Here is a 115343-nt window from a genome sequence, read left to right as displayed (position 1 = left end):
CACGGTTGATGAGAAGCAAAAGCAAGTTCATTTGACAGAAACTGGCCAAGAGTTCATCGAAGAACTATTGGTTAAAAATGACCTAATGAATGACGGTGATACTTTGTATTCGCCTGCCAATATAAGCCTACTTCACCATGTAAACGCTGGCTTACGCGCACATGTCTTATTTGAGAAAAACGTAGATTATATCGTTGATGACAATAACGAGATTGTTATTGTCGATGAGCATACTGGCCGTACTATGCCAGGACGTCGTTGGTCAGAAGGGTTGCACCAAGCAGTAGAAGCAAAAGAAGGCGTGCAAATTCAGAATGAGAACCAAACGTTAGCGTCGATTACTTTCCAGAACTATTTCCGTTTGTACGAGAAATTATCTGGTATGACGGGTACAGCGGATACCGAAGCGTTCGAATTCCAGTCGATCTACGGACTCGATACGGTGGTTATCCCGACCAACCGTCCTATGGTGCGTAACGATATGCCAGATGTGGTTTACCGTACCGAAAGCGATAAATTCAATGCCATCATTGAAGACATTAAAGACAAAGTGAAACGAGGCCAGCCTTCATTGGTGGGTACGATTTCGATTGAGAAATCGGAACTCTTGTCTAACGCACTGACCAAAGCAAACATCAAACACAACGTGCTGAACGCTAAATTCCACGAGAAAGAAGCGGAAATTGTCGCAGAAGCAGGCACGCCGGGCGCGGTTACGATTGCAACTAACATGGCTGGTCGAGGCACGGATATTGTGTTGGGTGGTAGCTGGCAAACTCGCGTGGAGCAGCTGGATAACCCAACAGAAGAGCAAATCCAGAAAATTAAAGATGAGTGGAAAGTAGTGCACGAGAAAGTGTTGGCCTCAGGAGGTTTACATATTCTAGGTACTGAGCGCCACGAATCTCGCCGTATCGATAACCAGTTGCGTGGACGTGCAGGTCGTCAAGGTGATGCAGGTTCATCGCGCTTCTATTTATCAATGGAAGATAGCTTGCTACGAATTTTCACCTCAGATCGTATTGCTGGCATGATCCAAAGCGGTATGGATGAAGGAGAAGCCATCGAAAGTAAAATGCTGTCGCGTTCAATTGAAAAAGCGCAGCGTAAGGTGGAAGGGCGTAACTTCGATATCCGTAAACAGCTTCTAGACTATGATGATGTGGCAAGCGATCAACGTCGAGCAGTATATGAGTTACGTGATGAGCTGATGATCTCAGAAGACGTCAGTGGCATGATTGACCAAAACCGTGAAGATGTATTAATCGCGACATTTGAAGAGTACATTCCGCCACATTCACTAGAAGAAATGTGGGATGTCTCAGGCTTAGAAGATCGTTTGAAGAACGATTTCGATTTGAAGTTGCCTATTAAAACTTGGCTAGATGAAGACGATAAGCTGTACGAAGAAGCGCTGCGTGAGAAAATTATCGCCGCTGCGGTCCAAGCCTACCAATCGAAAGAAGAAGCGGTCGGCGGAGCAATTCTGCGTAACTTTGAAAAATCAGTAATGCTGCAAACACTTGATACCTTGTGGAAAGAGCACCTTTCTGCGATGGATCATTTACGCCAAGGTATTCACTTACGTGGCTACGCACAGAAAGACCCGAAACAGGAATATAAACGTGAGTCGTTTGAACTGTTTGAAGGCTTACTAGATGCTTTGAAATTCGATGTGATTGCCATCCTTTCGAAGGTACAAGTTCAGCAGGAAGAAGAAGTCGAGCGTATGGAAGCCCAGCGTCAAGCTGCGGCGGAAGCGGCTGCGCGCCTAGCGACAGCGCAACACGGTGACTCGATTATCGAAGGTAACGATCACGCTTCCCATCACCAACCAGTGGTGAGGGATGAACGCAAAGTTGGCCGAAATGAGCCTTGTCCTTGTGGTAGTGGTAAAAAGTACAAACAGTGTCATGGCAAAATAGCCTAACGACAACTAAACAGAAGAGTCGCCTAGGCGGCTCTTTTTTTTGATTAAAATATAGCTAAGCAAGCTCACAGGATGCTGTTTGAGTGAAATGCTCCGTTAATTTTCAGCATAAGCAGTAAAAGAGTTGTCCATTGTGAGAGTTAAATTTTTTGTAAGTCTTTAAAAGGTCTAGCGTATGAAAAGAGTGCACATCGTTGCGGCGATTATTTTTAACTGTGATAAGTCAGAAATATTTATTACCAAACGAGCGGACGATAAGCATCAAGGTGGGCTGTGGGAGTTCCCTGGCGGTAAAGTGGAAGCGGGGGAGTCTGAGCAGCAAGCACTTTCTCGTGAGTTGCATGAAGAAATAGGAATTACCGTGACTCAATGCCAAGCGTTCGAGGCATTTGCACATGACTATCCTGATAAATCTTTGCAATTCGCTTTTTACACGGTAAGTGACTTTCAAGGTCAGCCTTATGGCAAAGAAGGTCAACAAGGTCAGTGGGTTGCCGTGACACAGTTGAAGGCATTTGCTTTTCCAGCGGCCAATATTCCGGTGTTGGAAAAAGTAGTGAGTCAATATCAGCGATAGCGTTTGTTAATTTTGAGTGTTTTTAGGTTGGGCTAGATCTAGTTGGCAAGTCCGTCGAAGGTTGCTAATTTAACTCGACAGAAATAATGGTAATCCAGTAAATGTCTTGGGTTGCGAAATCGAATAAATGGAGGAAGTCATGGTAAATATTGCGATTGCTGGGGCCACAGGGCGTATGGGCCGTCAGCTTGTTAACGCTACGTGTCTTAATCAGAAAGCGAGTCTAGGGGCTGGGTCAGTGCGTCCAGATTCGACTTTGCTTGGGGCTGATATTGGCGAGCTAGCCAGTCAAGGTAAGCTAAATGTCACTTTGGTCGACGATCTTGCTAAGGCAATCGATAGTTTTGACGTGATCATTGATTTTACCTCACCGCAACACACCTTAAATAATATTGAGTTATGTCGCCAGCATGGAAAAAAAATCATCATCGGAACGACTGGGTTTTCTGAAGCAGAGAGAGCGGCGATAGATTTAGCATCGAAAGACGTCGCTATGGTGATGGCACCAAACTTCAGTGTTGGGGTTAATTTGGTGTTCAAATTGCTAGAAAAGGCTGCCAAGGTGATGGGAGAAGATAGCGATATTGAAATTATTGAAGCTCACCATAGGCATAAGGTCGATGCCCCTTCAGGCACGGCGATTGGTATGGGAGAGGCTATCGCTTCTGCTATGGGAAATGATCTGAGCGATGTCGCTGTGTATGCGAGAGAAGGGATCACAGGAGAGCGCAGTCGTGATGAGATTGGATTTGCTACGGTGCGAGCGGGCGATATCGTCGGTGAGCACACTGCAATGTTCGCGGATATCGGAGAGCGAGTCGAAATTACCCATAAAGCGACAGATCGTATGACCTTTGCGAATGGTGCGGTTAAGGCAGCAATCTGGTTGTCGGGTAAAGAAAGTGGTTTCTATACTATGACAGATGTTCTTAGCTTAAATGACATTTAATATCGGTTGGTATTGGCTTGTTCTTAGTGAGTTGGTGTCCATATTTTATTTTTTAACTGATTGTTTTTAAGTATTTTAAATTTATTTATTGTAAATGAGTTTGTTTTGTTTTGATATCTAGATTAGAAGCATTATAAATCATGTTTTGTTAGTGATGTTATCGTTTGCTTATTGTTTTCATTGAGTCAGCATGGCAAGTGCTCATGTTTTAATTGTTTTTGTTGGGTTTTTAGCCAATGTTGAGTTAAAAACCCGATAAAACGTATTATTTTGGCTGCTTGGCTGAGTTAAGGCGGTTAGTTTGATAAATTTACAAATTAAATGTGCTTTTTTATTGACACTTTTCCAGCATAAATTTAGAATGCCGCCAATTTGTCTGAGATCCTCTATAGTTGCACATAGAGATGTTCACGAGACAGGTTTGCATCTTAAATTATTACCTTTGTACTTATATTCTGGAGGTTATCTTGAGTAAACCAGCACTGTTAGTCCTCGAAGATGGGACGATGTTCCACGGTATATCCATTGGAGCAGATGGTTGTTCCGTTGGCGAAGTTGTTTTCAATACCTCCATGACGGGGTATCAAGAAATACTCACTGACCCCTCCTATTCTCAACAAATCGTTACTTTAACTTACCCTCATATAGGCAATACCGGAACCAATTCCGAAGACGAAGAATCCTCTTCTGTTCACGCTCAAGGCCTAGTGATTCGCGATCTCCCCCTCATCGCTTCTAATTTCCGTAACGAACAATCTCTTTCTGATTACCTCAAGTCTCAAAACATCGTTGCCATTGCTGATATCGATACTCGTAAACTCACTCGTTTGCTGCGCGAAAAAGGTGCTCAAAATGGTTGTATCGTTGCGGGTAATCAAATCGATGAAGCGGCTGCGCTAGCTAAAGCGAAAGAGTTTCCAGGCTTGAAAGGCATGGACTTAGCAAAAGTCGTGACCACCAAAGAAGCGTACCAATGGAACCAAGGTTCTTGGACGCTGGAAGATGGCTTACCAGCGGCGAAAGATGATAGCGAATGTCCATACCACGTGGTGGCGTATGACTTCGGCGCTAAGCGCAATATTTTACGTATGTTGGTTGACCGAGGTTGTCGCCTAACTGTGGTTCCTGCTGAAACATCGGCAGAGGAAGTGCTCGCACTGAATCCAGACGGCGTTTTCTTGTCTAATGGACCAGGCGACCCAGAGCCATGTACCTATGCGATTGAAGCGACGAAGGTCTTTTTGGAGAAAAGCGTTCCAGTATTTGGTATCTGCTTAGGTCACCAAATCTTAGCGTTAGCATCTGGCGCGCAAACCGTGAAAATGAAATTTGGCCACCATGGTGCAAACCACCCGGTGAAAGATCTTGACCGCGGTGTCGTGATGATTACTTCGCAAAACCACGGTTTTGCTGCAGACGAAACTACTTTGCCAGAAAACTTGCGCGCGACACACAAGTCATTATTTGATGGTTCATTACAAGGTATCCATCGTACTGACAAACCAGCATTTAGCTTCCAAGGTCACCCTGAAGCGAGCCCAGGCCCTCACGATGCTGCGCCACTTTTTGACCATTTCATTGAACTAATTAAACAGCACCGCGCTTAATTTTCGGAGTAGTAGACAATGCCAAAACGTACTGACATTAAAAGTATTCTTATTCTAGGCGCTGGTCCGATTGTGATCGGTCAGGCTTGTGAGTTCGACTACTCTGGCGCTCAAGCGTGTAAAGCGCTGCGCGAAGAAGGTTACCGAGTTATTTTGGTTAACTCGAACCCAGCGACTATCATGACAGACCCAGAAATGGCCGATGCGACTTACATCGAACCAATTCATTGGGAAGTTGTACGTAAGATTATTGAGAAAGAGCGCCCGGATGCAGTATTGCCAACCATGGGTGGTCAAACCGCTCTGAACTGTGCACTTGATCTTGAAAAGCACGGCGTACTAGCAGAATTCGACGTAGAAATGATCGGTGCAACGGCTGACGCGATTGATAAAGCGGAAGACCGCTCTCGCTTCGATAAAGCAATGAAATCGATTGGCCTTGAGTGTCCAAACGCTGACACTGCCAAAACCATGGAAGAAGCGTACAAAGTTTTAGACATGGTTGGCTTCCCTTGTATTATTCGTCCGTCGTTCACGATGGGCGGTACGGGCGGTGGTATCGCGTACAACAAAGAAGAATTTGAAGAAATTTGTCGTCGTGGCCTAGATCTCTCTCCAACGAATGAATTGCTTATCGATGAATCTTTGATTGGTTGGAAAGAATACGAGATGGAAGTGGTTCGCGATAAAGCGGACAACTGCATCATCGTTTGTGCTATCGAAAACTTTGACCCTATGGGCATCCATACGGGGGATTCGATCACGGTCGCCCCTGCGCAAACGCTAACCGATAAAGAATACCAGTTAATGCGTAATGCTTCTTTGGCAGTGTTGCGTGAAATTGGTGTGGAAACTGGCGGCTCTAACGTTCAGTTTGGTATCAACCCGAAAGATGGTCGCATGGTCATCATTGAGATGAACCCACGTGTGTCTCGCTCTTCGGCATTGGCATCAAAAGCCACAGGCTTCCCAATAGCGAAAATTGCCGCAAAATTGGCCGTAGGTTTCACGCTTGACGAGTTGATGAATGACATCACTGGCGGCGCGACGCCAGCGTCATTTGAACCAACCATCGACTACGTAGTTACAAAAATTCCTCGTTTTAACTTTGAAAAATTCGCTGGTGCGAATGACCGTTTGACCACTCAAATGAAGTCAGTCGGCGAAGTGATGGCGATTGGTCGTAACCAACAAGAATCTTTGCAAAAAGCCCTTCGTGGCTTAGAAGTGGGTGCAAACGGTTTAGATGAAATGGTGGACATTGATGCACCAGACGCGCTAACCAAAATCCGTCATGAGCTAAAAGAAGCAGGCGCCGAGCGTATATGGTACATCGCCGATGCATTCCGTGCTGGTCTCTCTGTTGATGGCGTCTTTAACCTAACGCAAATTGACCGTTGGTTCTTGGTACAAATTGAAGAATTGGTGCAGTTAGAGCAGCAAGTGAAAGCTGGCGGTTTTGCAGGTTTATCTCAAGACGTTCTGCGCAAGATGAAGCGTAAAGGTTTCTCGGATGCGCGCTTGTCTTCATTGCTCGGTGTGTCAGAAAATGAAATCCGCCGTTTGCGCGATCAGTACGACATTCACCCAGTATACAAACGCGTTGATACCTGTGCGGCAGAGTTCTCTTCAGACACGGCTTACATGTACTCATCTTACGATGAAGAGTGTGAAGCTCAGCCAACTGACAAAGACAAGATCATGGTATTGGGCGGTGGTCCAAACCGTATCGGCCAAGGTATTGAGTTCGATTACTGCTGTGTTCATGCGTCATTAGCTTTGCGTGAAGACGGTTACGAAACCATTATGGTTAACTGCAACCCAGAGACGGTATCTACCGACTACGACACGTCTGACCGCTTATACTTCGAACCCGTCACTCTTGAAGATGTACTCGCGATTGTTCGCGTTGAAAAACCAAAAGGTGTGATTGTTCAATACGGTGGTCAAACGCCTCTAAAACTAGCGCGTGCGTTAGAAGCGGCAGGCGTCCCGATTATTGGTACTAGTCCCGATGCGATTGACCGTGCAGAAGACCGTGAGCGTTTCCAAGCCGCCGTTGACCGATTAGGCCTGTTGCAACCTGAAAATGCGACAGTGACGGCAATGGAACAAGCGGTCGAGAAATCGAAAGAAATCGGCTTCCCACTGGTGGTTCGCCCATCTTATGTTCTTGGTGGTCGTGCGATGGAAATCGTATACGATGAGCAAGATTTACGTCGCTACTTTAACGAAGCGGTGAGCGTATCGAACGAATCTCCAGTCCTTCTCGACCGATTCCTTGATGATGCTGTAGAAGTCGACGTTGATGCAATTTGTGACGGTGAGCGAGTTGTTATTGGCGGTATCATGGAGCACATTGAACAAGCGGGTGTCCACTCTGGAGATTCAGCCTGTTCACTGCCAGCTTACACTTTAAGCCAAGAAATCCAAGATGTGATGCGTGAGCAAGTTGAAAAGCTCGCATTTGAGTTGGGTGTTCGTGGTCTGATGAATACTCAGTTTGCTGTGAAGAACAACGAAGTTTACTTGATTGAAGTTAACCCTCGTGCAGCACGTACCGTACCGTTTGTGTCAAAAGCAACGGGTGCACCATTGGCGAAAATTGCAGCTCGAGTCATGGCTGGACAATCTCTTGAGTCTCAAGGCTTCACTAAAGAGATCATCCCACCTTACTACTCGGTCAAAGAAGTGGTGTTGCCGTTCAATAAATTCCCAGGTGTGGATCCACTGTTAGGCCCAGAAATGCGCTCGACGGGTGAGGTTATGGGAATTGGCGCGACATTCGCCGAGGCATTTGCAAAAGCCGAACTTGGCTGTGGTAAGGAATACCCAGAAGGTGGACGTGCATTGCTCTCTGTTCGTGAAGGCGATAAAGAGCGTGTTGTAGACCTTGCGTCTAAACTGACTAAACTTGGTTACCAACTCGACGCGACTCACGGTACCGCTGTGATACTTGGCGAAGCGGGCATCAACCCTCGTTTGGTGAACAAAGTCCACGAAGGCCGTCCTCATATTCTCGACCGTATCAAGAACAATGAGTACACCTACATTGTCAACACGGCAGAAGGTCGCCAAGCAATTGAAGACTCTAAAGTGTTACGTCGTGGTGCATTGGCTGAAAAGGTGAACTACACCACTACCTTGAATGCGGCATTTGCAACATGTATGGCGCATACGGCAGATGACCGTAATACAGTGATTACTGTTCAAGAGCTACATGCCAAATTGAAAAAAGGCTTGTAACGACCGACATCACTATCGCTAAAAAAGCCCGCATTATGATGCGGGCTTTTTTATTTGTTTTGAACCTCGCGTTGTTACGGACATCAGAAATGATGAAAATTAGGAATGTATCGTAATCTTGGCTTTCCTTTTTCTGTTGTCAGAAGAAGTGGTAACGTGTGGCCAATTTTATTCACTTGGATATGTGTATCAATTTATGGAAATCACCCTTCAGCTCCTGACTATTTTATTTTTTGTTGCCGCCGCGGCTGGCTTTATTGACGCAATGGCTGGTGGCGGCGGCATGCTGACTGTGCCCGCATTATTGGCCGCAGGGGTACCTCCCACCCAAGCTTTGGCGACCAATAAATTACAGAGTTCGTTTGGCAGTTTTTCTGCTAGTTTGTACTTTGTTCGCAATCGAATCGTCGATGTGAAAGAAATCCGTTGGCATATTCTGTTTACCTTTATTGGTGCGGCTTTAGGTGCTGAGCTAGTTCAATATGTGGGGGCAAGTTTACTCACCAGTTTGATTCCGGTATTTCTGATAGCAATTTCGATGTATTTTCTATTGGCGCCTAAGACCAAGGAAGTGTCGGGTGATCCACGTATCTCTGAGTTAACGTTTGCGCTTTGTGTGGGAGGCGGGGTCGGATTTTATGATGGATTTTTTGGGCCGGGCACTGGCTCAATTTTCACCGTATGCTTTGTCGCTCTGGGTCACAAGTCTATTGTGGATGCGACGGCAAGAACCAAGGTGCTTAACTTCACCTCGAATTTCGCCGCTTTACTCTTTTTCATTTTTGCTGGTTTACCGATATGGGAACTAGGACTGACCATGGCGGTGGGTAACTTTATTGGTGCTCGACTAGGGGCAAAAATGGTGGTCACCAAAGGTAGCGCATGGATTCGCCCTATGGTGATAACGATGTCGATGCTGATGGCCTTGAAATTACTGTGGGAACAGCATCAACAATGGTTTTTATCAATCCTTTAATTCGCGCTGACTGGTAAGTTGTGTGCCTGACACACACATAAATTGGCCGGGTGAGCGCGGTGATTTGTGTGAATTCCCAGCATTTATCTGAGGGAATATTAAGGGCATTCACTATGGATAGTGGGACTAGGGCAGGGGCGACGCCACCTAACGCCAATTGCGCCGCTGCCGTGTATGAGTCCATTTCCATAACTGGGTGGATCTGTAGGCTGGCCAATATACCCCTTTGGTAGGCATTGGCTGGGTTGGTGAGATCGTTGGTGATAAGTTGGGTCGGCAATGTATCAAGAGGTGATTGACTCACCACGAAATAGGGTTCATCCCCTAAATGGAAAGTGATAAGGCCATGGTTTGAAGGGAAGTTGCCTGCACAAAACCCTAGTGTTGCCAATCCAGATTGCACATTCTCGATGATTCTAGGTGTGTGATTGGTGGTGATCGAAAGGTGCTTCTCTGCGGCGCAATACTCTCCCATTACCTGATATAAATATCCAGCGACTAACGTTTCAGAACAATCTAAACGGATAGCACTGCAATCTTCCATTGTTTGTTGATCGTAGATCTGCCCTCTTAGTTCATTGAACGCAGGACCAATACTCTTAATGAGAGCTAGAGCATCTGGCGTCAACTTGATACGCCGCCCGCTCGGCTCCACTAATTTTTTACCCAAGGTTTTTTCCAAGTTAGCTATACGCTTACTCACTGCGGATTGGCTAATGTATAGCTGACTGCCGGTGCGGCTCATGGTTTTTTCTTTGCTCAACACTAGCAGTGTTTCAATGCCTTCTAGTAACATAGAACTTGTGAAAATTAGGAATCATTGCCCTAACTGTAGCGAGGTTCTTGCGTATACCCTAGTGGTTTGTGCATAGCGGGATTAACGCTGCGATCCGTTGGCCAAAATAAAAACCTGTTTTTAGGTCATTGTCGTGCACTATGCCATTGCTAGGATCGACACTTGCGACTAACCCAATGCTGGAACCGGTTCGATTGAGTTTCAGGTCATCAATATGTTTTGTTGAATTCAGTCCAACCCACAGCATGCCGTGCTGCATTGCTAGAGTGAAAAATGACAATAAGGTTTGCTGTTGCTCTCCGTTAAGGCTACCGCCAGTCGTGAACCCCGCAGCTATTTTATTATTCCAGGCCTGTTTAACGTACTCGTCGCTGCTAGCATCCATAAATGACTTAAATTGCCCAGCAGCGGCCCCCATATAAGTTGGGCTGCCGAAAATAATGCCATCACATTGGCCGAGTTTTTCAAGTAGAGCTTGGTTTGTGTAACGTCCTTCGGTGATATCTGCCCCAGACACTTCGAATAGCTTATACTGATGGCCTTCGCTAATGATGCCTTCGCCAATTTGCTCAGCAAGCAGGCGAGTGGCACCTCCGGCGGAAAAAAACACTATCCCGATCGCTTTCATCTTAGATCCTTTGTTTACTTATTATTGATTAGGTTGTTCTCTTACGGTATGGATTCACTCTCGTTTAATTAAGGGCTTAATTAGTAAAGAGAGGAATTTGCAAAGTAAGGTTATCAGATTGATAAGTAAACTGAAAATCTCGCATGCTACTGTAAGCAATCAGATTAAATGAGATCTGATTCTCAGATTGAATGTCATGATGATAGTGGCAAGTGTTGTCCATCTCTGACTTGTGATTTCTCTACAACTTCCAACTTGTTGCTAGATAGCAGGAAAAACTTGATATGAGTGTTGCACCATATGTGCTCTCTGCATCTTTTTGATTCAAAAAGTAATTGATCCTAATCGTTGTGATTTATTCAGTCGTATTGAATGAATGGTGTTTGCAGTAAAAGTTATCTAGTTCATAACTTGTTGATTTTTAATTTATTTTCGTGCTTTCTTGATTGGGTAATCTAAGCTGATATGAAAAATACTTTGTGACTCAAGGCCTTGAAGAGTGTGCCTGAACAGTTGGCATCTTTTTTTCATAGTCCTAATTGAATGAGGTGGACTTCTAAGTCCACCAAGACGAATTCATTATTAGGAGTCAGAATATGTCGTATATCGAACTTTCCATGCATTTTAACTACAGTGCAAATCGCGTTCGTTTCCCAGTGCCAAATAGGCATATCAGTGGTCAAGGACATCACAGAATCCCGCAGAAAAATAGTTAGGTGAAATGAAAATGGCCCTGTAAACTCGCCCAAAATGATCAATTGGCATGAGTGAAACGGGCCACCTATGACAAAGAATTTGACTTGGCACGATGTGATTGGCCAAGAAAAACAGCACGATTACTTCCTGCAAACACAGCGTTTTGTCGCGGAAGAAAGAGGTGCTGGCAAGGTTATTTTCCCTAAACAAGAAGACGTGTTTAACGCTTTTCAAACCACCCAGTTTGATGACGTTAAAGTGGTTATCTTAGGTCAAGATCCCTACCATGGGCCGAATCAAGCACATGGGTTGTGCTTTTCTGTGTTGCCTGGAGTGAAAACGCCGCCGTCTTTAGTCAATATATACAAAGAGCTCAGCCAGGATATTGAGGGCTTTAAGATACCAGCGCACGGATATTTACAACACTGGGCACAGCAAGGTGTTTTGTTACTCAATACGGTATTAACCGTCGAACAAGGCCGAGCGCATTCTCATGCTAAGACAACAGGATGGGAAACGTTTACTGACTCTATTATCGAAGCGCTCAATCAGCACCTAACCGGTGTTGTGTTTTTGCTTTGGGGTGCTCATGCACAGAAAAAGGGTCGGCACATAGATAGAGACAAGCATCATGTGCTGCAATGTCCTCATCCATCGCCTTTATCTGCACGTCGAGGGTTCTTTGGTTGCCAGCATTTTTCGAAAACTAATCAGTTGCTGGAAAAGCAAGGTAAACCAACCGTCGATTGGCATTTGCCCCTTGAAGTTGCACACACTGAAAACCAGGCGACATTTTTATCAGTGTGAGGCGAACTAGGCTATCAGCGTGAATCGAATTAGTGGGTGGTCGACTCGTTTGAATTGAAAAGGCCTAGTGTGAGACTAGGCCTTGATAGTAATTAATGAACAAAGGCTATCGGCATTACAAATCGATATCATCAACATCTAAGCCGATGTCCATATCCATTAACTCGCGCTGAAGTTTTTGCTTATCCTTAATTGCTTCAATTTCGCGCCACTTGCGTTTTACCGGTTTAGAGCGAGTTGATCGCGCTCTAGGTAAATCCATATCGAACATATCGTCAAATTGTAAGCCATCCATAAGCTACCTCTCTTTTCGATTTTGCTCCTCAGTGGAGTCTTTTTAATATCACACTTGCTCACATCGTAACCTTGATGGCTGTCGCATTTCCTGAGTGATAATCTTAGTTTTGTGATGCTAATTGCATGCCATACGTAATGATTTGTATGCTTTCCACTCTTATTTGGCTAAGCAAACGATTAAATTAGCAGGGGACTTGTTAAAAATTAATCGAACTAATACTTATTATCACTTATCTGATGTGGTGTTCGCAATGAATGTGGCAGGCTGGTGTGGATGTCATGAGTGTTTAATTTCAATGATTTTTGTTAGTAATATCAAAGTGAAAAGCGTTGATTGTCTCTATGTTTTAGGTCTCTTTTATTGTGTAATGACATGTGTTGAAAATGATTTTCGGCTTGGAATGTAAATGGAATGTTGCTGACTTTGGTGTAAATCGCAATAACTACTTATGCTTGATATGCAATGTGACGTTTATTGATTTTTATTGGACCAAGCTGCATGATCGCGGCCCATTATAGAACACGCTGTACTGCGATTACGCAGAATTCATTGAGTGGCTACGCTAGCAAGGATGTTAGGGCTTTGATGAAATTGGCCGCCAGTATTTCTGGTATTGTCCGAGCAGCACCATAACCTTGAGAGGCTTTTGTGACTGAATTAATTAACCTGATGAATAATCTCCTTTGGGGATCAATATTGATCTACTTACTAGGAGGCATCGGTGTCTACTTTACTTTGCGCTTAGGCTTTATCCAGTTCCGTCACTTCGGTCATATGTTCAGTGTATTAAAAAATAGCCGTAACTCAGATAAAGCTGGCATTTCATCTTTCCAAGCCTTGTGCACGAGCTTAGCGGCAAGGGTAGGGACTGGTAATATGGCTGGTGTTGCCATTGCGATTACTGCAGGCGGCCCTGGTGCTATTTTCTGGATGTGGTTGATTGCTATGCTAGGCATGGCAACAGCATTTGCTGAAAGTACTCTAGCGCAGCTTTACAAAACGAAAGATGCCGATGGCAACTATCGTGGTGGCCCAGCTTACTACATGGAAAAAGGCTTGGGCATGCGTTGGATGGGGGTGTTGTTCTCTCTATTTCTGATGCTGGCATTTGGCCTAGTATTTAACGCAGTACAAGCGAACTCTATTGCTGGTGCGGCTCAGCGTGCATTTGGTTTCGAACCGCTACACGTTGGTATCGCCGTCGTCATACTTTCTGCTGTTATTATTTTTGGTGGCGTGCGCAAAATCGCCCGTACTGCCGAATTAATTGTTCCCTTGATGGCGCTAGCGTACTTGGCTTTGGCACTGTTTATTGTTGTGAGCAATGCATCGAAATTGCCTGACGTATTTTCTCTTATCATAAAAAGCGCATTCGGCCTAAAAGAAGCAGCGGCTGGCGGCGTAGGTTATGCAGTAGCACAAGCTATTATGAATGGTGTCAAACGTGGCCTATTCTCTAACGAAGCCGGTATGGGGTCAGCGCCGAATGCTGCCGCGGCAGCGACGCCATATCCGCCGCACCCAGCATCTCAAGGTTACGTACAAATGCTAGGTGTGTTTGTCGATACTTTGGTTATCTGTACTTGTACTGCGGCCATCATTTTGATGTCAGGTGAATATACACATCAAGGCAATATTTCAGGTATCGAGCTGACGCAAAACGCGTTGAGCGCACAAGTTGGTAGCTGGGGTAGTATTTTCATCGCGGTAGCTATTTTCTTCTTTGCTTTTACTTCTATTATTGCTAACTATTCTTACGCTGAAACTAACTTAATCTTCCTACGAATCAAGAACAAAAAAGGCATCTTTGTCTTCCGTTTGGTCGTGATGGGAATGGTGATGTTTGGCTCTCTTGCGACCGTACCAATGGTATGGAATTTGGCCGATGTATCAATGGGCTTGATGGCGATTGTCAATCTAGTAGCGATTCTACTGCTGTCTGGTGTTGTGGTAAAATTGGCGAAAGACTACAACAAGCAATTAAAAGCTGGCGATTTGCCGACTTTCGACTCGAACGATTATCCAGAACTCAAGTCTCAACTTGAAGATGGGATTTGGGATAATAACGCGAAAAAGTAAGTGGTATTCTGCCGATAGAATCATGTCGGTGAACTGATGCCTCTTAACTAAAGCGTAAATTACGCCGAGTAAACTTAAGCCATGCAGACATTGCATGGCTTTTTTTATATTCTAGGGGTCGTTGAACTTTTCTACAGGAAGCTAACTATGCTTATTGTTGTTTCTCCAGCGAAAACGTTGGATTATGAGTCTCCTCTTGCGACAGAACGCTTCACTCAGCCTGAGCTTACACAAGAAACTAAATTGCTGATTGACGAGTGCCGAAAGTTGACTCCAGCGGATATCGCTAAGTTGATGAAAGTCAGCGATAAGATTGCCAGTTTAAATGTTGCGCGATTCGCTCAGTGGTCGGAGACCTATACTCCAGAGAATGCGCGCCAAGCGATCTTGGCTTTTAAAGGCGATGTATACACGGGCTTAGACGCTGAGAGCTTGTCTGAATCTCAATTTGACTACGCTCAGCAGCACCTACGTATGTTATCGGGCTTATACGGTTTATTGAAGCCACTTGATTTGATGCAACCTTATCGCTTGGAAATGGGCACTCGCTTGGCTAATGAACGTGGCAGTAACCTGTATCAATTTTGGGGTAATTTGTTGACTGACAAGCTGAACCAAGCTCTAGCAGAGCAAGGTGATGAGATTTTAGTTAACCTTGCGTCGAATGAATACTTTAAAGCAGTCAAGCCAAAGCTTATTCAAGGGACAGTGATAACCCCCGTGTTCAAAGACTGCAAAAATGGCCAGTATAAAGTCATTAGCTTCTACGCTAAAAAAGCGCGCGGCATGATGGCTAGGTACATTATTGAAAACCAAGTTGAAACTATTGATGAGTTGACGAAGTTTTCGACAGCGGGTTATTACTTCGATTCAGCGAGCTCAACAGACAAGGAGCTTGTCTTTAAACGAGACGAGCAGTAGCACCGAACCATCTACTTAGTTAGGGGCCTTTTGGCTCCTAACGTTTGATGTCCCTACCAGCGGTACGTGACGGCCACGCCTTAATGCTAGGTGGACATGTCAAATGTTAGGGAAAGTATAAGGGAGCCAATAGATGCCATCCTTGCCGACTGTTATGCCATATCTATTTGATACCCATTGCCATCTAGATTTCCCTCAATTTTCTGATGATATCGACTCCCATCTGACTCAAGCCAGCGAGGTGGGTGTTGAGCGTATATTGGTGCCTGCCACCGGGCCCGATAATTGGTCGCGTGTGTCTGAATTGTCACAGCGTTATTCTCAGGTTTACTACTCTCTAGGCTTTCACCCTTATTTTCTTTCTCGTTATGACTTTGGCTCGTTCGTCGAACTCGAAGCTAAACTCGCATCGGCCAATACGTGCTGTGTTGCGGTTGGAGAGTGTGGGTTAGATGGTAAAGTTGATGTCGACGCCGGCATACAAGAACAATTCTTGCTCGCGCAATTTACCTTAGCTCAACAAGGTAAATGGCCCCTCATTCTGCATGCCTCCAATGCACACAATCGATTAATTCAGTTGCTGAAAAGGCATAAAGTATCAGTAGGTGGTGTGTTGCATGGTTTCTCTGGCAGCTATCAACAAGCCATGGCTTACGTGGATCTCGGTTTCAAAATTGGCGTTGGTGGCACCATTACTTACCCAAGAGCGAATAAAACTCGGCGTACTATCACTCAACTGGCGACGGAACACCTAGTGCTAGAAACCGACTCGCCCGATATGCCGCTGTTTGGCTATCAGGGGCGCAATAACCACCCGAAAATGTTACCAAATATCCTACGTGAACTATCCTTGTTGAAAAATGAAAGTGAAAGCTCACTTGTTGCTACTCTGTGTAAAACAAGTAATCAAGCATTTGGATTAGATATCTAATGGCTCATTATTTCTTGATTCTATAATTAATAGTCGCAAAATTTGTGATGCATGTCTGGTTTTATTGTGATCTCACCCTAAAACTTGTTAACAAGTGTGATCTTGGTATTACTGGACCTTATATGTTGTATGTATAATCGCCAGCTGTTTTTATAACCATTCACTTTTGTCATCAACTTAATTGATTATAAGGAAAGCATAAACTATGGGTCTGTTTATGAGTCTAGTCGGTATGGCCGTTTTACTGGGAATAGCCGTGCTATTTTCCGACAATCGTAAAGCAATTAAATTTAGAACGGTTGGGTTTGCATTTGCGATTCAATTTGTGATCGGTGGTTTTGTGCTCTACGTTCCTTGGGGACGTGATCTGCTAGCCGGTTTTTCCGCTGGTGTGCAAAACGTTATCGATTATGGCAAGCACGGAATCGATTTCTTATTTGGTAGCTTGGTTAATTTTTCCGTGGATGGTCTCGGTTTTATTTTTGCGTTCCAGGTTTTGCCAACTGTCGTGTTCTTTTCTTCGCTAATCTCAGTGCTCTATTACCTAGGTGTGATGCAATGGGTCATCAAGGTATTAGGGGGAGGGCTGCAAAAAGCGTTAGGCACTTCTCGAGCTGAGTCAATGTCAGCAGCGGCGAATATTTTTGTCGGTCAAACTGAGGCACCGCTTGTTGTTCGCCCATTTGTGCCACGTATGACTCAGTCTGAGCTGTTTGCTGTTATGTGTGGTGGTCTAGCGTCTGTCGCAGGTGGGGTGTTAGCCGGTTACGCAGCAATGGGGGTCCCGCTTGAATATTTGGTGGCGGCATCGTTTATGGCGGCTCCTGGTGGTTTGTTATTTGCCAAAATATTGAAGCCTGAGACTGAAACTCCAGATGATAATATCGAGGAAGACATTGATGGTGGTGCGGACAAGCCGGTTAACGTTATTGATGCGGCAGCTGGTGGCGCGTCGATGGGGATGCAATTGGCACTTAATATCGGTGCCATGCTGTTGGCGTTTATTGGTCTTATCGCTCTTATGAATGGCCTTATTGGTGCCGTTGGTGGATGGTTTGGTCACCCAGGTATTACGCTTGAAATCATTTTGGGTTGGTTTTTCTCACCACTTGCATATGTGATTGGCGTACCATGGAATGAAGCCACTGTTGCAGGTTCGTTCATCGGCCAAAAATTGGTCGTGAATGAGTTTGTGGCGTATTTGAATTTCGTGCCTTACGTTGGTGAGCATGGACAGATACTTGCTGAAACAGGGCAAGTGATGACACAAAAAACCCAAGCGATCATTTCGTTTGCTTTGTGTGGTTTCGCTAACCTTTCCTCCATTGCTATCTTGCTGGGTGGTTTAGGGGGCATTGCGCCAAATCGTCGTCATGATATTGCGCGTTACGGTATGAAGGCCGTTGTTGCTGGCACATTATCGAACTTGATGGCAGCAACGATCGCAGGTTTCTTCTTGTCCTTATAGCGGTGTGTTTAGCCGATTTCGGGGGGAGTGTTTTCTCAGGAAATCTGGCCTCATTTTGTTCACGCCTCTCGCTATGCGAGGGGCGTTTTACTTTTCTGATTGGCCTTGTGTTCAACTTTCCTCACTGCCATTGCACGCGTTTCTATTCCAGAAAACTCAACCTAAAAGGTGCACTAGCACCAGAAATATTCTGCATCTTTTTTGAGATGCAAATCGTTTGCTTTTTATCGATCTCTATCACTCTTTAATGAAATGATGATATTGTCAGGTAAAAATATTGGTGATTAAAATCAACTATTGCAATAAAATTGCTTGGCAATGATAAAATTATCAATGTTGCGCGATCCAAGTTGGATCGCACGGCTTGAGGTGCCGACAGGCATATCGGCCGTATTGTGCGCATAAAATGGCCAAGTAAGAATGGCCATTTGCGGTTACAGGGAATGTGATGACTACTTATCGTAGTGATTCTTCAAGGAACCAAGTCCGTTCATAATTGATGACAAATTTAATGCGCTCTGAAGCCTGAGTTTGTCGTAATAAACATTATTGAATTGATCGGAGAAAGAAATGAGCGATTTAAAAGCAGCAGCGTTACGTGCCTTACAACTGATGGATCTAACGACTCTAAACGAAGACGACACTGATGAGAAAGTGATCGCGCTTTGTCGCAATGCAAAAACCGCAGTCGGTACTACAGCAGCAGTATGCATCTACCCACGTTTTGTTCCGATTGCGAAGAAAACCTTACGTGAGCAAGGCACACCTGAAGTGCGCATTGCGACGGTGACCAATTTCCCACATGGTAACGATGATATCGACATTGCCGTTGCCGAAACTAAAGCGGCGGTTGCCTACGGTGCTGATGAAGTTGATGTAGTTTTCCCTTACCGCGCATTAATGGCAGGTAATGAACAAGTTGGCTTCGAGTTGGTTAAGCAATGTAAACAATCTTGTGGTGACGTACTGCTAAAAGTCATCATTGAAACAGGTGAATTGAAAGAAGAAGCGTTGATTAAAAAAGCTTCTCAAATCTGTATTGAAGCAGGCGCTGACTTTATTAAAACCTCTACAGGTAAAGTGCCAGTCAATGCAACACCAGAATTCGCACGCATGATGCTGGAAGTCATTCGTGATATGGGCGTAGCTAAGACCGTTGGTTTTAAACCCGCAGGCGGCGTTCGTACTGCTGAAGATGCTGCTCAATATCTTGCGATGGCTGACGACCTTTTGGGAGCAGAGTGGGCTGACAACATGCACTATCGCTTTGGTGCATCGAGCCTACTAACTAACCTTTTAAATACGTTAGAAGTAACAGACAAGATTGCTGATCCAGCAGCTTACTAATCTTTCTTGACCTGTCTGGCGGAGCAGTACCGACTGCTCCGTATACCTCTTACCCTATATACCAAGGCGACTTAGCCTGGGAGGACTAATGTATTTACCTCAAGAAATTATCCGGAAAAAACGCGATAACGAGGTGTTGACCTCGGAAGAAATTCAATTCTTTATTCAAGGCGTGGCGAATAACTCGGTATCCGAGGGACAAATCGCGGCGTTTGCTATGGCTACCTACTTCAACGAAATGACGATGCCCGAGCGGATCGCATTGACATGTGCAATGCGTGATTCCGGCATGGTGATTGATTGGTCTCATATGGAGTTCTCCGGACCAGTGGTGGATAAGCATTCCACTGGTGGTGTGGGTGACGTGACGTCACTGATGTTAGGCCCGATAGTGGCTGCGTGTGGTGGCTTTGTACCTATGATCTCCGGCCGAGGCCTTGGGCATACTGGTGGTACTCTCGACAAACTGGAATCAATCCCAGGCTATAATATTACCCCGAGCAATGAGATCTTTGGCGATGTTACGAAGCAAGCAGGTGTGGCGATTATTGGTCAAACTGGCGATTTGGCTCCAGCCGACAAGAGAGTTTATGCCACGCGTGATATCACCGCGACCGTTGACAATATTTCTCTGATCACGGCATCAATTTTGTCCAAGAAGCTTGCTGCAGGGCTTGATTCTTTAGTAATGGATGTGAAGGTAGGCACGGGCGCATTTATGCCGACCTACGTAGCATCGGAGCAGCTGGCGAAATCGATTGTCGCAGTGGCGAATGGAGCGGGAACGAAAACCACCGCCATCCTAACGGATATGAATCAGGTCTTAGCTTCGTCAGCGGGTAACGCGCTTGAAGTGCGTGAAGCGGTGCAATTTCTCACGGGAGAATATCGTAACCCTCGTTTGCTAGAAGTGACTCTTGCTCTGTGCGCAGAAATGTTGGTGTTGGGTAAACTGGCCGATAGCACTGAGCAGGCGAGAGATCAGTTGATGTCTGCACTCGACAGCGGCAAAGCAGCTCAATGTTTTAGTAAAATGGTCGCAGGCTTGGGCGGTCCAGCAGACTTCGTAGAAAACTACGATAATTATCTAGAGAAGGCTGAGTTTATCAAGCCAGTTTATGCCCAAGAATTGGGTGTGGTATCGGCCATGGATACTCGCGCGATTGGTATGGCTGTCGTGACAATGGGCGGGGGTCGCCGAGTTGCGACAGACAATATTGATTACGCTGTTGGCTTTGATAACTTTATACGCTTAGGTGAGGTTGCCGATGAGAGCAAGCCTTTGGCTGTTATCCATGCACGCAGTGAAGCGCAATGGGCCGAAGCGGCGCAAGCATTACAAGATGCCATCACAATTGGTGGTGACTATAAACAAACCCCAGATGTATACCGTCAAATCCGAGCGGAAGACGTATAACGAGAACCGGTGGAAAGAGCAATGAAAAGAGCGTTTATTTTAGTGTTAGATTCCTTTGGAATTGGCGAAACTGCAGATGCGGATAAATTTGGCGATGTCGGTGCCGATACTTTTGGGCACATTGCCGAGCGTTGTGAGCAAGGCTTAGCCGATAATGCGGATCGACAGGGGCCACTGCGTTTACCTAACCTTTCTAAGTTAGGTTTAGCGATGGCGCATAAAGAGTCGACAGGCCGTTTAGCCGCTGGAATGGATGGTGACAGTGAAGTGATTGGTGCCTATGGTCATGCGGCTGAATTGTCGTCTGGTAAAGATACGCCTTCAGGCCACTGGGAAATCGCAGGTGTACCTGTGCTGTTTGACTGGGGCTACTTCACGGATAGAGAAAACAGTTTTCCGAAAGAGTTAACGGATCGGATTCTTGAACGTGCAGGTTTATCTGGTTTTTTAGGTAACTGCCATGCTTCAGGAACTCAAGTGTTAGATGACTTAGGTGAAGAGCATATGAAGACGGGTCTACCTATCTTCTATACGTCGGCGGATTCGGTATTCCAAATTGCTTGCCACGAAGAAACATTTGGCTTGGATAAGCTGTTGGAATTATGTCAGATCACACGTGAAGAGTTGGCAGATTACAACATAGGCCGCGTGATTGCTCGACCATTCATTGGTGCGGGCAAAGGTGAATTTGCACGTACGGGTAACCGTCGCGATCTTTCTGTTGAGCCGCCAGCCACGACCGTCTTACAAAAGTTGGTTGAGGAAAAACAAGGTAACGTCGTCTCTATCGGAAAAATCGCCGATATTTACGCCAACTGTGGTATCACTAAGAAAGTCAAAGCAACTGGCATTCCAGCTTTGTTTGAGGCGACTTTAGAGCAAATTCAGCAAGCGGGCGACAACACCATTGTTTTCACTAACTTTGTTGATTTTGATTCAGCGTACGGTCACCGTCGTGATGTTGCAGGTTATGCGGCTGCACTGGAATACTTTGATGGACGCATCAACGAAGTGCTTGAAATTATGGAAGAAGACGATGTTCTTATTTTGACCGCTGATCACGGCTGCGATCCAACTTGGCCGGGCTCTGATCATACACGGGAACATATCCCAGTGATTGTATACGGCAAAAAAGTCCCAGCGGGTTCATTAGGTAAACGCGATAGCTTTGCGGACATCGGTCAAAGCTTAGCAAGCTACTTCTCTACATCTAAGATGGATTACGGAATTAACTTCCTATAAGTATTTATCTGAGAAAAGAAGGCCGCTCGATTGAGCGGCCTTCTTTTTATGTAGAATTGTTTTATTCCAACTTTTAATTCAAGTGCTTAATGTCCGATCTTCATTCCGTGTTTAGACTAAGCTGCGGCGTTATTAATTCTCACGATGTGAATCGACATTTCTTAGCAGAAGGTTCTCTCCCTTATAACGTCGATTGCGTAGCAGCAAGAGCATGAGTAGCGCGCCTGCGGTAAAACTCATCAGTACCATTGAATACATATATCGATCGCTTTTTCGATAAAAATGATCTGAGATAGCGGTTAACTTTCCAGTTTCAAATGTGATCCGAACAAAGCCAATAATGCTGTTATCTTGATAAATCGGGGCAACCAATTGCTGGCGGCCAATTCTTGCGGTTGCAAGCGGAGTATCCAAACCTAATATGTCTCGAACCGAGAGAGCGTGGTCGCTGGCTGCCAGTTTAACGCCTTCTGAATCATAAATGGTCGCGTCAAAAACCAGCTTATTTTCAGTGAGGTGATTTGCCAGTTGTTTTAGCCCTTCTTGATCTTGCTGCACAACCATGTCACTTGCCGATAGCGCTGCTTGTGAAATCAATACCTTAGTTAGCGTCTCTATTTGGTTTGCTTGAATCTGTTCATTGCTTTTGGTGATTTTGACACTATTGACCGCAATGATCGACACCATGATCAACAAAGAAATCATCGCGATAGCTTTAACGGTGACGCGAAAAGAAAAGAGAGACGATTTCATACTATGCCTGAGTTGCCTTTTTCATTGGTGATCCATATTGAATCTTGCGTTTTTAATTTGCAATAGGTTTACTGTAGTTAACCTTTAGTATGGATTATACCTTATGGAAAAGTTAAAAAGTTTTGAAATTCACAGGCCTAGCTCGTTGGTGTCTCGGTTTTTATTACCGAGTGTTGCTGATGTAATCTCTTCCGATATCGCAAATTGGGTGGTGTATGCAGACGCTCTGCCGACGGACCTCGTGGCGCAATTGTCGTCTCAATCCGACTCAGGGTACGCTGGTGAAGTTTGTCGAATCCTTGAGGTGTGGAAAGTAGGGCGATATGAAGTGGCGCTGTTGGCAGGAGGTATGTCAACAAAGCAACTGACGTTGCTTGAACAAACGGGCATTGACTACGCCAACCTTACAGAGGTCGCTGACCTTTCTAGTCCCGGAGTGATTGTCTTCGATATGGATTCAACTTTAATTAAGGTCGAGTGTATCGATGAAATTGCCAAATTGGCAGGTGTTGGGGAGCAAGTCGCTGAGGTTACGGAGCGAGCGATGCAAGGAGAGTTGGATTTTAGTCAAAGCCTTATTTCTAGAGTTGCCGCGTTGCAAGGAGCAGATGTTTCTATATTGGATGAAGTAAGAGAATCCCTACCTTTGATGGAAGAAGCCCAGATGTTGGTTTATGCATTGCAACATTATGGCTGGAAAGTGGCTCTGGCCTCTGGTGGTTTTAGTTATTTCTCTGAGCATCTAAAATCGCAATTGGGCTTAGATCATGCGAGTGCCAATCAATTGGACATTGAGCACGGGAAACTAACAGGCAAAGTACTTGGAGAGATTGTCTCGGCGCAAACCAAAGCGGACATTTTAAAATCTTTGGCCACTGAATTTGGCATTGAGGCCGACAATACGGTTGCGGTTGGAGATGGTGCTAACGATCTGATTATGATGGAAGCTGCTGGCTTTGGCGTCGCCTATCATGCAAAAGAAAAAGTGCAGCGCCAAGCACAATCTGCCGTTCGCCACGCGAATCTAGGTGGCGTGCTCTGCATTTTGTCGGCTGGACTGGTAAAGAGAAATAAATCGAGCTGGCAGATATTAAATTCGCCGGTAAGCTCTTAGATTAGTGGGGCAGAGGCTAACCTAGCCGCGCTGATATATCGCTTGTTCTGACATCAGCGCGAAGAGTCAATGGTGGGTGGGAGTGCGGTTCGCCTTTTGGCATGGCGAACTCTATATGATGAACGTTGCACAGCTAACTATTTTCGACGTCCACGCCTAGCCGAGCTATAACCTCTGCGGTGACATCGACAAGCTCACCATAACCAAGAATACCGGAGATTTCTTTCTCAAGGTTGCGAGCTTGGTGTTGGCTCACTTGCGATAGTTCCAGTAAATCCTCTTTCATGAGCTTGGCGTAGGGTTCAAAGATGGGAACGCCTGAAATCCGCATCGCATAGAACTCTCCCGTGACGAGAGCTTTCTGAATAAAGTGGATACGATCATGGTTGCTGTAAAATTCACTACTCAGTTCAGATTCATAAGATTGAATACGGTCGTTAAACTTAACAATCGAGATGTAAATATCATGATATTGAGGCTCTGCCCCTTCGTTATGTTTCATCGGGGTTGCTAACAAGGTGTTAGTACGCCCTTTAAAGATGGGCTCTAATGAGAAACGTTGCTCGTGGCCTAATTTGGCAAACAGTCCGAGGTAGCGATCAAGAGGATAATTCACCCCAATGGCGACTGGGCGTAAGCTGCCATTTTTTTTATCGATAAAGATAGGTGCGCTCACTAATTTATCCATGAGCACGTCATGCATACCTTCCAGTAACTCATTCGTTGGCACAATCTCTTTGAGGACCACCAATTTCTTTTGGTTGTATTCAATCAAGCGGCTTAGAAAGGATACGGTCTTCGTGGTGTGACTATTGTCTTCAATTGCCAGATGCACGCAGGTGCCTTTCTCTGAGATACGAATGACCTTATAAGGGATATTACTAAGCGCGAGCTTTTTATCGTGCTCTTGTAAGTCGATGAAAGTTACATCGCATGAGTCTTCAGCTTTTAATTCCATCGGTGCCGCAAGTTTGACGTTTAGTCCGTGCTTGGAAAAATCGGCGGTGAAGCCTCGGCCGTGATCTTGTCCATGCATCAAAGATATTTTTGTACGATATTGATAGCGGGTATCTTTACGGCGAGCTTGAGAATCAAAATACAAGCACGTGGGATTGATGGTGGTATTACGGGTCTGCCGGAAGGCATTCAAGTCTTTGCTGGTAAGACGAGGTTTGTCTATTTCTAAATATTCAGAACCTTCATTACCATTCGCGATTTCTTGCAAGATCCCATAGTGAGTCAGGTTTTCTGTGGTTAACGCCAGTTCATCGGAGTGTTGATGTAGAGCGGTACGTTCGTGTTCTGCTAACTCAAACAGAGAAAAGCGAAAGGCACGCCACGTGTCTTTTTTAGCCCCAACATGCCAAAACAGTTTGATGTGCTCAGGCGAGGCCTCTGAATCAATCATGGAAAAATAGAGCTTCTTCCCTTGGTGGGCATGTTGGAACGTGTATATGGTATGGGTTGTGGAGCGAGATTGAGAGTCCAACAGACGCCGCATGCGCTGTGGGCTGAATAACCCCGTTAGATTTTGTTGGTTGAGCTCGTCGTGCCAATATTGCCAAATGGGGTGGTTGTTGTCAGAGATCAATACCAGTTTCAGCGTGTCTTCATTGAACAGGATTGGGAGGTTACAGGTATTTTTTAAAAATGCGTGTTCATAGCATCGAGTTTTGGCTCGAATGACTTTATCTTGATTGTCCTGACGGCTTTTTTGTGAACGATCCTGCAGTGACTCTTCAATTACCTGTTGAATGGCATCGTTCTCAGAAATTTTGAGTACACGCAGGTATTTGACCGCGTCATTTTCGTAGCTATCGTCTACACCAACAATTCGATATTGGATTGGGTCTTCTAGTCCAATAATTTTGCTCTTTTTACTTAGCTCAGAAAACAGGATGTTTAGAACTTCACCTTGCTTATATTTGAAGGCTGCGGGCACTTTAAACCGCCCCCCGGAAGGAGATAAATCGACACTGACGCCATGAACCGTTTGACGAGTGGGTAGTAACATCTCCACTTGAGAGGTAAATAGCAGTCGGTTTTCACGCCGTTTTAAATCGAAACCTAAGGTGATTGGTTCAGTTTCAAAAGGACTATCAGCACTAGTGAGAGAATCTCCTCTACCTATGCCTCGTTGCTGCATTACCCGAAAATTGTTACGTGTATTACACAGTGCAGTCCAGACTCCCTCTGTGTAGCCGCCATATTTTTGCGTGCCTTTGTGATACTCATTGAATGCCACATCATCTAACCAATGCTTACGGCCATCTAATTCGTATTCTCGACATTCACCCTGTACGCGACCACGCAAATCTAGGCTCTTAGCACAGGGAGCCATGAGCTTGTTCAGTTCCATTTTTACCAGAAGCTTGACTGAAGGGTGTTCCCCCTCTGTTACCTTGGTTAAAAGGTAATCAAGATCTTCAGAGCGAAAGGCTGGTATCAGCTTTTCTGCCAACGAGAGAATTTCAGATTCCTGCATATTATTCTGCTACAGTAATGAGTTAATATTGAATCGACCTATACACCTACTTCTTTAATTATAAGTTTGGCTGAAAGTTTCTGGTTAGCAACTCAATCTTTGGTAGAAACCAGCAAAAATGATTATAGGTCACAGAGTTAGAGTTTAAGGATTCATGGCTAAAGCAAAACGTGCATACGTCTGCAACGACTGTGGCGCAGATTTTCCTCGCTGGCAAGGGCAGTGCAATGCTTGCGGCGCGTGGAATACGATCACTGAAGTTCGGCTGGCGGCTTCTCCTTCTGTCGCAAGGAACGAACGCTTAGCTGGTTATGCGGGTGCGGCGACGGAAGCAAAAGTTCAGGTATTATCTGATATTGACCTGCAAGAGGTTCCTCGCTTCAGCAGTGGTTTTAAAGAATTAGATAGAGTTCTGGGAGGCGGTATTGTTCCTGGGGCTGCGGTACTGATAGGCGGTAATCCCGGAGCGGGTAAATCCACGTTGCTCTTACAAGCGATGTGCTTGTTGTCGGGGCAAATGCCGACTTTGTATGTAACAGGCGAAGAATCATTACAGCAAGTGGCGATGCGGGCATCGAGGTTAGGCTTGCCGAAAGAGCACCTCAAGATGCTGTCAGAAACCAACGTCGATACCATCTGCCAAATTGCTGAGCAAGAACAACCCAAGATTATGGTGATTGATTCGATTCAGGTCATGCATGTTGCCGATGTACAATCTTCCCCAGGCAGCGTTTCTCAGGTAAGAGAATCAGCGACAGCTTTAACGCGCTATGCCAAACAAAATAACGTCGCGGTATTTATTGTTGGCCACGTAACTAAAGACGGCACACTGGCAGGCCCTAAAGTGTTGGAGCATATTATTGACTGCTCTGTGCTACTGGATGGTGGCAGCGATAGCCGTTTTAGAACCCTGAGAAGCCATAAAAACCGTTTTGGTGCCGTAAATGAACTGGGCGTCTTTGCCATGACAGGGCAAGGACTGCGTGAAGTGAGCAACCCTTCTGCTATTTTCTTATCTCGTGGTGAAGAAGAAACCTCGGGTAGCTCGGTAGTCGTGATTTGGGAAGGGACTCGTCCTCTGCTCGTTGAAATTCAAGCGTTAGTCGATTACTCCCAACTGGCGAACCCGAGACGAGTTGCAGTGGGCTTAGATCAAAACCGTCTTTCTTTGTTATTGGCTGTGCTGCACAAGCATGGCGGGTTACAAATGGCCGATCAAGATGTGTTTGTGAATGTGGTTGGCGGCGTTAAAGTTACGGAAACCGGTGTCGACCTTGCGTTAGTCATGGCATTGCTTTCTAGCTTCAAAGATAGGCCGCTAGCGAAAGATGTGGTTGTGTTTGGTGAAGTGGGGTTAGCGGGTGAAATACGTCCGGTGCCGAGTGGACAAGAAAGGTTGATGGAAGCCTTTAAGCATGGATTTAAAAAGGCGATTGTTCCCGCTGCGAACATGCCAAAAAATGGGATTGATGGCATGCAGATCCACGCGGTAAAAAAACTCTCAGAGGCAATACAAGCCTTTGATGAACTGTAATATTAATCAATCTCGAAACCATGAATAGTTATGGGTAGTTACCATCGCTATGCTCAAAGATAGCACGTAAGATCAGAAATAATATGGGAATGTTGAGTCAAAATGGACCATTCTGTTAGGTGTGTTATTTCTAAAGCAAGTTTTTTCTTTTTCGGCGTAGAAACAAGCTATCAGTCTTTACGGATTGTGGTATACTCTGCGCGCAATTTATATCCTATTAACAGAGTAAGACAATGGCAGATTTATCGAAATACAGAAACATTGGTATTTTCGCGCACGTTGATGCGGGTAAAACAACTACCACTGAACGTATCCTGAAGCTAACTGGTCAGATCCACAAAACTGGTGAAGTTCATGATGGCGAATCAACTACCGACTTTATGGAACAGGAAGCTGAGCGCGGTATTACTATTCAGTCAGCAGCAGTAAGTTGCTTCTGGGATAAGCACCGTTTCAACGTTATCGATACTCCTGGACACGTTGACTTCACAGTTGAAGTATACCGTTCACTAAAAGTACTTGATGGCGGTATCGGTGTATTCTGTGGTTCTGGCGGTGTTGAGCCTCAGTCAGAAACTAACTGGCGTTACGCGAACGAATCAGAAGTTGCACGTATCATCTTCGTTAACAAACTAGACCGTATGGGTGCTGACTTCTACCGTGTAGTTAAGCAAACTCAAGACGTACTAGGTGCTAACCCACTAGTTATGGTTCTACCTATCGGTATCGAAGAAGATTTCGTTGGTGTTGTAGACCTTCTAAGCCGTAAAGCATACGTTTGGGATGACTCAGGTCTTCCAGAGCGCTACACAGTTCAAGATGTTCCTGCGGACATGGTTGATCAAGTAGAAGAATACCGTGAAATGCTAGTTGAGACTGCCGTTGAGCAGGACGACGACCTAATGGAAGCTTACATGGAAGGCGAAGAGCCAACTATTGAGCAACTTAAAGAATGTATCCGTAAGGGTACTCGTACAATGGACTTCTTCCCAACGTACTGTGGTTCAGCATTTAAAAACAAGGGCATTCAGTTAATTCTTGATGCTGTTGTTGATTACCTACCTTCACCAACAGAAGTTGATCCTCAACCTCTAATGAATGAAGAAGGCGAAGAAACTGGCAGACACGCACTTGTTTCTACTGAAGAAACTTTCAAAGCGTTAGCATTCAAAATCATGGATGACCGTTTTGGCGCGTTGACGTTCGTACGTATCTACTCTGGTACTTTGAACAAGGGTGACACCATCCTTAACTCGTTCACAGGTAAAACAGAGCGTGTTGGCCGTATGGTTGAGATGCAAGCGGATGAGCGTAAAGAACTGACTTCTGCACAAGCTGGTGACATCATCGCTATCGTAGGTATGAAGAACGTTCAAACTGGTCACACTCTATGTGATCCTAAAGACGAAATCACGCTTGAGCCTATGGTATTCCCAGAACCAGTAATCTCAATTGCTGTATCGCCAAAAGATAAAGGCGGTTCTGAGAAAATGGGTATCGCGATCGGTAAAATGGTTGCTGAAGATCCAACGTTCAAAGTTAATACTGATGAAGAGACTGGTGAAACAATCCTTCGCGGTATGGGTGAGCTGCACTTAGATATCAAAGTAGATATCCTTAAGCGTACTTACGGCGTAGATCTTACTGTTGGTGCTCCTCAAGTTGCTTACCGTGAAACTATCACGAAAGAAGTTGAAGATAGCTACACGCATAAGAAACAGTCTGGTGGTTCTGGTCAGTTCGGTAAGATTGATTACCGTATCAAGCCTGGCGAGCCTAACTCTGGCTTTACGTTTAGCTCATCAGTTGTTGGTGGTAACGTACCGAAAGAATTCTGGCCTGCAGTAGAGAAAGGTTTCTCATCTATGATGGATGAGGGTGTTCTTGCTGGATTCCCTGTTCTTGATGTTGAAGTTGAACTATTTGATGGTGGCTTCCACGCAGTGGATTCATCTGCAATCGCATTTGAAATCGCAGCGAAAGGTGCATTCCGTCAATCTATCCCTAAAGCGGGTGCTCAACTACTTGAACCTATCATGGCAGTTGACGTATTTACTCCAGACGATCACGTTGGTGATGTTATCGGTGACCTTAACCGTCGTCGTGGCATGATCAAAGATCAACTTGCTGGCGTAACTGGTGTTCGTGTTCAAGCAGACATCCCTCTTTCTGAGATGTTTGGTTACATTGGTCACCTACGTACAATTACTTCTGGTCGTGGTCAGTTCTCTATGGAGTTCGCACACTACGCACCATGTCCAACTAACGTTGCTGAAGAAGTTATTGCTAAAGTTAAAGAAGAGAAAGCGAAGAAGTAATTACTTCTAAGTGCTAACTTTTAGCTTTTGATAAAACCCTCGTAGTAATTATTTACTCGAGGGTTTTTTAATGCTTCTATCTAGCTGTCTATTTAATTAATGCCTATAGTTGTTGGCTTCTATTCTTCCCAAGCAACCAATTGGTTCTTAGGCCAATTTTGGCCAATTTCATGATACTTCTGTTCTAGTATGTGGCGCTTAATTTTGAGTGTCGGAGTTAGAACACCGTTGTCGATACTCCACGGTTCTTTAATCATCAGTACCCCTTGAATACGCTCATGGGATTCAAGTTGTGAGTTCATCTTCTCTACCACGCGCGTAGTGGATCGTTCATACCTTTCACGATCGAAATCTGGGAACTCATGTGGCACAACCAATAAGATTGGGCCGGGTAAACCAAGACCAATCAAACACATCATCTCGACTCGGCTGTATTCAAATAACTTGCTTTCAATTGGTACAGGGGCAACAAATTTGCCTTTCGCGGTCTTAAACGTATCCTTTTTACGGCCTTGGATTGTAAGGTAACCATCATCATCTACTGTACCAATGTCACCGGTATGCAACCAACCTTTGCTATCGAATGAATCTTGGGTCGCAATATCATTTTTATAATAGCCAGAGAACATCCCTTTACTGTGAACCATTATTTCACCATCTTGGGCTATTTTGATGTCAATACCCGGACCTGCTTGACCAACGCTACCAATTTTGTCACCGCGGAAAGGATAGTTGATCGTGCTGTAAGCGAATGACTCTGTCATCCCCCAAGCTTCGGTAATATTTAGCCCTACCGAGTGATACCACTGCAGCAATGCGGGAGACACTGGAGCAGAGCCACAGCCAAGTACTCGTGCTTGATCTAAACCTAGGCCATCGGCGAGCTTTTTCTTAATTAACGTATTGATGAAGGGGATCTTCAGTAATATGTTGAGTTTCTTCTGTGGAAGTTTGTCTTGGATTCTTTGTTGGAAAAGCGTCCAAAGCCTCGGCACTGAGATAAACAGCGTCGGGCGCTGCATCTTAACGTCTTCAATAAAAGTATCAAGTGACTCAGGAAACGCAGTCGGAATTCCTCCCATGATAGAAGAGCCAAAGATATACACACGTTCAGTAATGTGGGCGAGAGGAAGGTAAGAAAACAGTCGGTCTTTTGGCGCAATCCCTATGTGATCAATCAGGCGTTGAACCGACCACTGAAATGCCCCATAGGTGAGCATTGCGCCTTTAGGTAGCCCTGATGTGCCAGAGGTGTACACCAAAGACATTACAGTATCTTCTGTATGCTGAGGTCTTTCTTGGCTTGGTTCCGATTCTTCAATAAGATCGGAAAAAGTATGATCACAGGTAGGAGCCGAGTCATATGGAAGAGAGATACTAATAAGATCAGGTAGGGCCGCTAACACGGATTCAATATGCTTTGAATTATCTAATTTACCGGCAATCAATATCTTACATTCACTATGTTGGACACAGTATTCGATGCTATCGCTGCTAGCGGTAGGGAAAATAGGGACGCTAACGTAGTCACCTAGCATCATGGCCAAGTCGCAAATAAACCACTCCGCGCAGTTCTTTGATACCAATGCGATTTTGTCTCTTGGCTGTGCGCCCAACTTTTTCAAAGCCGTTGCCAATTTCAGTGCTTTCTCGGCAACCTCATAGTAGGTGTACTCAACAAATTGGCGGTTCGTTATTTGCTTTAGGTATACCTCGTTTGGCCTTTCATCAGCCCACTTTAAGATCATCTCATTCGGTGTAGGTACTGTGGTGGTCGCCGTTGATTGGCTGATTTCACTAGGCTGAATCATTCTCAAACTCCACGTCATTGATAAATATTCATAATTTTTATATTGTTAATAGAGTGTTAACTCTAACAGGTCGATTTGGTACAGGAAAGAGTAAACCATTAGATTCGATCAATTGAGTGATCTTGTTAGTGTATTTGCCGGAAAACTCCTGGACTAACTCCCGTTTTTTTCTTGAAAATTCTAGAAAAGTAAGACACATCTTTATAACCGCACTGGTAGGCGATCACAGCGATTTTTGATTTTTTGTCATCTATAAGCATTTGTTTGGCAAGTGAGATACGCTTTGTTGTTAAGTAGTCTCGAAAACTCATCCCTACTGAACTATGGAATACTTTGGAAAAATAGGTAACCGAATAGTGGCAATAATCTGCAATATCTTCTTCTTTTATTGTTTTAGATAGGTTTAATTCGATATACCTCAAAATTTCTAACAGGTTCTTACTGATTTTTTGTCGACTAAGTTGAGGTTCATTGCGGTGAATTTCGATGACTTCTTGATGTTTGGTGAACTTGTAATGAATGTGCTGACTAAGAGCTTGTGCCCAAGCCAGTGCCGAGCGGCTATTTAGGTCAAAATGCTCAATGACAATATCTAATTGTACTATGTCGTCAGAAATGACGCCATTGTGAATTAAAATCAAATGCTTATTTAAATTTTGGCACATTTTCACCGCAGTTAGAAACAGGGCGTTGTTTTGCTCTGAATCTAAAAAGAAAAAGCAGAACTCAATATCCGGCTCACTCAAAACGGAGACATCATGACCACTTTCAACAATATGAAAGTATTGTTCGATATCATATAAAGCGTCTTTCGGAATGAAAGAGATGGATTTACCTATCCAGTGGCCAGTGTGTAAAACATCCATTTAATTTTGCTTGTTCTCCATAACAAGTCATCTTTTTCAGGTTAGGCGAAGCGAAAGAAAGTTCAAGATGTATGGGTTGAGAGGGAAACCAGCATCACAAATCCGAGGTCAATAGTTTTGTTATGGTATTGTAAAATAAAAGTGTGATATTTGTCACACTTTGTATCTTGCGTGAACTTGTCAAGTATCAAAAATGAGAATGAAAATAAATGTAAATTTATTTATAGCGATATCGGAGAGAAGTGTTATTAAAATGTATTAAAAAGCAGATGGATATAAAGAAGCTAGAAAAACGAGTGAGACTCGAATATTTCTCTTTCTGTTAAATTTCTGCGGTTATATCACGCTTAAAAATAAAATATTCGTGATGAGCAACGCAAAAAAGTGCAAAAACTCAGTAGAAAAATCCTAACCTATGCCGGTAGAAATCTCTAAATTAAAGGGTAAGCAATTCACTGAAATTGCAGTCCATAGGAAGGAGACCTAAACATGAATACATTTATAGCAAACGTTCAAGCATTTTTTCAAGACGAAGAAGGACTAACGGTAGTTGAGTATGTTGTAGGCGCAGGCTTACTGGTAACCGGACTTGCGGGTCTATTTACCGCATTTGGTACTACACTACAAACAGAATTGACCTCAATATTTGCTTAGTAAAAATAGAGCAAAATCTTACTAACCGTCTACTATTTATGTTACTGGTTCGTTTTATAAGAATTATACGTTAATTCAAGTATAAAACGAAACGGTAACATAGTTTTTGGGGGGACGGATAATGAAAAACTACATAAAAAATACAATTCAATTTATAAAAGATGAAGAAGGCTTAACGACGGTGGAATATGTCGTTGGAGCTGGTTTGCTAGTTGGTGGACTGGCGGTGTTCTTTGCTGGTTATAGCGGCATATTAAGCACCGAGTTCGATTCTCTATTTTAGCAATTTATATTGGATAGCTAGATTGGATGGCCGATGATTCATCTACATGTCACTTACTACCTTATCTGGTTGGGGCTTTTTGTGATTTCCGTGTCAGATGCACGGGAGCACAGGATCCCCAACTACATGCTTCTGTTAGTTTTATGTCTATCTCTAATTGACAAATCCTTGTCCAGTACACCAATGCCTCTTCTTTTCGCTGCTTTGGCTGGAGCTGTAGTGATGTTTATTTGTTCTTTTGTTCTCTACTGTATCCGTGCAATGGCACCAGGTGACGTTAAGTTGCTGGGTGTAGTCGGTTTTATTATCGGTTGGGGGCAATTATTGGATGCTGCGTATTGGATAGGAATTGCCACCGTTGTAGTCGGCGTATTTTATGCGTTAATTAGACTGGCAGAACGGCCAGAATCGGCCAAACTTACTCTAACCAAATATTCTCTTATTGCTTCAGGAGCGGGAGCAATAAACAAGGGAAGTTCAGACAAACAGTTAGCAGATAAGCTTAGAATGCCTTTTGCTCCAATCGTTACCATAGGGCTTGCACTGCAGCAGTATTTTTAGACGAATACGTTTTAGACAGGGAGTCTCTATGACGGCGGCGTATCAACAAGGACTACATAGAGAAGAGTTGACACCTCAAGCTGATGCGCCAAAGGTGCCGACCTCTTTTGAAGCTCTGGGTGTGCCTAAGGTGGTGATGGAAAACTTGCTGATTAAGCATGTAGCTGCAGCGCCCAAGTCCGATATCCTTGAACTCACTCGCGCGATGGGCATTAATAGTCACCTGATTGAAGAAATGCTGGGTGACCTGAGAAAAAAATCTAAAATTGAGGTTTTTCAGGCATCAACTAGCTCATTTGGCAATCAGGGGCAGGGGACGCCGGCGAGTATTCGATACGCGTTATCTGCATCTGGTATGCAAGATGCGGATATGGCGTTTGTCAAAGATGCTTATTTAGGGCCGGCTCCTGTGTCTTTATCCGACTACGATGCGATGGTGAAAGAGCAAGACGTTCGTACTCGCGTGGTGACCAAAAAAGACGTGACCCATGCCTTGAAAGAGGTTTATGGCGCAAGCCGATTAATTGGCGTGATTGGACCTGCGATCAACTCTGGCCGTGCCCTGCTTCTATATGGAGATGCAGGTACCGGTAAAACTTTCGTCGCTACTCGGATTTTAAACTCCCTCAATACCTCGGTATATATCCCTTATTCTGTTTATGCTGCGGGTAATATCATCAAGGTTTTCTCTCCTCAGCATCATAAAAAACTGACTCGCCCAGACGATGAAAATAGCTTTATTTTTAAAGATCAGTTTGATAGGCGTTGGTCGCTATGTGAGCGACCGAGTATTCAGGTGGGTGGTGAGCTCACGATGGATATGTTGGAGGTCAACCATACTGAACATAACCGAGTCTGGATAGCCCCTCTGCAAATGATGGCCAACAATGGCATTTTTATCATTGATGATTTGGGGCGACAGCCCATGCCTGTGGATACCTTGTTGAACCGTTGGATCGTCCCGATGGAGTATTTCTATGACCACCTTGCATTGCCAAATGGTCAGCAGGTCACGATTCCATTTATTTTGACTTTAGCCTTTTCCAGTAACTTAGATCCTGAGTCTATTGCCGACCCGGCTTTTTTACGCCGACTTGGCTACAAAATCCAGTTCTACCCTTTAGAAGATCATGAATATAAAGCGCTTTGGGAAAAGGTGGCGAGCGGTCGTAAGCTTTCTCTTGCTCAACCCGTTTTTGATATGTTGTTCCAGTTACACCGTCAGCATAGTGTTGGTTTCTATCCATGCCTACCAAAGGACATGATAGGTATTAGTCGTGACATCATTGCATTTGAAGAGACGGATCCAATCATTACTCCCGAAATAGTTTCTAGAGCATGGGAGGTTTACTTTACCGCGGACGGTAAAGGAGGAGGTGCAAGGTGAGTAGGAATCAAGCGATTTTACTATTCTTGTTGTCCATTATCTTTGGTTTAGGTGCAGTATTTTTCGCTAAGCAATGGATGGATAGTCAAGTTCAGCCCCAAGTTGAAGTCGAAGTCGTTGAGCGAGAGCCCGTAGTGGTTGCTGCCCAAGATATTCCAGCGGGGACGGTCATCGATGATCAATATTTAACAACTAAGCTGTTAGAGAAAGATTGGCGCAACGACGATCAGTTTGGGTTGCCTGATGAAGTGCTAGGCAAGGTTTCCCAAACCTACATATATAAAGGTGAGATCGTGCACCCACTGCGCGTTGCCGTACCAGGAGAAGGCTCGACGTTGGCTTCTTTAATTTCGGAAAACAAACGCGCCGTCACTATTCGGGTCAATGATGTTATTGGCGTAGCGGGTTTCCTATTACCGGGTAATAAAGTCGACATTTTAAGCACGGTGAAATACAGCGAACGCTCCGCTAGAACCTCTACTGTCCTAAAAGATATTAAGGTACTGGCTGTAGACCAAACGGCTAAAACTCAAGAAAACAAACCAATTATTGTTCGAGCAGTAACGTTGGAAGTTACCCCGAAAGACGCTGAAAAATTGCTAACGGCGAAAAGCAAAGGTGAAATTCAATTGGCTCTTAGAAATCCTCATGAGCCGGAAGAAAAACCTAGAAAACGTTACGTGGCACCAAGTGTTACGGTGATCAAAGGGACTAAAGCATCAAATATTCGAGTCAAGAACTGAGGTATAAGATGAAAAAAATAATAATCTTAATCAGCCTCCTAGTGACGAGTAGCTTTTGGGCAGTGGCATCAACCCAAACCGGGGAAGTAGTAAAAGTACCCCATCATAAATCTACTCACGTCAATCTTTCAGGAAAGGCAAAACGTGTGTCACTCGGTGATCCAGAAGTGTTGGATATAGTGATGCTTAAATCTGATGAGCTGTTTTTAATTGGTAAGAAGCTGGGCTCAACTAATCTCATGGCGTGGGACTACCGTGGTCGGTTAATTGAATCGATAAACATTGAGGTCACTCATGATCTTAATAGCTTAAAAGCAAAGTTATTTGAGTTTTTGCCGGATGAAAAAATCGAAGTACATAGCTCTCAAAACCGACTTATTTTGAGTGGAATGGTCAGCAACCCCGCCAAGATGAACGTTGCACTACGTGTGGCAGAAACTTACGCAGCGGGCAAGGCTGCCAACGAAGAAGACAAACCTGGTAATTCCGGCACTCAATCTTTAAGTGAAAATGTCGAGAAATCAGGCGTGATTAACTTGATGACCGTGGGTGGTTCACAGCAAGTTATGCTTGAGGTAACGGTTGCTGAAGTACAGCGCTCGCTATTGAGAAAATTTGATGCGAACTTGAATTTCTTTAATACAGGTACTCACGCAGGTGGCGGCTTTACTTCAACCACTACCGCTATTTCGGGTTTATCTCCGACCTTTACCTCTCCAGTTAGTTCGGATTACGGCATTATTGGCGGTTTCGTCGATAGCAAGAATGTTTTCTCGTTTGCTCTTGATATGGCGAAACAAACAGGCGCTGCAAAAATATTAGCTGAACCAAATTTAACAGCATTGAGCGGTACCAAAGCCGAGTTGCTCGCAGGGGGAGAGTTTCCAATTCCTGTACCAGATGATGACGGTATCACCATCGAATATAAAGAATACGGTGTCGGGCTAACATTTATCCCAACTATTTTAAGTGACAAAACAATTAACTTAGAAATGGCGGTCGACGTTAGTGAAATCGCGAGTACTACCTCGCTTACCTATACCACGGATTTGAACTATACCATTTATCCATTGACTCGCAGAAGTGCCTCTTCAACGTTAGAGCTTGCCGATGGACAGACGATTGGGATTGCGGGCTTGTTAAATGAGAGCGTAAAAGATGCAGTAAGTAAGATGCCCGGATTAGGTGACTTGCCAATACTTGGTCAGCTTTTTGGTAGTCAAGAATATATTAAAGGGGAAACTGAGCTAGTGATCTTGGTAACGGCGAAATTGGCTAAGCCTGTCGACCGTGACTCTATCACTCTCCCAACTGATTTGTTTATTGAGCCAACCGATATGCAGTATTACTTGTTGGGTGTTAGCCCATATATGGCCTCGCAGTCAGCGCAAAAAGATGTGGTAGAAGAAGAGTCTACAGTGATTGATTTCATTGAATACCCTGATGGCGGAACTGAGGGTAGCTTTGGTCATAGCTTATAAGGTGATGGTATGAAAAGGTTATTAATAACGGTGCTTTGTTCATTTTTCTTGTTTGGCTGTGCAGGTAATCTGCCGCCATTAGGGAGCAGTGTATCTAGTGTTGCTCAGGCGCAAACCTACAACCCAGAAGCGGCAAAGGAAAACTCAGCGATTATTCCTGAAGGAAACGGTGAAAGATTGGAGAATGTGTACCAGACTTATACTAGTGACAAAAAAGTTGTACTGAAAGGTACCGAAAGTCGCGTAGTGGAAGGGGTGTCGTCTAACTAGAAATAGAATAAAAGCAAGCTTTCATTCTATTTCTTGCGGTGTAGTGCCGCGTTTGATGTTTGAGTTATAGAAGTAAATGAATATGCAGAGCTGCAAAGTCATCAGTGAAGTTCTTTGCAGCGTTGTTGTGTATGGGAGGATGTACTATGAAACTGTATCGCAAGGGCCAACAAGGTGTGGCTGCTGTGGAGTTTTTGATAACTTTGCCCGTACTGTTCATCTTGCTTGCAGGCATCACTGAAATTGGTAATGCGTTTCTTACCTACAACACCATAAATAAAATGGTGCAGCATGCGGCTCGTTACTCCGTAGTGGATGTATACGGTACAACAGGAGCATCGGACGTTGCCGATCATAGTGTGGTGAAAAATATGGTTGTGTACGGTAACGCTGCGGGCACTGGCGATGCTGCGGTTCCGAATTTGACCACGACGGATGTGAGTGTGTCGGAGGCAGCAAACTTTGTCACGATCAGCGTTAATTACACTTACCAGCCTATTATGGGCTCGTTTAATGATGTGATGGACTTTGAAGTGCCACTCAATGCGTCGGCGATGATGTATACCGGGGCGGGCTCACCATGAAAATGAATGGAAAGAAGAAACAATCGGGGTTGAGCATTATTGAGTTTACCTTGGTCTCCAGTGCGTTGTTGGTTGTGATTCTAAGTGTGCTTGAGTTTGGTCACTATATGTATTCAATGCAGGTTGTTAGTGACATGACTCGAGTCGCCGCGCGTTTAGGGGTGGTGTGTTCTGTTACGGACAAAGGAGATATACCAGGGTTGGCGATAGTGGACAATGCTCCAGCAGACTTTACGGCTGCGAATTTAGAGGTTGATTATTTAGATAGTAACGGCGGGGTAGTGACAGGAACGTTGACGGATGACGATGTGTTTACCACCATTCGTTATGTTAGAGCCAGAGTGTCAAATTATGATTATCAGTTCACTGGCATGCTCAGTTTTATGGGCGATGAGGGGGCGTTAACGATTCAAGATTACGAGACGATTCTGCCTATTGAAAACTTAGGTGTACATGCGGATGCGGGAAACACTGATTGTTAGGAGTAGGGTATGGGAGAGGCTGTGAAGCTTACGGGAAATGAAGAAAAGGCAGTCAGACTAAAAACCCAATTAAGCATTTGGGTATTTTATGCAAGTGATCAGTTCCGCACACATATCTCCAACCAGTTGGTTATGTCTAATAGCATCTCTTTTGAGACGATATCTCTGCATAGCCTAGTCGTGGCGAACTTGGCGCAATTTACTTTACCTGATCTTATTTTTGTCGAAACAGGTCCCAACTGGGCGCAGAAAATAGTTGAACTACAGCAGTTTGAGGGGCCAATGAATGAGGGGCATGAAGCGTCTCTTATCGTGTTTGGGAATGAAGCTGATAATGGTGCATTGAAAATTGCTTTGCGCATTGGCGCGGCAGATTTCGTATCGGATAAGGCAAGCTTTTCTGATCTCGTTCCTTTGTTTAAAAATGTTGCAGAGCATAAGGTGGCCAGTCGAGATCTTGGTGAACTGTACGTGTTTACCAATTCTAAAGGAGGTGCCGGAGCCTCAACGTTGGCATTGAATACTGCTCTCACTCTGGCACATAAATTCCCAGATAAAGTGTTGCTGTTAGACTTAGACTTACAGTTTGGTGTCGTGGATGATTATTTAAACCTTACTTCCAAATATACCTTATCAGATGCTATCGCTAATGCCGCAGATATGGATGAAGTCTCGCTGGGTTCAATTGTGACCAAACATTCTTCTGGCTTGCATGTCTTGGGGTTCCGGCATGAAAACAGTCAAGAGAATTACGAAAAAGCGCATAACTTCAATAAATTACTACCAGTACTTCGCGAGCTTTATGATTTCATCATCTTAGATATGTCGCGAGGGGTTGATCGGCTTTTTTCTTCAGTGATTACACCAGCGAAGAAAGTATTCTTAGTTACTCAACAAAACCTAGTCGCAGTGAGAAATACCACCCGCATTGCTAAATTACTCGCCTTTGAATTTGGTATAGGCAAAGAGAGCTTAGAGTTGGTGGTGAATCGTTATGAAAAGCGTCAGTCGATTAAGGTTTCTGATATTGCAGGTACGGTTGCTGGGGTTAAGGTTCATATAATACCAAATGACTTTAAGGTGGCTTCTGAGAGTGCCAATCTTGGACAGCCATTTGTCGAAAGTAAGAAAAAAAGTGTAATCGCTAAGGCAGTGCAGGAATTTACAACTAAACTGTTACCAGAAGAAGAAACAGAACAAAAGCAGAGTTTGTTAGGGCGACTGTTTTCCTGATCTGTAGGTAGGGAGCACCTATGTTTTTCAAAAGAAAGAATCTCAACCCTGAACTTCAGGGAGCAGGAGCGGCGAGTGACGATCCCGTTCAATCATCGGAGAGTTCACCTGCATCACTAATGAATGACTCCGTAGATGTTGATTTAGATAGACCGGAACTAGGCAGCACCGTGGAGATAGCTGGAGAAAGTATCGCTGAGCGTAAAGTACGTGAAGTGGCTGAACGTGACCGAGCTGTTGACGAAGTCAAGAAGCAAATAGAGCAAGAGCAAGACACTAAACACTATTACCACCAAATGCTATTAGAAACATTGGATTTAGGTCTGCTATCAAGTCTTGATAAAGATAAAGCCAGAAAAGATTTACACGACGCTATCGTGCAGTTGATGGCGGATGATCAAACTCGTGCCTTGAGCGCCGAAGGGCGTAAACGAGTGATCAAGCAAATCGAAGATGAAGTGTTTGGCCTTGGCCCTTTAGAGCCTTTGCTAAATGACCCCACGGTATCCGATATTTTAGTCAATGGCCCGAAAAGTATTTTTGTTGAGAGACGCGGAAAACTAGAAATTACGCCTTATACCTTCCTCGATGACCGCCATTTACGCAATATTATCGATCGCATTGTAAGCCAAGTCGGTAGGCGTATCGATGAATCTTCACCTATGGTAGATGCTCGATTACTTGATGGTTCTCGTGTTAATGCCATCATCCCTCCATTAGCGCTTGATGGCGCTTCTGTGTCTATTCGTCGTTTTGCCGTTGAAAAGCTGAATATGGATAACCTGCTTGGTTTCAATTCGATTTCTGAGCAGATGGCTAAGTTTGTGGAAGCGGCTGTTAGAGGCGAAATGAACATTTTGATAGCGGGTGGTACGGGTTCTGGGAAAACGACAACGCTCAACATCTTTTCTGGCTACATTCCTTCCGATTGTCGCATTATTACTATTGAAGATTCCGCGGAGCTTCAGCTCCAACAACCCCACATTGTGCGTCTAGAAACTCGTCCACCTAATCTAGAAGGTAAAGGTGAGATCAATCAGCGTGATCTGGTAAAAAACTGTTTGCGGATGCGCCCAGACCGAATCGTATTAGGGGAGGTTCGTGGTGCTGAAGCGGTGGATATGTTAGCGGCGATGAACACTGGGCATGATGGGTCATTGGCCACCATTCACGCCAATACCCCTCGTGATGCACTTAGCCGGGTAGAAAATATGTTCTCGATGGCGGGTTGGAATATCACTACGAAAAACCTGAGATCTCAAATCGCCTCAGCGATTCACTTAGTTGTGCAGATGGAACGTCAGGAAGACGGGCGACGTAGAATGGTCAGCATTACTGAAATTAACGGCATGGAAGGTGAAATCATCACGATGTCGGAGATTTTTAAATTTCAACGTCAAGGAATGGATGAAGAAGGGAATGTAGTCGGTTATTTCACGGCAACTGGGGTGGTCCCCGCTTGTCATGATGAACTGTCGAAAAAAGGTATGCACTTACCCTTTGAAATCTTTAACGAGACTTATCAATAGGGAGTTACCATGGCCATACAGGATGATGCGACGCTCTTTTTTGTCTTATTATTTTTTGCCGTCGTCTTTATTTCCCAAGCTCTGATTCTTCCAGCGGCAGGGAGCAAAGCGAAACATAAAGAGCTGTCTCAACGTTTAAAAGCAACTCAGTCTACTCTTGATGAGGAAAGCCGATCATTGCTCCACGAGCATTACTTAAAAAGTTTAACCCCCTTTGATCGCAAATTGGTTGAGATCAAGTTCTTTGAAGATCTGAAAAAAAATATTGAGTTGTCGGGCTTCGATTGGACCTTGTCTCAAACATTGAGTGTCACGCTGGTGATTTCTGTGACCTCTAGCTTGCTATTATTAGTCTTTGGTCAAGCTTGGTTTGTGGGTGTTGCGGCTTTTGTTGGCACTTGGGTGATCTTGCACTTTTTATTGCAGAAAAAAATATCAGACCGATTGGGGGCATTCGAAGAACAGCTACCTGATGCGCTCGATATTATGCGCCGCATGCTTCAAGCTGGTCAGCCAATTACTAAAGCATTTAATGAAGTGGGTAATGAAATGCCCGAGCCGATTGGCAGCGAGTTCAAAAACACCTTCAATTTGCTCAACTATGGTTACGATATGCGCTTAGCGATTATGCAAATGGCAGAGCGGACGCCAACGGTCGCTATGCTTGCTTTCTCTAGTGCTGTGTTACTGCAAAAAGAAACCGGCGGTAACTTATCAGAGAATCTAGAAAAAGTGTCTCACGTATTGCGAGCTAGGTTTAAATTAGCTCGAAAAATCAAAACTATTTCAGCGGAAAGCCGGATGTCAGCTTGGATATTGGTGTTATCGCCTTTTATCTTATTTCTGGGGCTATCCGTTATTAATCCCGGGTATGTTGAACCCTTATATACGGACCCGCGCGGTATGACGCTCGTCAGCGGTGGCATTGTGAGCCTGTTTTTTGGCGCGATGTGGATTCGACATATAATTAACTTTCAGGTGTAAATTCACTTTCAGGTGTAGCATGGATGCGATATTAGCTTGGTTTGGCCAAATACAACTTGATGAAGAACTGGTCTTTTTAATTCTGGTTTTAGTTTCAACTATATTTATTTTTGTTGCGCTTACATTTATTTTTGTTGGTGCTAAGTCTTTGACACAAAAAAAGCTAGAAGAAATAAAACAGGAGGCTGGCGGAAAGAGGTTACACAAGACAAATAAAATAGATAATACCCTTGAATCGTTGGCTCCAATTATTGCACCAAAGAGCGTTAAAGAGAGAGAGACGGTTCGTCACAAATTAATGCATGCTGGATTTCATGAAGCCAACGCGTTGACCATCTTTTATGCCGTCAAACTATGTTCATTTATTATCGGTGCCATGGTCGCTGCGGGGCTATATTTCTTTCAGCCTGAAATGAGTAACCTAGTTTTTGCGATGGCGGCCTGTGTCGCGGTCGGGATGTTTGTACCTAACATTATTTTGTCTCGCTTTGTTAATCAGCGTCAGTCCAAAATCAAAGGCGGTATTCCAGATGCTCTTGATTTGCTGGTGGTATGTACCGAGTCTGGGCTTGGCTTTAATGCTGCGCTGCGTCGTGTAGCTGACGAGCTGGTTATCTCACACCCAGACTTTGCTGATGAGTTAGACACAGTCTGCGCCAAGATTAAAGCGGGTGTCGAGATGCAAGATGCTTTCTCCGAGTTAGTGAAGCGAACAGGTGTGACGGAGATTACTGGGCTGGTGAATATGCTGGCGCACGCATCGAGAGTCGGGGGCAGTATCTCGCAAACTTTACGTGAATATACGGAAGATTTTCGTGATAAACGTAATCAAGAAGTAGAAGAAATTGCCGCGAAAATCCCCACCAAAATGATATTTCCACTATTACTGTTTATCTGGCCGTGTTTTTTTATTGTCGCAATAGGGCCTTCTATGCTGTCGATTACGGCAACGCTAGGGAAGTGAGGAAACACCATGAAAGGACTTAAAGTTAGTTCGGTTATTTTAGTGCTGTTATTCGTTGTGGGCTGTGCCAACAAGCCGCCTGAGCGAGAGTTTGATTACTCGCTGTATGATGGCCGCAGTGTTGATACCTTGTCAACGGACAAACCTGCTGTGGATGAAAGCGATGCGATCAGTCGTGGTGATTTGGCGCTTTCCAAGGCTGATTACGATCTGGCCTTGTACGAATATATTGATTCGCTCTCGTTCCCTGACGCTAAATTTCAAGGTAAGACACTCAGTAATATTGGTCGCATTCATCAGATGAGAGGCAATCTGGCATTGGCTGAAAAAGCGTACCTGATGTCGCTCAAGTATGCGCCTAAGAATGTTTTTGTGCTGGAACAGCTTGGCGTGTTATACAGCCGATCCGGTGACGTCGAGCAAGGCTATACCTACTTTTACCGTGCGCTCGATTCTGATCAAGAACGCCTGAAAAGTGAGAAGAGGTTGAAGATGGGTGATTTAGTGACGATAAAAGATGTCGCGGCACTAAAAGTCAATAAGCGTTCTCCTGCGTTGGCTTATATGGGGCTTGGTGTGTTAACTGATCTAAAAGGTGATCACCCACTTGCTCAAGAATTCTATACCAAGTCGCTTGAAATTAACCCTAAAGCGGTAAAGACCTTAGTTAACGTTGGTTACTCCTACTATATGTCTGGCGATTATGTGAAGGCGCAACGATTTGTGGTTTCTGCTTTGGAAAAAGACCCTCGCAACGAGAAAGCCCAAAATAACTTGGCGCTGATTTACTTAGCCAAAGGTGAGGTGAAACGCGCGATTAACGTCTTTATGCGCCAAATGGATGCCGCAGAAGCGCTGAACAACGTGGGCTACTTCCTGATTTTACAAGGTAAACCTGAGGCGGCGATTCCATATTTACAGCAGGCTATCGATAAAAAACCAACTTATTATAAAGTGGCTAATCAAAACCTTGAGCGTGCGTTAGCTGAAGTGCGGGCGAAGACAGTGAAGCAGGCAGGTAAAACCAACTAGCTTTATCGTGAAAACAACCTATCGCTGGAGGGGAAATTTGGCTCCGAGAACGACAGTTCGCAGCTATACTTAATAGTACGGTTTTCGACAGAGATAGGGGATCCCGTTATGCATAGTCAGGGACGTAGATACTCAGTTTCCAAGCAACAAGGTTTGGTATTAGTTCTAGTGACAGCAGCGATGCTTTCTCTGGTTGGAATGGCCGCGTTCTCGGTTGATATCAATCACGCTCTGATGAACCGAACTCGATTGCAAAACTCTGTCGATGCTGCGGCATTGGCCGCGGCGGTGGTCACCTCTAATGGAGGCTCTACCGGCGATGCAACCACTGTGGTCAATACGACGTTAACGGGCATGGCAGGCGCGACTGGCAACACGGAAATGGACTTTTCCGCTGCTAATATCTCAGTTCAATTTTCTAACGATCCTGATACTTTTCCTGATGGCTCTTTTAATGCTGATAACGATACCTTCGTGCGAGTTTCTGTCACTAATTATGAGCTGACGGATTACTTTATCCAGTTATTTGGCGTAGATAAGATAATAGTGTCGAGTGCGGTGGCGGGGCCAAGCGCGAACTTGTTGGTCGTGTGCAACCTCGTGCCCATGGCTGTATGTGCTGGACCTGACGGCGGCACCAGTGGATATGATGCAGGTTCGCTTTATGCTTTGAAATCGTCCAAGCCTGGTGATTCGTCAATGGGGCCGGGTAATTTTCAACTATTAGACTTTGGTTCTGGGGCATCGACGATTCGGAAATCGCTTGCTGGAGATTTTACGGGCTGTGTCACTATTGGTGATACAGTTACAACCAAGCCAGGTAATAACGTTGGCCCTGTTGGACAAGGGCTCAATACTCGTTTTGATGAATACAGTGGTGGTGGCCTGTCTGCCGATGACTACCCATCAGATATTTATGTCAAAGAGCCTGATTCGCCAGCCGTGCTGGAAAACGACGGCACTATTACTTATACCGACACTTGGGGCTATGAGGACTATTTAGACGAAGCGCCGGGGTGCGATGGTGATGCTGATTGCCGTATTGCCACCGGCGGGCAGGAAAATCGTCGTATTATGCAAGTGCCGATTGTAAATTGTGACAGTGCGAGTGGCGGGACAACGACTTTAGATGTCGAAGCCATAGGCTGCTTTTTCTTATTGCAGCAAGCGCCCACATCAAATGGTAGCAAGCAACCCGTGTTTGGCGAGTATGTAGAAGAGTGCTTTGTACCAAATGGATCATTTGGTAGCGGAGGTGGTACGGGAGAAGGACCATTCCGAGTTGTATTGTACGACGATCCTTTGAGTGATAATTCGTAGAATTCTCTTGCTTCTTAGTTATCTAAACCCAGCAATTGTAGTCGTTTACAATTTGCTGGGTTTAACGTTTTATGCCTTTGGTGCCATGCTTATGCCACCCGTCCTACTTTTTCCATTTCTCTAATTCTAAATGCCTACTTTTGGATAAGATAAAATTTCAAATGTAAACGTTTACACTGCGTGATGTGCATCACGGATTTTGTCTGTGTATAATTGCTAAGATACGAACTGACAAAAATTAAGGAGTGGAATCGTGAAAGTTCTTGTAACAGGTGGAACAGGCTATATCGGTAGTCATACTTGTGTGCAAATGATTGAAGCTGGAATGGAGCCAATCATTGTCGACAACTTATGTAATTCAAACCGTGAAGTGCTAACGCGCATCCAAACCCTAACGGGCGTTATGCCAACATTCTACCAAGGCGATATTCGCGATGAAGCTTTCCTTGATCAGGTTTTTTCTGAGCACGATATTCAGTCTGTAATCCATTTTGCTGGGTTGAAGGCAGTCGGTGAGTCAGTTAGTAAACCGTTAGACTACTACGATAACAACGTCAACGGTTCACTAGTGCTGGCACGCTCGATGAAAAAGGCCGGTGTGAAGAGCCTGGTCTTTAGTTCTTCTGCCACCGTTTATGGCGATCCTGCGCAAGTGCCGATTACTGAGAGTTCACCCACAGGTGCAACGACCAATCCCTATGGCCGCAGTAAGTATATGGTTGAGCAGTGTTTGTCGGATCTGTTTGTCGCGGAAGATGATTGGAGCATTACTTTGCTGCGTTACTTTAACCCAGTTGGCGCTCATCAATCTGGCACCATGGGCGAAGATCCTCAAGGTATCCCGAACAACTTAATGCCATTTATTGCTCAGGTTGCGATTGGTCGTCGTGAGCAACTGTCTGTATTTGGTGATGATTATCCAACGCCTGATGGCACTGGCGTTCGTGATTATATTCATGTATTGGATTTGGCGGATGGTCACATCGCAGCGCTGCGTAAGGTTGGGGAAAAATCAGGGCTGCATATCTTTAACTTGGGTACGGGTAATGGTTCAAGCGTGCTGGAAATGGTTGATGCATTTCGCCAAGCCAGTGGAAAAAACATTGCACATACAATTTGCCCGCGTCGCCCTGGAGACATCGCTGAATGTTGGGCGAGTACTGCAAAAGCTGAGGAAGAGCTTGGCTGGAAAGCGACACGTACTGTGCTCGATATGACGCAAGATACTTGGCGCTGGCAGTCTAATAACCCTATGGGCTATGACCAACAATAATCAATAATCAATAATCAATAATCAATAAAAAATATTTTTTGAGTAGTTTGCTATGAAATTTAACCCAGTCGATCACCCGCATCGTCGTTATAACCCGCTGACTGGACAATGGGTGTTGGTGTCTCCGCATCGAGCTAAGCGTCCTTGGAGTGGCCAAGATGAACCCCCGAGCCCGCAAGAATTGCCAAGTTACGATCACCAGTGTTTTTTGTGTCCAACCAATGAACGTATTTCTGGTGATGTGAATCCTGATTACGCCGGCACTTATGTTTTCAGCAATGACTTTGCTGCATTGATGGCAGACTCGCCCGATGCCCCTGAATCAGGCAATCCTTTGTTTAAAGCACAAGGGGTTCGAGGCCTTAGCCGTGTGATTTGTTTCTCACCTGATCACAGCAAAACCTTGCCTGAATTGCCCGTTGCACAAATTCGCCACGTGGTGGATACATGGGACGAGCAAATCACAGAGTTAGGTAAAGAATACCTTTGGGTTCAAGCCTTTGAAAATAAGGGTGAGACTATGGGTTGCTCGCAGCCTCACCCGCATGGACAAGTGTGGGCGAATAGCTTTCTGCCGAATGAAATTGAGCGCAAAGAAGCGCACCTGAAAACTTATTTTGATGAGCGCAATTCCAATCTGTTAGTCGATTATGTTCAAGCAGAATTGATAGATGGCAGTCGTATCGTGGTCGAAACGGATCATTGGGTTGCGCTGGTGCCTTATTGGGCTGCGTGGCCGTTTGAAACCATGCTGCTGCCAAAAACGCACATTCGTCGTATGAGCGAATTGAGTGACGAGCAGAAAGATGATTTGGCACTGGCCATCAAGCAACTGACTAGCCGTTACGATAACTTGTTTGAGTGTTCTTTCCCGTATTCAATGGGGTGGCACTATGCGCCATTTTTTGAGCAGGGTACGAATATTGACCATTGGCAGCTGCATGCCTTGTTTTATCCACCGTTACTGCGTTCAGCGAGCGTACGTAAATTTATGGTGGGCTACGAAATGCTGGCGGAAACTCAGCGCGATCTAACCGCCGAGCAAGCAGCGCAGCGTCTAAGAGATGTGCCTGCCGTACACTACAAGCAAAGATAGCCTTCGAATTTATTCTTCGTAGTCACTTTTCGCTGCCATTTTTCGCGTCAATTTTTTGCAGTGATTCCAAGCCTTATTTTTTGATTGGTCGCCGTGTTTACGGCGACCTTGATCCCAGAACAACAAGAGAACTTAGCATGTCGACACTCCTTGAAAGCGTGAAGCAGTCGTTTCAATCCACGTTTAATTATTCGCCTACGCATTGCGTGCAAGCGCCGGGGCGAGTCAACTTAATTGGCGAGCACACTGATTACAACGATGGCTTTGTTTTGCCTTGTGCGATTAATTATCAAACGGTCGTGGCCGCGGCAAAAAGAGACGATAATATTGTACGCGTAGTGTCGGTTGATTATGGGCAAGTGATCGATGAGTTTGATTGTGGGCAAGACATTGTGTCGTGCGATGACAAAATGTGGGCGAACTACATTCGCGGCGTGGTGAAGTGTTTACGCGAACGTGGCTTACAGTTTGCTGGTCTTGATATGGCGGTAAGCGGTAATGTGCCACAAGGCGCTGGGTTAAGTTCATCTGCGGCGCTTGAGGTTGTGATTGGCCAAACATTTAAAGTGCTTTACGGATTAGAGATCAGCCAAGCGGAAGTTGCGCTGAACGGGCAAAAAGCGGAAAACGAATTTGTGGGTTGTAATTGCGGCATCATGGATCAGATGATTTCGGCTGAAGGTCGCGAGAATCATGCAATGCTTCTTGATTGCCGTTCACTTGAAACACAAGCCGTAGCGATGCCGGAAGGGGCGTCAGTCGTTATTATTAACTCGAATAAAAAACGTGGTTTGGTGGATAGCGAATATAACGCTCGCCGTGAGCAATGTGAGCAAGCAGCTCAAGTGCTAGGCGTCACTGCGCTGCGTGATGCCACCATGGCGATGTTGCAAGATAAACAAAGCGAGCTTGACCCAACGGTATTTAAACGCGCTCGTCACGTGATTACCGAAAATGCACGTACTCAAGAAGCGGCCACAGCGTTAGCGTCAAATGATATGCAGCGTATGGGCGAATTGATGGCGCAATCCCATATTTCGATGCGCGATGACTTCGACATTACCGTTCGCGAAATTGACCTTTTGGTCGAGATGGTTAAGCAAGTGATTGGCGAGCAGGGCGGTGTGCGTATGACAGGCGGTGGCTTTGGTGGTTGCATCGTAGCTTTGGTGCCGTCGCATCTGGTTGATGATGTTCGTTTGCAAGTGAACACGCACTACCAAGCGCAAACGGGCTTAGAAGCTTCTATCTACGTTTGTCAGGCATCAAATGGTGCCGGGGTAATTGTTTAGCTTCAATTTTTTAGTCTAACTGCTTGGTTTTATTGTTTAGTTAGACTGTTTAGTTAGACTGCGTGGTCTAATAGTACGAGCAGATAGCTCAAGGGATATGTTCAATAAGGAAAGGGTTGGTAATGACAACTGAGTTTGGTTCGATGACTTCCAAAGTGGCGTTTGATGGTAAAGCCGCTCAATTGGTGAAACTGCGTAACGCTTCTGGCTTATCCATTGTGGTGATGGATATTGGTGCCACTTGGCTGAGTTGTCAGCTGCCACTAAGTTATCAGCAACCACTAAATGGTCAGCAACCACTAGGCTGTGATGCCGATAGCACTTCTAGCGAGCTTGAATACAGAGAGGTGCTATTGGGCGTCAATAGTATGACAGACTTTGCTACCCAACAGGTGTTTCTTGGGGCAACTGTCGGACGTTATGCCAATCGTATTGCTGGTGGCCGTTTTTTTATTAAGGGTGACGCCTATCAAGTTGATACGAACCAAGCAGGCAATTGTTTGCATGGCGGCGCAGATGGGTTTGATAAGCGCCGCTGGACGATTGCTGAGCTCAGCGATGATAAAGTGGTGATGAGCCTACATTCGCCAGATGGCGATCAAGGCTTTCCCGGTGCATTGGAGGTGAGTGTTTGCTATCAAGTGACGGCGGATAATTCAGTTTCGATTAACTATTACGCGACGACCGATACAGCGACGCCAGTGAACCTGACCAACCATGCTTATTTCAATTTAAATCCATCCAACTCAAACTCAGAGCAAGAGTGCGTACTTGATCACACTGTTGAAATCAACGCTGAGCAGTACCTGCCGACCAATGAGGTCGGGATTCCATTGGATAAGCCAGTCACGGTATCGGATACAAGTTTTGATTTTCGCCAACCAAAAACACTGCGCCAAGAATTATTGTCTGATGCTCAGCAGAACGCGGCCAAAGGTTACGATCATTCGTTTGTTTTGCCATCTCAATGCAGGCCGGTTAGTGATGGGAACGAGGCGTATGCTGCAAAAGTCATTTCTGACGACCAACGTGTGACTTTAACCGTATTCACCGATAAACCCGCGATGCAATTGTACTCTGGTAATTGGTTGGCTGGCACACCGAATCGATGTGGCGGGCAATATGCGGATTATGCAGGCCTCGCACTCGAAACTCAGTTCTTGCCCGATGCGCCTAACCATCCTGAGTGGGAGCAGCCAGAGTGTATTTTACAGCCTGACAATGAATATCGTTATCATACTCGATATCACTTTACGGTTAAGTAAACGGATATCGTCCGCTAGAATGATCAATTTGAGCTGTCGGCTAATAGTGCGTCAATAATTAATTGGCGCTTGGCATCGACGCGCGCAAGGTTTGGGTATTTAGGTTGGTCGCGGTCATTCTCAATGGGGAAATGCCAGCCTAAGGTATAGCGAATAAATTGTTGGGCGAAATGCTCAGACACTTCTAAACAACCCGCTAACACAGTATCTAAATAGGTTTGCACTATTGGCACATTCTGGCAGGCTGGTTGATGCTGATTTTTTATGTATATCCATACTGGCTTTGTCGCATCCAGAGAGGCTTCTGCTTCAATTTGATGTTGAGGGATCTGCACTCGCTCATAGCCGTGTTCCCGTTGGTCAAAATAACCTAGGTCTTGATCACTGACTTCCAATAGAAGGCCATTAACCTTCCCTTGCCCAGTAGATACTACCAGCGGCGATAGCACTGTGCTGTGTTCCAATTTTCCCCAGCGGCGGATGAAGCCAGTCGCCACGGCGGGAATAGCGCCATGCGTATGACCGGTGCGCTGTCTTGATTCGCCATTAATTAAACTGCCATAGCCAAAGATATACATGACGCTCCTTATTGAACCCGTTAAAAATGCTCTGTTATAGTAAGTATTGCTAAAAATTGAGTAAATATCGCTAAAAAGTTAGTAGCGTTATTCATTTAGTCTGATTAAAAGTAGAGTGTTTTTAATCATCGTCATGAGGCCAAACTTCGACAGAAAGCATCAGGAAGTGATATGACTTCCTGATGCTTGTACTTAAACCTGAAGTTATGCTGGAGCTAGCCTAGTGAGTAGCGGCGTAATGCCGTACTGACATGATTAAATCATCCTTAGCTTGGGGTGCGATAAAGCTACCGTTAATGGCGTTAATACTCATTTGTGCCAATTCTTGTTTACTCATTTGGTGAGCATCGGCCACGGCGATGAAATTGTCATTCATGTAGCCGCCAAAGTAGGCCGGATCGTCTGAGTTGATGGTGACGCAGACCCCTGCCCTTAACAGGTTGACAATATTATGCTGACTCATGTCATTAAATACTTTCAACTTGATATTAGACAGTGGGCAAACGGTCAAGGGAACTTGCTTTTGGGCTAAGGTGCTAACGAGGTCTTGATCTTCATCGCAGCGCACACCGTGATCGATACGAGCAGTTTTTAGCAGGTTGAGACAGTCCCAAATGTTTTGCGCAGGTCCTTCTTCTCCAGCGTGAGCTACCGTTAGAAAGCCGTGCTCTCTGGCTTGTGCAAATACTCGAGCGAACTTTTCCGGTGGGTGACCTTTCTCGGATGAATCCAGTCCAACGGCAATGATTTTATCTTTGAACGGCAGCGCTTGCTCTAGTGTGGTAAACGCGGAATGTTCATCTAGATGACGCAGGAAACACATGATGAGTTGGCTACTGATGCCTAATTCTTTTTCAGCTTGTACCAATGCGGCTGAAATGCCGTTGATTACGGTCTCGAACTTAATACCTCGCTCGGTATGGGTTTGCGGATCAAAAAAGATTTCGGTATGTATTACGTTGTCTTCTTGGCAGCGCAACATATAGGCCCAAGTTAGGTCGAAAAAGTCTTGTTCGTGAATCAGTACCTCGGCACCTTGATAGTAGATATCAAGAAACGATTGTAGGTTATCAAATTGATAGGCGCTTCGGACTTCTTCTGGAGATGAATAGGGGATACTAATATGGTTGCGCTTAGCTAATTGAAACATGAGCTCTGGCTCTAATGAGCCTTCTATGTGTAAATGCAGCTCTACCTTGGGTAGGTGTTTGATGAAATTTATCATGGCCGATCCTGACTTATTGTTATTATGTGTTTATAGAATAGCCAAAGATCATGAATTCTAACAAAGTGCAGAGACGAAAAAGCCAGCACTTTGGCTGGCTTGGAAAACTCGAAAATTGAGATAAATTAGTTGTTGTCGTGCACTTCGCTGTTCAGCTCAACAGGTTTCTTGTTAGTCAAACACTCGATTTGTCCGGTGATTGAGTTACGACGGAACAATAGGTCTGATTCGCCAGCAAGATCGCGCGCTTTAACCACTTCCACTTCGTTGCCCGCTGAATCTAGCATACGAACCTTAGAACTAGCTGTGACGTAGAGGCCAGATTCCACTGTGCAGCGATCGCCAAGTGGGAAGCCCAAACCTGCATTTGCGCCGAGTAGAGAGTTCTCGCCAATGGATACGACAACAGTACCGCCTCCAGAAATGGTGCCCATGATGGAAGCGCCGCCGCCGATGTCAGAGCCTTTACCAACAAGTACGCCTGCAGAAATACGCCCTTCGACCATACTAACGCCTGTAGTACCGGCATTAAAGTTGATGAAACCTTCGTGCATAACGGTAGTGCCTTCACCGACGTGAGCGCCAAGGCGAACGCGTGAGGTATCGGCGATACGTACGCCTGTTGGTACCACGTAGTCGACCATTTTAGGGAACTTGTCTACGCAGTCGACAGAGATCACTCGACCCGCCAAGCGCGCATCGATTTGGCGCTCTTCAAGTTCTGGCAAATCGATTGGGCCTTCGTTTGTCCATGCAATGTTGTGCAGTAGGCCGAAGATGCCATCAAGTACAGTACCGTGAGGCAGCACGAGACGATTAGAGATTAACTGTAGTTTCAAAAAGCCTTCTGCTACGCTTTGTGGTTTTTCGTCGCTTGCAAGAATAACGAGAACAAGCGGCTGAGAAGAGTTAGCGGCTTGGCTGGCAAACGCGGCACTTTTCGGTTCGTTGTGGGCTTCAAAAACTGCGGCTAGATCGCTGCATTGTGCTGCGGTGATTTCGAGTGCTTGGTTGCCACCTTGATAATCACTTGTTTTAGCAAGTGCATCCACTAAGGCGTCACTTGGGTTTAAGATTGGGCGAGGGAAAAATGCTTCAATGATTTTTCCATCACGGTTCTTGGTTGCCGTGCCGAAGGCAAGAGAGAAGTTAGCCATAAAATATCCACCAGTAAACGTTAATATTGGTTGCGTGATGCTGCGCACACGATGCAAATACTCATCATCATAAAGAGAGCAGCGAAGAGTTTAAAGTAATAAACGAAGGAAAGTCTGCTCAAGAATATGCTTTGTCTGTTTAAGTGTGTTGTCAGGGTGCGGGCTTGAGGCAAAAAAAAGCCCGAAGCGAACTTCGGGCTTAGATATTGAGAGCGTTAGATACATGATCAATACAATCAATGTATCTAACGAACTAAACAGTAAAAGATTACTTGCTTAGGTCTGCAGCGTGCTCGGTTAGGAATGCTGCAACACCTTGTGGTGATGCTTCCATACCTGCTTTGCCTTCTTCCCATTGTGCAGGACAAACTTCACCGTTCTTCTCGTGGAAGTTTAGTGCGTCTACCATGCGTAGCATTTCGTCGATGTTACGGCCTAGTGGTAGGTCGTTAACAACTTGGTGGCGAACTAGGCCATTTTCGTCGATTAGGAAAGAACCACGGAAAGCAACGCCAGCTTCTGGGTGCTCAACGTCGTATGCTTTGCAGATTTCGTGCTTCACGTCAGCAACAAGTGGGTATTTCACTTGGCCGATGCCGCCGTCTTCTACTGAAGTGTTGCGCCATGCGTTGTGAGAGAACTGAGAATCGATAGAAACGCCGATTACTTCAACGCCTTTCGCTTGGAAATCTTCAAGGCGGTTATCGAACGCGATAAGCTCAGATGGGCAAACGAAAGTGAAGTCTAGTGGGTAGAAAAATACTACTGCTTTCTTACCTTTAGTGAATTCTGCAAAGTTGAAGTTATCAACGATTTCACCGTTGCCCATAACTGCTGCTGCAGTAAAGTCAGGGGCTTGACGACCAACTAGTACCATTTTTTTGCTCCTAAAAAGTATGGTGAGTTCCAAGCCCTGCAATTCGATGCTTGGCTTGGTCCGTTTTATTTCGAGACAAACTATAGTACAGAATGTAGTATGGAAAAAAGCGAATTAAATAGATTAAGTTAATCGAAAAAAGCGATAAACAATTCAATCAAAATAATGCGGATAAATAGCACTCAATCATGATCAAATGGCCAAGCTTAAAACAGCTTCATTACCTTATTACATTGCATGAAACCCGTCACTTTAGTGCCGCGGCTGAGCGCTGTTTTGTCAGCCAATCGACTTTGAGTAAAGGTATTCAAAACCTAGAAGAGATGATCGGTTGTCCGCTATATGAAAAGAAAGACAAGAAGAGCCCGCTGGTCTTTACTCAGGCTGGTGAACTGATCGTCAAGCAAGGGCGAGAGCTCTTGGCGAAAGCTCAGGACTTGGTCGAGCTTGGCAATATGTGTCAGGGGGACTCAATGCAGGGGCAACTTCGGGTTGGCTGCATACCCACGATTGCGCCCTTTTTATTGGGGGATTTAGTGCAACAAGTCAATCAGCAGTTTCCTCAGCTAGAGTTGCTGCTGCGTGAGGATACCACGACCAATTTGCTCGCGGCTTTAAGGCATGGTGAGCTGGATGTGCTGATTCTTGCTTTGCCAGTTGATATAGAAGGTATGGAAAGCCGCATCGTTGGCCAAGATATGTTTCGTATGGTGATTAGCCGGATACAAGCGGCTTCAATCCGTACGCCTATTGCGTATGCCGATCTGCCTGACGCCTCGGTATTTTTGCTTGAAAAGGAGCACTGCTTGACTGAGCATGCTGTTTCTGCCTGTAAACTGACCGATAAAGAGAAGATAAACCCGTTTAGTGCCACGAGCTTACATACGTTAGTGCAAATGGTTGCGAATGGTTTAGGAACCACTTTTATCCCTCAAATGGCCATCGACCATGGCTTGTTGGACAACCAAAATTTGGTGGTGATTGATCCGCCAGGTCAACAAGCCTATCGAGATATTGGTCTGGTTTGGCGACCAAGTTCCTCCCGAAGCAGCACTTTTCAACGCTTAGCCGGGATAGTCAGTGAACTGTTGTAGTTAAATCGGCTGAGTAATCTGAATTCTTTGAAACTTTCTATTGTTAGTATTTTTTGACTTGTAAAATTTCACAACGTTTACTTTTTGAAGGTTTCATAAAATTTAATAAGTTCACAGTGTGTATTTCACAAAGCTTCTTAGGTTGTTGTATTTAAGCATAAATGACTAGCAGCCTATGGGTAGTCAATGGCTAGATGAATCACCTACTATTAATGCTGATAATAACCTTACAATTTCACCTCTCCTAACAACTATACCCTGTAAGAAAATTACAGAATACGACCAAGGTATAGTGTTTTTTTGTCCTTATATATGCAAACAAAATAAAACTTTGAATTTCAATTTTTAGTATTTACCTATCTTTAATAGACCATGATCTTGATGTAGTTTAATTAGTGGCTGTTCACATTGAGAATTAAACTATTTGGTCTAGGAACGTCTTTGTGTCTCTCCCGGTTTCTCTTTTTCATCAAATAGCATGTGTTCATCAAATAGTATGTGACATGCCATGGCAGTTTTTCCCGTTCTATTGCAGGTATTAATACTAAGGAATCGAGTTATGTTGGCACACCCGTCGGAAGCAAGTTCAGCTCTTCAGGATTCACTAAAAGTCGTGGGGAAAATGGCGCCTGAACATCATGAGATTTTCCCGCCTCCCGCACAAAGGTTTCTTGCTGAGTTGTGTCATCGGTTTGCGGGTGAAGTGAACGAGCTATTAGATAGCCGCGTGGCCAAACAAGCGTTCATTGATGCTGGCACACTTCCCGATTTTTCGGAACAGACTCAGGATATCCGCGAAGGTAGCTGGAAAGTGCTCGGTATTCCTGAAGACTTGCAAGATAGACGGGTAGAAATTACCGGCCCAACGGAAAGGAAAATGGTGATCAATGCGTTGAATGCCGACGTAAAAGTGTTTATGGCAGATTTCGAAGACTCTTTATCTCCTGCTTGGGACAAGGTGCTTGAGGGGCAGGTTAACTTAAGAGATGCTGTTGCCGGAACTATTAGTTATACCGATAAAAAAAAGGGTAAGCAATATCAGCTTTCTGCGGATCCAGCCGTTTTAATCTGCCGAGTCAGGGGGCTACACCTCAAAGAAAAGCATATCACCTATAATGGTGACCCTATTCCTGCCGCGTTATTTGACTTTGCGCTCTATTTTTATAACAACTACCAAGTGCTGTTGAATAAAGGCAGCGGCCCTTATTTTTATTTGCCTAAGCTGCAATCTCATCAAGAAGCAAAGTGGTGGAGTCAAGTATTCCATTTTACGGAAAGTTACTTTGCGCTTGATACCGGAACCATTAAAGCGACGGTATTAATTGAAACGCTTCCAGCTGTGTTTGAAATGGATGAAATTCTATTTTCGTTGAAAGAGCATATTGTGGGGCTTAACTGTGGCCGATGGGATTATATTTTTAGCTACATCAAAACACTGAATAACTATCCAGACCGAATTTTACCAGATCGCCAAGTCGTCACTATGGAACAGCCTTTTTTGAACGCCTATTCTCGTCTATTGGTAAAGACTTGCCATAAGCGCGGCGCATTTGCGATGGGGGGAATGGCAGCGTTCATTCCGTCAAAGGATGCCGAGGTGAACCAGCAGGTGCTTGATAAGATTCGTAAGGATAAGAGCCTAGAAGCCAATAATGGTCATGACGGTACTTGGGTCGCGCACCCTGGGCTAGCCGAGACGGCAAAAGCTGTGTTTGATGACGTGTTGAAAGGTCGCAGCAATCAACTTGATGTTAGCCGCGAGCAAGACGCCCCTATTTGTGCCTCACAATTATTAGCGGCATGTGATGGCGAGAGAACGGAACAGGGGATGCGTCATAATATTCGCGTGGCTCTGCAATACATTGAGGCTTGGATCTCAGGCAATGGTTGCGTGCCGATTTATGGGATGATGGAAGATGCGGCGACGGCAGAGATTTCCCGCGCGTCTATTTGGCAGTGGATTAAGCATGCCAAACGTCTCGATAACAATGAAGTGGTTACGAAGCAGTTGTTTGCTCAGTATTTGGCTGAAGAAATTGAAGTAGTCAAACAAGAAGTGGGTGAACAGCGTTTCCAACAAGGGCGTTTTACAGAGGCGGCAGATTTAATGTCGACACTCACCACCAGTGAGGTGTTAAGCGACTTTCTTACTATTCCGGGTTACGACTACTTGGACTGATATTACGATAGATTTTGCAATCATAGCTCAGTGGCCAACGCGGTACGGAACATCAGGCGCTAGAGACTAGCCGACATTAATAAAGAGGGAATGTACATGAAACTTACTCGTCGCCAACAAATAGAAGAGATCAAAAAAGACTGGGAAACCAATCCTCGTTGGAAACACGTTAAAAGGACTTATTCGGCCGAAGAGGTCGTTGCGCTACGTGGTTCACTGGTGCCGGAGAATACGATAGCCCAGCGCGGTGCAGAGAAGTTGTGGTCTTTGGTCAACGGTGATGCCAAAAAAGGCTATGTAAACTGTCTAGGCGCATTGACGGGTGGGCAAGCTGTACAGCAAGCGAAAGCGGGGATTGAGGCGGTTTATTTATCGGGTTGGCAAGTTGCTGCGGATAACAACACGGCGTCGACAATGTACCCAGATCAATCGCTTTACCCTGTCGATTCAGTACCTGCCGTCGTGCAAAGAATCAACAATTCATTTCGTCGCGCGGACCAGATTCAGTGGTCATCAGGAAAAACACCGGAAGATGAGGGGGGCATTGACTACTTTTTGCCAATTGTAGCCGATGCAGAAGCCGGTTTCGGCGGCGTCCTCAATGCACATGAGCTGATGAAAAGCATGATTGAAGCTGGGGCTGCGGGTGTGCATTTCGAAGACCAACTCGCTTCAGTGAAAAAATGTGGTCACATGGGCGGAAAAGTTTTAGTGCCAACCCAAGAGGCGGTGCAAAAATTAGTGGCGGCGCGGCTAGCTGCTGATGTAGCGGGCACGACAACTCTCGTGATTGCTCGTACCGATGCTAATGCGGCGGATCTGATGACTTCAGATTGTGACCCATATGATCGAGACTTTATTGTTGGCGACCGCACGCCGGAAGGTTTTTACCGTGTCAAAGCTGGTATTGACCAAGCGATTTCTCGTGGCCTTGCATACGCACCGTATGCTGATTTGATCTGGTGTGAAACGGCGAAGCCATGCTTAGAGGAAGCACGTAAGTTTGCCGAAGCGATCCATAAACAGTACCCAGATCAGCTATTAGCTTACAACTGTTCGCCTTCATTTAACTGGGAAAAAAACCTAGACGCCCAGACAATTGCTAAGTTCCAGCAAGAGCTGTCGGACATGGGCTACAAGTATCAATTCATTACTTTAGCGGGCATTCACAATATGTGGTTTAACATGTTCGAGTTGGCGCATGATTACGCGCAAGGCGAGGGAATGCGTCACTATGTAGAGAAAGTGCAGCGTCCAGAGTTTGCAGCAGCAGAAAAGGGTTACACCTTTGTCGCGCATCAACAAGAAGTGGGTACGGGTTACTTCGACAAAGTGACGAATACCATTCAAGGCGGTAAATCTTCGGTAACCGCATTGACAGGTTCTACAGAAGAAGACCAATTCTGATGAAGATTGGCGATTAATACATATGAATCTAACTTAATGCATCTTGATGTAACTTAACGCACCTGATGTAATTTAAAGCATATGGTTGTAAAGAGCGGCGTTTAGTCGCTCTTTTTTTATAGCCCTTTATATGGCTGCTTTTCCGTAACTATTTCTTAAGCCTGAATTTCATTAGATTCGTTGTCACGGTTCTCTTATCACTAAAGAGTAAGTCTTGAACGAAAAGTGTTCAGACTAGCGATGAATCGAGACTTGCACTTGTGAGTGGGCAGCCTATACTAGTCGGCTGCGAAATGTTCGCGTTTAATTACATCGACTAGGCAAGACCAGTAGCATGCAAGTTTCAGATTTTCACTTTGACCTTCCAGATGAGCTGATCGCTCGTTATCCAAAAACAGAGCGTACCGCCAGCCGATTACTTCAGCTAAATGGCAACAGCGGTGAGCTTGTCGACGGCACATTTAAAGATGTGCTACAGCAAGTCCAACCGGGCGACCTAATGGTTTTTAACAATACGCGTGTCATTCCAGCTCGTATGTTTGGCCGTAAAGCATCAGGCGGAAAACTTGAAGTGCTTGTTGAACGTATGTTGGATGAGCACACGATTCTTGCTCATGTACGCTGTTCTAAATCGCCGAAGCCCGGAAGCTTTATCTTCTTGGGAGAAAATGATGAATACCAAGCTGAAATGGTGGGTCGTCAAGATGCATTGTTTGAGCTGAAATTCAGCGGTGAAAAAACCGTCCTGACTATTTTGGACGACATCGGCCACATGCCGTTGCCGCCATATATCGATAGACCTGATGAAGACAGTGACCAAGAGCGCTATCAAACGGTTTACAACGATAAGCCGGGTGCAGTCGCGGCGCCGACCGCAGGCTTGCACTTTGATGATGCTCTGCTTGAGCAAATTCAAGCGAAAGGCGTAGACTTTGCGTTTGTTACTTTGCATGTCGGTGCGGGTACTTTCCAGCCGGTAAAAGTAGATACGATCCAAGATCATCACATGCACGCTGAGTATGTTGAGGTGCCGCAAGAAGTGGTACAGGCAATCGCAGAAACTAAAGCTCGCGGCGGCCGTGTTATTGCGGTAGGCACGACTTCGGTACGTTCACTAGAAAGTGCAGCGCAAGATGCTAAATCCAAAGGCACTGAATTTGCTCCTTTCTTTGGTGATACCGAAATCTTTATTTATCCAGGCTACCAATATCAATTGGTTGATGCGCTAATCACCAACTTTCACTTGCCTGAATCGACCCTGATCATGTTGGTGAGTGCATTCGCTGGCTACGAAAATGTGATGGCGTCTTATTCACATGCAGTGCAGCAGCAGTATCGCTTCTTCAGTTATGGTGATGCCATGTTCATCACTAAAAAAGATACACAATAAATCGTTAATGTTTCCTGAGTGATTCCGCTCAGGGGATAATTCAAAGTGTGCAATGAGCCAATGCTTATCTGCACGATCAATCAAACGTGTCAGATTGTTTCTCTGGCACATTGGAGGCTTCGTGAAACTTTCATACGAACTAAAAAAGAAAAATGGTAATGCCCGTCGTGGTCAATTGACTTTTGAGCGTGGCACAGTGCAAACCCCGGCATTTATGCCGGTGGGCACCTACGGCACAGTTAAAGGCATGACACCGGAAGAAGTGAAAGGCACTGGCGCTGAAATCTTGCTGGGTAATACATTCCACCTTTGGCTTCGCCCAGGGCAAGAAGTGATGAAACTGCACGGCGACTTGCATGACTTCATGAACTGGAAAGGCCCAATCCTGACGGATTCAGGCGGATTCCAAGTATTTAGCTTAGGTGATATCCGTAAGATCACCGAAGAGGGTGTGCATTTCCGTAACCCAGTGAACGGCGATAAAATTTTCATGGACGCTGAAAAGTCGATGGAAATCCAAAAAGATTTAGGCTCAGACGTCGTGATGATTTTTGACGAATGTACGCCATATCCTGCGACTCACGATGAAGCTAAAAAATCGATGGAAATGTCGTTACGTTGGGCTCAGCGCTCACGCGATCATTTTGACAAGTTAGAAAACGAAAATTCATTGTTTGGTATCATCCAAGGTGGCGTATACGAGGATTTACGTGATGTATCAGTAAAGGGTCTGACTGATATCGGCTTTGACGGTTATGCTGTTGGTGGACTTGCTGTTGGTGAACCAAAAGAAGATATGCACCGAGTGCTAGAGCATACTTGCCCACAACTACCAGAAGACAAACCACGCTATTTAATGGGCGTAGGCAAACCTGAAGATTTGGTGGAAGGTGTCCGCCGCGGTATCGACATGTTTGATTGTGTGATGCCAACGCGAAATGCACGTAATGGCCATTTATTTGTTACAGGTGGTGTGATCAAAATCCGTAACGCAAAACATAAAACGGATACAACTCCTTTAGATCCTGAATGTGATTGTTACACTTGTGAGAACTACTCTAAATCTTACTTGCATCATCTTGATCGCTGTAATGAAATATTAGGTTCTCGCTTGAATACGATTCACAACCTGCGTTACTACCAGCGTGTTATGGAAAGCATTCGCACCGCTATTGATGAAGACCGTTTCGAGGAATATGTGGTTGAGTTTTATGCTCGCCGCGATCGCGAAGTACCACCTTTAGCGAAATAGAGAGAATATTGGTACCTAGTTTGTAAATATTGGCGTTTTGTCAATAGGCAGGACGCGGCAAATAGGGTACTTTAAGCATCACATCATAATTATTCATTAAAAGTAAGAGGACGTTCTTAATGCCTATTAGTCTAGCTCATGCGGCAGGCACACCAGGTCAAGGTGGTGGTTTCGAAATGCTAATCATGTTAGCGATGTTTGCTGTGATTTTCTATTTCATGATTTATCGCCCACAAGCCAAACGCGCGAAAGCACATAAAAACTTGATGGCGTCGATGAGTAAAGGGGATGAAGTCCTAACTAGTGGTGGCCTTGTTGGTAAAATCACTAAGATTTCAGAAGATAACGACTACATCTCAATCGAATTGAACACTAACAATGAAGTTGTGATCAAACGAGATTTCGTATCTGCTGTATTACCAAAAGGTACGATTAAATCTTTATAAGGTCTCACTTTATAAAATTTCAACAGCTAAAGAAGGATCTGTGCTGTGCTGAATCGTTATCCGATATGGACATATTTAATGGTGTTGTTCACCCTACTCATTGGTGGACTGTACGCCTTACCTAATATTTACGGTGAAGATCCGGCGATACAAATAACAGGGGCGCGTGGCGCCTCTGTTAATTTATCGACCTTAGATAATGTCACTGCCATTCTTAAAAAAGACCACTTACCTTATAAATCCATCGCGCTAGAGAAAGGCACTGTCTTAGTTCGCTTTTCTGATACTGATGTTCAAATTAAAGCCAGAGACGCAGTTATTCAGGGCCTATCTCGGGACTTGATCGTTGCTCTCAACCTTGCCCCAGCTACGCCAGCATGGCTTGAACGTGTCGGTGGCTCGCCAATGAAACTCGGTTTAGATTTACGTGGTGGTGTCCACTTTCTGATGGAAGTCGACATGGATGCGGCCTTAGAAAAACTGATGGGTCAGCAAAGTGAGTTTTTCCGTAGTGAGTTACGGGCGGCGAAAATCCGCTATCGTGCTATACGCGTAAGCCCAGATGATAGCGCAGAAGTGGTGCTACGAAGCGAAGCGCAAGTCGCGCAAGCCAAACCGATACTGGAAAAGCAGCATCCTGATATGCTGTTTAGTAACGAGAGCAAAGACGGGAAATTTATATTACGAGCCCGTTTTACTGAAGCGCGCATCAAAGAAATCCGCAATTACGCCGTCAGTCAAAATATTACCATTCTACGTAACCGAGTGAACGAATTAGGGGTAGCTGAACCTTTAGTCCAGCGCCAAGGTGCAAGCCGAATTGTTGTAGAGTTACCCGGTGTTCAGGATACGGCCCGAGCCAAAGAAATTCTAGGCGCAACGGCGACACTCGAGTTCCATGAAGTGAATAGCCAAGCTGATAGCACAGCGGCCGCTAAAGGTTATGCCCCGCCTGGAAGTGAAATAGTGCCTGACCGCGAAGGTCGTCCTGTTGTGTTAAAGAAGCGAGTGATTCTTAGCGGTTCCAGCATTACCGATGCGTCATCGAGCATGGACGAATATGGTCGACCTCAAGTCAATATCTCTCTTGATAGTGAAGGCGGAGATAAAATGGCGTCCTTCTCGAAGAATAATATCGGTAAGCTAATGGCTACGGTCTTTTCTGAGTACAAAGACAGCGGCAAGCGTTCGGCCGATGACAAAGTCATTTTAACCAAGCATGAAGAAGTTATTAACCAAGCCACGATTCAATCCGCGTTGGGGCGAAGCTTCCGTATTACCGGTATCGATTCGGCTGCTGAAGCGCACAACCTTTCTTTGCTACTTAGAGCTGGCGCTTTGATAGCGCCTATCTCAATTGTTGAAGAACGAACTATTGGCCCATCGATGGGACAACAGAACATCGACATGGGGATCGCAGCGTGTATTTGGGGAATGGCGGCAGTGATGCTATTTACCTTGATTTATTACCGAGGATTTGGCCTGATTGCCAATCTTGCCCTAACAGCCAACCTTGTTTTGATTATTGGCGTGATGTCTATGATACCGGGGGCGACGATGACGCTACCGGGCATCGCAGGTATTGTACTAACCGTCGGAATGGCGGTGGACGCCAATGTGTTGATTTTTGAGCGGATAAGAGAAGAGCTTAGAGACGGCCGCTCCCCTCAACAAGCGATTCATCAAGGTTACGCTAATGCTTTTAGTACCATCACTGATGCCAATATTACAACTCTCATCACCGCCATCATTTTGTTCGCGGTCGGTACTGGCGCAATCAAAGGCTTTGCGGTGACGTTGTCGATCGGCATTTTGACCTCCATGTTCACGGCGATTGTGGGTACGCGATGCGTGGTGAATCTTCTTTATGGCGGTAAACGCGTCGATAAACTTTCGATATAAGAGTTGGGGGAAGTATGTTTCAGATTCTAAAATCGACCAAAACGATAGATTTCATGGGGCGCTCTAACCTAGCGTTTTTGTTATCTTTCGTCATGCTGAGCGCTTCGGTTATTGTGCTATCGACTAAGTGGCTAAACTGGGGGCTCGACTTCACTGGTGGAACTTTAATTGAAGTGGGTTTTGACCAACCCGCCGACTTACCTAACATTCGACAAGCGTTGGAAGACAAAGGCTTTGATGATGCCATTGTGCAGAACTTTGGTTCGTCGCAAGATGTGCTGGTTAGACTGCGTCCTCGAGAAGGGGTAGCTGGCGAGCAGTTAGGCAGTGAAATTATCTCCGCGATTCAGGCAAAAACATCTGAGCATGTTGAAATGCGCCGGATAGAATTTGTTGGGCCGAATGTCGGTGGGGAGCTCGCTGAAGCGGGTGGACTGGCCATTCTAATTTCCCTTGTCTGTATATTGATGTATGTGTCGATGCGTTTTGAATGGCGCTTAGCGGCTGGTGCTGTGCTGGCATTGAGCCATGACGTGCTCATTACACTGGGGGTCTTTTCCTTACTACAAATAGAAGTTGACCTCACCATCGTGGCGGCGCTGCTTACCGTGGTGGGTTACTCACTCAATGATACCATCGTAGTATTTGACCGCATTCGTGAGAACTTTCGTAAAATGAGGCGAGGCACACCAAGTGAGGTGATTAATAGCTCAGTGACACAAACGCTAAGCCGAACGTTGATTACTTCAGGGACAACGCTGTTTGTGGTTATTGCTCTGTTTGTGCAAGGCGGCGCGATGATTCATGGTTTTGCGACGGCTTTGTTGCTCGGCATTACTGTCGGCACTTATTCTTCGATTTATGTCGCTTCGGCGCTCGCGTTAAGGCTTGGTATAAACAAAGAGCACCTAGTGATTCCACAGGTGGAGAAAGAAGGGGCAGAGTTCGATGGTATGCCATAACAGCTAGCCTTGGAATTGAGCGTTTTCACTATTTGCATATCCCTTGAACAGCGCCTATTTCGGCGTTGTTCTCTTATCCAACCTTGAGGGTACACTTTCTTGTAGTGCCTTTAAGGAAGTGGAAATTTCCCTGTATATTTTCGGTGTTTTTCAGTAGAATTCCTCGGTTAAATTCTATTCATAAATGCTAAGCGACTATGTTTGAAATCAATCCAATTAAAAACCGCCTACAGGATGTGTCTGAACGCACGAATATCCTGAGGGGGTACCTTTGACTATGATGCGAAACAAGAGCGTCTAGAAGAAGTCAACGCTGAATTAGAGCAGCCAGATGTATGGAACGAGCCAGAGCGCGCCCAAGCGCTAGGTAAAGAACGTTCTTCTCTGGAAGCTGTGGTCGAGACCATCGATCAGCTGGAGCAAGGGGTGGAAGACGTTGAAGGTCTGCTCGAACTTGCTGTTGAAGAAGAAGACCAAGAAACTTTTGATGAAATTGAACCAGAGCTGGTTGACTTAGAAACCAAGTTGGAAAAACTGGAATTTCGTCGTATGTTCGCCGGCGACCATGATTCGTCCGATTGCTATATCGACTTACAGTCGGGCTCTGGCGGCACTGAAGCGCAAGATTGGACGTCAATGATGCTACGTATGTACTTGCGCTGGGCTGAGGCGAAAGGCTTTAAAGTTGAAGTCATTGAAGTCTCTGAAGGCGAAGTTGCAGGCCTTAAAGGCGCGACGGTACGCATTTCAGGTGAATACGCTTACGGTTGGTTACGAACAGAAACGGGTGTACACCGTTTAGTGCGTAAGTCACCATTTGACTCCAGTGGACGCCGCCATACGTCGTTTGCTTCTGCGTTTATTTATCCAGAAATTGACGACAACATCCAGATTGATATCAATCCGTCCGATCTACGTATCGATGTATATCGTGCGTCTGGCGCGGGTGGTCAGCACGTCAACACCACAGAATCAGCGGTGCGAATCACTCACGTTCCAACCAATACTGTAGTGCAGTGCCAAAACGACCGCTCACAGCACAAAAATAAAGATCAGGCGATGAAGCAGCTGCGGGCGAAGCTATTTGAATTAGAAATTCAAAAGCAAAATGTCGAGAAGCAAGCCAACGAAGATGCTAAATCGGATATCGGCTGGGGCAGCCAAATCCGCTCGTATGTATTGGATGACTCGCGCATCAAAGATTTACGTACTGGCGTAGAGAACCGCAACACTCAAGCAGTGCTTGACGGCGATCTAGACAAATTTATCGAAGCTAGCCTGAAATCAGGTCTATAAGCTTTTCACCGACATTGAATTGAAACGGGATACATCGAAAATGACTGATGCTGTTCAAAATGAAACCCAAATAGAAGAAAACAAGCTGATTGCAGAACGTCGCGCTAAACTGGATGAAATCCGTAAAGGCTGCAGTGCAAATGGCCACCCTAACGACTTTCGCCGCGAAAATTTAGCAGGCGATCTTCAGCAAGAGTTCGGTGAAAAGAGCAAAGAAGAGCTTGAAGAACTGAACCATGTGGTAGCGATTGCTGGCCGTATTATGGCAAAGCGTGGTCCATTCCTAGTGATTCAGGAAACTTCTGGCCGCATCCAAGCTTATGCTGCAAAAGACGTGCAGAAAGAGCTAAAAGCTAAATATCAAGGTCTTGATATCGGTGATATCATCGGATTAAAAGGCGCGCTACATAAGTCAGGTAAAGGCGATCTTTACGTGAATATGGAAAAGTATGAGTTGCTGACTAAAGCGCTGCGTCCACTTCCAGAAAAATTCCACGGTTTGACTGACCAAGAAATGCGTTATCGTCAGCGTTATGTTGATCTTATCGTGAATGAAGACTCGCGTCAGGCGTTTATCATTCGTTCTAAGTTGGTGTCTGCTATCCGTAACTTCATGAGTGCTAAAGGCTACCTTGAAGTTGAAACGCCGATGATGCACGTGATTCCTGGTGGCGCGACAGCTCGCCCGTTTACCACCCATCATAATGCGCTGGATATCGACATGTACTTGCGTGTTGCGCCTGAGCTATACCTAAAACGTTTGGTGGTTGGCGGCTTTGATCGCGTATTTGAAATCAACCGTAACTTCCGTAATGAAGGTTTGTCTCCGCGTCACAACCCAGAATTCACTATGATGGAATTCTACCAAGCGTACTCAGACTACAAAGATCTGATGGATCTGACAGAAGAAATGCTAAGCACGGTTGCGATGGACATTCTAGGTTCAACTTCTATGCCTTATGGCGATGAGACGGTTGAATTTGGTGGAACGTACACTCGCATGAGCATGTTTGAAGCGATCAAACACTACAATCCAACGCATGAGAAAATCCAAGCTCTGAGCGAAGCCGATTTGCAAAACCGTGACCTTATGGTGTCTATTGCGAAATCTGTGCATGTAGAAGTCGAGACTTTCTGGACGTGTGGTCAACTGCTTGAAGAAATCTTTGGTGAAACTGCGGAACCTAAGCTTATCCAGCCGACGTTCATTACAGGTTACCCAGCAGATATCTCACCATTGGCACGCCGTAGCGATAGCAACCCATTCTTTACTGACCGTTTTGAGTTCTTTATCGGTGGTCGTGAAGTTGCGAATGGCTTCTCTGAGCTTAACGATGCGGAAGATCAAGACGCACGCTTTAAAGCGCAAGTTGACGCAAAAGATGCTGGTGATGATGAAGCGATGTACTACGATGCCGATTACATTACTGCGTTGGAGCACGGCTTACCGCCAACAGCGGGTCAAGGCATTGGTATCGACCGTTTGGCTATGCTGTTCACCAACACTCACACGATTCGTGACGTGATTCTATTCCCAGCGATGCGCCCTCAAGGCTAATCTCAGAGATAATGAAATGCACTAGCCACCCAGTTGGGTGGCTTTTTTGTATCTATCGATTGGAACGGAAGTTTAAAGTATAGGGTAGAGCGAGCAAGTGCAGCGTAGCTAGTGCAAAATTCAAATTATGCTAGCTGGCGAAGCCTTCATCTAATGACTAGTCTTACAAATGAGATTATTTAAGTATGGCTGAGTTCAGCTTGCATGTGATGGGTGAAGTACCACGCAGCAACGATGTTGTGGCGTGGTTAGGAGGCGGTGATGGCTAATCAATTTCGTATGGACTCAACACCGGGCGCACTTATACATGTCGGTGGATCATGTGAATCTTGGTTAGTGGTGTTGCAAAACGCAGGTTGGCAGTGTACTCAATGTGCGGATCTCAGAGAAGCAACCGCGCTATTTTCGCAAAGTGGACCCTGTATTGGTGTAGTGGACCTGAGCCATGATGAATTTAGTTTAAATGGCATTGCCAATTTGGTGAGCAGCTTTAAGCAAGTGCGCTGGTTAGCGCTGATCCGCGAAGCTCAGCTCAATTCAGAAACTCTATGCCAGTTTATCGTAAACTTCTGTATCGACTTTTTCACCACCCCTATTCCAGATGCGCAGCTTCTTAGTACCATCGGTCATCAACTGGGCATGTTGAAGCTTGAGAAAAAAGTATGGCCTCACTTTCATGCGAGCGACAATATTGGTGTGGTTGGAGATTCAGCTTCAATCAAACGCTTGCGTGATCAAATTAAGCGCATTGGACCAACGGATGTAAGCATTTTAATTTCGGGTGAAAATGGTGTGGGTAAAGAGCTCGTGGCGAGGGCGATTCACAATACGTCTGCTCGAAGCCAAAATGAGTTTATCTCGGTTAACTGCCGCGCAATGTCGGAACGGAGGATTGAATGCGATTTGTTTGGTATTGAGCAAGAAGATGACACACAGGTATCAATGCTAGAAAAAGCCAATGGTGGCACTGTGCTGCTCAACGATATCTTAACCTTGCCTCAATCTCAGCAGCTAAATTTATTGCAATTTTTCCAAGAGGGTCGAGTAAATTCTCGTCACGGTATGATGGATACGGACGTTAGAGTATTAGCGGCCAACTCATCGGATATGGAAAAAGCATTGATAGATGGCGCGTTCAATGAAGAGCTGTATCACTATATTAATGTGCTCCGAATCAATGTGCCGAGTCTTAAAGAGCGCTCCAACGATGTCATCGTACTGACGCGGCACTTTCTCCAGCAGTATGCCAAAGAGTTTAATGTTCAACCGAGGACGTTATCAGAAGAAGTGATGAGTGCACTGACGAATCATTATTGGCCGGGGAACGTTAGGGAGTTGATTAATCAAGTTAAAAGAGCAGTGTTGATGTCTGAGCTCCCTCAATTGACACTGCAAGATTTTGACTTACCCAGTGGTCTTGAAGGCACTCGTAGTTTGAAGGGTATTCGAGAACGAAGCGAAAAAGAGGCGCTGCGTTTGGCCTTAGAGTTCAATGATGGTCAAGTGTCTTTGGCTGCAAAAGAGCTTGGTATATCTCGAGCGACCATGTATCGCTTGTTGAATAAACATAACTTAATTTACGAAGAGTTGATGTAGCTTTACGAAGAGTTAATGTAGTTTTACAAAAAGTGGCTCCGATCGCAATGGGCGAGATCTCCCATCATTCGAGGGCCTTACCGACGAAATAATGTGCTGATTTTTGTTTTAACTTCCACTCATTTATGCCAGAAAAGAGCCAATCATAATGTTAAATAAAGGTTAAATGTGCGTATTTTCTATCTTGCCTGTTTAATTGTTGCACAATAATATCAATGGGTTACTATTTAACCGTAAGCAATACCTTGCTTACACATCCCTTAGGATTATTTGCCATTAACGAGGAGGCACATTATGAACATAACCATGCATATAGTATCGACCTCCATGTGTAACTTTGACTTTATTGCTTACTAGCAATTTACATCAGTTACGACAGTTAACCGGTATTTAATCCGTATCCTTTATTCGGCTGCGGAAAGTAGCAGCGTTTTAATAGGATACGATCTGATCCCACCTGTTCACTTTCCCCAGCGTTGACTAACTCTGGAGATAAACCATGCAATCTATTTACTTACAAGTAGCAACACTACTGGTTCGTGCAGACTTACGTCGTGAGCAACGTAATTGGCTACGGCACGCTCGTAGAGACAGCTATATCACACCGTTTCACCATAAACACCTGCTGAGAGATATAGGCTTAGATATCCATGGCCAATTGTTAAATGCGAGCCAAGGAGTGAATACTCAGGCGGATCGCAAGATGCTCTCTATACGTCGGACATTAGTTATGAGACCGATTACGTAATCAGTTCGGGCTAGCGCTTTCGCGTTAGCCCGAAAAACATTACGGGCAAGGGTTAGAATACAGAGTGCTAACTTCTTGAATATCTTCTAAGATCTCTGGAGTCAACTCAATATTAATACTGTCAATATTGAGTTGTAATTGCTCTATACTGGTTGCGCCAATGATATTTGAGGCAACGAAAGGCCGCTTATTAACAAACGCCAATGCCATTTGCGCAGGATCTAATTCGTATTTTTTGGCTATCTGAATATAGGCCTCAGTTGCTTTAACACCTTGAGGGGTGAAGTAGCGTGAGAAACGAGAAAATAGCGAACAACGAGCATTGTCTGGTCGAGCGTTATTGAGGTATTTTCCACTCAGGCAGCCAAACGCAAGAGGTGAATAAGCCAGAAGCTCCACTCCCTCGTGATAGCTGACTTCTGATAAACCAACATCAAAGCTGCGATTAAGCAAATTGTATGGGTTTTGTATCGAAACAATTCTTGGCAGTGAATGCTTTTCCGCCAGTCTTAGTAGGCTCATGACTCCCCAAGGGGTGTCGTTTGAGACGCCGAGGTAGCGTACTTTACCCGCTTTAACTAATTCATTTAGTGCTTCGAGGGTTTCTATTAACGTGATTTCTTCTTGTTCAGTCGGATAGGAATAATTGAGCTGACCAAAACAGTTGGTCTCTCGCTGAGGCCAGTGAATCTGATACAGATCGACGTAGTCGGTTTGTAACCTCTTTAAACTGTCGTCAATTGCTAGGTGGATATTTTTTCTATCGAGAACAGTATTGTCTCTGATATGTGGGAGTCGTCTAGGCCCCGAGACTTTTGTGGCCAGAACAACTTTATCACGCTTGCTTGATTTCTTTAGCCAATTGCCTATGTATTGCTCTGATCGGCCCTGACTGCTCCCATTTGGTGGCACTGGGTACATTTCTGCCGTGTCGATAAAATTGATCCCATGTTCAATGGCAAAATCGAGTTGATTGAACGCGTCATTTTCAGTGTTTTGTTCTCCATAGGTCATCGTGCCTAATGCCAGTTGGCTAATCTCTAGCGTGGAATGTGGCAGCTGTTTATATCGCATAATGATCCCCTTTGATAACTGATTGTTTTTACCAATATATGTGAAGATGGTAGCTCAGAGGAAGCAGTAATTTTTATCAGTAAAAAATCGATAATAATGAAGCGAAGTGAATAGCAAAATAGTGGTGATTGACTAGACTTCAAAATGGAGGTGGGCAATGAATCGACAACAGTTAAATAAGTGGTGCCATAACGCAAGCAAGCAAGCCCAACAGTTGCCAAAAGTGTATGTGATTGGCTGCGCAGATCTCACGCAGTATTTGTTAGCAGTGGAATACAAACATCAGCTTGAGCCGATCAAAGTCGACGATGAACCTGTTCACTTTGATTCTATTGAGAGAGTGCGTGAAGAGTTAACGCTGTTGGGGGTTGATCGCGCTTTTCTACGTTTGCACAACGCTTATGATGAGTGTGGCTCGCATTCTGGTCAGCCTTACTGTGATGTGGAGTTAGCTCTGTAAGTCACTCTTGTTCTGAATTAATACATTTGTTCTGAATTAACACATTCCCAAATTAGCCAAATTGGTTCGACAATATCTCCCCGGTGAATTGTGTACGTAGGTAAAACCCGCGCGGTAAGGTTTTTACCGGTTTACCAGAACGTCCATAGGCTTCGGTCAGTGCGCGGCTATTTGCCGCTTTAGGACGTATCTGCATGACTTCTCCCATCCTGGCCGTGATTCGTTCTATTTCACCAAATGCAATCATATCCATCAACTCTTCCCAATCTGATTGCAGGCGTTGTTCTTGGCTGGTGGAGGGGCTCCATATAAATGCAGTGCCTACGCGTCGCTGTGCTAGGGGGATTTCCCGTTCTCCCTCGACAGGGACCCAGAGTACGCGTGACAGTTTGTTGCGAACATGGCTGTTTGCCCAAGTTAGACCGCTGATACCTACAAGAGGGGTAACGCAAACAAAGGTCGATTCTAAAGGCTTCCCGCTGTAGCCAATGGGGATACTTTTTAGCTCGATCCCGAGATGGTCAAAATCAGGTTGAGGCTTGCTACCTGCCGTCGCTCCTAAGTGCCATTCGAGTAGTTGCCCAACCCATCCTTTATCTTTTTTCAAATTCTCGGGAACGGTCAGGTTTGCCTCTTCCGCGAGCTCTTGGAAGGTTAAGCCAGCAAGATCTAGTGCACGTTGCCGTAATTCATGTTCAGTCTGAGGCTCTCGCTTCATGATTAAATACTGTTCTACCTTAACTAAATACATATCCTAGCACACTTTACTATGCGACTTATCCACAGAACAAAGCTCTGAACGAGTAGAATATCCATACTGTATGAATTCACAGTGCTTAATCATTGCTTTTTAAACGAAATTTGCTGAATTGTCGAAGAGCCAAAATCATATTATGTGCGCAAAGTCCGTATCGGTTAAAAAATACCCACTTTTGATTTGTTGGGTTTTCGAGGAGGGTAGAGAAGTGTTCATGTCGAGCGCTTGTATGTAACACTTTGTATTTAGGTTGTTTTTGTTGTTGTTTGATATGCGTTTATGAACGGCTAGTTTGTGCGCTTGTCGATATTCTCAGCGTGGTACTTGCTTCTTCACATAGTTATGCACAGAAAAGGTGAATAAAAACTGCGGAAAGCAGCCTCTTTGTTGATAAAGGTCAATTTGATTGAAACTTATTCAGTCTGATAAAGGAATTCATAAACTGAGCGTCAAACCGCTTGGGAAATTTGCTCATGGTAGGGATCTATGGAAAAATCACAGTAATAGATGAATTTAATTGAGGTTGGCCAGTGATAGATGGCGAAGGTTACCGATTAAACGTGGGGATTGTAATCTGCAACAGCCATGGTCAAGTCTTCTGGGCAAAACGTTATGGGCAACATTCTTGGCAATTTCCACAAGGTGGAATTGATGAGGGCGAAACACCAGAACAAGCAATGTTCCGGGAACTGTATGAAGAAGTTGGGCTAACGAAAAATGATGTAAAAATTGTCGCGACGAGTCGCCACTGGCTAAGGTATAAATTGCCAAAGCGATTGGTACGTTGGGACTCTAAGCCTGTATGTATTGGGCAAAAACAGAAATGGTTTCTTCTTCGCTTTGACTGTGAAGAGTCTAATATTAATATGCAACGAGGTGGTTCACCTGAGTTTGATGGTTGGCGATGGGTGAGTTATTGGTATCCGGTTCGTCAGGTGGTGTCATTTAAGCGCGATGTATACCGTCGTGCAATGAAGGAGTTTGCCTCGTTTGCTATGCCGTTCAAAGAGCGTAAGAAAAAAAGTAAGCGCAAAAAGAATCGACGAGGGTAAACATGCTTTCTCAACTAAGGGAAATAGTTGAACAAGTTTCAAGAGTAGAAGATGTTCACCAAGCGCTGAACATCTTGGTTAATGCCACCTGTGATGCTATGCGAACAGAGTGCTGTACCGTGTATTTAGCCAACGAAGAAAGGCACCGCCTCGAATTAATGGCGACCCGAGGGCTTAAATTTCAAGGCAATAAAGTGTATGTCGACTTCACTGAAGGCCTCGTTGGACTGGTGAAGCGCTCTGCTGAACCCTTAAATGTGGCTGAAGCATCCAAACACCCTAACTTTAAATATGTTTCTCAGTTAGGGGAGGAGATTTACCACAGCTTCTTAGGCACTCCGATAATTTATCGCAAGCAAGTGCTTGGCGTTTTAGTGGTTCAGCAAACAACGCCGCGCTCATTTGATGAAATTGAAGAATCATTTTTGGTTACATTGGCCGCTCAGCTTGCGGTCATTATTGCTCATTCCCAAACACAAGGTCAGTGGTTGCTAACGACTGACCACAAAAAACTCTCTGGCGTCGCAGCGTCTCCCGGTATTGCTATTGGGGGATTATGGTGGGATGACTCTCAACCTTTATTGGTCGATGTCTGCCCTGCGTCGACGGTGGATCCTGTTTGGGAACAGGAAAGATTGTTGCTCGCAATCGAAGCAGCGTTGCAAGACTTCCGCCGCATGCGTAAAAAGCTCGATAACGAAATCAATAAAGAAACCTTAGCCATTTTCGATTTGTTTACGCACCTTTTGAACGATCCCATGCTGCGCCGCGATTTAAAATTGCGGATTTTAGATGGCGATCGTGCGGATTGGGCGCTGAAACAAGTCGTGGATATTTACTCCGAACGTTTTGCCACTATGTCAGACGCCTATCTTTGTGAAAGAGCGCATGACTTTCGCGAGCTTGGGCAAAGGTTACTGTTTTTTTTGTACAACACAGAAAACCGCCAGTACCAGATAGAGCACCCAGTGATTTTAGTCGTACGAGAGCTGACGGCTTCGACGTTAGCCTCTATTGATAAAGACAAGCTTCTGGCGGTGATATCAATGGAAGGTGCCGCCAACTCACATGCTGCTATCTTGTCGAGAGCACTTGGAATCCCGACCGTAATGGGAATCAGCCTGAACTTAAATGACGTTCAGGGGCAGATGGGGATTGTCGATGGCTATAGTGGTCAAGTTTTTATCGAGCCCAGTCAGAGCTTACTCTGTGAATATCAATCTTTGGCTCGTGAAGAGAATGAGTTATCCCTTGAGGTAAGCAAAGACGCGATTGGTCCTGCAATGACCACCGACGGCACAAAAATTGATATTTATCTCAACTCAGGTTTAAGCGCCGATACCAATATTGCGATTAACCAAGGGGTGGAAGGCGTTGGCTTGTACCGCACAGAAATCTCTTTCCTGTTGCATCAACGCTTTCCATCAGAGGAAGAACAAACCCAGCAGTATCAAAATGTATTAGCCGCCTATGCGGGCAAAAAAGTAGTGATGCGCACGCTGGATATCGGTGGTGACAAAGCGCTGCCTTATTTACCTATTGAAGAAGATAACCCCTTTCTGGGCTGGCGAGGCATTCGCTTTACCTTAGACCATCCGGATATCTTTCTGATGCAGATCCGAGCGATGCTCAAAGCCAGCTGTGCGCATAAAAACTTGAGCATTTTGCTACCTATGATCTCTAACAGCAAAGAACTAGATAGCGCCTTGGAATTCATCGAACAAGCGTATTTGGAAGTGTTGGCAATCGACCCTCAAGTACCTAAGCCTGCCGTTGGGATATTAGTGGAAGTGCCCGCCATGCTGTACTTGTTACCGCTATTGGCTGACAAGATAGACTTTGTCTCTGTGGGCACCAACGACCTCACCCAGTACTTATTGGCTGTTGACCGCAACAATGCCCGAGTGGCGGATGTTTATGAATCTACCCATCCTGCAGTGATGATGGCTTTGAAACAGATTCAGCAGACGTGCGAATCACTGCAACTGCCGGTCTGTGTCTGCGGAGAACTCGCTGGAGACCCGATTGGAGCGGTATTATTGGTCGGGCTTGGTTATAAAGCGCTCAGTATGAATACTTCCAACGTTGCGAAGATAAAATATATTCTAAGAAAAACAGACTCTCACGAGCTAGAGCAATTGGTTGACAAAGCTTTGATTCAACCACACGGTCAAAACATATATACTATGATGCTAAGTTTTTTTGAGAAAAAAGGCATCGCCGGACTGATTCGGGCGGGCAAAAAATAGGTTTATAAATTTTGACTGGTGAGCTGTTTACTGTACTGCTGCTGCTTGGCCTTATTGTTGGCGTGTTAGCAGGATTACTAGGGATAGGTGGAGGGCTTGTCGTTGTACCCGCACTGCATTTCTTGCTTCCTTCGATTGGTGTTGAACCCAATTTAGTTATGCATATCGCATTGGCCACGTCCTTGGCCTGCATTGTTATTACAACCAGTTCGTCTGTTTTTAATAATATCCGACTCAATAATATCGATACCTACGCTGCGAGAACTATGGTGCCAGGGGTGATTGTGGGTGGCTTGATTGGCGCCTCTATCGCAAACTTTATACCTACCGAGTATTTGCCGAAGGTGTTTGGTGTCATCGTGTTGTTGATGTCGTTTCAAATGATTTTTTCGGTCAATGCACAGGCCAGAAAGACGATGCCGCGTGGTTTAATTGCGTCACTTGCTGGTACCGGTATCGGGACCATCGCGAGTTTGGCCGGTGTTGGAGGCGGTTCGTTAACCGTTCCGTTTTTGAATCGCCATGGTGTGCCGATGAGTAAAGCGGTCGGCACGTCTTCTTTATGCGCCTTTGCAGTTTCGTTATCTGGTATGGCGGGCTTCTTTTTACATGGCGTTAGCTCCGCTGGCACTCCAGCATGGAGCTTGGGATATATCTATTTGCCAGCGGTATTAGCCATCACGATGACATCTTTATTTACCACACGGATCGGCGTGCGTTTGGCGGTCGGCTTACCGACGAAAACACTGAAGAAAATCTTTGCTGTATTTTTGATGATTGTTGCTGGAACTATGTTGCTGTAATGTCATCTCACTACCATTGTCTTAATAAAGAGTACTAATTTATGTCTCATGGTTATTTTGTGTTCCCACACATTGATCCCATCATTGTGTCCTTAGGACCAATATCGATTCGTTGGTATGGGGTGATGTACCTCATTGGTTTTGCATTTGCTATGTGGTTAGCAAATAAGCGTGCAGACAAACCAGGCAGCGGTTGGACTCGAGAGCAAATCTCTGATCTTTTGTTTGCGGGTTTCCTTGGTGTGGTGATTGGCGGCCGGATCGGCTACGTCCTTTTCTATAACTTTGATTTATTTTTGCAAAACCCTCTGTATCTATTTGAAGTCTGGACTGGCGGTATGTCTTTCCATGGTGGGCTGCTTGGGGTTATTACAGCAATGTTATGGTACGGCAGAAAACACGGTCGTTCATTCTTTAGTATCGCAGATTTTATCGCTCCCTTGGTTCCGTTTGGTTTAGGAATGGGTCGGCTTGGTAACTTCATTAATGGTGAACTTTGGGGCCGAGTCACACATGTGCCTTGGGCTATGATTTTCCCTGAAGCAGGCCCTCAACCTCGTCACCCATCTCAATTGTATGAGTTTGCGCTTGAGGGGGTTACGTTGCTGCTTATTTTGAACCTGTTTATCCGTAAGCCTCGTCCAATGGGTGCGGTTTCTGGTTTATTTTTGATGTGTTATGGCTGCTTTAGGTTCTTTGTTGAGTTCTTCCGCGCACCGGATCCACAATTGGGCTTATACGATCACTCTGTTTCCATGGGACAAATTCTATCGTTCCCAATGATTATCATTGGAGCTGGTGTATTAATTTGGTCTTATAAGCGTGGTCTCTATAAAGATGAATCACGTGCGGCAGTGAAGTAAGGGGCGAATGTGCGACAGTATTTAGATTTGTGTCAACGTATTGTGGACACAGGAACTTGGGTTGAGAATGAACGAACAGGCAAGCGCTGCCTGACTGTTATCAATGCCGATCTAAGTTACGACGTGGCGAACAACCAATTTCCTTTGGTGACGACTCGTAAAAGCTTTTGGAAAGCGGCCGTTGCTGAGCTTCTTGGTTATATCCGTGGTTACGATAATGCGGCTGACTTTCGCCAGCTAGGAACTAAAACGTGGGACGCTAACGCCAACCTGAATCAAGCTTGGCTAGTCAATGCACACCGTAAAGGTGAAGATGACATGGGCCGAGTATATGGCGTACAAGGCCGTGCGTGGGCGAAGCCTGATGGCGGGCATGTCGATCAGCTAAGAAAAATTGTCGATGACTTAAAGAGAGGCGTTGACGATAGGGGCGAGATCCTGAATTTTTATAACCCAGGTGAGTTCGATATGGGATGCTTGCGTCCATGTATGTATAGCCATCACTTTTCATTGCTTGGTGATACTTTATACCTCAATAGTACTCAGCGCTCTTGTGATGTGCCGCTAGGCCTCAACTTTAATATGGTGCAAGTGTATGTATTTTTGGCGTTGATGGCGCAAATCACTGGGCATAAAGCCGGTGTGGCATATCATAAAATTGTCAACGCACACATATATGAAGACCAATTGGAATTAATGCGTGATGTCCAGCTTCAGCGAGAGCCTTTATTGCCAGCCAGCTTTCATATTAATCCTGAGATTAAGTCGCTGGAAGATTTGGAGACATGGGTGACGTTAGATGATTTCTCTATCGAAGGGTATGAGTGTCACGATGCAATCAAGTATCCATTCTCAGTCTAGGGACAATCTTTAATTAGAAGAGTCTTCCTACTAGGAGAGCCTTTCTACCTAGATGAAAACAGGGATGGGAAATAAAAATGGCAACGCGAACGTTGCCATTTTTTATGCCTGCGTTTCGAACGACAGGCAATAAAAAACCGGCCTAGACCGGTTTTTTTTCTTCTCGTGAATCAGAGTTCTAATTAAAGAGCTTTGATTGCAGCAGTGAAGCGAGACTTATGACGTGCAGCTTTATTCTTATGAATAAGGCCTTTAGTCGCCATGCGGTCTATTAGAGGTGTAACTGCAGCTAGTGCAGCAGTTGCAGCTTCTTTGTCGCCAGCTTCGATAGCAGCGATAGTTTTCTTCATGTAAGTGCGCATCATAGAACGACGGCTAGCATTGTGCTGGCGACGTTTCTCAGCTTGGATAGCGCGCTTCTTAGCAGATTTACTGTTTGCCAAGGGTCTAACTCCCAAAAACTTTGTTTTGTGACAATTTAAGGGCGAGGAATATCCCTCATTTGCTCTTAAATGTCAAATGATTTGTGCAAAAACCAGTCAAGACCAAACAAACTTGGTATGCCTAGGTGATCGCGGTTAAGATGGCGGGGATTCTAACAGTATTTTTATACCATTGCTAATACTTATCCGCAGTTAGAGAGAAGCATTTTCTCTAGATGCCATTCTGTATATTAACTCCTTTTAGGTATGCTCTGACATTTAATTGTTATTTATACAGATAATAAAACCTTTCACACATTCTGAGGTAACTGTGAGTAAACGCCTACTCAAGTCTGGTCTGATTGTCAGTGCCATGACTTTTATTTCTCGTATTCTTGGCTTAGTTCGCGACGTTGTTGTAGCCCACTTAATGGGGGCAGGCGCGAGCGCCGACGTGTTTTTCTTTGCCAATCGTATCCCTAATTTTATGCGCCGCTTATTTGCTGAAGGCGCGTTCTCACAAGCATTTGTTCCAGTATTGACCGAATACCATGCCCAAGGTGACATGGATAAAACCCGTCAATTGATTGCTCGGGCTGCTGGAACATTGGGAGTGATTGTTACTGTTGTGACGGTACTTGGTGTCTTGGGATCGGGTGTGGTAACCGCTGTATTTGGCGCTGGCTGGTTTATTGATTGGCTACATGGTGGCCCATCGGCACACAAGTTTGAACTTGCGAGCTTCATGCTGAAAATCACCTTCCCGTATTTGTGGTTTATTACTTTTGTCGCCTTATCTGGCGCCATTCTTAATACCATGGGGAAATTTGCGGTTTCCTCTTTTACTCCTGTTTTCCTCAATGTCATGGTGATCTTTGCCGCGGTATTTATTGCGCCGCACATGCAAGAGCCAGAAATTGGCTTGTCGATTGGTGTTTTTTTAGGGGGCTTAGTTCAATTCCTGTTCCAAATTCCTTTCTTGATTCGTGTGAAGGCACTGGTTAAGCCTGCTTGGGGCTGGAATGATCCTGGGGTGGTAAAAATACGCAAATTGATGCTACCAGCTCTCTTTGGTGTGTCGGTGAGTCAAATCAACTTATTGTTCGACACCTTTATTGCCAGTTTCTTAGCAACAGGCTCAATCAGTTGGTTGTACTATTCTGACCGCTTAATGGAGTTTCCACTTGGCTTGTTTGGCATAGCCATCGGTACCGTTATTTTGCCTGCTTTGTCGCGCAGCCATGTCGATGATAAAGGCGATGCGTTTTCGCATACCATGGATTGGGGCGTGCAGATGATAACTTTGCTTGGGGTGCCAGCAATGCTGGGTTTAATGGTGCTCGCTAAGCCAATGCTGATGGTGCTCTTTATGCACGGTGAGTTTACTGTTCACGATGTTAATCAGGCGTCGATGTCTTTGGTGGCGTTGTCGGCAGGCTTGTTGAACTTTATGATGATTAAAGTGCTTGCTCCAGGCTATTACTCTCGTCATGACACCAAAACCCCTGTGCGCTATGGCATCATCGCTATGGTGTCTAACATGGGCTTTAACGCTGTGTTTGCTTGGTTCTATGGATATGTTGGCCTTGCGATGGCCACGGCGTTGTCTGCGTTTATCAATATGGCGTTGCTGTACTATGGACTGCACAAGCAAGGCGTTTACCGTCTAAGTAAAAAAACACTAACCGGAATGGCGAAGCATGCGCTTGCCGGTGTCGCCATGTTGAGTGCGATTTTGTGGCAGCTGGATGATATGTCAGTTTGGCTAACTTGGACGGGTAGCCACCGAGCTTGGATGCTAGCCATGTTGATTGGTCTAGGGGGCTTGGTTTATACGATCAGTTTGCTGGTATTAGGGGTGCGACTAAAAGACTTAAAAGCAGCGACAGATTGATGACGATTAGGTTATAATCCGTCGATTCGACAGCATAGATAATCGATAACACAACAGTTTTAGTGGAAATCAATGGAATTTATCCGCGGCATTCATAACATCAGGCCCAAACACAAGGGGTGTGTACTGACGATTGGCAATTTTGATGGTGTGCATTTAGGTCACCGTCAGGTATTGCAGCAATTAGTGAAGAAATCTAAGCAATTAGGCTTACCTTCGGTGGTGATGACATTTGACCCACAGCCGATGGAGCTCTTTGCCAAAGGTGACGCGCCAGCAAGGCTAACTCGCTTGCGAGATAAAGCATTGCAGCTTGATAAATTGGACGTGGATCGTTTGCTGTGTGTGAATTTCAACCACAAGTTTGCCAGTATGAGCGCCGAAGCTTTTGTGCGTGACTTGTTGGTGAATCAATTGGGTGTTAAGTTTCTCGTGGTCGGCGATGACTTTTGCTTTGGTAAAGGGCGCACTGGCAACTTTGCCATGTTGCAGCAAGCTGGGCAGAAGTATGGCTTTGAAGTGGTGAACACGAAGAGTTTTTGTGTTCAACAAGAGCGAGTGAGCAGCACCGCGATCCGGGATGCCTTGGCGAGAGATGAACTGAGCAGTGCAGAAGATATGCTCGGGCGTCAATACAGCATCACAGGTCGAGTGTTCCATGGTCGCAAGTTGGGCCGGACCATCGGCTTTCCGACGGCCAATATCCCATTAAAACGCGTTGTATCTCCTGTATCAGGTGTGTATGTTGTTGAAGCCCTTGATAGTAAAGGGCAACGAATACAGGGCGTGGCCAATATTGGTCACCGTCCGACAGTCAAAGGAGAGCGCCAGCAATTAGAGGTGCACTTGTTTGACTTTTCAGCCAACTTATATGGCCAAACTTTAGAAGTGTTTTTATTGCACAAACTTCGTGATGAGAAGAAGTTTGAGTCTTTTGAAGCACTGAAACAACAAATAGAATTGGATGCTGAAGCGGCAAGGGTGTGGTTGCTTCGGTTGAAACGCTGATCAGATGATTCCACTGACCAGTATAATGTCTAACTTCGCCCAATATGACGGAATTAAGAATCGATGAGTGAGTATAAAGATACCCTGAACTTACCTGAAACAGGGTTTCCAATGCGCGGTAATCTGGCCAATCGTGAGCCAGCCATGCTTGAACATTGGTACAAAGAAGATCTATACGGTGAAATCCGTAAAGCCAAAAAAGGCAAAAAATCTTTCGTATTACATGATGGTCCTCCGTATGCCAACGGAGATATTCATATCGGCCACGCACTGAACAAGATTCTTAAAGACATTATTATTAAATCCAAAACGCTTTCTGGTTTTGATGCACCTTATATTCCTGGCTGGGATTGCCATGGCTTGCCAATCGAACTAATGGTTGAGAAAAAAGTCGGTAAACCGGGACAAAAAGTCACGCCAGCAGAATTTCGTGAGAAATGTCGTCACTACGCTGCCGGTCAGGTAGAAGGACAAAAAGAAAGCTTCAAGCGTCTTGGTATCTTCGGTGAGTGGGACAAACCATACCGCACAATGGATTTCGCTACTGAAGCGAATATTATCCGTGCGCTGGGCAAAATTGCCGATAACGGCCATTTGTTGAAAGGGTTCAAACCTGTTCACTGGTGTACAGATTGTGGTTCTGCGCTTGCAGAAGCTGAAGTGGAATACAAAGATAAAGTATCGCCATCGATCGACGTGAAGTTCAAAGCCACGGACGAAGCCGCTGTATTGGCTAAGTTTGACTTAGCTGAAGGCGTTGAAGGTCACGGTGACGTGTCGATGGTTATCTGGACCACCACAGCATGGACTCTACCAGCGAACCGCGCGTTATGTGTTCGTGATGATCTAGAGTATTCATTGATCCAAGTTGAAGGTGACCAGCCGCAGCGTTTGATTGTTGCTTCTGAGCTTGCTAAAGATGTGATGGATCGCGCTGGTATCGAGCATTACCACAACCTAGGTTTCGCGAAAGGTGCGGATCTTGAGCTGTCTCAGTTCAACCACCCGTTTTACGACTTTAGCGTACCAGTTATCTTAGGCGACCACGTAACAACGGAATCTGGTACAGGTGTCGTGCATACCGCTCCGGGCCATGGCCAAGAAGATTTCGTGGTGGGTAAAAAGTACGACCTTGAAGTGGCGAACCCTGTGGGTTCTAACGGCGTGTACTTGCCAGATACTGAGCTGTTTGCGGGTCAACACGTATTCAAAGTAACGGATGCAGTGCTAGACGTGCTAAAAGAGCACGGCGCTCTATTGCACCATCACGCGTATGAGCACAGCTACCCACATTGCTGGCGCCATAAAACGCCGATCATCTTCCGCGCAACGCCTCAGTGGTTTATCTCTATGGACCAAGCAGGTCTACGTGCTAAAGCACTAGAGTCTATCAAAGGTGTAGAGTGGATGCCTGAGTGGGGTGCAAGCCGCATTGAAGGTATGATCGAAGGTCGCCCAGAATGGTGTATCTCTCGTCAACGTACTTGGGGCGTGCCAATTGCTTTATTTGTGCACAAAGAAACTTCTGAGCTGCACCCTAATTCACTAGAGTTGATTGAGAAAGTCGCCAAACTCGTTGAAGAGAAGGGTATTCAAGCTTGGTGGGATGTCGATGCCGCTGAATTAATGGGTGGCGATGCCGACAATTACGAAAAAGTATTGGATACTTTGGACGTATGGTTTGATTCAGGTGTGACTCACTATTCTGTGGTTGATTCTCGTGAAGAATACAACGGCAATAAAACCGACTTATATCTAGAAGGTTCGGATCAACACCGTGGTTGGTTCCAGTCTTCTTTGATTTCTTCTATCGCGATGAAAGACGAAGCGCCATACAAACAAGTGCTGACTCACGGCTTCGTGGTTGACGGTCAAGGCCGTAAAATGTCGAAATCTATCGGTAACGTGGTTGCGCCAAAAGATGTCACTAACAAGCTAGGTGCTGATATCTTACGTTTGTGGGTCGCATCAACGGATTACACGGGCGAAGTTGCGGTTTCGGATGAAATCCTAAAACGCTCTGCTGACGCTTATCGTCGTATTCGTAATACGTCACGTTTCTTCCTCGCGAACTTGAACGGCTTTAATCCAGAAACCGACTGTGTTCCTGCAGATGAAATGGTGGCGCTAGATCGCTGGGCTGTTGGCCGTGCGTTAGCTGCACAGCAAGACATCATTAAAGCGTACGAACAGTACAACACGCACGCTGTTACTCAGCGCTTGATGCAGTTCTGCTCGATCGAGATGGGTTCTTTCTACCTAGACGTGATTAAAGACCGTCAGTACACCGCGAAACTTGGCGGCCACGCTCAGCGCAGCTGCCAAACCGCTCTGTACTACATCGTTGAAGCATTGGTTCGCTGGATGGCACCAATCATGTCATTTACCGCTGATGAAATCTGGAATGAAATGCCAGGTCAACGCGATACGTTCGTCTTCACAGGTGAATGGTTTGAAGGTCTATTTGGTCTGACTGAGGGTGAAGACCTGAACGATGAGTTCTGGGAAGAAATCCAAACTGTACGTGGTGCGGTGAATAAACTGCTTGAAGAAGCGCGTAAAGAAAAACTTATCGGTGGTTCTTTGCAAGCGGAAGCGACTTTGTATGCAGATGAACAACTTACACGCAAGTTGAACATGCTAGAAGACGAGCTGCGTTTTGTGTTGTTGACGTCTAAAGCGGATGTTCAATCTAGCGCAAACAAACCCGATGCCGCGCAAGCGACAGACGTAGAAGGCTTGTTTGTCGAGGTTGTTGCAACGTCTGCTGAGAAGTGTGACCGTTGCTGGCACCATACTCCAGATGTTGGCACGATTGCAGGCCATGAGAAAATCTGTGGTCGATGCGTGTCAAATGTTGAAGGCGAAGGTGAAGTACGTAAATTTGCTTAATCTTAACGCTTAAAGAAGAAAGCGCAGCTCTAATAAGGCTGCGCTTTTAACTATTCAGCGCTTTTAACTATTCAACGTTTCAGCTCTTTTAATTATTCAACGTTTATAGTATTCAGCGCTTAGACCATAGAGGTGGATATGAGTGAACAGACTCTGACTTTGAAGCAATCGGGCGTACGCTGGCTTGGACTGGCACTTTTGGTGTTTGTAGCCGACATTACGATCAAGCTCGTTGTGATGAACAGCATGGGCTATGGTTGGCCAAACCGAATCGAAGTCTTACCATTTTTTAACCTTTTGTATGTGCACAACACAGGTGCGGCGTTCAGCTTTTTGAGCAATCAACCGGGTTGGCAGAGATGGCTATTCACCGCGATTGCACTGTGTGTAACAGGCATGCTCACTACGTGGATGCGTAAGTTACCCGCCAATGAAAAATGGAACAACATTGCTTATGCCCTCATTATTGGCGGCGCTATCGGTAATGTGTTTGATCGACTCGTACATGGTTTTGTGGTCGATTATTTAGATTTCTATTGGCACCAATATCATTGGCCAGCGTTTAACTTGGCCGATTCTGCTATCTGCATCGGTGCGGTGATGATTGTCATTGATAGCTTTCGTAGTAAGCCAAAGGCTTAGTTTCTAGCCAATAAAACTTGCATGATAAAAGCGCGGTCTGTTGTTCAGGCCGCGCTTTTTGTTTACCCTGTGCAGATTATAAAAAGTGTGCAGATTATAAAAAAAGGAATTAGTCCCGTGGCAACCATTACACAAAAATCAGCTGTGACCCTACATTTTACCATCAAGATGAAAGACGGCGCGATTGCCGACAGCACCCACAATATGGGTAAGCCTGCCAAATTGGTGATGGGCGACGGTAGTTTGAGCGAAAACTTTGAAAAGCATCTATTCGGCATGGCGGAAGGGGATAGCAAAGCCATTGAATTAGCAGCGCAAGATGCGTTTGGTATGCCTAACCCAGACAATGTTCATCATATGGATCGCACCAAGTTTGTTGGTGATGCTGAAGTCGAAGTGGGCACCATTATGGCCTTTTCTGGCCCAGACGGTATGGAGATCCCCGGTGTGATCACTGAAATTGCTGGGGACTCGGTCACGGTTGATTTCAATCACCCACTGACTGGCCAAGATGTGTGTTTCGAAGTAGATATTTTGTCTGTTGACTAACTTTCTGTACAATACTCGGTGAATTGAAGAGAATCCTGATGAGCGATGAAATGAAAATCCTATTAGCGAACCCCCGCGGCTTTTGTGCTGGCGTTGATCGAGCGATCAGCATTGTTGAGCGCGCGCTGGAAATATATCAACCGCCAATTTATGTGCGTCATGAAGTGGTGCATAACCGATTTGTGGTTGAGGGGTTAAAACAACGCGGAGCGATTTTCGTCGAAGAGCTGCACGAAGTGCCAGACGACAATATCGTGATCTTTTCCGCTCATGGTGTGTCGCAAGCGGTACGTAAAGAAGCCAAAGCACGTGACTTAACCGTATTTGATGCAACATGCCCATTGGTAACCAAGGTTCATATGGAAGTCGCTAGAGCGAGCCGTAAGAATATGGAAGTTGTCCTCATTGGTCATGCTGGCCACCCTGAAGTGGAAGGCACTATGGGGCAATACGCCAGCAATGACGGTGGCATGTATTTGGTTGAACGACCGGAAGACGTGATCAAACTGAAAGATACCGTGAAAGATGCGTCCCATTTGCATTATGTTAGTCAGACGACCTTGTCGGTTGACGAAACGTCAGATGTGATTGAAGAGCTAAGAAAAGTCTTTCCAGAGATCAAAGGCCCGCGCAAAGACGACATTTGTTACGCCACACAAAACCGTCAGGATGCCGTGCGCGAAATGGCAAAAGAAGTGGACGTGATGATTGTGGTGGGGTCGAAAAACTCCTCGAACTCGACACGTCTAAAAGAGTTGGCCGAGAAGCTAGGCACCCCAGGCTATTTAACGGATTGCCCTGAAGACATTCAACCTGAATGGGTGGAAGGTAAGACCAAGATTGCGGTGACCGCAGGAGCCTCTGCGCCAGAAGCCTTGGTGAATCAAATTTTAGACCGAGTGAAAGAGCTAGGGGCGACTTCTGTTGAGGAAGTCTCTGGACGTGAAGAAAATATGTTCTTCGAAGTACCAAGAGAGCTGAAAATCACGCAAGTAGATTAGATCACTTTTAGTGCTTAGCTCGTCTTGTCTATCCTGATTTAAAGCAGGATAGACAAAGGTAATACGTAAAGTACGTTAGGCTAAGATTACATTATATTAAATAAAAGGGGCGCTCATATGAGCGCCCCTTTATCGTTTTATATGTGCTGAATTAGAAAGAGCGTAGCGCTTCTTTAATGACTTGGCGTTTTGAACGCTTAGCGACGTAGAGTCCCGCAAGAATGGCAGACGCGATGCCCACAGGTGTGGAAATATCCATCGATAGCCCAAAGCCGAGTGTTTCGTTATTCAAGATGAAGGTGGTACAGACGGCGGTCATAAATAGTGCTGGAACTGTCGTGATCCAATGCAGTTTGTCGTGACGCATCAGATAAGCCGACGCTGTCCACAGCATCATAACGGCCGTCATTTGGTTAGCAAAACCGAAGTAGCGCCAGATAATGCCGAAGTCTACTTGAGTTAAGATTCCGCCAACAACAAACAATGGCATAGCAACTAAGAGGCGCTTAGATAAGCTCTTTTGATCGATATTGAAGTACTCCGCTAAAATTAAACGGCTAGAGCGGAACGCGGTATCGCCAGAGGTAATGGGTAAGATGACCACACCGAGGAAAGCCAACACGCCACCGAATACGCCTAACAAGCCGAACGATGAGCTATACACTACGTTACCCGGGCCACCCGATTTAATCGCTTCAGACAAGCCGTCGAGTGAACCGAAGAAAGACAGTGCGATCGCACACCAAATCAGAGCAATGACACCTTCACCAATCATGGCCCCGTAAAAGATGAAGCGACCATTCTTTTCATTTTCCATACAGCGCGCCATCAAAGGCGATTGGGTTGCATGGAATCCGGAAATCGCGCCACAGGCAATGGTGATAAACAGGGCAGGCCAGAGCGGCATGTCATTTGGGTTTAGGTTCGAGAACATATCGCTGACGGTGAAATTACCCATTACAGTGTAATCACTTGAAACTGCGACAGCAGTAATCAGGCCAACAGACATGAAAATCAGCAGCGCGCCGAATATTGGGTAAAAGCGGCCGATGACCTTATCAACGGGAACAATAGTCGCGATGATGTAGTAAGCAAAAATGACCCCGATCATCGCGGTCATGCTGATGTTCATACTGGTTTGTTCGTTAATAAGCTTAGTGATCATCCCAGCTGGCGCTGAAACAAATACCACGCCGACGAGCAGTAACAACACAATGGCAAAGAGATTCATAAAATGTTTGGCGCCATTGCCTAAGTATTTTCCCGTAATGCTTGGCACAGACGCGCCATCGTTGCGCACTGACAACATACCTGAGAAGTAATCGTGTACCGCACCGGCGAAGATGCAGCCAATCACAATCCACAGCATTGCCGCAGGGCCATATAAAGCGCCCATTATTGGGCCGAAAATAGGCCCCACGCCTGCGATATTAAGCAGTTGTACCAAGTACACTTTGGGTGTGGACATTTTGACATAATCGACGCCGTCTGCTTTGGTGTGAGCGGGAGTCTTACGATTTTCATTAATACCAAATACCTTTTCGATAAAGGTCCCGTAGATAAAATACCCGCCAATTAAGGCAGCGACACAAGTCAAAAACCACAACATACTGATTGTCCTTCGTTCAGATCTAAAAAGTCGAGGCTAATAGTAGCGAGTGGGGAGAGAAATACATGTGATTTTCCAATGAGTGGCACTATTCGCCTGCGAGCGGCAAATAGCCAGATTAAGTGGCGGCCTGAATGGAGATGATTCTTCACTATGACTTTTCTCTTATAGCCACTACAATCTAATTAACCATTTGATCTGTAAGATAACTTGCACCTATTAGTTCGGGCAATAGGCGAATGTGATCTAGATTCCACATCTGCTTATACATAAAGGATAATAATGATAATGAAGCGATTTATCGTCTTAGCAGCGCCTCTGCTTCTTGTAGGCTGTTCGACTTTTTCTTCTTCCGCCCCACAAGATTGGCATCAAGTGGGGTATCAAGATGGGGCGCGTGGAGTCGTGGCGCGTTCCTATGCGCAATTAGGGAACATCAGCGCAACGCAACAATCAGAATACGATGATGGATACAACGAAGGGGTCAGAGATTATTGCCACCCCAATTTTGCCTATCAAATTGGTATCTCGGGGCAGCAATATCAAGGGGTCTGCGATGGCATGAAGCAAGGGCAGAAATTTCGCCTTGAGTGGCAACGTGGTTACGATGTGTATCAGAACTCAGCGATGTAATTAAATTCGTTCCGTGTGGGGAGCAAGGTAGAGGCAGCCGAGAGAGGTGTACCCCCTTGCTCCTGTTACTTCAGGTAAATTACTAGGCAGGTTGTGCACTCGTCTTTGGGCGAGCCAAGCAAAAGCCATCGCTTCCATATTATCGCCGTCCACGCCTTGGGCATTGGTGGTTTGCACACGCCAATCTGGCAACAATTCCATTAATCTTTGCATCAGCAGCGGGTTATGCGCGCCGCCCCCACACACAAGTAGCTCCGGAGCGTGGCCATGAACGTAGAGGGCGACTTCATTGCAGATAGAAACGGCGCTGAGTTCAAGTAGGGTTCGCTGGACATCTTCTGGGCGGTAGGGTTCCGATCTGAGACAAGCATTCAGCCAATCGAGATTAAATCGCTCGCGGCCAGTGCTTTTTGGAGTAGGCGAGGAAAAATACGTATCACTAAGCATGCGTGTCAGTAGAGGTTTGAGAACGACGCCTTGCTGGGCAAACTGCGCACCTTTATCGTAGCTTTCTTGTCGGTGTTTTTGGCACCAAGCATCCATTAACATGTTGCCCGGCCCTGTGTCGTAGCCAATGACTTTTTCGTTGGGCCTTAGCACCGAAATATTGGCAATGCCACCAATATTGAGCACAACCACTGTTGAGTCGGTTGGACGGAAGATCGTGCGATGAAAAGCGGGGACGAGTGGCGCGCCTTGCCCGCCAAGCGCCATATCGAGGCGACGAAAATCTGCCACCGTATCAATGCCCGTTTTTTGCGCGATAATGTTGGCGTCGCCCAGCTGTAGGGTAAACGGATTCTCGCCGCTAGGCTGGTGGAAGACGGTTTGGCCGTGATTCCCAATGGCGCGCACTTGTTCGGGTTTGATATTGTGCTGCTCTAAAAGTTGTAATATTGCATTGGCAAACAGGTGGCCAAGTTGGTGGTCGAGCTCGCCAATGGCAGGCAGTGATGTCGTTTTTCCAAGGCAAACATCGAGAACCGTTTGCTTTAAATCGATAGGAAAAGGGAAGTCTCTGTGAGCGAGCAAACGCACTCGCTCATCTTCTATTTCGACCAAGGCACAGTCAACACCATCTAAACTGGTGCCAGACATCACGCCGATATACCATTCCTTGTTCATTTTTTGCCTCGCCTTTAGGATTCCCTCGCCACTATTCCAATACAGAGATTGAATGGCAAGTGCGATTCCCTTATCTTTACAAAAATAAAGTGAGATCAAGCAGATTGCTCTATGCAGGCGTAGGATGAAGCGCTTGGTAGAGATAAGGCGAAAGGAAACTGATGGGACCATTGTGGCTCGACCTAGACGGCTATGAACTAACGGCAGAAGAAAAAGAGATTTTGCAGCACCCAACGATTGGGGGCGTAATACTATTTAGCCGCAACTACCACGATAGTGAGCAGTTACTTGCTCTGAATGCTTCGATTCGCCAAGCAGCGAAGCGGCCGATCATTATTGGCACCGATCAAGAAGGTGGCCGAGTGCAGCGTTTTCGTGAGGGCTTTTCTACCATACCCGCCGCGCAAGCCTATCAATCTCATTCAGAGAGCGAGCGTCTTGCCCATCAAGGTGGCTGGCTGATGGCGGCTGAGCTTATTGCCCATGATATCGATTTGAGCTTCGCGCCTGTACTCGACAAAGGCCACGACAGCAAAGCCATTGGCACCCGCGCGTTTGGTGAAGATGTGGATAGTATTGTGCGCCACAGCCGAGCTTACATGCAAGGAATGAAGTCCGTAGGTATGGCGACTACGGGCAAGCATTTCCCCGGTCACGGCGGGGTACTGGAAGACTCGCACCATGACATCCCTTACGATAAGCGTGATGATATCTTGGCTCAAGATATGGCCATATTTAAAGCGCACATCGAGCAAGGTTTACTGGATGCCATGATGCCTGCCCATATTATCTACCCTCACTATGACGATCAGCCAGCCAGTGGCTCTGCCTATTGGCTCAAGACGGTACTTCGTCAGCAGTTGAACTTCCAAGGCATTGTGTTTTCTGATGATTTATCGATGGAAGGTGCGGCCATTATGGGCGGGCCAGCGGAGCGTGCTAAGCAAGCATTGGATGCTGGCTGCGATATGCTTTTGGTGTGTAACAATCGAGACTCGCTGGTGCAAGTCTTAGATGACATGCCAATTATGGCAGCGAAAGAAGCGCATCGTTTGCTTAAAAAGCAATCCTTTAGTTTATCTGAGCTGAGACTATCGCAAGAGTGGAAGCAAGCGAGCGAAGCGATGCGCAGAGTGTGCGGCGAGAGCGGAAGATAAGCTTAAAGACATGTGGCTATACAACCCAACCACACCAAGTGTTAAACTAACCTTCTATTTAATTTGTAGCAGCTTAAAGGTAACGCGATGAACCCGATCTTAGCGACATTGAAAGAGAACAATATTAGTGATGCACAGATCAGCGAGCTATTCCAAGCGCTGACGAGTAATCCTCTTGCCGCAATGGCAACCATCACTCAATTAGGCTTACCACAAGAAAAACTCCAGCAGTTGATGGGGCAGGTAATGCAAAATCCAGCCCTAATCAAAGAAGCCGTTGAGGAACTAGGACTCGACTTTTCTAAAGTGGAATCCGCGAAAGAACAGCTTAAGAAGTAAGCATTTCTGAGTTCTGAGTTCTGAGTTGGTTTGTGCCGTTGTCATCGTTCTTTGCCTGCGGTATGGCTAGCTCAGTTATGCCCCTTTCCGCTTAGTATCATTACTCATACCATTCCTTGGTATCAATATTTGACCAAATTTTCCTAATGATTCGGTCGAATTTCCTACGCGCTATATCTGGAGATTCGATCCGGTTGATTATAATCGGACTTGAAGGCACCGTGCTCTTGGGTAGTTAAGCCCAGTTAACTTTTGAAAAGCAAAATGTCGCTTAATGAAGTGTCCAGTCTCGCTGGAGCAGAACATATTGCTTAATGCATTTGTTTCTGTCGGTGAAAAGTTAGATTATAATTTTTTGGCCAGCTTTTTTACTTTTGCTAAGTTAGAAGGAGAAAGGCTTTTCTTTGTTGTGTTAAACAAGGTTTGCGCCTCTTTATGACCATCATTAGCTGCAGCTAAAATCCATGCATTACCTGAGATTATATCTTGTTTACCACCTCGTCCGGTCATCAAAAAAACACCAAGTGCATATTTAGATTCCAGATGACCTTTTTGCGCTGCCATTCTGTAGTATTTCCGGCTTGCTGCCATATCTTTACTAATACCACGTCCGTTGGCTAAGGCTTCTGCTTTTTGATATAAGGCCGCGCTATGGCCTTGACTTGCTGCCTTATCAAACCACTCATAGGCTGATTTTTCGTTACGTTTAACACCCCGACCAGAGGCATAGGCAACACCCATCATGAATTGAGCATCGACCTGTCCCTGTTGTGCTGCCTTTAAAAACCAGTCAGTTGCTGTTGCATAATTTTGTGTCACACCAAAACCGTTAGTGTAGTCTAGGCCTAATTTATACTGCGCCTGTGCATCACCTTGCTTCGCCATTTCGATATTGTGTGAAACACTTTTGGGTAAGGTAGTGCATCCACTTAGCATTGATAAGATGATGATTAAAATCTGAGGGATCCCCACGAATTTCATCATAGCTCCTCATATCGAATGGTCAGTTCCGAAAGTTGGTTAAGCGCATAAATAATCAGAGGTTCATCGGGGCAATATCGAGTGTCATCAATGACTTCACGACCAACATAAATGTAAGATAATACACGTTTTCTCTTTTCTGTATTGGCCTGAAAAAACCTGACTTGAGTCAGTTGAGCGCTGCAAAACCGACGCACCACAAGACAAGATGTATCAGAGAAGCGATTAATAACAAGTTGTCATATCGCTCTGCACTTCTAGAATTTGCGTCCTCTAACACTAACCCTAGTTTACTGTTTTTGGTAGGGCCTCAATTCAGCGAAAGTAAATACCGCGTTTAGCCTAGCTGCATGGATCTCAGGATAATCAGAAGCCATATCATTTTTTAGTGCTTGGGAAGCCTTCATCGTAATAACTCAATTTTTATCAATAAGGTGATCACAAGTGAAAGCTAAGGTCGATAATCAATAAGTCTAGAATTAGAAATTCGTGGGGATTCGTCAGGATTCAAATACAGAGAAATCATGGTTATGCGCCCTAGACTTAAACTAACCGTACACAGCAGTTAATAAATAGGCTGTGTACGGTTTGGTTAGTGGAGGTTGCTATTCGATACCTAATAGTTCTTGGGTCGCGGCAACCACTTCATCGGTAATTTCCTTATTAGCTGCTGAAGCTAGAGTATCTGCTTCTAACTGAGCTGAATTATCAAGTTCTTCCTGTGTGGTAGCCTGTTCTTCCTCGGCAGATGCCAGATCAGTTTCTAACGTATCAACTTCAGATTCAGCCTGTGCCAGTTCCTGAGCAGCAGCGTCAGCTTCTGCTTGTGCGGTATCTGCTGCAACCTGAGCGTCAGCTAATTCATTAGCCGCAGTATTAGCTGCCGTGGCTGCTGTGTCTGCATCAGATTGAGCGGTGTCAGCATTGGCCTGCGCAGTATCTGCATCAGTTTGAGCGGTGTCAGCACTAGCTTGTGCAGCGCCTGCATCATCTTGAGCAGCATCTGCATCGGCTTGAGCTTGAGCGGCTGCATCAGCGAGATCTGTATTTGTTGGATCAGCGTCAGCAGCAGCCTGTGCAGCATCTGCATCAACTTGAGCGGTGTCAGCAGCAGCCTGTGCTGTATCTGCATCAACTTGAGCGGTGTCTGCAGTAGCCTGTGTTGTATCTGCATCAACTTGAGCGGTGTCTGCAGTAGCCTGTGTTGTATCTGCCAATGCTTGGGCAGCACTGGCTGCTTCCTGCGCATCATCCTGGGCTTCTGAAGCCGCGACGCTATCTGCATTCAATTGCTCGCTAAGTGCTGTTAATGTTGGAATATCATAACTGGCAATCTGGTCCTCTAACCCTTGAATGGTCTCGGAAATTTCATTTAATAGTTCAGTTAATTGGCTTGTTGCCTGAACTGCGTCCCGGTATTGTGCTAGAGTTCCAACAACAGATTTAGCAGAAGCATGAGCTAGTCCGTTTTCGGATGCGTGTGCTGCATTCAAACGTCCTAAAGCACTTGATAAAGAACCTTTGTTGTTACCTAATCCATTGCCATTGCCATTGCCATTGCCATTGCCATTGCCATTGCCATTGCCATTGCCATTGCCATTGTTGGCGCTAGAGCTAGCACTAGCGTTTTGGCCACTATTTCCTTTATTCTTGTCACTACTGTTTCCGCGGCCTTTACCATTGTTACTGTTATCATTTTTTGCAAATGCAGTGTTGTATTTGAATGTACCGTCATCAAAGTCAAACGTAGCTGGGGCTAAAGCCAACAGACCAACACAGGCGCATCCAAGTAAAGTCTTTTTAACTAACAGTGACAGTTTCATTACATATCCCCCAAAACACCGAACAGTTTTAGCCATAAAACTGTTATTGATCATCTTATCATTATAGCTTAAGAATTCACCGGCTAAGACGTTTACAAAAGAATTGACAGGCTATGCCAGAAATGAGAATCCCGGTGGAGAAAAACCAGAAAGTGCACTGTTTGTTAAATTTATGGTTTATGCTAAAAAATGTGAAATAGGTGATTGTTTTCCATGCAAATAGTTATCCGTAGTTTTCTAAATTAAGCAGAAACTCTAACTTGGTTTTGTCCAAAATCACGTTGTTCGCGCTATCTCACCTTCTATATACGGGATTATCACCCAATCCCTAGCAATGCCTTAAGAGTCTTTAAATAGCGGCGACTGACAGGCACAACATGTTCACTTTGGGTAACAATTTCCGCCAGTCCATTTTCCAACAGTTTAATTTCTTTGATGGATTTGGTGTTCACCAAATACTGGCGGTGGCAGCGGGTGAGTGAGGTGCGCTCTTCTAGCACTTTGAGGGTGAGTTGGCTGGTGCTGGTTTGCTCGTGGGTTTGAATTTGCACCCCACCTATGTCGCTATAAGCGCATTCCACTTCTTTGGTGGGGACAATCACAATCCGGTTTAGCCCAGTGCAGGGGATTTGCTCTAACGTCTCTGCGGTGATGGCAGACAGATCTTGCGGATAGTTTTGCTCAAGCTTAAGTAACTTCTGCACGGTTTTTTCTAAGCGAGTGGCATCAATTGGTTTCAGGAGGTAATCAGAGGCATTGCCTTCAAAAGCTTGGATGGCGTAATCGTCGTAAGCGGTGACAAAGACGATATGTGGCATGGTGTCTGGATCGAGCATGGAAAGCAGTTCAATCCCAGTGACCTGCGGCATTTGAATGTCGAGGAACACTACTCTGGGCTTTAGCTGATTGATTTTTTGCAGCCCTTCAATCGCATTGCTGGCCGTATCTAGCACAGTGATGTGGCCAGTTTCGGTTAGCAGCTCCGTTAACTCTTCGCGAGCGAACATCTCATCATCAATCACTAAGGCCGTCAGCATTATTTGTGTTGCCCCTTGTTATGGAATGAGGAAACTCATTCTGGTGTATTGGCCTGCTTTTACATCGATTTGTAGTGACGATTGCTCGCCATACATACTCGTGAGACGCTTACCGACAATGCTCATGCCCAATCCTGAATGCTCCTCGGAAGGGCAAGTGTAGCGCCCTGCATTATCTTCCACCACTATCCGCTCGCCCTTAGCTGAGGGTTGGCTGAAAATTCGCACTACGCCGGCTTCGATTTGTTGGGAAGTACCGTGTTTGATGGCGTTTTCCACTAATGGTTGCAAGGTAAAGCTTGGGAGCTTTTTGCCAAGTAGCGCGTCATCAATTTCGATCGCTACTTCGAGTCGGTCGCTGAATCTGGCTTTTTCTATGGTTAAGTAAGACTGCACGTGGGCAAGCTCTTCTTTGAGGGTCACGGTTTCTATGTCTTGCTTTAGGTTACTGCGGAAAAAATGCGATAGGTGCTGAATCAACTCACGTGCCTTGCTTGGGTCTTTGCGAACAATGGCACTGATGGTGTTGAGCGCATTAAATAAAAAATGTGGGTTAACCTGAGCATGCAGCAGTTTTATTTCCACTTGAGAAAGCAGCAGCCGTTTTTGCTGATAAGCACCAGATAAAATCTGACTAGACAACAATTGGCCAATACCTTCCGCCATCGACATGTTGATGGTTGAGAATAACTTTCTTTTAGGTTCATACAATTTGATGGTGCCCACCACATGATCACCAGAGTGCAGCGGAATAATGATGGCGGAATCCAGCTTGCAGGTGGGCGAAATGGAGCATTGATAATGATTGTGCTCGCCATCTAAACAAATGACTTGGTTGTGTTGAATGGCATCGCGGGTGAGTTTGGAAGAGATCAGATTGCCCGGTGTATGGTGATCATCGCCCATGCCGACAAAGGCGAGGATTTTTTTCGTATCGGTGATTGATACGGCGGCTACTTTGGTTTCTTCAAGCACAATCCGGGCAATTTTTTCGGCATTGGTTTGGTTGAAGCCGGAAGCAAGGATCCCAACGGAACGCTCAGCAATATGTAACGCACGACGGGAAAACGTGGTGGAATACTTTTCGAAGATGGTTTTTTTATCTTGCAGGATACTCATAAACAGCGCAGCACCGGTTGAGTTGGCAATGATCATGGGAGCGGCGATTGTGGCCACGAGTTCAAGAGCTTGTGAGTAAGGTTTTGCAATCAATAAAATGATGCTCATTTGGATCAGCTCAGCGACAAAGGTAATGCTAAACACGCTAATGGGATGAAACAGCTGAGCTTTTTTCCCTTTGCTAATCAGGTAGGAATGGAATAGCCCACCGGTTACACCCTCTGCGGTGGTGGAAATGGCGCAGGCCAAATCAGTGAAGCCTCCTAATGAATAGCGATGGATTCCTCCAGTGAGGCCGACAAAAAAGCCCACGATTGGCCCGCCAAACACGCCCCCCATTACCGCGCCAATTGCACGTGTGTTGGCGATGGCGCCATCAATCCCTAAGCCAAAGTAAGTGCCCATAATGCAGAATGACGAAAACAATACATAGACGCTCAGTTTATGGGTCAGCTGATTGGATATACTTAACAAAGGCAAAAACAGTGGCGTCTTGCTCAGCATATAGGCGAGAACAAGATAAACCGACATTTGTTGCAATAGCGATAGGATCAATTCCATGGATGATGTTGATGGCAAACCGTGTTTTAAGTGTATACGCAGTTTCTACAACCGACTGTATGCGGTAGGTAGACGGAGTCGATTGCTGGTGTTACTGAGGTTTTTAGGCCGTCTATTATGGTAGCACAAGGCATCAATATGGCATCATTTAAGAATGCCTGTGTAAATTTTAATTTACATTAAATGTTTTTTATAATTTACACTTGAAAAGTAACCCAAGCTTGTTATTGTAGCTCTGGTCTATTTTCATATATTTATAAAATTCTGTGTAACTAATTTTTTACGGTGTGGTCATGCAAAGAAGTGAATTGAGCAATATTAATATTAGTGATGAGCAAGTTCTAATTACTCCAGAAGAGCTTAAGAAGAAAATCCCACTTAGCGAGAGTGCACGTCAGTTCATTCAGCACTCTCGTGAGACCATCGCGAATATTGTCCATAAAAAAGATCACCGCCTACTTGTCGTCTGCGGTCCATGCTCTATTCACGATGTCGAAGCGGCCAAAGAGTATGCTTTGCGCCTGAAAAAACTTTCTGAGCAACTGAGCGATCAGCTGTACATTGTTATGCGAGTGTACTTTGAAAAACCACGTACTACCGTTGGCTGGAAAGGATTAATCAATGACCCACAGCTTGATGGTACGTTTGATATTGAGCACGGTTTGCATGTCGGGCGTCAATTGCTGGTTGATCTGGCGGAGATGGAAATTCCTTTAGCGACGGAAGCGCTTGACCCGATTAGTCCGCAGTACTTAGCCGATACCTTTAGCTGGGCGGCAATTGGCGCACGCACCACAGAATCACAAACTCACCGAGAAATGGCCAGCGGCTTGTCTATGCCGATCGGATTTAAAAATGGCACTGACGGTAGCCTATCGACTGCGATTAATGCGATGCAAGCGGCTGCCTCTGGACACCGTTTTATGGGCATTAACCGAGAAGGGCAGGTGGCACTGTTAACGACTCAAGGCAACCAAAATGGCCATGTTATTTTACGTGGTGGTAAGCAGACCAACTACGATTCAGTGTCAGTCACTGAGTGCGAGCAAGAGATGGAGAGCAATGGAATGGATGCATCGCTGATGGTGGATTGCAGTCACGCGAATTCACGCAAAGATTACCGACGCCAGCCTTTGGTGTGTGAAGATGTGATCCATCAGATTCGAGAAGGGAACCAATCCATCATAGGGGTCATGATTGAAAGCCATATCCACGCGGGTAATCAATCGTCAGATGTTCCCGTTGAGCAACTAAAATATGGTATCTCCATCACGGATGCGTGCATCGACTGGGAGACAACCGAAACATTGTTACATCATGCCCATAAAGAATTGGTACCCTTTTTAGAAAATCGCGTTAAAGGTTAGGAAGGAAAGTCAGATGGCGGTGGAATTGAACGAGTTACGCGGCAAGATTGATAGCGTAGATAAACAAATATTAGCGTTGCTTGCACAGCGTCTAGAGCTCGTCGAGCAGGTCGGTGAAGTTAAAAGTGAACATGGTTTGCCAATTTATGCCCCCGACAGAGAAGCGGCAATGCTCAAGTCTCGTCGTGTCGAAGCAGAAAAAATGGGCGTTCCGCCACAGCTCATTGAAGATATTTTACGTCGAACCATGCGTGAGTCGTACGCCAGCGAAAATGACTCAGGCTTCAAATGCTTGAATCCTGAACTTCGCTCTGTGGTGATCATCGGTGGTCGAGGAAAACTCGGCAGTCTGTTTGCGCGTATGTTTACTCTATCTGGCTACAAAGTAGAAATTATAGGCAGTGACGACTGGGCTAAGGCCGATGAACTGCTAAGCACTGCTGGTTTGGTGGTTGTGACCGTACCAATTCATTTAACCGACGAAGTAATTCAACGTCTCAATGCCTTGCCATCTGACTGCGTGTTGTGTGATTTGACCTCGGTAAAAGCGGCGCCACTTTCTGCTATGTTATCGGCGCACTCTGGTCCAGTCGTTGGGTTGCATCCGATGTTTGGCCCAGACGTGGCGAGCTTTGCCAAGCAAGTGATTGTGCACAGTGACGGCAGAGGAAAAGAACAGTACCAATGGCTGTTGGATCAATTAGCTATTTGGGGAGCCTCTTTATGCGAAATGGACGCAAATGCACACGATGAAGGGATGAGCTTGATTCAAGCGCTGCGCCACTTCACCACTTTCGCTTACGGCCTACATCTTAGCCAAGAGAATCCCAATTTAGACAGTTTGCTGCAATTGAGCTCGCCGATCTACCGATTGGAATTGGCTATGGTTGGCCGTTTGTTTGCTCAAGACCCTGACTTATATGGTGATATCATTTTTTCTTCTGAGCAGAATGTTTCCATGATTCGACGTTTTCATCAGCGGTTAGGTGAAGCAGTCGATTTGCTTGAACATAATGGCAAGCAAGCTTTTGTCGAGCAATTTGGGCAAGTGAGTGAATGGTTTGGCGACTATTCTCAGCAATTCATGCAGGAAAGCCAAAACTTGCTCAAGCAAGCGAACGATTCGATTCAGCGAGCATAAAGACAAAAGCATGACGGTGTAAGTTATCGTCATGCTTTGTTTTCTACCCAGGCTATCCCGACCTGATTAGCCACATAAGGTTATCAAAATCTAGGCTTATCAATATCCGTTTATACGTGTTCCCCGAGATCGGACAAATGCTCCAATTCACGGTGTAAAAGTTCGTCGCTGCCGACATTGAGTTCTATCAGGCGCCTAAGGTGACCGATACTTTCGATGTCGATATGGTCGATACTCGCTCGCACAATTTTGTCGTGAATCCCGACTAAATCTGCGACTAACGTAATGATGATGTCGCTATCGGGTAAAGCAAATTCGATATCTGCCAATTGATTTTGGCGTAAAGGCATTGGTGTGCTGTCGACGCAGAGCAATAAACCATGCAGAGACAAGTCTCGAATATTGGCCTGAACCATTTCTTTTCCTTGGCGTATATTGGCGGGCGCTTGGTACAATACGCGAGAAAATTGGCGTCTTTCTTCCATAACTTTCCGGATTCCTTGAGCGCACCCCATGAGGTTTGTTACATGGCTAGAGCCTAATGGTGCGGCTGATGTTAAAAAGGCCGCATTAAGCGGCCTTATCTAAGTATCCAGTGTCGAGCTTATTTTGCAATACGCTTGTACTTGATACGGTGAGGCTCAGCGGCTTGAGCACCTAACGTCTGCTTTAACCACTCGCTATATTCAGTATAGTTGCCTTCATAGAAGTTCACCTGACCTTCATCACGATAGTCTAGGATATGCGTTGCGATGCGGTCTAGGAACCAACGGTCATGCGAGATAACCATTGCGCAGCCCGGGAACTCAAGCAGAGCTTCTTCAAGAGCACGCAAGGTTTCAACGTCGAGATCGTTGGTAGGCTCATCGAGTAGCAGCATATTGCCGCCTGCTTTAAGCAGCTTCGCTAAGTGGACACGGTTACGTTCACCACCAGAAAGCTCGCCAATGATTTTTTTCTGATCCGAGCCTTTGAAGTTGAAGCGTGAGCAGTATGCACGCGCTTGGATCTCAAAGTTGTTGATCTTGATAATGTCAGCACCTTCAGAGATTTCTTGGAAGACGGTTTTCTTGTCATCCATACTGTCGCGGAACTGTTCAACAGACGCTAGTTTAACTGTATCGCCAAGCTCAATCGTGCCTGAATCTGGCTGTTCTGTGCCACTAAGCATCTTGAATAGCGTCGATTTACCCGCTCCGTTCGCACCCACGATGCCGACGATAGCGCCTTTAGGAATACTGAAAGACAAATCATCAATTAACACGCGATCGCCAAATGACTTGGTCAAGTTGTTCACTTCTAGAACCTTGTCACCCAAACGCTCACCCGGTGGGATAAACAGTTCATTGGTTTCGTTACGTTTTTGATGATCGCTGGTGTTCAGCTCTTCAAAACGTGCCATACGCGCTTTTGATTTAGCTTGACGGCCTTTCGGGTTCTGTCTTACCCACTCTAGCTCTTTCTCGATGGTTTTCTGGCGAGCTTTTTCTTGCGATGCTTCTTGCTTTAAACGGGCGTCTTTTTGCTCAAGCCATGAGGTGTAGTTACCTTCCCATGGAATGCCTTCACCGCGATCGAGTTCAAGTATCCAGCCAGCTGCATTATCAAGGAAATAACGGTCGTGGGTAATTGCAACCACAGTGCCGTTGTAATCAACAAGGAAGCGCTCTAGCCACCCGACAGACTCTGCGTCCAAGTGGTTGGTCGGTTCATCGAGCAGTAGCATATCTGGCTTTTCAAGCAGTAGGCGGCAGATCGCAACACGGCGTCGTTCACCACCAGAAAGATGTTCGATTTTTGTGTCCCACTCAGGCAGGCGAAGCGCGTTAGCAGCACGCTCAAGCGCGTTTTCTAGGTTGTGGCCATCTTTCGCTTGAATCAAAGCTTCTAGCTCACCTTGCTCTTTAGCAAGGGCATCAAAATCCGCATCAGGTTCAGCGTAGGCAGCGTAAACAGCATCGATGCGTTTTAGAGCATTAACCACATCGGAAACGGCTTCTTCGACCACTTCACGGACGGTTTGGGACTCATCCAGTTTTGGTTCCTGAGGTAGGTAGCCAACATTCAGGCCTGGTTGTGGACGTGCTTCACCATCAATATCTGTATCTATGCCAGCCATGATCTTGAGTAGGGTTGATTTACCCGCACCATTTAGTCCCAAGACACCAATTTTGGCCCCCGGGAAAAAGCTCAAGGAGATGTCTTTGAGGATTTGACGCTTTGGTGGGACAATTTTGCTCACCCGCGACATAGTATAAACATATTCAGCCATGGCCGATCGTTCCTAATTCTTAATCAATATAAGGGCACTATTTTATACTAATCTGCTGCGATTTGTTATACGCTGGATGTGCATTTATGGATCAATGCATCAAGCTGACAATGAAAGCTTAAGAAATGTTATTACGCGATTAAAAAGCGTGGTTATCTGTACCAAGATAGATAATTAAAGCTAACTGAGTATCTCTCAAAAAGCGGAAATTTTTCTAAACTTAAGTTGGCTGATAGCAGGAAGGGAGTCCCATGTTTGTTAAGTATTTCTTTAAGTTACGTCAATTGACATTATGTTCCAGCGCCGTGGTTGTTGTCTTATCTGTTGCCGTGCAAGCAAGCCCAGTTTCAGATATTCAGCAACAGCGAGCAAGCTACGATAAAGCTCAGAAACTGCTGGATAAAAAACGTCTGCAAGACTACCAAGTGATACGGCCCAAACTGGTTGGTTACCCGTTGCTCGGTTACACCGATTACCGAGCGTTTATGCTTGGCTTATCAGATGAATCTCCTAAGCAAGTAGAAACTTTCATCGACACGCACCTCTCTTACCCTTTTTCGACTTCGATTCGGCCTGCCTACCTCGAAATATTGGCGCAACAAAAGAAATGGCGCTCATTATTGACCTTTCAACCAAACGTACCGAAAGGCGAAGCAGCGCAGTGTTATTATTATACTGCTCTGTATCATCAAGGTAACCAGAAGAAAGCATTTGCCGGGGTGAGCAAGTTATGGCTTTCTGGACAAAGTATTGCCAGCCAATGCGATGCTCTGATTGAAGCTTGGGGTAAAGCAGGGTATAAAACCGATGATGCAGTGCTCAAACGAATGCTACTCGCTTTCTCTGATGGCAATTCTAAGTTGATGAATTACTTAGCGAGACAAGTATCATCGAATCCAGCACGTAAACAAGCTCGAGAAATGCAGGCTTTGTATCGCCAGCCAGAATCCGTGCTGACGTTTGCTAAGCGCCACCTTAAAAATGATGCTTTTTATCAATCTCAAATTCATTCAGCAATTAAGAAACTTGCCAGACGAGATGCCCCCGCGGCACAAAAAGCGTTTGTTGAACTGCATTCACGCGCAGACTCTAATGCGGTGGATCAGCAAAACTTAGCAGATTTCATTGCTTACCGCTTGATGAATACCGACGAGCCAACATTGGCTGAGTGGCGAGATAAGGTCATCGCTTCATCCTCTGAAGATAAAATTAAAGAGCGACGTACTCGGCTGGCAATTCAGCAAGCGGATTGGCGCGAAGTTCCGCATTGGATAGCTCTAATGACACCCAATGCGCAAGGATCACTTCGTTGGCAGTATTGGCTTGGCCGGAGTGAAATCGAGTTGGGTGAATCAGATGAGGGCAAACAACGACTCGATAAGCTGATTGGTAAACGAAATTTTTATAGCGTAGCGGCCGCTGATGAAATGGGAAAAGCGTTTACTTACCCCACCAGTTCAGTGCAGTTTGATAAGCAGGTGTTAAAACCTTATCAAGCGACCTTAAATCGAATCGCAGAGTTGATTGCAAGGGACAAAATATCCGCGGCAAAAACAGAGTGGAATTGGTTGCTGGCTCATAGTGACCAGAGAGAAAAGAAAATGTTGGCCGTGTACGCTGCAGAAAAACAGTGGGCCCACCTCACTGTGACTGCCTCCATTTCTGCAAAATTGTGGGATAACTTGCAGCTGAGATTTCCGGTTGCGCATTTGTGGTGGTTTGATCATTTTGCAGAAAAAAACGACATGGACCCGATCACCTTGATCTCACTGGCTCGGCAAGAAAGTGCACTTGATGTGCAAGCTCGTTCGCCCGTCGGTGCAAGGGGCATCATGCAGATTATGCCGCGTACCGCCCAATATACCGCGAAGAAATATCGTATCCCTTATCGAGGTGCGCATGACCTGTATCAAGTTGGAAAAAACATTGAGATAGGTAGTACTTACTTGAACAGCTTGTTAAATAAGTACAATAACAATAGAGTTCTCGCGCTTGCGGCGTATAATGCCGGCCCTCATCGAGTGAAGAAGTGGCGGGAAAAAAGCGCGCAACATTTGGATGTTTTCGCCTTTATAGAAAGTATCCCCTTTAATGAAACTCGTGGTTATGTGCAGAACATCTTGATGTTCGAGACCTATTATCGAGATCTCATGGGTGTCGATGGTCAGTTTCTTACTGATCGAGAAGCCAAGGCCAAGTATTGATCCTCCAACATCGTGATAAGTATGGCTGGCCAGTGAAATGCCAGCCGACTTTACTTTAAGGAACGTATGTCTTTAGAACCAGAATTCCGAGATTGGCAGCAGGTGTTAACGCTGCTGGAGCGCGCTTTTGCGCAGGGTAACCATGAGCTGCTGCTTGAAGCTATGCTAACGAGCGATGAAAAAGAGGCGTTGATCACCCGAGCTAATATTTTAACTGAATTACTAAAAGGGAAAATGTCTCAACGCCAAGTCAGCCAGCTTCTCGGAGTGGGCGTCGCGACAATTACCCGTGGTTCGAATGCCTTAAAGGCGAAATCCGAGCAACAGAAAAAAGACATTGCTGAGTTGCTTCTGAGCCGCCCTGAGTAGTTAGCGGGCGGCATTGAATTGGGCAGTAAATCTCTCCGAGTTGCAACCTACTGTTAAGTAGTTATAAATCACGGCTAAATAGTTATAGGTTACTTCTAAATAGCAACGGCTAAATAGCTATACCTTACTGCTAAGCGGCTATAAGTTGCTAGTAAACAAAGCTGGGTTTGAAAATGGAATCAGTGCCAGAATCAAGGCTTGGTGATAGACCGAGCTACGCGTCAACTGATGCTGTGTCAGCAGGCCAATCGCACCACCTTTTTGTTTGATGTTGTCCGTGCCAAAACATTGGTCCATCACAGTACCAAGCTCTGTTCCTGCGTGTAATTTGTCGGTCACCGTTGGAGGAAGCATCAAGCTTGCAGAGCGCGATTCGCCGCGCTGGGTCTCTGATTCGATCACCATCCACGCAAAAGTGGTGTTGTTTGCTATCCCGGCTTCCACTCCCACATAATAGTCGGCACCTGTCGAACTCTGTTTCGCATTTCTGATTCGGTTAAGAGAACCTTGACGGGTCTCTTGATCTGACATCGGTTGGTCGGCGACCTCACTGGCCACTTTGACGCCTTGGAAGGTAAATTCTTGCTCCGGAAATACCGCTAGAAAAGCACTTTTCACAGCGTTTATCTTAGCTGGGTTTAGCGAGGTAATAATGACGTGTTTGATGTTCATCTTTTATCTTTATTTTTAATGGGTTGTCTTGATTTGTGTTGGCGCGACATTTTCACTTGGGTAACAGCCCAATACTTTGAGAAGCTTGGTCAATTTAGTGAGTTCGACAATAGCGAGCTGCATTTCTTCGCTCTTTAGATGCGCTTGTAAGTCCACATAGAACATCTCTTCCCAAGGGTTCCCTAAGATTGGTCTTGATTCCAGCTTGGTCATGTTGATGCCATATTTCTGTAGCACCAATAAGGTCTCGACGAGAGAACCTGCATGCTGAGATGTCGACATAGTCAAGGTTGTCTTCGCCGGAATTTGCGACGATACATCAACAGGTTTACGTGCAACCACGATAAAGCGGGTATGGTTTTCTGTTTGGTTGGCAATGCCACCTTGAATCGTCTGTAAGCCGTATAGTTTACCGCTGGAAGCATTACCAATGGCGGCGACATCGGGCTTATTTAGATCTTTCACTTTTTTCATTGCATCCGCGGTACTCGAGCATGTTTGCAAAGAGACGCCAGGCAGTTGGTTTAAAAAGGTACTGCACTGTTGGTGTGGCTGTGGGTGCGAGTAGATCGTTTTGATGTCTTCTAACCGGACTTCTTGCGTGCTAACTAAGCAATGCTCGATAGGCAAAGAGATTTCGCCCACGATATAGAGTGGGGTATGTTGCAACAAGTCGTAGACTTCGTTGATTGAGCCGGATGAGGTGTTCTCTATGGGTAATACACCGTAATCAGCATGCCCTGCTTCTACCGTGGTGGTTACTTGATTGAACTGCTCACAATTGAGCTCAATGAGGTCGGTATTCTTACGACTGAAATATTCGCGGCTGGCAAGGTGGGAGTACGAGCCTCTGGCTCCCAAAAAAGCGACTCTCGCCAGCGGTTTACGACTGTGTGGGTTCGCCAAGTTTTGTAGATAGGTTTGCTGTAGCAGAACAGAATCTTCAATGATGGTGTGGAATAGCTTGGTGATGTACTGAGCATCTAGCTCGTATTTGTCTTTTCCATTGTTAATCAGCTTAACCAGTAACTGCTGTTCTCGGCTGGCATCTCGCACGGGTTTTGCCGTTTCCACTTTGCTTTTGGCTACTTCAATACTCAACTTTCGACGCTCTGAAAGAAGTGCTAGTAGGTGATCATCTAATTCGTTTAGTCGTAAGCGAATGTCGTCGAGGGAGTATTGTTTGTCGGTCATGACAGCGTCCTTATAAAAAAACCTCCGGAAGGAGGCTTTCTGTTCGTTTAAAATCGTTTATGCGAACCACTTAGCCTCTAGCACTAATTTGAAAAAACGAATTAAAACAGAACAGTTGAGTTAGTAGCATTAATAAGATGAGAGTTGGTTGCACACCCAGACACAATAAGCATGCGTTTATAAAGCGTCAAGTAAAAAAATAGCGCCTTAGGCGCTATTGATTGTGAAAGGAGGGAAGTTATTCCATTTCTTCGAGCGTGCTTTTCTCAGCGCGTCGAGCGGTAGGTTTATGGCGAAGCTTATTCAATTGACGCTCAAGCTTTTGTTCTACATCGTTGACGGCCGCATACAGGTCTTCATTTTGCGCTGAAGCAACCAATTGACCTTTTGGTACAGTTACAATGGCTTCAAATTTTTTCTGCTTATTTGGCTCTTCGTTGAAGGTGGTCTGACAAGAGATAATGTCGGCCTGCCACTTATCGAGTTTTTTAAATTTGCTTTCTATATGCGTACGAATAGCAGAGGTAATGTCGATGTTTTTGCCAGTAATAGTCACTTTCATAGTTTTTTCCTCTGTTGCCACCGTGTTTGGTTATCTTCAGATTACCGAACTCGTACATTTATAATGTGATTTAGATCATTATTTTTGGCGAAAAAGTACTGGGGCTAGGCAAACGTGACCGTGAACAAAACCTATTGAGTTTCTTCGCAGAAATGCTTGAGTTTTAGGTGAAAATCATTAGATTGAAGTGGTTATGTACGTAAAAGTTTACTCTGTTTGCGTGCTCTTTTACGGCCTGAAAATCTTCCACTCATTCCTTCTTCTCATGATAGAGCCCTGATGTTCAATTGGTTGGCTTTAGGATCAGTTGTATTTTTGATTGGTCCGGCTTTGTTTGCTGGATTAGCACTATCTGTTTATAGATAACGTAATAGCGATTAATGTTGGCGACGTAATGAATGGGTTCTTTTCCCACGTTTCGACGAGTGATGATCTCAACGTTTTTAAACCATATGTCCGGATTATAGCCGTGCTTTTTGGCCAGCCTGCGCATTCTTTGAATTCGACCCGGTCCCGCATTGTAAGCAGCAAGTGAGAAATAAACTTGGTTGTCGTGGCTGATTGTTTGTTCGGTGAAATATCGCTCACGGATATGGTTCATATATTTGACGCCAGCGTGAATGTTGTTGTCGATTTGGTGTATGTTCGGAATGTTGATGTAAGGGTCTTTGGCTGTGCTGGGAAGCACTTGCATTACCCCAATGGCACCTTTATGGGAAACCTTACCCTGATCTAATCCCGACTCCTGAAAACCTTGCGCGGCCATCATTAGTGGGTCAAAGGTATATTGTTCACTGTACTTTTTGAAAATCAACGACATCGAATTTAACTTGGCTATTCCCCGCGGGTTGATTGCGCGTTTTAGCCAGTTGGTATGGTTGAGGTATTTATTATAAATCACGTTGCCCAATAAGGTACCTGCTTTGGCATTTTTGAGATAACGATTGACCATTTTTTGTAGCTCCGGTGATTGCTTCCTTAGCGCCCACGCTATTTTACCATTACGGCGGATAGGCAATTGCTGGTGAACTTGAATGTTATCCATCACTTTCGACCATATTTTTGCCTTATGGCTATCAAGTACCGTCGCCCCAATATGACCGCTATTGACCAGTTCCATCAACTCATAATCTTGCAGTGTTTCTTCGATAAAATAGATCAAAGCGGGGGCTTTATTTGCGCTGCTAAGCAGGGCATTGATTCGTTCTAGATCTTCAAAGTAGCTGGAACTTGCTCTAACCCAAACCTCTTTACCGCTGAGCTGCTCAATTGATGTGATGGCTGGCATGTCCTTACCGGTAATAATGAATTCATTGACTTCATCGAGTACAGGATCACTGAAATCGACCTTTTCCAGACGTTGCAGAGTGATAGTTAAGTTCGCCACGGATAAATCGCCATAGCCCTGGGCTAGTAAGGGGAGCAGCTGATCACGAGTGACAGGGATCATCTGTAAATTAAGATTGGGGTGCTGTTTTTTTATGTGTTTTTCAAAGTGAAATAAGAGCTCGGCAATGATGCCTTTAGGGCGTCCACCTTCGATGTAGTAAAACCCGAGATCAGCGGCAACTAAAATACGGATCACGCCTTTTTTCTTTAAGACAGGTAAGTCCCCTAGATAGGGGGTTTGCTGTAGCGGAGACAGCGTTAGTGATGAGGCAGGTTGGCCCCAGATAAGTAAAGTGATGAGCAGTAGAGAATGAGTGAAGTAACGCAACGCACTTAACCTTTTTATGAACGCATCAATAAAAGGTTAAGTGCTAACTAGGTTTTCGGCAAATGTCTGCCAGTTTTGGCAGGTCGTGGCTCGTTAAGGATTAAGCTTGATCATTTGCTCAGTGTTGGCCGTTGGCGTCTTTAGGTTTAACTTTTTGTACGCTTCAAGCTGAAGCTGCAGCGCTTTTCTTGCCGCATCAGTATCAGGGTAGGCTTTTTGCAGTTGCTGAGCGCGGTTAATGGCCGCGATCCATGCTTTACGCTTGACGTAAAACTGTGCGGTTGCCAGCTCATAGTTAGCCAATCGGTTTTTCAACGAATACAGACGCTTTGCGCTATCGGCAGCATATTGGCTGTGCGGGTAGCGAGTTAACAGTTTTTTGAAATCGGAAAAAGCGGCCACGGCGGGTGTTGGATCTCGGTCGCTTCTATCGACATCAAACGTCTCTTGTAGGAAGTTAGTGTCTTGGGCCATGTGGGTTAGCCCGCGCATGTACAGCACCCAATCAAGTTTTTTACTGGTTGGGTTGAGGCGCGTAAAGCGATCAATCGATGCCAGTGCTAGCGGGAGTTGGTCATTACGGTAATACGCGTAAATCAGATCGAGCTGGACTTGATCCGAGTAGGGACCAAATGGATAGCGAGAATCGAGCGCTTCAAGTTTTTCGATAGCTGTTGTTAGATAGCCACCTTGCAAGGCTTCATTGGCTTGCGCGTAGAGTTGAGCTGGTGGTAAATCAGGAACGACTTCTTTGCTGCTGGAGCAGCCAAATAACGTCAACAGTGCCACTAAACCGAAGAGAGAACGTTTTTTCATGTGTTAGGTCGAATCCTTGAGTGTAATTATTTCTGTAGCTTTGGTTACTTTCATATCAGTAACAGATACAATATCGAAATAGTCTATTTTTCCACAGTAGTGAGCATTAGTCTCACAGTTTTTAAAAAAGTTCGATATGAGCCAACAGATAGAATTAACTAGTACCATTAAAATTAGTCAGTTAGGACAACGCTTAGACCAAGCTGTTGCCGAGATCTTCACTGACTTTTCACGTTCACGCCTAAAAGAATGGTTGCTTGCGGGCAACATTAAAGTCGACGGTGAAGTGATTACTAAGCCTCGCACTAAAATGATGGGCGGTGAAGCGATCACCCTGCTTGCAGAAATTGAAGCAGAAGACCGTTGGGAAGCCCAAGATATCCCACTCGACATAGTGTATGAAGATGAAGATATCTTGGTGATCAACAAGCCGAGAGACTTCGTTGTTCACCCAGGAGCGGGAACGCCGGACCGCACAGTGCTAAATGCGCTGTTGCACCACTACCCAAGTATTGCGGAAGTGCCAAGAGCTGGCATCGTACACCGTCTTGATAAAGATACGACCGGCTTGATGGTCGTTGCGAAGACTGTCCCTGCGCAAACTCGTTTAGTGAGAGCCTTGCAAAAACGCAAGATTACTCGTGAATATGAAGCGATTGCGATTGGTCGTATGACTGCGGGTGGCAAAGTAGAGCAACCAATTGGTCGCCACTCTACCAAGCGAGTTTTGATGGCCGTTACGCCGACAGGCAAAGAAGCAGTGACTCATTATCGCGTCGCGGAACATTTCCGTGAGCATACTCGCATTCGCTTGCGCCTAGAAACAGGGCGAACTCACCAAATTCGTGTGCATATGTCTTACCTGCAGCACCCGCTACTGGGTGATACGCCTTATGGTGGCCGAGCGAGAATCCCGAGTGGGGCGTCAGAGCAGCTAACAGATATGATTCGCCAATTTGATCGTCAAGCGCTGCACGCGGCTATGCTACGTTTTGATCATCCGGTCACAGGTGAGTTGTTGGAGTTCCAAGCGCCAATCCCTGACGATATGGTGGCAATGACTGAGGCACTTCGCGAAGACGCTAAAGATAATTATTTGGACGAATATTAGTGATGATTGTGCCAGCATGGAAGGCACCTAAGACAGTTAAAGCGTTCGCATCGACACGTTATGATGGTTATTCGGTTGGCCCTTATCAAGGGCTGAACTTAGGCCAGCATGTTGGTGATGACGTCGAGACAGTCCAGCGTAACCGATCTAGGTTTGCTGAATTGGCAATGCTTCCATCTCCTCCCGTTTGGTTAAATCAAACGCATTCGACGGCTATGATCGAGCTGTCTAAGCCGGCTCATGAGATACCGGATGCGGACGGTAGTTATAGCCAAATTGCTGGGGTGGTATGTACCGTGATGACCGCCGATTGCTTACCGATACTGCTTACCGACACGGCAGGCAGTCAAGTTGCTGCCGTCCATGCCGGATGGCGCGGTTTAGCGAATGGTATCGTTGAAAAAGCAGTACACACATTCAATGGCAATGTATTGGCTTGGCTAGGTCCTGCGATTGGCCATAACAGCTTTGAAGTTGGTCATGATGTGCGTGAGACGTTCTTATCTCACGATGGACAAGCGGAAAAAGCCTTCGTCAGCCGCGGCTCGAATGGTAAGTGGCTTGCCGATATGCAGCTTTTGGCCAAGCAGCGATTGTCCGATGTTGGCGTAACTAATGTAACCTCCAGCAATATGTGCACCTATCAAGACTCAGAACGTTTTTATTCCTATCGCAGAGATGGAGTGACAGGCCGTCAAGCAAGCTGCATCTGGATTGATTCATAATCACTGTCCTACCTTTATATCGTTCCATACAAACTTGAAAAATGACTATTGAGCACCCACCTTATTGTTAGAAAACAATAAATCCAGCATCGAAGCTCGGAGGGTGCCATGCGTCTCGATAGATTTACCAGTAAGTTTCAAATAGCCATCTCAGATGCCCAGTCGCTCGCATTAGGGCGAGACCACCAATATATAGAACCAGCACACCTTATGGTGTCACTGCTCGATCAAAGTAGCAGCCCGATTCGCCCTCTATTAACTATGCTCGATGTGGATGTGAGTCATCTTAGATCTAAGCTCGCTGAAATTTTAGATAAACTGCCTAAAGTCAGTGGGATTGGTGGGGATGTCCAGCTCTCTACCGCGATGGGCACCATGTTCAACCTTTGCGATAAGGTGGCGCAAAAACGTAAAGATAGCTATATCTCCTCAGAAGTGTTTTTGTTGGCCGCTCTGCAAGATAAAGGTGCATTGGGTGATTTACTAAAAGATGTCGGGATCACAGAGAAAAAGTTGTCTCAGGCAATAGAAAAAATTCGTGGTGGCCAAGCTGTCAACGATCCCAACGCAGAAGATCTTCGTCAAGCCCTCGAAAAGTTCACTATCGATCTAACAGAGCGTGCTGAACAAGATAAGCTTGACCCTGTCATTGGCCGAGACGATGAAATTCGCCGTACGATTCAAGTTCTACAGCGTCGAACCAAAAATAACCCTGTGATCATCGGTGAGCCAGGAGTAGGCAAAACTGCGATTGTGGAAGGGTTGGCGCAGCGTATTGTGAACAACGAAGTACCAGAAGGGCTAAGAGGACGTCGAGTACTCTCACTTGATATGGGGGCCTTGGTCGCAGGTGCAAAATATCGCGGTGAATTTGAAGAACGTTTGAAATCTGTGCTTAACGAATTGGCCAAGGAAGAAGGTAACGTTATTTTATTCATCGATGAGCTGCATACTATGGTTGGCGCAGGTAAAGGTGAAGGTTCAATGGATGCAGGTAATATGCTGAAGCCTGCTTTAGCGCGCGGCGAGCTGCATTGTGTCGGTGCGACAACCTTGGATGAGTATCGACAATATCTTGAAAAAGACCCAGCCCTTGAACGACGCTTTCAAAAAGTGCTGGTGGACGAGCCCAACGTAGAAGATACCGTAGCGATACTACGTGGGTTAAAAGAGCGCTATGAGCTTCACCACCATGTCGAAATTACGGATCCTGCGATTGTCGCCGCGGCGAGTTTGTCTCACCGTTATGTTTCGGATCGTCAGTTACCCGATAAGGCGATTGACCTTATCGATGAGGCCGCGTCAAGTATCCGAATGCAGATTGACTCTAAGCCTGAATCGCTAGACAAACTCGAACGAAAAATTATTCAGCTCAAAATAGAGCAACAAGCTCTGACAAATGAACACGATGGAGCCAGTACTAAACGTCTCAGCGTGATCAATGAAGAGTTGGCGAGTAAAGAACGTGACTTTGCTGAGCTGCAAGAAGTATGGAACACAGAAAAAGCAGCGCTGTCTGGTACTCAACATATTAAAGCTGAGTTAGAAAACGCTCGGATGGATTTAAATATTTCGCGCCGTGCTGGTGACTTAAGCCGGATGTCGGAATTGCAGTATGGCCGGATACCAGAATTGGAACGGCAGCTTGATCTCGCAACCCAAGCCGAAATGCAGGAGATGACTCTGTTAAAGAATAAGGTAACGGATGCTGAAATTGCTGAAGTCCTATCCAAACAAACGGGGATTCCGGTTTCAAAAATGTTGGAGGCAGAAAAAGAAAAGCTGCTACATATGGAAGAAGTCTTACACGACCGAGTGATTGGGCAGGCTGAAGCGGTGGAAGTGGTCTCTAACGCTATTCGTCGTAGCCGAGCGATGTTATCCGATCCAAATAAGCCGATCGGGTCGTTTTTATTTTTGGGCCCAACCGGTGTCGGCAAAACGGAACTGTGTAAGACGTTGGCAAGCTTTATGTTTGATAGTGAAGACGCCATGGTTCGAATTGATATGTCAGAGTTTATGGAAAAACACTCTGTGGCTCGCCTAGTCGGCGCACCTCCTGGTTACGTCGGTTATGAAGAAGGGGGTTACTTAACAGAGGCAGTACGCCGCAAACCTTATTCAGTCATCTTACTCGATGAAGTGGAGAAGGCGCACCATGATGTGTTTAATATTCTTCTACAAGTATTGGATGATGGTCGACTTACTGACGGTCAAGGTCGTACGGTCGATTTTAGAAATACTGTTGTCATTATGACGTCCAATCTTGGCTCAGAACAAATCCAAGAGCATTTTGCTTCCTCCGATTATGAGGGGATGAAAGCTCAAGTGATGGATATCGTCAGCCACCATTTCAGACCTGAGTTTCTGAACCGAATCGATGAAACTGTGGTGTTCCACCCTTTAGGTCTCGATCATATCAAGTTAATTGCTTCTATTCAGTTAGAACGCTTAGCTAGCCGAATGGACGAAAGCGGTTATAAGCTGAAAGTGAGCGAGGCGGTTCTAGAGTTGATTGCTCATGTGGGGTTTGATCCTGTATTTGGAGCAAGGCCGTTAAAACGGGCAATACAGCAAGAAATAGAGAACCCATTAGCGAAAGGTATTTTGGCCGGCAAGCTAGATCCGGGAAAAGTGATTAAGCTAGAGGTTGAAGATGACGGCATCGTGTCGAAGCAGTAAACAATCGAAGCAGTAAATAAGTGTAGTAAAGCAGTAATCAAACTATTGAGAGGGGCATTAGTGCCCCTTTTTGTGTGATTTTACCTCACTTTGTTCAATGTGTGAACGAACGCGCCAAATTTAACAAAGTTGTGTGAATTACCTCTTGCCAAGCCGTAGTCGATCTCTATAATGCACCCTCGCTGACACGGGAAAGATTCACAGCTTTCTAGCTGAGAATAAAGAACGAGTTCGCAGGTCATCTAGCTAAGCCAAGTGCTTAAGAAGTTTTGAAAAAAGTGGTTGACACTCAAGCTTAACTCGCTAAAATGGCTGTCCACTTCGAGAGTGTCTCGAAGTAAGCTCTTTAACAATTTAAACCTATCAATCTGTGTGGGCACTCGTTGATGATAATCCAAAGGCTTTTCTGTTCTTTTTATAAAGAGCGGTCAAGCAGCTTCTTAGAAGCACTTTAGGTATCAATGAACTGAGTGACCAATACGAATAATGACTTTCTTTAGAGAGAGGCGTTATTTGGCACAGTCAATTCATTACCATTCTGTTGGAATGGTAATAGCTTTAAAGTTACATTTTCATGTTTACATGAAGATTAGTTTTGAAGTCAGTATTCATTGAGCCGACAAAATCTTAAATTGAAGAGTTTGATCATGGCTCAGATTGAACGCTGGCGGCAGGCCTAACACATGCAAGTCGAGCGGTAACAG

97 protein-coding genes and 1 rRNA gene (1 of these 98 running past the window's edge) are annotated in these 115343 nt (G+C 45.4%); 71 read left to right on the top strand and 27 right to left on the bottom strand.

From position 1 onward, the window contains the following. The 6 genes from secA to L4C34_RS09225 form a co-directional block, all read left to right on the top strand. On the top strand, nucleotides 1-1930 hold the 3' portion of the coding sequence (gene secA, locus L4C34_RS09250; protein ID WP_428789062.1) for a preprotein translocase subunit SecA. It extends 788 nt beyond the left edge of the window; the window shows 1930 of its 2718 coding nt (coding positions 789-2718); the start codon falls outside the window, past its left edge; the stop codon is at nucleotides 1928-1930. 175 nt (nucleotides 1931-2105) lie between these two features. Continuing rightward, nucleotides 2106-2507, top strand: coding sequence for an 8-oxo-dGTP diphosphatase MutT (gene mutT / locus L4C34_RS09245; RefSeq protein WP_428789061.1), 402 nt, complete (start codon nucleotides 2106-2108; stop codon nucleotides 2505-2507). Between the two features lie 139 nt (nucleotides 2508-2646). Beyond that, nucleotides 2647-3456 (top strand): 4-hydroxy-tetrahydrodipicolinate reductase, encoded by an 810-nt coding sequence (dapB, locus tag L4C34_RS09240; protein ID WP_428789060.1) that lies wholly within the window; start codon nucleotides 2647-2649, stop codon nucleotides 3454-3456. 467 nt (nucleotides 3457-3923) lie between these two features. Continuing rightward, complete coding sequence (carA, locus tag L4C34_RS09235) at nucleotides 3924-5063, top strand: glutamine-hydrolyzing carbamoyl-phosphate synthase small subunit (RefSeq protein ID WP_428789059.1); 1140 nt, start codon at nucleotides 3924-3926, stop codon at nucleotides 5061-5063. Nucleotides 5064-5081: 18 nt separating this feature from the next. Further along, the gene (carB, locus tag L4C34_RS09230) at nucleotides 5082-8309 is read left to right on the top strand and encodes a carbamoyl-phosphate synthase large subunit (RefSeq protein WP_428789058.1); all 3228 of its coding nucleotides are present in this window, start codon (nucleotides 5082-5084) and stop codon (nucleotides 8307-8309) included. A gap of 196 nt (nucleotides 8310-8505) precedes the next feature. Further along, a complete protein-coding gene (locus tag L4C34_RS09225; RefSeq protein ID WP_428789057.1) occupies nucleotides 8506-9285 on the top strand; it encodes a TSUP family transporter in 780 nt (259 codons plus the stop codon). Here L4C34_RS09225 and L4C34_RS09220 read toward each other — a convergent pair. Together L4C34_RS09220 and L4C34_RS09215 are read right to left on the bottom strand one after the other, a co-directional pair. Next, on the bottom strand, nucleotides 9203-10081 hold the full coding sequence (locus L4C34_RS09220; RefSeq protein ID WP_428789056.1) for a LysR family transcriptional regulator: 879 nt from the start codon (nucleotides 10079-10081) through the stop codon (nucleotides 9203-9205). The two genes, L4C34_RS09225 and L4C34_RS09220, sit on opposite strands and share 83 nt — an antisense overlap. A gap of 58 nt (nucleotides 10082-10139) precedes the next feature. Further along, nucleotides 10140-10709 carry a flavodoxin family protein gene (locus L4C34_RS09215; protein ID WP_428789055.1) on the bottom strand — a complete coding sequence of 190 codons (570 nt, stop codon included), beginning with the start codon at nucleotides 10707-10709 and terminating at the stop codon, nucleotides 10140-10142. Between the two features lie 783 nt (nucleotides 10710-11492). Here L4C34_RS09215 and ung point away from each other — a divergent pair. Further along, entirely contained in the window at nucleotides 11493-12212 is a 720-nt protein-coding gene (gene ung, locus L4C34_RS09210) for a uracil-DNA glycosylase (protein ID WP_428789054.1), read from the top strand. A gap of 115 nt (nucleotides 12213-12327) precedes the next feature. Here ung and L4C34_RS09205 read toward each other — a convergent pair whose 3' ends face one another. Continuing rightward, nucleotides 12328-12507: a DUF3545 family protein gene (locus tag L4C34_RS09205; RefSeq protein WP_428789053.1), complete on the bottom strand. Its 180-nt coding sequence runs from the start codon at nucleotides 12505-12507 to the stop codon at nucleotides 12328-12330. Between the two features lie 651 nt (nucleotides 12508-13158). Between L4C34_RS09205 and L4C34_RS09200 the strand changes: the two genes are divergently transcribed. From L4C34_RS09200 to L4C34_RS09170, 7 genes are all read left to right on the top strand, one after another. Continuing rightward, the gene (locus L4C34_RS09200; RefSeq protein WP_428789052.1) at nucleotides 13159-14589 is read left to right on the top strand and encodes an alanine/glycine:cation symporter family protein; all 1431 of its coding nucleotides are present in this window, start codon (nucleotides 13159-13161) and stop codon (nucleotides 14587-14589) included. A 147-nt stretch (nucleotides 14590-14736) separates the two neighbouring features. Continuing rightward, nucleotides 14737-15510, top strand: a complete 774-nt coding sequence (yaaA, locus tag L4C34_RS09195; protein WP_428789051.1) for a peroxide stress protein YaaA — start codon at nucleotides 14737-14739, stop codon at nucleotides 15508-15510. 133 nt (nucleotides 15511-15643) lie between these two features. Next, on the top strand, nucleotides 15644-16441 hold the full coding sequence (locus L4C34_RS09190) for a TatD family hydrolase (RefSeq protein ID WP_428789050.1): 798 nt from the start codon (nucleotides 15644-15646) through the stop codon (nucleotides 16439-16441). Nucleotides 16442-16646: 205 nt separating this feature from the next. After that, complete coding sequence (locus L4C34_RS09185) at nucleotides 16647-17909, top strand: NupC/NupG family nucleoside CNT transporter (RefSeq protein WP_428789049.1); 1263 nt, start codon at nucleotides 16647-16649, stop codon at nucleotides 17907-17909. 570 nt (nucleotides 17910-18479) lie between these two features. Next, nucleotides 18480-19256 (top strand): deoxyribose-phosphate aldolase, encoded by a 777-nt coding sequence (gene deoC / locus L4C34_RS09180; RefSeq protein WP_428789048.1) that lies wholly within the window; start codon nucleotides 18480-18482, stop codon nucleotides 19254-19256. An 88-nt stretch (nucleotides 19257-19344) separates the two neighbouring features. Beyond that, nucleotides 19345-20673 carry a thymidine phosphorylase gene (gene deoA, locus L4C34_RS09175; protein ID WP_428789047.1) on the top strand — a complete coding sequence of 443 codons (1329 nt, stop codon included), beginning with the start codon at nucleotides 19345-19347 and terminating at the stop codon, nucleotides 20671-20673. A gap of 21 nt (nucleotides 20674-20694) precedes the next feature. Then, entirely contained in the window at nucleotides 20695-21915 is a 1221-nt protein-coding gene (locus L4C34_RS09170; RefSeq protein WP_428789046.1) for a phosphopentomutase, read from the top strand. A gap of 132 nt (nucleotides 21916-22047) precedes the next feature. On the opposite strand, the gene L4C34_RS09165 is transcribed toward L4C34_RS09170, so the two are convergent. Next, nucleotides 22048-22668, bottom strand: coding sequence for a YtjB family periplasmic protein (locus L4C34_RS09165; RefSeq protein WP_428789045.1), 621 nt, complete (start codon nucleotides 22666-22668; stop codon nucleotides 22048-22050). A 103-nt stretch (nucleotides 22669-22771) separates the two neighbouring features. Between L4C34_RS09165 and serB the strand changes: the two genes are divergently transcribed. Further along, nucleotides 22772-23782, top strand: a complete 1011-nt coding sequence (gene serB / locus L4C34_RS09160; RefSeq protein ID WP_428789044.1) for a phosphoserine phosphatase — start codon at nucleotides 22772-22774, stop codon at nucleotides 23780-23782. 133 nt (nucleotides 23783-23915) lie between these two features. Here the strand turns inward: serB and L4C34_RS09155 are convergent, their stop codons facing one another. Continuing rightward, on the bottom strand, nucleotides 23916-26267 hold the full coding sequence (locus L4C34_RS09155) for a PilZ domain-containing protein (protein ID WP_428789043.1): 2352 nt from the start codon (nucleotides 26265-26267) through the stop codon (nucleotides 23916-23918). A 154-nt stretch (nucleotides 26268-26421) separates the two neighbouring features. Here L4C34_RS09155 and radA point away from each other — a divergent pair, with 154 nt between their 5' ends. Together radA and fusA are read left to right on the top strand one after the other, a co-directional pair. Further along, nucleotides 26422-27801, top strand: a complete 1380-nt coding sequence (gene radA / locus L4C34_RS09150; RefSeq protein ID WP_428789042.1) for a DNA repair protein RadA — start codon at nucleotides 26422-26424, stop codon at nucleotides 27799-27801. Nucleotides 27802-28034: 233 nt separating this feature from the next. Further along, nucleotides 28035-30119: an elongation factor G gene (gene fusA, locus L4C34_RS09145; RefSeq protein ID WP_428789041.1), complete on the top strand. Its 2085-nt coding sequence runs from the start codon at nucleotides 28035-28037 to the stop codon at nucleotides 30117-30119. A 119-nt stretch (nucleotides 30120-30238) separates the two neighbouring features. Here fusA and L4C34_RS09140 read toward each other — a convergent pair whose 3' ends face one another. Both L4C34_RS09140 and L4C34_RS09135 read right to left on the bottom strand, forming a co-directional pair. Continuing rightward, nucleotides 30239-31930 carry an AMP-binding protein gene (locus L4C34_RS09140; protein WP_428789040.1) on the bottom strand — a complete coding sequence of 564 codons (1692 nt, stop codon included), beginning with the start codon at nucleotides 31928-31930 and terminating at the stop codon, nucleotides 30239-30241. Between the two features lie 125 nt (nucleotides 31931-32055). Then, nucleotides 32056-32796, bottom strand: coding sequence for a helix-turn-helix domain-containing protein (locus L4C34_RS09135; protein WP_428789039.1), 741 nt, complete (start codon nucleotides 32794-32796; stop codon nucleotides 32056-32058). Between the two features lie 489 nt (nucleotides 32797-33285). On the opposite strand from L4C34_RS09135, the gene L4C34_RS09130 reads away from it, so the two are divergent. From L4C34_RS09130 to galM, 19 genes are all read left to right on the top strand, one after another. Next, on the top strand, nucleotides 33286-33450 hold the full coding sequence (locus L4C34_RS09130; RefSeq protein ID WP_428789038.1) for a Flp family type IVb pilin: 165 nt from the start codon (nucleotides 33286-33288) through the stop codon (nucleotides 33448-33450). Nucleotides 33451-33571: 121 nt separating this feature from the next. Then, a complete protein-coding gene (locus tag L4C34_RS09125; protein ID WP_428789037.1) occupies nucleotides 33572-33733 on the top strand; it encodes a Flp family type IVb pilin in 162 nt (53 codons plus the stop codon). 33 nt (nucleotides 33734-33766) lie between these two features. After that, a complete protein-coding gene (locus L4C34_RS09120; RefSeq protein ID WP_428789036.1) occupies nucleotides 33767-34294 on the top strand; it encodes a prepilin peptidase in 528 nt (175 codons plus the stop codon). Between the two features lie 28 nt (nucleotides 34295-34322). After that, nucleotides 34323-35681: a DUF8689 domain-containing protein gene (locus L4C34_RS09115; protein ID WP_428789035.1), complete on the top strand. Its 1359-nt coding sequence runs from the start codon at nucleotides 34323-34325 to the stop codon at nucleotides 35679-35681. Then, nucleotides 35678-36424: a Flp pilus assembly protein CpaB gene (gene cpaB / locus L4C34_RS09110; protein ID WP_428789034.1), complete on the top strand. Its 747-nt coding sequence runs from the start codon at nucleotides 35678-35680 to the stop codon at nucleotides 36422-36424. Before L4C34_RS09115 ends, cpaB begins: the two co-directional genes overlap by 4 nt. Before the next feature lie 8 nt (nucleotides 36425-36432). Continuing rightward, complete coding sequence (locus tag L4C34_RS09105; protein WP_428789033.1) at nucleotides 36433-37905, top strand: type II and III secretion system protein family protein; 1473 nt, start codon at nucleotides 36433-36435, stop codon at nucleotides 37903-37905. 9 nt (nucleotides 37906-37914) lie between these two features. After that, nucleotides 37915-38175 (top strand): hypothetical protein, encoded by a 261-nt coding sequence (locus L4C34_RS09100; protein ID WP_428789032.1) that lies wholly within the window; start codon nucleotides 37915-37917, stop codon nucleotides 38173-38175. Nucleotides 38176-38321: 146 nt separating this feature from the next. Continuing rightward, nucleotides 38322-38759: a TadE/TadG family type IV pilus assembly protein gene (locus L4C34_RS09095; protein ID WP_428789031.1), complete on the top strand. Its 438-nt coding sequence runs from the start codon at nucleotides 38322-38324 to the stop codon at nucleotides 38757-38759. Further along, nucleotides 38756-39241: a TadE/TadG family type IV pilus assembly protein gene (locus tag L4C34_RS09090; protein WP_428789030.1), complete on the top strand. Its 486-nt coding sequence runs from the start codon at nucleotides 38756-38758 to the stop codon at nucleotides 39239-39241. Before L4C34_RS09095 ends, L4C34_RS09090 begins: the two co-directional genes overlap by 4 nt. Nucleotides 39242-39250: 9 nt before the next feature. After that, nucleotides 39251-40474, top strand: coding sequence for a CpaE/TadZ family protein (locus L4C34_RS09085; RefSeq protein WP_428789029.1), 1224 nt, complete (start codon nucleotides 39251-39253; stop codon nucleotides 40472-40474). 20 nt (nucleotides 40475-40494) lie between these two features. Next, entirely contained in the window at nucleotides 40495-42003 is a 1509-nt protein-coding gene (locus L4C34_RS09080; RefSeq protein WP_428789028.1) for a TadA family conjugal transfer-associated ATPase, read from the top strand. 9 nt (nucleotides 42004-42012) lie between these two features. Then, nucleotides 42013-42987, top strand: a complete 975-nt coding sequence (locus L4C34_RS09075; protein ID WP_428789027.1) for a type II secretion system F family protein — start codon at nucleotides 42013-42015, stop codon at nucleotides 42985-42987. A gap of 19 nt (nucleotides 42988-43006) precedes the next feature. After that, the gene (locus L4C34_RS09070) at nucleotides 43007-43951 is read left to right on the top strand and encodes a type II secretion system F family protein (RefSeq protein WP_428789026.1); all 945 of its coding nucleotides are present in this window, start codon (nucleotides 43007-43009) and stop codon (nucleotides 43949-43951) included. Between the two features lie 9 nt (nucleotides 43952-43960). Beyond that, entirely contained in the window at nucleotides 43961-44983 is a 1023-nt protein-coding gene (locus L4C34_RS09065; protein WP_428789025.1) for a tetratricopeptide repeat protein, read from the top strand. A gap of 108 nt (nucleotides 44984-45091) precedes the next feature. Continuing rightward, entirely contained in the window at nucleotides 45092-46303 is a 1212-nt protein-coding gene (locus L4C34_RS09060; protein WP_428789024.1) for a pilus assembly protein TadG-related protein, read from the top strand. Nucleotides 46304-46556: 253 nt separating this feature from the next. After that, entirely contained in the window at nucleotides 46557-47576 is a 1020-nt protein-coding gene (galE, locus tag L4C34_RS09055) for a UDP-glucose 4-epimerase GalE (RefSeq protein ID WP_428789023.1), read from the top strand. A gap of 52 nt (nucleotides 47577-47628) precedes the next feature. Further along, the gene (locus tag L4C34_RS09050; RefSeq protein WP_428789022.1) at nucleotides 47629-48672 is read left to right on the top strand and encodes a UDP-glucose--hexose-1-phosphate uridylyltransferase; all 1044 of its coding nucleotides are present in this window, start codon (nucleotides 47629-47631) and stop codon (nucleotides 48670-48672) included. Between the two features lie 137 nt (nucleotides 48673-48809). Next, nucleotides 48810-49964, top strand: a complete 1155-nt coding sequence (galK, locus tag L4C34_RS09045; protein ID WP_428789021.1) for a galactokinase — start codon at nucleotides 48810-48812, stop codon at nucleotides 49962-49964. A gap of 122 nt (nucleotides 49965-50086) precedes the next feature. Next, on the top strand, nucleotides 50087-51229 hold the full coding sequence (gene galM, locus L4C34_RS09040; protein ID WP_428789020.1) for a galactose-1-epimerase: 1143 nt from the start codon (nucleotides 50087-50089) through the stop codon (nucleotides 51227-51229). 23 nt (nucleotides 51230-51252) lie between these two features. On the opposite strand, the gene L4C34_RS09035 is transcribed toward galM, so the two are convergent. The 4 genes from L4C34_RS09035 to L4C34_RS09020 form a co-directional block, all read right to left on the bottom strand. Continuing rightward, nucleotides 51253-51807, bottom strand: a complete 555-nt coding sequence (locus L4C34_RS09035; RefSeq protein WP_428789019.1) for a gamma-glutamylcyclotransferase family protein — start codon at nucleotides 51805-51807, stop codon at nucleotides 51253-51255. A gap of 220 nt (nucleotides 51808-52027) precedes the next feature. Further along, on the bottom strand, nucleotides 52028-53032 hold the full coding sequence (locus L4C34_RS09030; RefSeq protein ID WP_428789018.1) for an adenosine deaminase: 1005 nt from the start codon (nucleotides 53030-53032) through the stop codon (nucleotides 52028-52030). A 125-nt stretch (nucleotides 53033-53157) separates the two neighbouring features. After that, nucleotides 53158-54189 (bottom strand): 2,3,4,5-tetrahydropyridine-2,6-dicarboxylate N-succinyltransferase, encoded by a 1032-nt coding sequence (dapD, locus tag L4C34_RS09025; RefSeq protein ID WP_428789017.1) that lies wholly within the window; start codon nucleotides 54187-54189, stop codon nucleotides 53158-53160. Between the two features lie 268 nt (nucleotides 54190-54457). Further along, nucleotides 54458-55066: a peroxiredoxin C gene (locus L4C34_RS09020; protein ID WP_428789016.1), complete on the bottom strand. Its 609-nt coding sequence runs from the start codon at nucleotides 55064-55066 to the stop codon at nucleotides 54458-54460. A 188-nt stretch (nucleotides 55067-55254) separates the two neighbouring features. Between L4C34_RS09020 and L4C34_RS09015 the strand changes: the two genes are divergently transcribed. The 12 genes from L4C34_RS09015 (at nucleotide 55255) to L4C34_RS08960 (ending at nucleotide 70896) form a co-directional block, all read left to right on the top strand. Beyond that, nucleotides 55255-56160 carry a hydrogen peroxide-inducible genes activator gene (locus L4C34_RS09015; protein WP_428789015.1) on the top strand — a complete coding sequence of 302 codons (906 nt, stop codon included), beginning with the start codon at nucleotides 55255-55257 and terminating at the stop codon, nucleotides 56158-56160. A 559-nt stretch (nucleotides 56161-56719) separates the two neighbouring features. Then, the gene (gene aceB, locus L4C34_RS09010; protein WP_428789014.1) at nucleotides 56720-58339 is read left to right on the top strand and encodes a malate synthase A; all 1620 of its coding nucleotides are present in this window, start codon (nucleotides 56720-56722) and stop codon (nucleotides 58337-58339) included. A 96-nt stretch (nucleotides 58340-58435) separates the two neighbouring features. Next, a complete protein-coding gene (aceA, locus tag L4C34_RS09005; protein ID WP_428789013.1) occupies nucleotides 58436-59746 on the top strand; it encodes an isocitrate lyase in 1311 nt (436 codons plus the stop codon). Nucleotides 59747-60080: 334 nt separating this feature from the next. Beyond that, nucleotides 60081-61136, top strand: a complete 1056-nt coding sequence (gene queA, locus L4C34_RS09000; RefSeq protein ID WP_428789012.1) for a tRNA preQ1(34) S-adenosylmethionine ribosyltransferase-isomerase QueA — start codon at nucleotides 60081-60083, stop codon at nucleotides 61134-61136. Nucleotides 61137-61257: 121 nt separating this feature from the next. Then, nucleotides 61258-62388, top strand: coding sequence for a tRNA guanosine(34) transglycosylase Tgt (gene tgt / locus L4C34_RS08995; RefSeq protein ID WP_428789011.1), 1131 nt, complete (start codon nucleotides 61258-61260; stop codon nucleotides 62386-62388). Nucleotides 62389-62507: 119 nt separating this feature from the next. Further along, on the top strand, nucleotides 62508-62834 hold the full coding sequence (gene yajC, locus L4C34_RS08990; protein ID WP_428789010.1) for a preprotein translocase subunit YajC: 327 nt from the start codon (nucleotides 62508-62510) through the stop codon (nucleotides 62832-62834). Between the two features lie 45 nt (nucleotides 62835-62879). Continuing rightward, nucleotides 62880-64736 (top strand): protein translocase subunit SecD, encoded by a 1857-nt coding sequence (gene secD / locus L4C34_RS08985; RefSeq protein ID WP_428789009.1) that lies wholly within the window; start codon nucleotides 62880-62882, stop codon nucleotides 64734-64736. A 14-nt stretch (nucleotides 64737-64750) separates the two neighbouring features. Further along, entirely contained in the window at nucleotides 64751-65698 is a 948-nt protein-coding gene (secF, locus tag L4C34_RS08980) for a protein translocase subunit SecF (RefSeq protein ID WP_428789008.1), read from the top strand. A 197-nt stretch (nucleotides 65699-65895) separates the two neighbouring features. After that, a protein-coding gene (gene prfB / locus L4C34_RS08975) for a peptide chain release factor 2 (RefSeq protein ID WP_428789007.1) occupies nucleotides 65896-66994 on the top strand; the annotation gives its coding sequence in 2 pieces (ribosomal slippage) (nucleotides 65896-65970 and nucleotides 65972-66994; 1098 coding nt in all). Nucleotides 66995-67034: 40 nt separating this feature from the next. Then, on the top strand, nucleotides 67035-68552 hold the full coding sequence (gene lysS / locus L4C34_RS08970) for a lysine--tRNA ligase (RefSeq protein WP_428789006.1): 1518 nt from the start codon (nucleotides 67035-67037) through the stop codon (nucleotides 68550-68552). Between the two features lie 261 nt (nucleotides 68553-68813). Continuing rightward, nucleotides 68814-70148, top strand: a complete 1335-nt coding sequence (locus tag L4C34_RS08965) for a sigma-54-dependent transcriptional regulator (protein WP_428789005.1) — start codon at nucleotides 68814-68816, stop codon at nucleotides 70146-70148. Nucleotides 70149-70647: 499 nt separating this feature from the next. Next, nucleotides 70648-70896, top strand: a complete 249-nt coding sequence (locus L4C34_RS08960) for a DUF1127 domain-containing protein (protein ID WP_428789004.1) — start codon at nucleotides 70648-70650, stop codon at nucleotides 70894-70896. A 39-nt stretch (nucleotides 70897-70935) separates the two neighbouring features. Here L4C34_RS08960 and L4C34_RS08955 read toward each other — a convergent pair whose 3' ends face one another. After that, nucleotides 70936-71970, bottom strand: a complete 1035-nt coding sequence (locus L4C34_RS08955) for an NADP(H)-dependent aldo-keto reductase (RefSeq protein ID WP_428789003.1) — start codon at nucleotides 71968-71970, stop codon at nucleotides 70936-70938. 157 nt (nucleotides 71971-72127) lie between these two features. On the opposite strand from L4C34_RS08955, the gene L4C34_RS08950 reads away from it, so the two are divergent. Then, nucleotides 72128-72430, top strand: coding sequence for a DUF6482 family protein (locus L4C34_RS08950; RefSeq protein WP_428789002.1), 303 nt, complete (start codon nucleotides 72128-72130; stop codon nucleotides 72428-72430). A gap of 52 nt (nucleotides 72431-72482) precedes the next feature. On the opposite strand, the gene mutH is transcribed toward L4C34_RS08950, so the two are convergent. Then, complete coding sequence (mutH, locus tag L4C34_RS08945) at nucleotides 72483-73148, bottom strand: DNA mismatch repair endonuclease MutH (protein ID WP_428789147.1); 666 nt, start codon at nucleotides 73146-73148, stop codon at nucleotides 72483-72485. 569 nt (nucleotides 73149-73717) lie between these two features. Here mutH and rppH point away from each other — a divergent pair. Genes rppH through L4C34_RS08920 form a run of 5 tightly spaced genes read left to right on the top strand, consistent with a single transcriptional unit; the run spans nucleotide 73718 to nucleotide 79015 of the window. Then, nucleotides 73718-74239, top strand: a complete 522-nt coding sequence (gene rppH, locus L4C34_RS08940; protein WP_428789001.1) for an RNA pyrophosphohydrolase — start codon at nucleotides 73718-73720, stop codon at nucleotides 74237-74239. A gap of 2 nt (nucleotides 74240-74241) precedes the next feature. Continuing rightward, entirely contained in the window at nucleotides 74242-76488 is a 2247-nt protein-coding gene (gene ptsP / locus L4C34_RS08935) for a phosphoenolpyruvate--protein phosphotransferase (RefSeq protein WP_428789000.1), read from the top strand. An 11-nt stretch (nucleotides 76489-76499) separates the two neighbouring features. Continuing rightward, nucleotides 76500-77291: a sulfite exporter TauE/SafE family protein gene (locus L4C34_RS08930; protein ID WP_428788999.1), complete on the top strand. Its 792-nt coding sequence runs from the start codon at nucleotides 76500-76502 to the stop codon at nucleotides 77289-77291. Between the two features lie 41 nt (nucleotides 77292-77332). After that, nucleotides 77333-78154 carry a prolipoprotein diacylglyceryl transferase gene (gene lgt, locus L4C34_RS08925; RefSeq protein ID WP_428788998.1) on the top strand — a complete coding sequence of 274 codons (822 nt, stop codon included), beginning with the start codon at nucleotides 77333-77335 and terminating at the stop codon, nucleotides 78152-78154. Between the two features lie 9 nt (nucleotides 78155-78163). Beyond that, the gene (locus L4C34_RS08920; RefSeq protein WP_428788997.1) at nucleotides 78164-79015 is read left to right on the top strand and encodes a thymidylate synthase; all 852 of its coding nucleotides are present in this window, start codon (nucleotides 78164-78166) and stop codon (nucleotides 79013-79015) included. A 182-nt stretch (nucleotides 79016-79197) separates the two neighbouring features. On the opposite strand, the gene rpsT is transcribed toward L4C34_RS08920, so the two are convergent. Further along, nucleotides 79198-79458 (bottom strand): 30S ribosomal protein S20, encoded by a 261-nt coding sequence (gene rpsT / locus L4C34_RS08915; protein WP_428788996.1) that lies wholly within the window; start codon nucleotides 79456-79458, stop codon nucleotides 79198-79200. Nucleotides 79459-79768: 310 nt separating this feature from the next. Here rpsT and murJ point away from each other — a divergent pair, with 310 nt between their 5' ends. The 6 genes from murJ to ispH all read left to right on the top strand — a co-directional run bounded on the left by murJ (nucleotide 79769) and on the right by ispH (nucleotide 87423). Beyond that, a complete protein-coding gene (gene murJ, locus L4C34_RS08910; RefSeq protein ID WP_428788995.1) occupies nucleotides 79769-81331 on the top strand; it encodes a murein biosynthesis integral membrane protein MurJ in 1563 nt (520 codons plus the stop codon). A gap of 72 nt (nucleotides 81332-81403) precedes the next feature. Continuing rightward, a complete protein-coding gene (gene ribF, locus L4C34_RS08905) occupies nucleotides 81404-82339 on the top strand; it encodes a bifunctional riboflavin kinase/FAD synthetase (RefSeq protein ID WP_428788994.1) in 936 nt (311 codons plus the stop codon). 63 nt (nucleotides 82340-82402) lie between these two features. Beyond that, nucleotides 82403-85231, top strand: a complete 2829-nt coding sequence (ileS, locus tag L4C34_RS08900) for an isoleucine--tRNA ligase (RefSeq protein ID WP_428788993.1) — start codon at nucleotides 82403-82405, stop codon at nucleotides 85229-85231. 138 nt (nucleotides 85232-85369) lie between these two features. Then, nucleotides 85370-85873, top strand: a complete 504-nt coding sequence (lspA, locus tag L4C34_RS08895; protein ID WP_428788992.1) for a signal peptidase II — start codon at nucleotides 85370-85372, stop codon at nucleotides 85871-85873. 117 nt (nucleotides 85874-85990) lie between these two features. After that, nucleotides 85991-86422 (top strand): FKBP-type peptidyl-prolyl cis-trans isomerase, encoded by a 432-nt coding sequence (gene fkpB / locus L4C34_RS08890; protein WP_428788991.1) that lies wholly within the window; start codon nucleotides 85991-85993, stop codon nucleotides 86420-86422. Nucleotides 86423-86460: 38 nt separating this feature from the next. Next, on the top strand, nucleotides 86461-87423 hold the full coding sequence (ispH, locus tag L4C34_RS08885; protein WP_428788990.1) for a 4-hydroxy-3-methylbut-2-enyl diphosphate reductase: 963 nt from the start codon (nucleotides 86461-86463) through the stop codon (nucleotides 87421-87423). A 151-nt stretch (nucleotides 87424-87574) separates the two neighbouring features. On the opposite strand, the gene L4C34_RS08880 is transcribed toward ispH, so the two are convergent. After that, entirely contained in the window at nucleotides 87575-89032 is a 1458-nt protein-coding gene (locus tag L4C34_RS08880; protein WP_428788989.1) for a carbon starvation CstA family protein, read from the bottom strand. 288 nt (nucleotides 89033-89320) lie between these two features. On the opposite strand from L4C34_RS08880, the gene L4C34_RS08875 reads away from it, so the two are divergent. Next, nucleotides 89321-89665, top strand: a complete 345-nt coding sequence (locus L4C34_RS08875) for a DUF2799 domain-containing protein (RefSeq protein ID WP_428788988.1) — start codon at nucleotides 89321-89323, stop codon at nucleotides 89663-89665. On the opposite strand, the gene L4C34_RS08870 is transcribed toward L4C34_RS08875, so the two are convergent. Then, complete coding sequence (locus L4C34_RS08870; protein WP_428788987.1) at nucleotides 89666-90790, bottom strand: anhydro-N-acetylmuramic acid kinase; 1125 nt, start codon at nucleotides 90788-90790, stop codon at nucleotides 89666-89668. A 161-nt stretch (nucleotides 90791-90951) separates the two neighbouring features. Here L4C34_RS08870 and nagZ point away from each other — a divergent pair, with 161 nt between their 5' ends. Together nagZ and L4C34_RS08860 are read left to right on the top strand one after the other, a co-directional pair. After that, nucleotides 90952-91947: a beta-N-acetylhexosaminidase gene (gene nagZ / locus L4C34_RS08865; protein ID WP_428788986.1), complete on the top strand. Its 996-nt coding sequence runs from the start codon at nucleotides 90952-90954 to the stop codon at nucleotides 91945-91947. A gap of 87 nt (nucleotides 91948-92034) precedes the next feature. Continuing rightward, on the top strand, nucleotides 92035-92286 hold the full coding sequence (locus L4C34_RS08860) for a DUF2999 family protein (RefSeq protein WP_428788985.1): 252 nt from the start codon (nucleotides 92035-92037) through the stop codon (nucleotides 92284-92286). A gap of 345 nt (nucleotides 92287-92631) precedes the next feature. Here L4C34_RS08860 and L4C34_RS08855 read toward each other — a convergent pair whose 3' ends face one another. The 4 genes from L4C34_RS08855 to L4C34_RS08840 all read right to left on the bottom strand — a co-directional run bounded on the left by L4C34_RS08855 (nucleotide 92632) and on the right by L4C34_RS08840 (nucleotide 97807). Then, a complete protein-coding gene (locus L4C34_RS08855; protein ID WP_428788984.1) occupies nucleotides 92632-93270 on the bottom strand; it encodes a tetratricopeptide repeat protein in 639 nt (212 codons plus the stop codon). A gap of 602 nt (nucleotides 93271-93872) precedes the next feature. Further along, entirely contained in the window at nucleotides 93873-95090 is a 1218-nt protein-coding gene (locus tag L4C34_RS08850; RefSeq protein WP_428788983.1) for a hypothetical protein, read from the bottom strand. 317 nt (nucleotides 95091-95407) lie between these two features. Then, nucleotides 95408-96127 (bottom strand): two-component system response regulator BtsR, encoded by a 720-nt coding sequence (gene btsR, locus L4C34_RS08845; RefSeq protein ID WP_428788982.1) that lies wholly within the window; start codon nucleotides 96125-96127, stop codon nucleotides 95408-95410. 18 nt (nucleotides 96128-96145) lie between these two features. Next, nucleotides 96146-97807 carry a LytS/YhcK type 5TM receptor domain-containing protein gene (locus tag L4C34_RS08840; RefSeq protein ID WP_428788981.1) on the bottom strand — a complete coding sequence of 554 codons (1662 nt, stop codon included), beginning with the start codon at nucleotides 97805-97807 and terminating at the stop codon, nucleotides 96146-96148. Between the two features lie 293 nt (nucleotides 97808-98100). Here L4C34_RS08840 and L4C34_RS08835 point away from each other — a divergent pair, with 293 nt between their 5' ends. Together L4C34_RS08835 and tyrA are read left to right on the top strand one after the other, a co-directional pair. Further along, the gene (locus L4C34_RS08835; protein ID WP_428788980.1) at nucleotides 98101-99174 is read left to right on the top strand and encodes a 3-deoxy-7-phosphoheptulonate synthase; all 1074 of its coding nucleotides are present in this window, start codon (nucleotides 98101-98103) and stop codon (nucleotides 99172-99174) included. A 13-nt stretch (nucleotides 99175-99187) separates the two neighbouring features. Then, entirely contained in the window at nucleotides 99188-100315 is a 1128-nt protein-coding gene (gene tyrA / locus L4C34_RS08830) for a bifunctional chorismate mutase/prephenate dehydrogenase (RefSeq protein WP_428788979.1), read from the top strand. Between the two features lie 110 nt (nucleotides 100316-100425). On the opposite strand, the gene L4C34_RS08825 is transcribed toward tyrA, so the two are convergent. Continuing rightward, a complete protein-coding gene (locus L4C34_RS08825; protein ID WP_428788978.1) occupies nucleotides 100426-100800 on the bottom strand; it encodes a PilZ domain-containing protein in 375 nt (124 codons plus the stop codon). A 119-nt stretch (nucleotides 100801-100919) separates the two neighbouring features. Further along, complete coding sequence (gene ettA, locus L4C34_RS08820; protein ID WP_428788977.1) at nucleotides 100920-102587, bottom strand: energy-dependent translational throttle protein EttA; 1668 nt, start codon at nucleotides 102585-102587, stop codon at nucleotides 100920-100922. 251 nt (nucleotides 102588-102838) lie between these two features. Between ettA and L4C34_RS08815 the strand changes: the two genes are divergently transcribed. Continuing rightward, complete coding sequence (locus tag L4C34_RS08815; RefSeq protein ID WP_428788976.1) at nucleotides 102839-104791, top strand: transglycosylase SLT domain-containing protein; 1953 nt, start codon at nucleotides 102839-102841, stop codon at nucleotides 104789-104791. A gap of 66 nt (nucleotides 104792-104857) precedes the next feature. After that, nucleotides 104858-105160, top strand: coding sequence for a trp operon repressor (gene trpR, locus L4C34_RS08810; protein ID WP_428788975.1), 303 nt, complete (start codon nucleotides 104858-104860; stop codon nucleotides 105158-105160). A 138-nt stretch (nucleotides 105161-105298) separates the two neighbouring features. Here the strand turns inward: trpR and yjjX are convergent, their stop codons facing one another. The 5 genes from yjjX to bamD all read right to left on the bottom strand — a co-directional run bounded on the left by yjjX (nucleotide 105299) and on the right by bamD (nucleotide 110121). Next, on the bottom strand, nucleotides 105299-105832 hold the full coding sequence (gene yjjX / locus L4C34_RS08805; protein ID WP_428788974.1) for an inosine/xanthosine triphosphatase: 534 nt from the start codon (nucleotides 105830-105832) through the stop codon (nucleotides 105299-105301). A gap of 15 nt (nucleotides 105833-105847) precedes the next feature. Further along, entirely contained in the window at nucleotides 105848-107026 is a 1179-nt protein-coding gene (gene pheA, locus L4C34_RS08800) for a prephenate dehydratase (RefSeq protein ID WP_428788973.1), read from the bottom strand. Between the two features lie 238 nt (nucleotides 107027-107264). Then, the gene (gene hpf / locus L4C34_RS08795; RefSeq protein WP_428788972.1) at nucleotides 107265-107588 is read right to left on the bottom strand and encodes a ribosome hibernation-promoting factor, HPF/YfiA family; all 324 of its coding nucleotides are present in this window, start codon (nucleotides 107586-107588) and stop codon (nucleotides 107265-107267) included. Nucleotides 107589-107871: 283 nt separating this feature from the next. Next, nucleotides 107872-109305 (bottom strand): MltF family protein, encoded by a 1434-nt coding sequence (locus tag L4C34_RS08790; protein ID WP_428788971.1) that lies wholly within the window; start codon nucleotides 109303-109305, stop codon nucleotides 107872-107874. A gap of 93 nt (nucleotides 109306-109398) precedes the next feature. Then, entirely contained in the window at nucleotides 109399-110121 is a 723-nt protein-coding gene (gene bamD, locus L4C34_RS08785) for an outer membrane protein assembly factor BamD (protein ID WP_428788970.1), read from the bottom strand. 136 nt (nucleotides 110122-110257) lie between these two features. On the opposite strand from bamD, the gene rluD reads away from it, so the two are divergent. The 4 genes from rluD to L4C34_RS08765 all read left to right on the top strand — a co-directional run. Then, nucleotides 110258-111232, top strand: coding sequence for a 23S rRNA pseudouridine(1911/1915/1917) synthase RluD (gene rluD / locus L4C34_RS08780; RefSeq protein ID WP_428788969.1), 975 nt, complete (start codon nucleotides 110258-110260; stop codon nucleotides 111230-111232). A gap of 2 nt (nucleotides 111233-111234) precedes the next feature. Next, the gene (gene pgeF / locus L4C34_RS08775) at nucleotides 111235-111957 is read left to right on the top strand and encodes a peptidoglycan editing factor PgeF (protein ID WP_428789146.1); all 723 of its coding nucleotides are present in this window, start codon (nucleotides 111235-111237) and stop codon (nucleotides 111955-111957) included. A gap of 108 nt (nucleotides 111958-112065) precedes the next feature. Further along, a complete protein-coding gene (gene clpB, locus L4C34_RS08770; RefSeq protein WP_428788968.1) occupies nucleotides 112066-114639 on the top strand; it encodes an ATP-dependent chaperone ClpB in 2574 nt (857 codons plus the stop codon). Between the two features lie 629 nt (nucleotides 114640-115268). Next, nucleotides 115269-115343, top strand: a 16S ribosomal RNA gene (locus L4C34_RS08765); the annotation flags it as partial.

It is taken from the genome of Vibrio profundum (genome assembly GCF_050337555.1).
GTDB lineage: Bacteria > Pseudomonadota > Gammaproteobacteria > Enterobacterales > Vibrionaceae > Vibrio > Vibrio profundum.
This window is presented reverse-complemented; position numbering and strand designations above follow the sequence as displayed.

Excerpts from the sequence above, each read along its gene's own strand:
- mutT (WP_428789061.1), top strand. The coding sequence starts at position 2,106 with ATGAAAAGAGTGCACATCGTTGCGGCGATTATTTTTAACTGTGATAAG.
- dapB (WP_428789060.1), top strand. The coding sequence starts at position 2,647 with ATGGTAAATATTGCGATTGCTGGGGCCACAGGGCGTATGGGCCGTCAG.
- carB (WP_428789058.1), top strand. The coding sequence starts at position 5,082 with ATGCCAAAACGTACTGACATTAAAAGTATTCTTATTCTAGGCGCTGGT.
- L4C34_RS09225 (WP_428789057.1), top strand. The coding sequence starts at position 8,506 with ATGGAAATCACCCTTCAGCTCCTGACTATTTTATTTTTTGTTGCCGCC.
- L4C34_RS09220 (WP_428789056.1), bottom strand. The coding sequence starts at position 10,081 with ATGTTACTAGAAGGCATTGAAACACTGCTAGTGTTGAGCAAAGAAAAA.
- L4C34_RS09215 (WP_428789055.1), bottom strand. The coding sequence starts at position 10,709 with ATGAAAGCGATCGGGATAGTGTTTTTTTCCGCCGGAGGTGCCACTCGC.
- ung (WP_428789054.1), top strand. The coding sequence starts at position 11,493 with ATGACAAAGAATTTGACTTGGCACGATGTGATTGGCCAAGAAAAACAG.
- L4C34_RS09205 (WP_428789053.1), bottom strand. The coding sequence starts at position 12,507 with ATGGATGGCTTACAATTTGACGATATGTTCGATATGGATTTACCTAGA.
- yaaA (WP_428789051.1), top strand. The coding sequence starts at position 14,737 with ATGCTTATTGTTGTTTCTCCAGCGAAAACGTTGGATTATGAGTCTCCT.
- L4C34_RS09190 (WP_428789050.1), top strand. The coding sequence starts at position 15,644 with ATGCCATCCTTGCCGACTGTTATGCCATATCTATTTGATACCCATTGC.
- L4C34_RS09185 (WP_428789049.1), top strand. The coding sequence starts at position 16,647 with ATGGGTCTGTTTATGAGTCTAGTCGGTATGGCCGTTTTACTGGGAATA.
- deoC (WP_428789048.1), top strand. The coding sequence starts at position 18,480 with ATGAGCGATTTAAAAGCAGCAGCGTTACGTGCCTTACAACTGATGGAT.
- deoA (WP_428789047.1), top strand. The coding sequence starts at position 19,345 with ATGTATTTACCTCAAGAAATTATCCGGAAAAAACGCGATAACGAGGTG.
- L4C34_RS09170 (WP_428789046.1), top strand. The coding sequence starts at position 20,695 with ATGAAAAGAGCGTTTATTTTAGTGTTAGATTCCTTTGGAATTGGCGAA.
- L4C34_RS09165 (WP_428789045.1), bottom strand. The coding sequence starts at position 22,668 with ATGAAATCGTCTCTCTTTTCTTTTCGCGTCACCGTTAAAGCTATCGCG.
- serB (WP_428789044.1), top strand. The coding sequence starts at position 22,772 with ATGGAAAAGTTAAAAAGTTTTGAAATTCACAGGCCTAGCTCGTTGGTG.
- L4C34_RS09155 (WP_428789043.1), bottom strand. The coding sequence starts at position 26,267 with ATGCAGGAATCTGAAATTCTCTCGTTGGCAGAAAAGCTGATACCAGCC.
- radA (WP_428789042.1), top strand. The coding sequence starts at position 26,422 with ATGGCTAAAGCAAAACGTGCATACGTCTGCAACGACTGTGGCGCAGAT.
- fusA (WP_428789041.1), top strand. The coding sequence starts at position 28,035 with ATGGCAGATTTATCGAAATACAGAAACATTGGTATTTTCGCGCACGTT.
- L4C34_RS09140 (WP_428789040.1), bottom strand. The coding sequence starts at position 31,930 with ATGATTCAGCCTAGTGAAATCAGCCAATCAACGGCGACCACCACAGTA.
- L4C34_RS09135 (WP_428789039.1), bottom strand. The coding sequence starts at position 32,796 with ATGGATGTTTTACACACTGGCCACTGGATAGGTAAATCCATCTCTTTC.
- L4C34_RS09130 (WP_428789038.1), top strand. The coding sequence starts at position 33,286 with ATGAATACATTTATAGCAAACGTTCAAGCATTTTTTCAAGACGAAGAA.
- L4C34_RS09125 (WP_428789037.1), top strand. The coding sequence starts at position 33,572 with ATGAAAAACTACATAAAAAATACAATTCAATTTATAAAAGATGAAGAA.
- L4C34_RS09120 (WP_428789036.1), top strand. The coding sequence starts at position 33,767 with ATGATTCATCTACATGTCACTTACTACCTTATCTGGTTGGGGCTTTTT.
- L4C34_RS09115 (WP_428789035.1), top strand. The coding sequence starts at position 34,323 with ATGACGGCGGCGTATCAACAAGGACTACATAGAGAAGAGTTGACACCT.
- L4C34_RS09105 (WP_428789033.1), top strand. The coding sequence starts at position 36,433 with ATGAAAAAAATAATAATCTTAATCAGCCTCCTAGTGACGAGTAGCTTT.
- L4C34_RS09100 (WP_428789032.1), top strand. The coding sequence starts at position 37,915 with ATGAAAAGGTTATTAATAACGGTGCTTTGTTCATTTTTCTTGTTTGGC.
- L4C34_RS09095 (WP_428789031.1), top strand. The coding sequence starts at position 38,322 with ATGAAACTGTATCGCAAGGGCCAACAAGGTGTGGCTGCTGTGGAGTTT.
- L4C34_RS09090 (WP_428789030.1), top strand. The coding sequence starts at position 38,756 with ATGAAAATGAATGGAAAGAAGAAACAATCGGGGTTGAGCATTATTGAG.
- L4C34_RS09085 (WP_428789029.1), top strand. The coding sequence starts at position 39,251 with ATGGGAGAGGCTGTGAAGCTTACGGGAAATGAAGAAAAGGCAGTCAGA.
- L4C34_RS09080 (WP_428789028.1), top strand. The coding sequence starts at position 40,495 with ATGTTTTTCAAAAGAAAGAATCTCAACCCTGAACTTCAGGGAGCAGGA.
- L4C34_RS09075 (WP_428789027.1), top strand. The coding sequence starts at position 42,013 with ATGGCCATACAGGATGATGCGACGCTCTTTTTTGTCTTATTATTTTTT.
- L4C34_RS09070 (WP_428789026.1), top strand. The coding sequence starts at position 43,007 with ATGGATGCGATATTAGCTTGGTTTGGCCAAATACAACTTGATGAAGAA.
- L4C34_RS09065 (WP_428789025.1), top strand. The coding sequence starts at position 43,961 with ATGAAAGGACTTAAAGTTAGTTCGGTTATTTTAGTGCTGTTATTCGTT.
- L4C34_RS09060 (WP_428789024.1), top strand. The coding sequence starts at position 45,092 with ATGCATAGTCAGGGACGTAGATACTCAGTTTCCAAGCAACAAGGTTTG.
- L4C34_RS09050 (WP_428789022.1), top strand. The coding sequence starts at position 47,629 with ATGAAATTTAACCCAGTCGATCACCCGCATCGTCGTTATAACCCGCTG.
- galK (WP_428789021.1), top strand. The coding sequence starts at position 48,810 with ATGTCGACACTCCTTGAAAGCGTGAAGCAGTCGTTTCAATCCACGTTT.
- galM (WP_428789020.1), top strand. The coding sequence starts at position 50,087 with ATGACAACTGAGTTTGGTTCGATGACTTCCAAAGTGGCGTTTGATGGT.
- L4C34_RS09035 (WP_428789019.1), bottom strand. The coding sequence starts at position 51,807 with ATGTATATCTTTGGCTATGGCAGTTTAATTAATGGCGAATCAAGACAG.
- L4C34_RS09030 (WP_428789018.1), bottom strand. The coding sequence starts at position 53,032 with ATGATAAATTTCATCAAACACCTACCCAAGGTAGAGCTGCATTTACAC.
- dapD (WP_428789017.1), bottom strand. The coding sequence starts at position 54,189 with ATGGCTAACTTCTCTCTTGCCTTCGGCACGGCAACCAAGAACCGTGAT.
- L4C34_RS09020 (WP_428789016.1), bottom strand. The coding sequence starts at position 55,066 with ATGGTACTAGTTGGTCGTCAAGCCCCTGACTTTACTGCAGCAGCAGTT.
- L4C34_RS09015 (WP_428789015.1), top strand. The coding sequence starts at position 55,255 with ATGATCAAATGGCCAAGCTTAAAACAGCTTCATTACCTTATTACATTG.
- aceB (WP_428789014.1), top strand. The coding sequence starts at position 56,720 with ATGTTGGCACACCCGTCGGAAGCAAGTTCAGCTCTTCAGGATTCACTA.
- aceA (WP_428789013.1), top strand. The coding sequence starts at position 58,436 with ATGAAACTTACTCGTCGCCAACAAATAGAAGAGATCAAAAAAGACTGG.
- queA (WP_428789012.1), top strand. The coding sequence starts at position 60,081 with ATGCAAGTTTCAGATTTTCACTTTGACCTTCCAGATGAGCTGATCGCT.
- yajC (WP_428789010.1), top strand. The coding sequence starts at position 62,508 with ATGCCTATTAGTCTAGCTCATGCGGCAGGCACACCAGGTCAAGGTGGT.
- secF (WP_428789008.1), top strand. The coding sequence starts at position 64,751 with ATGTTTCAGATTCTAAAATCGACCAAAACGATAGATTTCATGGGGCGC.
- lysS (WP_428789006.1), top strand. The coding sequence starts at position 67,035 with ATGACTGATGCTGTTCAAAATGAAACCCAAATAGAAGAAAACAAGCTG.
- L4C34_RS08965 (WP_428789005.1), top strand. The coding sequence starts at position 68,814 with ATGGCTAATCAATTTCGTATGGACTCAACACCGGGCGCACTTATACAT.
- L4C34_RS08960 (WP_428789004.1), top strand. The coding sequence starts at position 70,648 with ATGCAATCTATTTACTTACAAGTAGCAACACTACTGGTTCGTGCAGAC.
- L4C34_RS08955 (WP_428789003.1), bottom strand. The coding sequence starts at position 71,970 with ATGCGATATAAACAGCTGCCACATTCCACGCTAGAGATTAGCCAACTG.
- L4C34_RS08950 (WP_428789002.1), top strand. The coding sequence starts at position 72,128 with ATGAATCGACAACAGTTAAATAAGTGGTGCCATAACGCAAGCAAGCAA.
- mutH (WP_428789147.1), bottom strand. The coding sequence starts at position 73,148 with ATGAAGCGAGAGCCTCAGACTGAACATGAATTACGGCAACGTGCACTA.
- ptsP (WP_428789000.1), top strand. The coding sequence starts at position 74,242 with ATGCTTTCTCAACTAAGGGAAATAGTTGAACAAGTTTCAAGAGTAGAA.
- lgt (WP_428788998.1), top strand. The coding sequence starts at position 77,333 with ATGTCTCATGGTTATTTTGTGTTCCCACACATTGATCCCATCATTGTG.
- ribF (WP_428788994.1), top strand. The coding sequence starts at position 81,404 with ATGGAATTTATCCGCGGCATTCATAACATCAGGCCCAAACACAAGGGG.
- ileS (WP_428788993.1), top strand. The coding sequence starts at position 82,403 with ATGAGTGAGTATAAAGATACCCTGAACTTACCTGAAACAGGGTTTCCA.
- lspA (WP_428788992.1), top strand. The coding sequence starts at position 85,370 with ATGAGTGAACAGACTCTGACTTTGAAGCAATCGGGCGTACGCTGGCTT.
- ispH (WP_428788990.1), top strand. The coding sequence starts at position 86,461 with ATGAGCGATGAAATGAAAATCCTATTAGCGAACCCCCGCGGCTTTTGT.
- L4C34_RS08880 (WP_428788989.1), bottom strand. The coding sequence starts at position 89,032 with ATGTTGTGGTTTTTGACTTGTGTCGCTGCCTTAATTGGCGGGTATTTT.
- L4C34_RS08875 (WP_428788988.1), top strand. The coding sequence starts at position 89,321 with ATGAAGCGATTTATCGTCTTAGCAGCGCCTCTGCTTCTTGTAGGCTGT.
- L4C34_RS08870 (WP_428788987.1), bottom strand. The coding sequence starts at position 90,790 with ATGAACAAGGAATGGTATATCGGCGTGATGTCTGGCACCAGTTTAGAT.
- nagZ (WP_428788986.1), top strand. The coding sequence starts at position 90,952 with ATGGGACCATTGTGGCTCGACCTAGACGGCTATGAACTAACGGCAGAA.
- L4C34_RS08860 (WP_428788985.1), top strand. The coding sequence starts at position 92,035 with ATGAACCCGATCTTAGCGACATTGAAAGAGAACAATATTAGTGATGCA.
- L4C34_RS08855 (WP_428788984.1), bottom strand. The coding sequence starts at position 93,270 with ATGATGAAATTCGTGGGGATCCCTCAGATTTTAATCATCATCTTATCA.
- L4C34_RS08850 (WP_428788983.1), bottom strand. The coding sequence starts at position 95,090 with ATGAAACTGTCACTGTTAGTTAAAAAGACTTTACTTGGATGCGCCTGT.
- btsR (WP_428788982.1), bottom strand. The coding sequence starts at position 96,127 with ATGCTGACGGCCTTAGTGATTGATGATGAGATGTTCGCTCGCGAAGAG.
- L4C34_RS08840 (WP_428788981.1), bottom strand. The coding sequence starts at position 97,807 with ATGGAATTGATCCTATCGCTATTGCAACAAATGTCGGTTTATCTTGTT.
- L4C34_RS08835 (WP_428788980.1), top strand. The coding sequence starts at position 98,101 with ATGCAAAGAAGTGAATTGAGCAATATTAATATTAGTGATGAGCAAGTT.
- tyrA (WP_428788979.1), top strand. The coding sequence starts at position 99,188 with ATGGCGGTGGAATTGAACGAGTTACGCGGCAAGATTGATAGCGTAGAT.
- L4C34_RS08825 (WP_428788978.1), bottom strand. The coding sequence starts at position 100,800 with ATGGAAGAAAGACGCCAATTTTCTCGCGTATTGTACCAAGCGCCCGCC.
- ettA (WP_428788977.1), bottom strand. The coding sequence starts at position 102,587 with ATGGCTGAATATGTTTATACTATGTCGCGGGTGAGCAAAATTGTCCCA.
- L4C34_RS08815 (WP_428788976.1), top strand. The coding sequence starts at position 102,839 with ATGTTTGTTAAGTATTTCTTTAAGTTACGTCAATTGACATTATGTTCC.
- trpR (WP_428788975.1), top strand. The coding sequence starts at position 104,858 with ATGTCTTTAGAACCAGAATTCCGAGATTGGCAGCAGGTGTTAACGCTG.
- yjjX (WP_428788974.1), bottom strand. The coding sequence starts at position 105,832 with ATGAACATCAAACACGTCATTATTACCTCGCTAAACCCAGCTAAGATA.
- pheA (WP_428788973.1), bottom strand. The coding sequence starts at position 107,026 with ATGACCGACAAACAATACTCCCTCGACGACATTCGCTTACGACTAAAC.
- hpf (WP_428788972.1), bottom strand. The coding sequence starts at position 107,588 with ATGAAAGTGACTATTACTGGCAAAAACATCGACATTACCTCTGCTATT.
- bamD (WP_428788970.1), bottom strand. The coding sequence starts at position 110,121 with ATGAAAAAACGTTCTCTCTTCGGTTTAGTGGCACTGTTGACGTTATTT.
- rluD (WP_428788969.1), top strand. The coding sequence starts at position 110,258 with ATGAGCCAACAGATAGAATTAACTAGTACCATTAAAATTAGTCAGTTA.
- pgeF (WP_428789146.1), top strand. The coding sequence starts at position 111,235 with ATGATTGTGCCAGCATGGAAGGCACCTAAGACAGTTAAAGCGTTCGCA.
- clpB (WP_428788968.1), top strand. The coding sequence starts at position 112,066 with ATGCGTCTCGATAGATTTACCAGTAAGTTTCAAATAGCCATCTCAGAT.